102 protein-coding genes and 1 pseudogene (1 of these 103 running past the window's edge) are annotated in these 115,343 nt (G+C 56.1%); 66 read left to right on the top strand and 37 right to left on the bottom strand.

Annotated elements, in window-relative coordinates; all coding sequences use genetic code 11:
* Positions 1 to 310, bottom strand: the 5' end (the start) of a protein-coding gene (gene hmpA, locus ABLV08_RS16650) for an NO-inducible flavohemoprotein (protein ID WP_015370304.1). It extends 881 nt beyond the left edge of the window; 310 of the gene's 1,191 nt are visible here — the first part of the coding sequence; the start codon lies at positions 308 to 310; its stop codon lies beyond the left edge, outside the window.
* A gap of 324 nt (positions 311 to 634) precedes the next feature.
* Here hmpA and glyA point away from each other — a divergent pair, with 324 nt between their 5' ends.
* Complete coding sequence (glyA, locus tag ABLV08_RS16645; RefSeq protein WP_032708895.1) at positions 635 to 1,888, top strand: serine hydroxymethyltransferase; 1,254 nt, start codon at positions 635 to 637, stop codon at positions 1,886 to 1,888.
* A 56-nt stretch (positions 1,889 to 1,944) separates the two neighbouring features.
* Here the strand turns inward: glyA and ABLV08_RS16640 are convergent, their stop codons facing one another.
* Positions 1,945 to 2,367: a DoxX family protein gene (locus tag ABLV08_RS16640; protein WP_015370306.1), complete on the bottom strand. Its 423-nt coding sequence runs from the start codon at positions 2,365 to 2,367 to the stop codon at positions 1,945 to 1,947.
* 299 nt (positions 2,368 to 2,666) lie between these two features.
* On the opposite strand from ABLV08_RS16640, the gene ABLV08_RS16635 reads away from it, so the two are divergent.
* Positions 2,667 to 3,803: a 3-phenylpropionate MFS transporter gene (locus ABLV08_RS16635; RefSeq protein ID WP_032712174.1), complete on the top strand. Its 1,137-nt coding sequence runs from the start codon at positions 2,667 to 2,669 to the stop codon at positions 3,801 to 3,803.
* Here ABLV08_RS16635 and csiE read toward each other — a convergent pair.
* Positions 3,800 to 5,077 (bottom strand): stationary phase inducible protein CsiE, encoded by a 1,278-nt coding sequence (csiE, locus tag ABLV08_RS16630; RefSeq protein WP_348856049.1) that lies wholly within the window; start codon positions 5,075 to 5,077, stop codon positions 3,800 to 3,802. The genes ABLV08_RS16635 and csiE overlap by 4 nt on opposite strands.
* A gap of 124 nt (positions 5,078 to 5,201) precedes the next feature.
* On the opposite strand from csiE, the gene ABLV08_RS16625 reads away from it, so the two are divergent.
* On the top strand, positions 5,202 to 5,840 hold the full coding sequence (locus tag ABLV08_RS16625; protein WP_015703175.1) for a DUF1007 family protein: 639 nt from the start codon (positions 5,202 to 5,204) through the stop codon (positions 5,838 to 5,840).
* A complete protein-coding gene (locus ABLV08_RS16620) occupies positions 5,831 to 6,811 on the top strand; it encodes a nickel/cobalt transporter (protein ID WP_045410960.1) in 981 nt (326 codons plus the stop codon). The genes ABLV08_RS16625 and ABLV08_RS16620 overlap by 10 nt, the downstream gene beginning before the upstream one ends.
* A gap of 48 nt (positions 6,812 to 6,859) precedes the next feature.
* Here ABLV08_RS16620 and suhB read toward each other — a convergent pair whose 3' ends face one another.
* Positions 6,860 to 7,663 (bottom strand): inositol-1-monophosphatase, encoded by an 804-nt coding sequence (gene suhB / locus ABLV08_RS16615; protein ID WP_015370312.1) that lies wholly within the window; start codon positions 7,661 to 7,663, stop codon positions 6,860 to 6,862.
* Positions 7,664 to 7,783: 120 nt separating this feature from the next.
* Here suhB and trmJ point away from each other — a divergent pair, with 120 nt between their 5' ends.
* The 11 genes from trmJ to sseB all read left to right on the top strand — a co-directional run bounded on the left by trmJ (position 7,784) and on the right by sseB (position 16,616).
* Positions 7,784 to 8,518: a tRNA (cytosine(32)/uridine(32)-2'-O)-methyltransferase TrmJ gene (gene trmJ / locus ABLV08_RS16610; protein WP_015370313.1), complete on the top strand. Its 735-nt coding sequence runs from the start codon at positions 7,784 to 7,786 to the stop codon at positions 8,516 to 8,518.
* Between the two features lie 244 nt (positions 8,519 to 8,762).
* Positions 8,763 to 9,254, top strand: a complete 492-nt coding sequence (iscR, locus tag ABLV08_RS16605) for a Fe-S cluster assembly transcriptional regulator IscR (protein WP_015370314.1) — start codon at positions 8,763 to 8,765, stop codon at positions 9,252 to 9,254.
* 177 nt (positions 9,255 to 9,431) lie between these two features.
* Positions 9,432 to 10,646: a cysteine desulfurase gene (gene iscS / locus ABLV08_RS16600; RefSeq protein ID WP_015703173.1), complete on the top strand. Its 1,215-nt coding sequence runs from the start codon at positions 9,432 to 9,434 to the stop codon at positions 10,644 to 10,646.
* A 26-nt stretch (positions 10,647 to 10,672) separates the two neighbouring features.
* The gene (iscU, locus tag ABLV08_RS16595; protein ID WP_004866383.1) at positions 10,673 to 11,059 is read left to right on the top strand and encodes a Fe-S cluster assembly scaffold IscU; all 387 of its coding nucleotides are present in this window, start codon (positions 10,673 to 10,675) and stop codon (positions 11,057 to 11,059) included.
* Positions 11,060 to 11,078: 19 nt separating this feature from the next.
* The gene (iscA, locus tag ABLV08_RS16590; protein ID WP_012540868.1) at positions 11,079 to 11,402 is read left to right on the top strand and encodes an iron-sulfur cluster assembly protein IscA; all 324 of its coding nucleotides are present in this window, start codon (positions 11,079 to 11,081) and stop codon (positions 11,400 to 11,402) included.
* Positions 11,403 to 11,476: 74 nt separating this feature from the next.
* Positions 11,477 to 11,992, top strand: a complete 516-nt coding sequence (hscB, locus tag ABLV08_RS16585; RefSeq protein WP_012540869.1) for a co-chaperone HscB — start codon at positions 11,477 to 11,479, stop codon at positions 11,990 to 11,992.
* 15 nt (positions 11,993 to 12,007) lie between these two features.
* The gene (gene hscA / locus ABLV08_RS16580) at positions 12,008 to 13,858 is read left to right on the top strand and encodes a Fe-S protein assembly chaperone HscA (protein WP_163282055.1); all 1,851 of its coding nucleotides are present in this window, start codon (positions 12,008 to 12,010) and stop codon (positions 13,856 to 13,858) included.
* A 1-nt stretch (position 13,859) separates the two neighbouring features.
* The gene (fdx, locus tag ABLV08_RS16575; protein WP_012540871.1) at positions 13,860 to 14,195 is read left to right on the top strand and encodes an ISC system 2Fe-2S type ferredoxin; all 336 of its coding nucleotides are present in this window, start codon (positions 13,860 to 13,862) and stop codon (positions 14,193 to 14,195) included.
* Between the two features lies 1 nt (position 14,196).
* Positions 14,197 to 14,397 (top strand): Fe-S cluster assembly protein IscX, encoded by a 201-nt coding sequence (iscX, locus tag ABLV08_RS16570; RefSeq protein WP_002913954.1) that lies wholly within the window; start codon positions 14,197 to 14,199, stop codon positions 14,395 to 14,397.
* Between the two features lie 71 nt (positions 14,398 to 14,468).
* Entirely contained in the window at positions 14,469 to 15,755 is a 1,287-nt protein-coding gene (pepB, locus tag ABLV08_RS16565; RefSeq protein WP_015370317.1) for an aminopeptidase PepB, read from the top strand.
* Positions 15,756 to 15,839: 84 nt separating this feature from the next.
* Positions 15,840 to 16,616, top strand: a complete 777-nt coding sequence (gene sseB / locus ABLV08_RS16560) for an enhanced serine sensitivity protein SseB (protein ID WP_015370318.1) — start codon at positions 15,840 to 15,842, stop codon at positions 16,614 to 16,616.
* A gap of 43 nt (positions 16,617 to 16,659) precedes the next feature.
* Here the strand turns inward: sseB and sseA are convergent, their stop codons facing one another.
* Positions 16,660 to 17,508: a 3-mercaptopyruvate sulfurtransferase gene (sseA, locus tag ABLV08_RS16555; RefSeq protein WP_015370319.1), complete on the bottom strand. Its 849-nt coding sequence runs from the start codon at positions 17,506 to 17,508 to the stop codon at positions 16,660 to 16,662.
* Positions 17,509 to 17,712: 204 nt separating this feature from the next.
* On the opposite strand from sseA, the gene ABLV08_RS16550 reads away from it, so the two are divergent.
* The 11 genes from ABLV08_RS16550 to ABLV08_RS16500 all read left to right on the top strand — a co-directional run bounded on the left by ABLV08_RS16550 (position 17,713) and on the right by ABLV08_RS16500 (position 34,643).
* On the top strand, positions 17,713 to 22,656 hold the full coding sequence (locus ABLV08_RS16550) for an alpha-2-macroglobulin (protein ID WP_348856045.1): 4,944 nt from the start codon (positions 17,713 to 17,715) through the stop codon (positions 22,654 to 22,656).
* Complete coding sequence (gene pbpC, locus ABLV08_RS16545; protein WP_348856044.1) at positions 22,657 to 24,981, top strand: peptidoglycan glycosyltransferase PbpC; 2,325 nt, start codon at positions 22,657 to 22,659, stop codon at positions 24,979 to 24,981.
* A gap of 160 nt (positions 24,982 to 25,141) precedes the next feature.
* Positions 25,142 to 25,573 (top strand): nucleoside-diphosphate kinase, encoded by a 432-nt coding sequence (ndk, locus tag ABLV08_RS16540; RefSeq protein ID WP_139396967.1) that lies wholly within the window; start codon positions 25,142 to 25,144, stop codon positions 25,571 to 25,573.
* 350 nt (positions 25,574 to 25,923) lie between these two features.
* The gene (locus ABLV08_RS16535; protein ID WP_015370322.1) at positions 25,924 to 27,090 is read left to right on the top strand and encodes a bifunctional tRNA (adenosine(37)-C2)-methyltransferase TrmG/ribosomal RNA large subunit methyltransferase RlmN; all 1,167 of its coding nucleotides are present in this window, start codon (positions 25,924 to 25,926) and stop codon (positions 27,088 to 27,090) included.
* 274 nt (positions 27,091 to 27,364) lie between these two features.
* Positions 27,365 to 28,363: a cytoskeleton protein RodZ gene (rodZ, locus tag ABLV08_RS16530; protein ID WP_032715152.1), complete on the top strand. Its 999-nt coding sequence runs from the start codon at positions 27,365 to 27,367 to the stop codon at positions 28,361 to 28,363.
* A 26-nt stretch (positions 28,364 to 28,389) separates the two neighbouring features.
* Entirely contained in the window at positions 28,390 to 29,511 is a 1,122-nt protein-coding gene (gene ispG, locus ABLV08_RS16525; RefSeq protein WP_015370324.1) for a flavodoxin-dependent (E)-4-hydroxy-3-methylbut-2-enyl-diphosphate synthase, read from the top strand.
* An 89-nt stretch (positions 29,512 to 29,600) separates the two neighbouring features.
* The gene (gene hisS, locus ABLV08_RS16520) at positions 29,601 to 30,875 is read left to right on the top strand and encodes a histidine--tRNA ligase (RefSeq protein ID WP_015703166.1); all 1,275 of its coding nucleotides are present in this window, start codon (positions 29,601 to 29,603) and stop codon (positions 30,873 to 30,875) included.
* 34 nt (positions 30,876 to 30,909) lie between these two features.
* Entirely contained in the window at positions 30,910 to 31,530 is a 621-nt protein-coding gene (locus ABLV08_RS16515) for a YfgM family protein (RefSeq protein ID WP_348856041.1), read from the top strand.
* A 10-nt stretch (positions 31,531 to 31,540) separates the two neighbouring features.
* Positions 31,541 to 32,719, top strand: coding sequence for an outer membrane protein assembly factor BamB (gene bamB / locus ABLV08_RS16510; RefSeq protein WP_101739562.1), 1,179 nt, complete (start codon positions 31,541 to 31,543; stop codon positions 32,717 to 32,719).
* Positions 32,720 to 32,832: 113 nt separating this feature from the next.
* On the top strand, positions 32,833 to 34,311 hold the full coding sequence (gene der, locus ABLV08_RS16505; protein ID WP_015370328.1) for a ribosome biogenesis GTPase Der: 1,479 nt from the start codon (positions 32,833 to 32,835) through the stop codon (positions 34,309 to 34,311).
* 116 nt (positions 34,312 to 34,427) lie between these two features.
* Positions 34,428 to 34,643: a zinc ribbon domain-containing protein gene (locus ABLV08_RS16500; protein ID WP_348856039.1), complete on the top strand. Its 216-nt coding sequence runs from the start codon at positions 34,428 to 34,430 to the stop codon at positions 34,641 to 34,643.
* Here ABLV08_RS16500 and ABLV08_RS16495 read toward each other — a convergent pair.
* The 3 genes from ABLV08_RS16495 to xseA all read right to left on the bottom strand — a co-directional run bounded on the left by ABLV08_RS16495 (position 34,640) and on the right by xseA (position 37,457).
* Complete coding sequence (locus ABLV08_RS16495; RefSeq protein ID WP_042893060.1) at positions 34,640 to 34,978, bottom strand: protealysin inhibitor emfourin; 339 nt, start codon at positions 34,976 to 34,978, stop codon at positions 34,640 to 34,642. The two genes, ABLV08_RS16500 and ABLV08_RS16495, sit on opposite strands and share 4 nt — an antisense overlap.
* On the bottom strand, positions 34,975 to 36,003 hold the full coding sequence (locus ABLV08_RS16490; protein ID WP_048229228.1) for a M4 family metallopeptidase: 1,029 nt from the start codon (positions 36,001 to 36,003) through the stop codon (positions 34,975 to 34,977). The genes ABLV08_RS16495 and ABLV08_RS16490 overlap by 4 nt, the downstream gene beginning before the upstream one ends.
* An 80-nt stretch (positions 36,004 to 36,083) precedes the next feature.
* Positions 36,084 to 37,457 carry an exodeoxyribonuclease VII large subunit gene (gene xseA / locus ABLV08_RS16485; RefSeq protein WP_020078184.1) on the bottom strand — a complete coding sequence of 458 codons (1,374 nt, stop codon included), beginning with the start codon at positions 37,455 to 37,457 and terminating at the stop codon, positions 36,084 to 36,086.
* A gap of 158 nt (positions 37,458 to 37,615) precedes the next feature.
* On the opposite strand from xseA, the gene guaB reads away from it, so the two are divergent.
* The 4 genes from guaB to ABLV08_RS16465 all read left to right on the top strand — a co-directional run bounded on the left by guaB (position 37,616) and on the right by ABLV08_RS16465 (position 41,467).
* Entirely contained in the window at positions 37,616 to 39,082 is a 1,467-nt protein-coding gene (guaB, locus tag ABLV08_RS16480; protein ID WP_015370334.1) for an IMP dehydrogenase, read from the top strand.
* Positions 39,083 to 39,151: 69 nt separating this feature from the next.
* The gene (gene guaA / locus ABLV08_RS16475) at positions 39,152 to 40,729 is read left to right on the top strand and encodes a glutamine-hydrolyzing GMP synthase (RefSeq protein WP_015703162.1); all 1,578 of its coding nucleotides are present in this window, start codon (positions 39,152 to 39,154) and stop codon (positions 40,727 to 40,729) included.
* Between the two features lie 141 nt (positions 40,730 to 40,870).
* On the top strand, positions 40,871 to 41,104 hold the full coding sequence (locus tag ABLV08_RS16470) for a type II toxin-antitoxin system Phd/YefM family antitoxin (RefSeq protein WP_154105266.1): 234 nt from the start codon (positions 40,871 to 40,873) through the stop codon (positions 41,102 to 41,104).
* Between the two features lie 30 nt (positions 41,105 to 41,134).
* A complete protein-coding gene (locus tag ABLV08_RS16465; protein ID WP_045377530.1) occupies positions 41,135 to 41,467 on the top strand; it encodes a hypothetical protein in 333 nt (110 codons plus the stop codon).
* A gap of 34 nt (positions 41,468 to 41,501) precedes the next feature.
* On the opposite strand, the gene ABLV08_RS16460 is transcribed toward ABLV08_RS16465, so the two are convergent.
* Positions 41,502 to 42,710 (bottom strand): MFS transporter, encoded by a 1,209-nt coding sequence (locus tag ABLV08_RS16460; RefSeq protein WP_154105265.1) that lies wholly within the window; start codon positions 42,708 to 42,710, stop codon positions 41,502 to 41,504.
* A gap of 98 nt (positions 42,711 to 42,808) precedes the next feature.
* Here ABLV08_RS16460 and ABLV08_RS16455 point away from each other — a divergent pair, with 98 nt between their 5' ends.
* Positions 42,809 to 43,702: a LysR family transcriptional regulator gene (locus ABLV08_RS16455; RefSeq protein WP_020078186.1), complete on the top strand. Its 894-nt coding sequence runs from the start codon at positions 42,809 to 42,811 to the stop codon at positions 43,700 to 43,702.
* Positions 43,703 to 43,705: 3 nt separating this feature from the next.
* Here ABLV08_RS16455 and ABLV08_RS16450 read toward each other — a convergent pair whose 3' ends face one another.
* The gene (locus ABLV08_RS16450; protein WP_015370389.1) at positions 43,706 to 43,897 is read right to left on the bottom strand and encodes a YfgG family protein; all 192 of its coding nucleotides are present in this window, start codon (positions 43,895 to 43,897) and stop codon (positions 43,706 to 43,708) included.
* A 370-nt stretch (positions 43,898 to 44,267) separates the two neighbouring features.
* On the opposite strand from ABLV08_RS16450, the gene ABLV08_RS16445 reads away from it, so the two are divergent.
* A complete protein-coding gene (locus ABLV08_RS16445; RefSeq protein WP_049052558.1) occupies positions 44,268 to 46,499 on the top strand; it encodes an EAL domain-containing protein in 2,232 nt (743 codons plus the stop codon).
* A gap of 48 nt (positions 46,500 to 46,547) precedes the next feature.
* On the opposite strand, the gene ppx is transcribed toward ABLV08_RS16445, so the two are convergent.
* Positions 46,548 to 48,074, bottom strand: a complete 1,527-nt coding sequence (gene ppx / locus ABLV08_RS16440) for an exopolyphosphatase (protein ID WP_020078189.1) — start codon at positions 48,072 to 48,074, stop codon at positions 46,548 to 46,550.
* Between the two features lie 3 nt (positions 48,075 to 48,077).
* Entirely contained in the window at positions 48,078 to 50,138 is a 2,061-nt protein-coding gene (gene ppk1 / locus ABLV08_RS16435; protein ID WP_015370393.1) for a polyphosphate kinase 1, read from the bottom strand.
* Positions 50,139 to 50,315: 177 nt separating this feature from the next.
* Here ppk1 and ABLV08_RS16430 point away from each other — a divergent pair, with 177 nt between their 5' ends.
* Positions 50,316 to 51,974 (top strand): hypothetical protein, encoded by a 1,659-nt coding sequence (locus ABLV08_RS16430; protein ID WP_348856059.1) that lies wholly within the window; start codon positions 50,316 to 50,318, stop codon positions 51,972 to 51,974.
* A gap of 5 nt (positions 51,975 to 51,979) precedes the next feature.
* On the opposite strand, the gene ABLV08_RS16425 is transcribed toward ABLV08_RS16430, so the two are convergent.
* Positions 51,980 to 53,077, bottom strand: coding sequence for a glycoside hydrolase family 88 protein (locus ABLV08_RS16425; RefSeq protein ID WP_015370395.1), 1,098 nt, complete (start codon positions 53,075 to 53,077; stop codon positions 51,980 to 51,982).
* Entirely contained in the window at positions 53,052 to 54,503 is a 1,452-nt protein-coding gene (locus tag ABLV08_RS16420; RefSeq protein WP_063410978.1) for an MFS transporter, read from the bottom strand. The genes ABLV08_RS16425 and ABLV08_RS16420 overlap by 26 nt, the downstream gene beginning before the upstream one ends.
* 420 nt (positions 54,504 to 54,923) lie before the next feature.
* Here ABLV08_RS16420 and ABLV08_RS16415 point away from each other — a divergent pair, with 420 nt between their 5' ends.
* Entirely contained in the window at positions 54,924 to 56,264 is a 1,341-nt protein-coding gene (locus ABLV08_RS16415; RefSeq protein WP_063410977.1) for a glycosyl hydrolase family 28 protein, read from the top strand.
* 53 nt (positions 56,265 to 56,317) lie between these two features.
* Here ABLV08_RS16415 and purN read toward each other — a convergent pair whose 3' ends face one another.
* Both purN and purM read right to left on the bottom strand, forming a co-directional pair.
* Complete coding sequence (purN, locus tag ABLV08_RS16410; protein ID WP_015370398.1) at positions 56,318 to 56,959, bottom strand: phosphoribosylglycinamide formyltransferase; 642 nt, start codon at positions 56,957 to 56,959, stop codon at positions 56,318 to 56,320.
* Positions 56,956 to 57,993 (bottom strand): phosphoribosylformylglycinamidine cyclo-ligase, encoded by a 1,038-nt coding sequence (purM, locus tag ABLV08_RS16405; protein ID WP_020078194.1) that lies wholly within the window; start codon positions 57,991 to 57,993, stop codon positions 56,956 to 56,958. The genes purN and purM overlap by 4 nt, the downstream gene beginning before the upstream one ends.
* A gap of 249 nt (positions 57,994 to 58,242) precedes the next feature.
* Here purM and ABLV08_RS16400 point away from each other — a divergent pair, with 249 nt between their 5' ends.
* From ABLV08_RS16400 to ABLV08_RS16385, 4 genes are all read left to right on the top strand, one after another.
* Positions 58,243 to 59,673, top strand: a complete 1,431-nt coding sequence (locus ABLV08_RS16400; protein ID WP_032712147.1) for a 6-phospho-beta-glucosidase — start codon at positions 58,243 to 58,245, stop codon at positions 59,671 to 59,673.
* Between the two features lie 196 nt (positions 59,674 to 59,869).
* Positions 59,870 to 60,496: a uracil phosphoribosyltransferase gene (upp, locus tag ABLV08_RS16395; protein ID WP_015370402.1), complete on the top strand. Its 627-nt coding sequence runs from the start codon at positions 59,870 to 59,872 to the stop codon at positions 60,494 to 60,496.
* Between the two features lie 96 nt (positions 60,497 to 60,592).
* Positions 60,593 to 61,879, top strand: coding sequence for a uracil permease (gene uraA, locus ABLV08_RS16390; protein WP_015370403.1), 1,287 nt, complete (start codon positions 60,593 to 60,595; stop codon positions 61,877 to 61,879).
* Between the two features lie 98 nt (positions 61,880 to 61,977).
* Positions 61,978 to 62,679, top strand: coding sequence for a DnaA inactivator Hda (locus tag ABLV08_RS16385; protein WP_026612247.1), 702 nt, complete (start codon positions 61,978 to 61,980; stop codon positions 62,677 to 62,679).
* Here ABLV08_RS16385 and ABLV08_RS16380 read toward each other — a convergent pair.
* The 3 genes from ABLV08_RS16380 to bepA form a co-directional block, all read right to left on the bottom strand.
* Positions 62,676 to 63,587, bottom strand: a complete 912-nt coding sequence (locus ABLV08_RS16380) for an Rpn family recombination-promoting nuclease/putative transposase (RefSeq protein WP_032708871.1) — start codon at positions 63,585 to 63,587, stop codon at positions 62,676 to 62,678. The genes ABLV08_RS16385 and ABLV08_RS16380 overlap by 4 nt on opposite strands.
* A 135-nt stretch (positions 63,588 to 63,722) precedes the next feature.
* Positions 63,723 to 64,082, bottom strand: a complete 360-nt coding sequence (arsC, locus tag ABLV08_RS16375) for an arsenate reductase (glutaredoxin) (RefSeq protein ID WP_015365459.1) — start codon at positions 64,080 to 64,082, stop codon at positions 63,723 to 63,725.
* A 9-nt stretch (positions 64,083 to 64,091) separates the two neighbouring features.
* A complete protein-coding gene (bepA, locus tag ABLV08_RS16370; protein ID WP_348856038.1) occupies positions 64,092 to 65,555 on the bottom strand; it encodes a beta-barrel assembly-enhancing protease in 1,464 nt (487 codons plus the stop codon).
* Positions 65,556 to 65,778: 223 nt separating this feature from the next.
* On the opposite strand from bepA, the gene ABLV08_RS16365 reads away from it, so the two are divergent.
* Entirely contained in the window at positions 65,779 to 66,843 is a 1,065-nt protein-coding gene (locus ABLV08_RS16365; protein ID WP_015365461.1) for an AI-2E family transporter, read from the top strand.
* A gap of 62 nt (positions 66,844 to 66,905) precedes the next feature.
* Here ABLV08_RS16365 and bcp read toward each other — a convergent pair whose 3' ends face one another.
* Complete coding sequence (bcp, locus tag ABLV08_RS16360) at positions 66,906 to 67,376, bottom strand: thioredoxin-dependent thiol peroxidase (protein ID WP_015365462.1); 471 nt, start codon at positions 67,374 to 67,376, stop codon at positions 66,906 to 66,908.
* 3 nt (positions 67,377 to 67,379) lie between these two features.
* The gene (locus ABLV08_RS16355; protein WP_015365463.1) at positions 67,380 to 67,949 is read right to left on the bottom strand and encodes a glycine cleavage system transcriptional repressor; all 570 of its coding nucleotides are present in this window, start codon (positions 67,947 to 67,949) and stop codon (positions 67,380 to 67,382) included.
* Positions 67,950 to 68,102: 153 nt separating this feature from the next.
* Here ABLV08_RS16355 and dapA point away from each other — a divergent pair, with 153 nt between their 5' ends.
* The 6 genes from dapA (at position 68,103) to ypfH (ending at position 74,700) form a co-directional block, all read left to right on the top strand.
* The gene (gene dapA / locus ABLV08_RS16350) at positions 68,103 to 68,981 is read left to right on the top strand and encodes a 4-hydroxy-tetrahydrodipicolinate synthase (RefSeq protein WP_015365464.1); all 879 of its coding nucleotides are present in this window, start codon (positions 68,103 to 68,105) and stop codon (positions 68,979 to 68,981) included.
* 16 nt (positions 68,982 to 68,997) lie between these two features.
* Positions 68,998 to 70,032 carry an outer membrane protein assembly factor BamC gene (gene bamC, locus ABLV08_RS16345; RefSeq protein WP_015365465.1) on the top strand — a complete coding sequence of 345 codons (1,035 nt, stop codon included), beginning with the start codon at positions 68,998 to 69,000 and terminating at the stop codon, positions 70,030 to 70,032.
* 142 nt (positions 70,033 to 70,174) lie between these two features.
* Positions 70,175 to 70,888 (top strand): phosphoribosylaminoimidazolesuccinocarboxamide synthase, encoded by a 714-nt coding sequence (purC, locus tag ABLV08_RS16340; protein WP_015703148.1) that lies wholly within the window; start codon positions 70,175 to 70,177, stop codon positions 70,886 to 70,888.
* A 120-nt stretch (positions 70,889 to 71,008) separates the two neighbouring features.
* Positions 71,009 to 71,884: a neutral zinc metallopeptidase gene (locus ABLV08_RS16335; RefSeq protein ID WP_015365467.1), complete on the top strand. Its 876-nt coding sequence runs from the start codon at positions 71,009 to 71,011 to the stop codon at positions 71,882 to 71,884.
* A 9-nt stretch (positions 71,885 to 71,893) separates the two neighbouring features.
* Complete coding sequence (locus ABLV08_RS16330; protein WP_348856037.1) at positions 71,894 to 73,894, top strand: GNAT family N-acetyltransferase; 2,001 nt, start codon at positions 71,894 to 71,896, stop codon at positions 73,892 to 73,894.
* A 107-nt stretch (positions 73,895 to 74,001) separates the two neighbouring features.
* Positions 74,002 to 74,700 carry an esterase gene (gene ypfH, locus ABLV08_RS16325; RefSeq protein WP_020078198.1) on the top strand — a complete coding sequence of 233 codons (699 nt, stop codon included), beginning with the start codon at positions 74,002 to 74,004 and terminating at the stop codon, positions 74,698 to 74,700.
* Positions 74,701 to 74,801: 101 nt separating this feature from the next.
* Here ypfH and ABLV08_RS16320 read toward each other — a convergent pair whose 3' ends face one another.
* From ABLV08_RS16320 to ABLV08_RS16310, 3 genes are read right to left on the bottom strand one after another with little or no spacing between them, the layout of a single operon-like run.
* Positions 74,802 to 75,002, bottom strand: coding sequence for a YpfN family protein (locus ABLV08_RS16320; RefSeq protein WP_015365470.1), 201 nt, complete (start codon positions 75,000 to 75,002; stop codon positions 74,802 to 74,804).
* 53 nt (positions 75,003 to 75,055) lie between these two features.
* A complete protein-coding gene (gene dapE / locus ABLV08_RS16315; RefSeq protein ID WP_348856035.1) occupies positions 75,056 to 76,183 on the bottom strand; it encodes a succinyl-diaminopimelate desuccinylase in 1,128 nt (375 codons plus the stop codon).
* 3 nt (positions 76,184 to 76,186) lie between these two features.
* On the bottom strand, positions 76,187 to 76,543 hold the full coding sequence (locus ABLV08_RS16310; protein WP_015703145.1) for an ArsC family reductase: 357 nt from the start codon (positions 76,541 to 76,543) through the stop codon (positions 76,187 to 76,189).
* A gap of 355 nt (positions 76,544 to 76,898) precedes the next feature.
* On the opposite strand from ABLV08_RS16310, the gene ypfM reads away from it, so the two are divergent.
* Positions 76,899 to 76,958 carry a protein YpfM gene (ypfM, locus tag ABLV08_RS16305; RefSeq protein WP_087867655.1) on the top strand — a complete coding sequence of 20 codons (60 nt, stop codon included), beginning with the start codon at positions 76,899 to 76,901 and terminating at the stop codon, positions 76,956 to 76,958.
* Between the two features lie 84 nt (positions 76,959 to 77,042).
* Here the strand turns inward: ypfM and acrD are convergent, their stop codons facing one another.
* Positions 77,043 to 80,156, bottom strand: coding sequence for a multidrug efflux RND transporter permease AcrD (acrD, locus tag ABLV08_RS16300; RefSeq protein WP_149271721.1), 3,114 nt, complete (start codon positions 80,154 to 80,156; stop codon positions 77,043 to 77,045).
* A gap of 383 nt (positions 80,157 to 80,539) precedes the next feature.
* On the opposite strand from acrD, the gene aegA reads away from it, so the two are divergent.
* From aegA to ABLV08_RS16285, 3 genes and pseudogenes are all read left to right on the top strand, one after another.
* Positions 80,540 to 82,510 carry a formate-dependent uric acid utilization protein AegA gene (gene aegA, locus ABLV08_RS16295; RefSeq protein WP_348856033.1) on the top strand — a complete coding sequence of 657 codons (1,971 nt, stop codon included), beginning with the start codon at positions 80,540 to 80,542 and terminating at the stop codon, positions 82,508 to 82,510.
* A 58-nt stretch (positions 82,511 to 82,568) separates the two neighbouring features.
* Positions 82,569 to 83,166 (top strand): annotated as a pseudogene (gene nudK / locus ABLV08_RS16290) (GDP-mannose pyrophosphatase NudK).
* 77 nt (positions 83,167 to 83,243) lie between these two features.
* A complete protein-coding gene (locus ABLV08_RS16285; protein ID WP_348856032.1) occupies positions 83,244 to 84,290 on the top strand; it encodes a DUF1176 domain-containing protein in 1,047 nt (348 codons plus the stop codon).
* On the opposite strand, the gene tkt is transcribed toward ABLV08_RS16285, so the two are convergent.
* Entirely contained in the window at positions 84,280 to 86,274 is a 1,995-nt protein-coding gene (gene tkt / locus ABLV08_RS16280; protein ID WP_348856031.1) for a transketolase, read from the bottom strand. The two genes, ABLV08_RS16285 and tkt, sit on opposite strands and share 11 nt — an antisense overlap.
* A 6-nt stretch (positions 86,275 to 86,280) precedes the next feature.
* Positions 86,281 to 87,249: a transaldolase gene (tal, locus tag ABLV08_RS16275; protein WP_015365479.1), complete on the bottom strand. Its 969-nt coding sequence runs from the start codon at positions 87,247 to 87,249 to the stop codon at positions 86,281 to 86,283.
* Positions 87,250 to 87,542: 293 nt separating this feature from the next.
* Between tal and maeB the strand changes: the two genes are divergently transcribed.
* On the top strand, positions 87,543 to 89,822 hold the full coding sequence (gene maeB, locus ABLV08_RS16270) for an NADP-dependent oxaloacetate-decarboxylating malate dehydrogenase (RefSeq protein WP_015703139.1): 2,280 nt from the start codon (positions 87,543 to 87,545) through the stop codon (positions 89,820 to 89,822).
* A 58-nt stretch (positions 89,823 to 89,880) separates the two neighbouring features.
* Here maeB and hemF read toward each other — a convergent pair whose 3' ends face one another.
* Both hemF and amiA read right to left on the bottom strand, forming a co-directional pair.
* A complete protein-coding gene (gene hemF, locus ABLV08_RS16265) occupies positions 89,881 to 90,780 on the bottom strand; it encodes an oxygen-dependent coproporphyrinogen oxidase (protein ID WP_015365482.1) in 900 nt (299 codons plus the stop codon).
* Positions 90,780 to 91,652: an N-acetylmuramoyl-L-alanine amidase AmiA gene (gene amiA, locus ABLV08_RS16260; protein ID WP_015365483.1), complete on the bottom strand. Its 873-nt coding sequence runs from the start codon at positions 91,650 to 91,652 to the stop codon at positions 90,780 to 90,782. The genes hemF and amiA overlap by 1 nt, the downstream gene beginning before the upstream one ends.
* A 211-nt stretch (positions 91,653 to 91,863) precedes the next feature.
* Here amiA and ABLV08_RS16255 point away from each other — a divergent pair, with 211 nt between their 5' ends.
* From ABLV08_RS16255 to cysM, 9 genes are all read left to right on the top strand, one after another.
* Positions 91,864 to 92,289 (top strand): GNAT family acetyltransferase, encoded by a 426-nt coding sequence (locus tag ABLV08_RS16255; RefSeq protein ID WP_015365484.1) that lies wholly within the window; start codon positions 91,864 to 91,866, stop codon positions 92,287 to 92,289.
* Positions 92,276 to 92,725 carry a DUF2919 domain-containing protein gene (locus tag ABLV08_RS16250; protein WP_045362254.1) on the top strand — a complete coding sequence of 150 codons (450 nt, stop codon included), beginning with the start codon at positions 92,276 to 92,278 and terminating at the stop codon, positions 92,723 to 92,725. The genes ABLV08_RS16255 and ABLV08_RS16250 overlap by 14 nt, the downstream gene beginning before the upstream one ends.
* A 61-nt stretch (positions 92,726 to 92,786) precedes the next feature.
* Positions 92,787 to 93,362: an RpoE-regulated lipoprotein gene (locus tag ABLV08_RS16245; RefSeq protein WP_045362251.1), complete on the top strand. Its 576-nt coding sequence runs from the start codon at positions 92,787 to 92,789 to the stop codon at positions 93,360 to 93,362.
* Positions 93,363 to 93,456: 94 nt separating this feature from the next.
* Positions 93,457 to 94,356 carry a Dyp-type peroxidase gene (locus tag ABLV08_RS16240; protein ID WP_042892981.1) on the top strand — a complete coding sequence of 300 codons (900 nt, stop codon included), beginning with the start codon at positions 93,457 to 93,459 and terminating at the stop codon, positions 94,354 to 94,356.
* Between the two features lie 208 nt (positions 94,357 to 94,564).
* Complete coding sequence (locus ABLV08_RS16235) at positions 94,565 to 95,581, top strand: sulfate ABC transporter substrate-binding protein (protein WP_015365488.1); 1,017 nt, start codon at positions 94,565 to 94,567, stop codon at positions 95,579 to 95,581.
* Positions 95,581 to 96,414 (top strand): sulfate/thiosulfate ABC transporter permease CysT, encoded by an 834-nt coding sequence (gene cysT, locus ABLV08_RS16230; RefSeq protein ID WP_015365489.1) that lies wholly within the window; start codon positions 95,581 to 95,583, stop codon positions 96,412 to 96,414. The genes ABLV08_RS16235 and cysT overlap by 1 nt, the downstream gene beginning before the upstream one ends.
* Positions 96,414 to 97,289 (top strand): sulfate/thiosulfate ABC transporter permease CysW, encoded by an 876-nt coding sequence (gene cysW, locus ABLV08_RS16225; protein WP_015365490.1) that lies wholly within the window; start codon positions 96,414 to 96,416, stop codon positions 97,287 to 97,289. The genes cysT and cysW overlap by 1 nt, the downstream gene beginning before the upstream one ends.
* Entirely contained in the window at positions 97,279 to 98,373 is a 1,095-nt protein-coding gene (gene cysA / locus ABLV08_RS16220) for a sulfate/thiosulfate ABC transporter ATP-binding protein CysA (protein WP_015365491.1), read from the top strand. Before cysW ends, cysA begins: the two co-directional genes overlap by 11 nt.
* Before the next feature lie 98 nt (positions 98,374 to 98,471).
* Complete coding sequence (gene cysM, locus ABLV08_RS16215; RefSeq protein WP_015365492.1) at positions 98,472 to 99,383, top strand: cysteine synthase CysM; 912 nt, start codon at positions 98,472 to 98,474, stop codon at positions 99,381 to 99,383.
* Between the two features lie 43 nt (positions 99,384 to 99,426).
* Here cysM and ABLV08_RS16210 read toward each other — a convergent pair whose 3' ends face one another.
* Together ABLV08_RS16210 and ptsJ are read right to left on the bottom strand one after the other, a co-directional pair.
* Entirely contained in the window at positions 99,427 to 100,143 is a 717-nt protein-coding gene (locus tag ABLV08_RS16210) for a type 1 glutamine amidotransferase (protein ID WP_348856029.1), read from the bottom strand.
* A gap of 14 nt (positions 100,144 to 100,157) precedes the next feature.
* Entirely contained in the window at positions 100,158 to 101,453 is a 1,296-nt protein-coding gene (gene ptsJ, locus ABLV08_RS16205; protein ID WP_348856028.1) for a transcriptional regulator PtsJ, read from the bottom strand.
* Positions 101,454 to 101,535: 82 nt separating this feature from the next.
* On the opposite strand from ptsJ, the gene pdxK reads away from it, so the two are divergent.
* Together pdxK and ABLV08_RS16195 are read left to right on the top strand one after the other, a co-directional pair.
* Positions 101,536 to 102,399: a pyridoxine/pyridoxal/pyridoxamine kinase gene (gene pdxK / locus ABLV08_RS16200; RefSeq protein WP_020078203.1), complete on the top strand. Its 864-nt coding sequence runs from the start codon at positions 101,536 to 101,538 to the stop codon at positions 102,397 to 102,399.
* Between the two features lie 2 nt (positions 102,400 to 102,401).
* A complete protein-coding gene (locus tag ABLV08_RS16195) occupies positions 102,402 to 102,629 on the top strand; it encodes a hypothetical protein (RefSeq protein ID WP_047466175.1) in 228 nt (75 codons plus the stop codon).
* Between the two features lie 42 nt (positions 102,630 to 102,671).
* Here ABLV08_RS16195 and crr read toward each other — a convergent pair whose 3' ends face one another.
* The 5 genes from crr to cysZ form a co-directional block, all read right to left on the bottom strand.
* Complete coding sequence (crr, locus tag ABLV08_RS16190; protein WP_015365497.1) at positions 102,672 to 103,181, bottom strand: PTS glucose transporter subunit IIA; 510 nt, start codon at positions 103,179 to 103,181, stop codon at positions 102,672 to 102,674.
* Between the two features lie 42 nt (positions 103,182 to 103,223).
* Positions 103,224 to 104,951 carry a phosphoenolpyruvate-protein phosphotransferase PtsI gene (ptsI, locus tag ABLV08_RS16185; RefSeq protein WP_045367603.1) on the bottom strand — a complete coding sequence of 576 codons (1,728 nt, stop codon included), beginning with the start codon at positions 104,949 to 104,951 and terminating at the stop codon, positions 103,224 to 103,226.
* Positions 104,952 to 104,995: 44 nt separating this feature from the next.
* Complete coding sequence (gene ptsH / locus ABLV08_RS16180; RefSeq protein WP_000487600.1) at positions 104,996 to 105,253, bottom strand: phosphocarrier protein Hpr; 258 nt, start codon at positions 105,251 to 105,253, stop codon at positions 104,996 to 104,998.
* A gap of 379 nt (positions 105,254 to 105,632) precedes the next feature.
* The gene (gene cysK / locus ABLV08_RS16175) at positions 105,633 to 106,604 is read right to left on the bottom strand and encodes a cysteine synthase A (RefSeq protein WP_013878168.1); all 972 of its coding nucleotides are present in this window, start codon (positions 106,602 to 106,604) and stop codon (positions 105,633 to 105,635) included.
* 177 nt (positions 106,605 to 106,781) lie between these two features.
* A complete protein-coding gene (gene cysZ / locus ABLV08_RS16170) occupies positions 106,782 to 107,543 on the bottom strand; it encodes a sulfate transporter CysZ (RefSeq protein WP_013878167.1) in 762 nt (253 codons plus the stop codon).
* A 230-nt stretch (positions 107,544 to 107,773) separates the two neighbouring features.
* On the opposite strand from cysZ, the gene zipA reads away from it, so the two are divergent.
* The 3 genes from zipA (at position 107,774) to ABLV08_RS16155 (ending at position 111,166) form a co-directional block, all read left to right on the top strand.
* Positions 107,774 to 108,856: a cell division protein ZipA gene (gene zipA, locus ABLV08_RS16165; RefSeq protein WP_032712124.1), complete on the top strand. Its 1,083-nt coding sequence runs from the start codon at positions 107,774 to 107,776 to the stop codon at positions 108,854 to 108,856.
* Positions 108,857 to 108,930: 74 nt separating this feature from the next.
* On the top strand, positions 108,931 to 110,946 hold the full coding sequence (gene ligA / locus ABLV08_RS16160; RefSeq protein ID WP_047056005.1) for an NAD-dependent DNA ligase LigA: 2,016 nt from the start codon (positions 108,931 to 108,933) through the stop codon (positions 110,944 to 110,946).
* A 1-nt stretch (position 110,947) separates the two neighbouring features.
* On the top strand, positions 110,948 to 111,166 hold the full coding sequence (locus ABLV08_RS16155) for a DUF3820 family protein (RefSeq protein ID WP_013878164.1): 219 nt from the start codon (positions 110,948 to 110,950) through the stop codon (positions 111,164 to 111,166).
* On the opposite strand, the gene ABLV08_RS16150 is transcribed toward ABLV08_RS16155, so the two are convergent.
* Positions 111,163 to 112,161 (bottom strand): bile acid:sodium symporter family protein, encoded by a 999-nt coding sequence (locus tag ABLV08_RS16150; RefSeq protein ID WP_013878163.1) that lies wholly within the window; start codon positions 112,159 to 112,161, stop codon positions 111,163 to 111,165. The two genes, ABLV08_RS16155 and ABLV08_RS16150, sit on opposite strands and share 4 nt — an antisense overlap.
* A gap of 89 nt (positions 112,162 to 112,250) precedes the next feature.
* Between ABLV08_RS16150 and ABLV08_RS16145 the strand changes: the two genes are divergently transcribed.
* Positions 112,251 to 113,177, top strand: coding sequence for a LysR family transcriptional regulator (locus ABLV08_RS16145; protein ID WP_032712121.1), 927 nt, complete (start codon positions 112,251 to 112,253; stop codon positions 113,175 to 113,177).
* Positions 113,178 to 113,425: 248 nt separating this feature from the next.
* Entirely contained in the window at positions 113,426 to 115,231 is a 1,806-nt protein-coding gene (locus ABLV08_RS16140; protein ID WP_234276386.1) for a sodium:proton antiporter, read from the top strand.
* The last annotated feature ends 112 nt before the right edge of the window (positions 115,232 to 115,343 follow it).

Here is a 115,343-nt window from a genome sequence, read left to right as displayed (position 1 = left end):
CCAGCAGATGGCTGCCGACAATATTGTACTGCTCCGGTTTAATCTGGAAGCTGGTATGTTTCTGGGCGATTTTTTCAACCGCCGGCAGTAGGGCCGGCAGGTTGTCGATATTACTGGCGTAGGCGGCGATAGCGTTGAACAGCGCTTCGCGCTGGTCGCCGTTGCGCTGGTTACTCATATTGAAGATCTCTTTGAGCTCCGGGTTATGAGTAAACATGCGGTCATAAAAATGCGCGGTTAGCTTTGGGCCGGTCTCTACAAGCAGGGGAATGGTGGCTTTGACCGTGGCGATGGTTTGAGCGTCGAGCATAGCAGCTTCCTTAAATGTTATCCTATTGATGCATTTCAAATGCATCTTATATAAATAACCCTGCTATGTAAATGGTTCTTTATCACTTTGCCGCAAAGCAGTTACAACATGAAGAATTTGCATCACAAACCTGAAAAGAAATCCGTTGATAGTGTTTGATGCGTTATTGCTCAAAGCCTTGTGTGCTGTGGAGCCAATCGTTTGCGTAAAATCCTTTGTCAAGACCTGTTATCACAGAATGATTCGGTTATACTGTGGGCCGTTGTCCATCAGGACCGCCTTTTTAGGCCAAAATTTTATCGTTAGCTGAGTCAGGAGATGCGGATGTTAAAGCGTGAAATGAACATTGCCGATTATGATGCCGAACTGTGGCAGGCTATGGAGCAGGAAAAAGTACGTCAGGAAGAGCACATCGAACTGATCGCCTCCGAGAACTACACCAGTCCGCGCGTGATGCAGGCTCAGGGTTCCCAGCTGACTAACAAATATGCCGAAGGTTATCCGGGCAAGCGCTACTACGGTGGCTGCGAGTACGTGGATATCGTTGAGCAACTGGCTATCGACCGCGCGAAAGAACTGTTCGGCGCCGACTACGCTAACGTACAGCCGCACTCCGGCTCGCAGGCTAACTTTGCCGTCTATACCGCTCTGCTGCAGCCAGGCGATACCGTGCTGGGTATGAACCTGGCGCAAGGCGGCCACCTGACCCACGGCTCCCCGGTTAACTTCTCCGGTAAACTGTACAACATCATTCCTTACGGTATCGATGAGTCCGGTAAAATCGACTACGACGACATGGCGAAGCAGGCCCAGGAGCACAAACCGAAGATGATCATCGGTGGCTTCTCCGCTTACTCCGGTATCGTTGACTGGGCGAAAATGCGTGAAATCGCTGACAGCATCGGCGCTTACCTGTTCGTCGATATGGCGCACGTAGCGGGCCTGATTGCCGCCGGCGTTTATCCGAACCCGGTTCCGCACGCCCACGTTGTTACTACTACCACCCACAAAACCCTGGCGGGTCCGCGCGGCGGCCTGATCCTGGCGAAAGGCGGTAGCGAAGAGCTGTACAAGAAACTGAACTCCGCCGTGTTCCCAAGCGCGCAGGGCGGCCCGCTGATGCACGTTATCGCCGCGAAAGCGGTGGCGCTGAAAGAAGCGATGGAGCCAGAGTTCAAAGTTTACCAGCAGCAGGTTGCCAAAAACGCCAAAGCGATGGTGGAAGTGTTCCTGAACCGCGGTTACAAAGTGGTTTCCGGCGGTACTGAAAACCACCTGTTCCTGCTGGATCTGGTAGATAAAAACCTGACCGGTAAAGAAGCTGACGCCGCCCTGGGCCGCGCCAACATCACCGTTAACAAAAACAGCGTACCGAACGATCCGAAGAGCCCGTTCGTGACTTCCGGTATCCGTATCGGTTCTCCGGCTGTGACTCGCCGCGGCTTTAAAGAAGCGGAAGTGAAAGAGCTGGCTGGCTGGATGTGCGACGTTCTCGACAATATCAACGACGAAGCTGTTATTGAGCGCGTCAAAGGTAAAGTGCTTGATATCTGCGCCCGTTTCCCGGTTTACGCGTAATCTTGCCGCGTTAAGATAAAAAAGGCCGCGATTGCGGCCTTTTTTGTGTCTGCTGGTTATCGACGGTCCAGCGAAATCGAACCTGGTCCGGTTATCGCCAGCAGCAGGAAGGCCCCGGCGATACTGACGTTCTTATAGAAGTTAATCATATTCGGCAATACCGCATCGCCGGTCATATCCCAGTAATGATGGCCGATAACCGCGGTACCCAGGGTGTAAAAGATAAAGATCACCGCCAGCGGGCGGGTGAAGAAACCTAAAATAATCAGAATAGCGGCGGGTACCTCCATGATGACCGCGATGATCGCCGCCAGCGTCGGCATCGGCGCGCCGGAAGAAGCCATATATTGTACCGTTCCGCTAAACCCCATCAGTTTCGGATAGCCAAAAATAATGAACAGCAGCACGATCGCAATACGTGCGATTAACAGCAGGACAGGGCGGGAAGAGCCAAAGTCAAAATAGCGTAGCGTGTTCATAATCAGTCCTTTATCACAGGCGTGTGATCTAAACGTAATACACATTTTTACTCCCCGCCACGCTGGGAAAATAATATTGTTGCGCCTCGTTGAGCGGCGATTAAGCCGATACGAGGGAAGCGCTCTGATGCCCGGTTATCGGATTTTTTTTCATACTGCCCGCCATGTCGCACGCTCATCGCGTGACAATGCTCACGATTTTAAGAGAAATGTACTTAACGACCATGAAGATAGTGAGACATGGGTTTGCTCAGTATGCGCTTTATCGCCAGACTAGAGCTTCCATTCGGGAGGGAATCATGGTCTTGCACTCCACGCGCTGGCTGGCGCTAAGTTACTTCACCTACTTTTTTAGCTACGGTATTTTTTTACCATTCTGGAGCGTCTGGCTGGCAGGCGTTGGCCTGACGCCGGAAACCATTGGCGTGCTGCTCGGCGCCGGGCTGGTGGCGCGTTTTCTGGGCAGCCTGCTAATTGCGCCGCGGGTCAGCGATCCTTCTCGTTTGATTAGCGCCTTGCGTATCCTGGCGTTGCTGACGCTGCTGTTTGCTCTCGCCTTCTGGGTCGGCGGGCAGGTGGCCTGGCTGATGGTGGTCATCGTCGGATTCAACCTCTTTTTCTCGCCGCTGGTACCCTTAACCGATGCGCTGGCCAACACCTGGCAAAAGCAGATCACCATGGATTACGGCCGGGTGCGGTTGTGGGGATCGATTGCTTTTGTCATCGGTTCTGCGCTGACCGGCAAGCTGGTGAGTCTGTTTGATTACCGGGCGATCCTGTTGTTGTTAAGCCTGGGCACCGCTTCGATGCTGTTGGGCATGCTGCTGAAACCTTCAGTGATGCCGCAGGGGGAGAGCCGCCATCAGGAGGCGGCCGGACTACCGGCGTGGTTTAGCCTGGTGCGGCAAAGCTGGCGTTTTCTAGCCTGCGTCTGTCTGTTGCAGGGAGCGCATGCCGCCTACTATGGCTTCAGCGCGCTATACTGGCAGCAGGCCGGTTATTCTGCCTCCGCCGTCGGTTATTTATGGTCGCTCGGCGTCGTCGCCGAAGTGGTGATTTTCGCCTTGAGTAAAAAAGTGTTCCGTCGGTTTAGCGCCCGCGACCTGCTGCTGCTCTCGGCGGTGTGCGGGGTGGCGCGCTGGACGATTATGGGCTGGACGACCGCGCTGCCATGGCTACTGGTCGCGCAGATCCTCCACTGCGGAACGTTTACCGTCTGTCATCTGGCGGCCATGCGCTATATCGCCGCGCGGCAGGGAAGTGAGGTTATCCGCCTGCAGGCCGTTTACTCGGCGGTGGCGATGGGCGGCAGCATCGCGGTGATGACGGTGTTTGCTGGTTTCCTCTACCAGCACCTGCATCAGGGCGTCTTCTGGGTGATGGCGCTGGTGGCGCTACCGGCGCTGTTCGTGCGACCGAAGGCGGTGAGCGCCTAATCCTCAAGCATTTTGCAAATCTGCTGCCGCTGGTGATCGCTAAAATTCTCTTCAGCATGAAACAGCGGCGGCGAAAACAGCGGTAGCGCGGTGGTGTAAGGCGTGACCACTAAGGTCACATCCTTCGGCGCGCCTTGTTGCTGAAACTGAGTCACGCTTAAGTATTTAATATTCAGCGGCAGCAGCGTTAATTCCCGCAATTGCATTTCCAGCGCCTGTTCCAGTTCGCTATTTTCCCGCGTCAGCAGCACCACCTGCTTTTCATGCAGGTCGGCTTTTTGCATCAACCACGCGCCGAAAATCACCGCGATTAAGCTGACCTCTTCCTGATTAAATTGAATATGATAGGCCGTTTCGAAATCGCGTAATGCCTCCTGGGTGGTACGCATCAGGCGCGGATACAGGCGTCCGATCTCCTCCGGTAAAGCGTTATCAATACCGATGGCGAATACGCTGCGGTTCAACGCCTGCGAAAGATGGATATAGAGCTGGTCGCTCAACCCTTGTTCATCGCTGAATGGCCGTCCCGCCAGATCCTGGAAACGATGGATCAAGCGGGAGATCGCCAGATGCAGGCGTCTGTCCTGTTGATGACCGTCGTGAATGGGATCCGGGGTTTTCAGTAACATAAACAGCAGGGTCAGGAAAAGTTGTTCGCCGGCGTGGGGCGTGGCGCTGACCCGGCGCTGCCAGTGGCGGACGATTTCGGCGGCGAGGTTAAATTCCGCCGCGGCCTGCGCCCAGTTGCGCTGCTCACGGGTGAAATCCGGCGACTGGCCCAGATGATGTTGTAGCAGGCAGTACTGAAGATACAGGCGCAGGAACTGACCGTCCCGGCAGTCGAACTGCCGATTGAGCGCGCGAGCGCAGCGATTCACCAGCGCCTGAAGATTGGTATCATCATATAAGGTTCGCGCGATACCATGCTGTTTAAGCTGCGTTTTTAACGCCGGGGTAAAATGGTGATGAACGAAATGCGGGCACAGGCGTAGCCCACGCCGGAGAGCGTGCAGCAGGCACAGGCGTTGATCGAGCGCGGCGCCTTCAATCCGATAGCTGCCGTCCATCTGCGACGCGAGAGTCAGTCGATGATAACGCTGAATTTCGCGCCCCGTCTCCGCGATATCCTGTTGGGCCGTCGCCTCATCCACCTGGTTGAGCCTGACCAGCTGTTGCGGCGTGACGGATTGTCCCGGAAGATAGAACATCAGGAGCACCTGGCTACGGCGCTGTGGACTGGAAAGCGCAGATGGTGGTTCAATCACTGTCATCATCTGGTAAGTTCCAGTTAGGGTTTCAGCTAAGAATAGCCAAAGGATGCAGGGTGAGCAGGGCGGGCCGCGGCCTTTAGATCAGGATTGCTGGCGAAGTTCACAGAATTTTTCACGCGAGGAACAGATGAAGAAAGTGAAACACTGCGTCGGTGCGGCATTTTTCATGGTTTTATCATTGTCAGCCGTTGCGCATCCGCACAGCTTCATTAATTTGCAGAGTGAAGCCGTGGTGAATGACGGTCTATTGACCGGTTTTAAGATGCGCTGGACGATGGACGAAATAACGTCAGCAGATCTGCTCTATGATGCCGGCAATGCAAAGGCGGGCAGCGAAGTATGGAAAAAACTGGCGGCGGAGGTCATGGCCAACGTACTCGGCCAGCACTACTTCAGCGAGCTGTGGCATAACGGCCAGCGGGTTAAGTTTGCTAACCGCCCGGATGGCTACGGCCTTGCGCGTAGCGGGCTGCAGGCGGTACTCACCTTCACCTTGCCGTTGGCGACACCGCAACCTGTTGCCGGACAAACCTTTACTTTATCCACCTTCGATCCGACCTACTACGTCGATATGTTTTATGAGCAGGATAGCGATTTTTCGTTGCCTGCCGCGCTGCGGGCCTCCTGCAAGGCCACGGTAATGACGCCGAAACCCAACGACAAAATGTTGTCTTATGCGCAGTCGCTCGATAAAGAGGACGCGCCGCCGGAAGATATGGAACTGGGTAACTACTTTGCCCAGAAGGTGACCTTGACATGTCAGTAGTCTTTACGCCGCGAGCGCGGGCGCCGCGCTGGAAATCACTCTGGCCGCTGGCGCTGTTTCTGACGCTGACCGTCGTGGGCGGTATCTGGTTGTGGCTCGCCTGGCCGCAGGTACTGTTGCAAAGCGCGGTCTGGCAGCGTTCACTGAATCTTGAGCTCAGCCAACTGCTGCAGGCGGTGGCGGATAATCCGTCAGCGGCGGGGCTGTCACTGCTCGGGTTCAGTTTTGTCTACGGCGTACTGCACGCGCTTGGCCCCGGTCACGGAAAAATCGTGATTACCACCTGGCTTGCCACCCATCCCTCAAAGCTGAAATCGAGTATTGCGCTGACGCTGGCGGCATCGCTGTTGCAGGGAATGGTGGCGATAGCGCTGGTGGTGGTGGTATTGACGCTGCTGCAGCTTCCGGCGCGTCAACTGCATCTCAGCAGCTTCTGGCTGGAGAAGGGGAGCTATCTGCTGGTCGGCGCATTGGGGCTTTTACTGTGCTGGCGGGCATTGAAAAAACTGCGAGTCTTGCTGCGGCGGCCAACGTTTACCGCTTTTACCCCGCATCACGTCCATGATGAACATTGCGGCTGCGGCCATCAGCACCTTCCGGCGCCGGATCAACTACAGAGTGGCGACGACTGGCGCGCCAGGCTGGCGATTGTACTGTCGATGGGCATGCGTCCCTGCTCGGGAGCGATTATGGTGCTGCTGTTCAGCAAGGTGATCGGCGTCTTTGGCTGGGGCATGGCTGCCGCACTGGTAATGGCGGCGGGAACGTCGCTGACCATAAGCGGGCTGGCGCTGTTGGTGCATGGATTCCGCCAGTTGGCTATCCGCCTGAGTCGCCATCAGACGACGGCGATGTGGAAACAGGTTGGCTGGGCGACGCTGGCGCTGGCCGGCGGCGTGGCGCTGTTGACGGCTGCTGTCGTGATGTGGAGTAGCGCGATCCCGCCGGGCGGCGGCTTGCGGCCGTTTTAGGGTATAAAAAAAGGAAGCCGCGGCTTCCTTTTTACATTCAGTGAGAAATTAACGCTTCAGCGCTTCGCTCAACTGCTCGCGCATGTTCGCCAGCATCGCTTTCACGACGCGCGGGTTACCGGCTACGATGTTGCCGGTCAGCATATAGTTATGACCACCGGTGAAGTCGCAAACGATGGCGCCTGCTTCACGAGCGATCAGTTCACCAGCGGCGAAATCCCACGGTTTGAGGGCGATTTCAAAGTAACCGTCAACGCGGCCAGCGGCAACGTAGGCCAGATCCAGCGCGGCGGAACCAGTGCGACGGAAGTCAGCGCACTCGGTGAACATGTTGCCGAGGATGTTCATGTAAGCGGTAGCGTGCTGCTTCGCTTTGAACGGGAAACCGGTGGCGATGATAGTACCGTCGAGATCGCGAGCGTTGCTGCCGCGCAGACGGTAGCCGTTCAGCTGCGCGCCCTGGCCGCGGGTGGCGGTGAACAGTTCATTACGCATTGGATCGTAAACCACCGCGACTTCAGTACGGCCTTTAATGCGTACGGCGATGGAAACAGAGAAGTGTGGCAGACGTTTAACGAAGTTGGTGGTGCCATCCAGTGGATCGATAACCCATTGAATATCCTGATCTTCACCAGCGTGCTCGCCGCTTTCTTCGGTGATGATGGTGTGCTGTGGGTAAGACTTGCGAATGGTTTCGATAATAATCGCTTCTGCGGCTTTATCGACGTTAGTCACAAAGTCATTGCTGCCTTTCTGGCTGGTTTCTACGGAATCTGGCGTTTCGTAGTGCTTGGCAATTAAATTACCCGCCTTGCGCGCTGCGCGCACGGCAATGTTCAGCATCGGATGCATCGGTATCTCTCACTGGATGTTAAAGAACGGGAAAAAACGGCGCATATAGTAACAGCGAATTCTGCTTATGTCTCCGTTTTATGTTAGCATGCACGAATAATCTTTAGCCGAAGAACCATAATGCTGCAAAATATTCGAATCGTACTGGTAGAAACCTCACACACCGGCAATATGGGCTCCGTTGCCCGCGCGATGAAAACCATGGGCTTAACTAACCTGTGGCTGGTCAACCCGCTGGTGAAACCTGATTCCCAGGCCATCGCGCTGGCCGCTGGCGCCAGCGATGTGATTGGTAACGCGCAGATCGTCGATACCCTTGATGAAGCGCTAGCGGGCTGTAGCCTGGTGGTTGGCACCAGCGCGCGCTCCCGCACGCTGCCGTGGCCGATGCTGGATCCGCGCGAATGCGGTCTGAAAAGCGTAGCCGAAGGTCAGCATGCGCCGGTCGCGCTGGTCTTTGGCCGCGAGCGCGTTGGCCTGACTAACGACGAACTGCAGAAATGCCACTATCACGTGGCGATCGCCGCCAACCCAGAGTACAGCTCGCTGAACCTGGCAATGGCGGTGCAGGTTATCGCCTATGAAGTGCGAATGGCCTGGCTGGCGACTCAGGAACAGGCGCAACCGGCGGTTGAACATGAAGAAACGCCATATCCGCTGGTCGATGATTTAGAACGTTTCTACGGCCACCTTGAGCAGACGCTGCTGGCGACCGGTTTTATCCGCCCGAATCATCCGGGGCAGGTGATGAACAAGTTGCGTCGCCTGTTCACCCGCGCGCGTCCGGAAAGCCAGGAGCTGAACATCCTGCGCGGGATGCTGGCGTCTATTGAGCAGCAGAATAAAGGTAAGTAAGCGCGTTAACGCCGGATGGCGCTTCGCTTATCCGGCCTACGAATCTGTTGTAGCCCGGGCGAGGCCTTTGGCCGACCCCGGGAGCGGCTCGAAATCAATAACGGCACGGAAAGCCAAATACCTGACTAAAACAGTCAAGTAAATAGTTGACCAATTTACTCGGGAATGTCAGACTTGGCCCTGCTATGCAATACCCATATTAATAAAAAGCCCGGGCAGGGGCGAGTTTGAGGTTAAGTAAGACATGAGACTGACATCTAAAGGGCGTTATGCCGTGACCGCAATGCTTGACGTTGCGCTCAACTCTGAAACGGGTCCGGTTCCGTTGGCAGATATTTCAGAGCGTCAGGGAATTTCGCTTTCCTATCTGGAACAGCTGTTCTCTCGCCTGCGTAAAAATGGTCTGGTATCCAGCGTTCGTGGACCAGGCGGCGGTTACCTGTTAGGTAAAGAAGCTGGCAGCATCGCCGTTGGCGAAGTGATCAGCGCCGTAGACGAATCCGTTGACGCCACCCGTTGTCAGGGTAAAGGCGGCTGCCAGGGTGGCGATAAGTGTCTGACCCACGCGCTGTGGCGCGATCTGAGCGAACGTTTGACCGGTTTCCTCAACAACATCACCCTGGGCGAACTGGTGAATAACCAGGAAATCCTCGATGTTTCTGGTCGTCAGCACAATCATGAATCTCAGCGTACTACGCGTTCTCAGGACGCCATTGACGTAAAACTGCGCGCCTAGCACGAGGCTTAGTTTCAGCTTGCGGCTTACGGGCTGCAAGGTGAAACGGCAGGGTAGATAGCAATAATAAAGATTTTCAGAATCAGGCCGGGATGTTGAAGCATCTCGTGTACTCGGTCGTACATCAAGCCGGTTGCCTGGTTCCTTGCATTGAGTGATGTACGGAGTTTAAGAGCAATGAAATTACCGATTTACCTCGATTACTCCGCAACAACGCCGGTGGACCCGCGTGTTGCCGAGAAAATGATGCAGTTCCTGACCCTGGACGGGACCTTTGGTAACCCGGCCTCACGTTCTCACCGTTTCGGTTGGCAGGCTGAAGAGGCGGTAGATATCGCCCGTAATCAGATTGCCGAACTGGTCGGCGCCGATCCGCGCGAAATCGTCTTTACCTCTGGCGCAACGGAATCCGATAACCTGGCGATTAAAGGTGCAGCCAACTTTTATCAGAAAAAAGGCAAGCACATCATCACCAGCAAAACCGAGCATAAAGCGGTGCTGGATACCTGCCGTCAGCTCGAGCGCGAAGGTTTTGAAGTGACCTACCTTGCTCCGCAGAGCAACGGTATTATCGATCTGAAAGAGCTGGAAGCGGCGATGCGTGATGACACCATCCTGGTTTCCATCATGCACGTGAATAACGAAATCGGCGTGGTGCAGGATATCGCTACCATCGGCGAAATGTGCCGTGCCCGCGGTATCATTTACCACGTTGACGCCACCCAGAGCGTGGGCAAACTGCCTATCGATCTGAGCCAGCTGAAAGTTGACCTGATGTCCTTCTCCGGTCACAAAATTTATGGCCCGAAAGGTATCGGCGCGCTGTACGTACGCCGTAAGCCGCGTATCCGCATCGAAGCGCAGATGCACGGCGGCGGTCACGAGCGCGGCATGCGTTCTGGCACCCTGCCTGTCCACCAGATCGTCGGTATGGGCGAAGCTTACCGTATCGCCAAAGAAGAGATGGAAAGCGAAATGGCGCGCCTGCGCGGCCTGCGTGACCGTCTGTGGAACGGCGTGAAAGATATGGAAGAAGTCTATCTGAATGGCGACCTTGAGCAGGGCGCGCCGAACATTCTTAACGTCAGCTTCAACTATGTTGAAGGCGAGTCGCTGATTATGGCGCTGAAAGACCTGGCGGTTTCCTCCGGTTCAGCCTGTACTTCCGCGAGCCTTGAGCCATCCTACGTGCTGCGCGCGTTAGGCATGACTGATGAACTGGCGCACAGTTCTATTCGTTTCTCTTTAGGTCGTTTCACTACCGAAGAAGAGATTGACTACACCATCAAGCTGGTTCGTAACTCCATCGGCCGTCTGCGCGACCTTTCTCCACTGTGGGAAATGTTCAAACAGGGCGTGGATCTAAACAGCATTGAATGGTCACATCACTAATTCGGCACCGATAAGGAGAATTCAACATGGCATACAGCGAAAAAGTCATCGATCATTACGAAAACCCGCGCAACGTCGGTTCCTTCGACAACAGCGACGACAGCGTCGGTAGCGGTATGGTTGGCGCGCCGGCGTGCGGCGACGTCATGAAGTTGCAGATTAAAGTCAACAATGAAGGTATCATTGAAGACGCGCGCTTCAAGACCTATGGCTGCGGTTCCGCTATCGCTTCCAGCTCCCTGGTCACCGAGTGGGTGAAAGGTAAATCTCTGGACGAAGCGCAGGCTATCAAGAACACCGATATCGCCGATGAACTGGAACTGCCGCCGGTGAAAATTCACTGCTCTATCCTGGCGGAAGACGCGATTAAAGCCGCGATTGCGGATTACAAAAGCAAACGTGAAGCAAAATAATTAAGAGTTGAGGTTTGTTATGTCGATTACCTTAAGCGACAGTGCAGCAGCGCGAGTCAATTCCTTCCTGGCGAACCGCGGTAAAGGCTTTGGCCTGCGTCTGGGGGTAAGAACCTCCGGTTGTTCAGGTATGGCTTATGTACTGGAATTTGTTGACGAGCCGGCGGCAGAAGACACCGTGTTTGAAGACAAAGGCGTGAAAGTCGTGATCGACGGTAAGAGCCTGCAATTCCTCGACGGCACTCAACTGGACTTCGTCAAAGAAGGCCTTAACGAAGGGTTCAAATTTACTAACCCGAACGTGAAAGATGAGTGCGGTTGCGGCGAAAGCTTTAACGTATAATCGGTAATCCCCAACCCCACCGCGGTCACGCCGCGCGTGGGGTTTTCGTTTAGATGCATGACCCTGAGGTTACTATGGACTATTTCACCCTCTTCGGGTTACCAGCCAGCTATACCCTCTCGCTCGAACAACTGGCTGTCCGGTATCAGGATCTGCAGCGCCAGTACCATCCGGATAAATTCGCCAGCGCGCCCGCTGCGGAACAGCTGGCTGCGGTTCAGCACTCCGCCACCATTAACCAGGCCTGGCAGACTCTGCGTCATCCGCTGACCCGTGCGGAATATCTCCTTTCGCTGCACGGCTTTGACCTCGCCAGCGAGCAGCACACCGTCCGCGACACCGCGTTCCTGATGGAGCAGCTGGAACTGCGCGAAGAGCTCGATGAAATCGGCCAGGCGAAAGACGAAGCGCGGCTGGAAGCTTTTATCAAACGGGTAAAAGCGCTGTTTGATACCCGCCATCAACTGATGGTTGAACAATTGCAAAACGAGACCTGGGATGCGGCGGCTGATACTGTACGCAAGCTCCGTTTTCTCGATAAACTGCGCAGCAGTGCTGAAGAACTCGAAGAAAAACTGCTCGATTTTTAATTTTCGGAAGCAATTATGGCCCTATTACAAATTAGTGAGCCTGGTCTGAGCGCCGCGCCGCATCAGCGTCGATTGGCGGCAGGTATCGACCTTGGCACCACCAATTCTCTGGTTGCTACCGTGCGTAGCGGCCAGGCCGAAACTCTGCCCGATCATCAAGGCCGCTACCTGCTGCCGTCGGTCGTGAACTACCACGCCTCGGGGCTGAGCGTCGGCTATGAAGCCCGGCTGAATGCCGCTCAGGATCCGGTGAACACCATCAGCTCGGTGAAGCGAATGATGGGGCGTTCCCTCGCCGATATTCAAACCCGCTATCCGCATCTGCCGTATCAGCTGCAGGCCAGCGAAAATGGACTGCCGATGCTCCAGACCGCCGGCGGCTTGCTGAACCCGGTGCGGGTCTCCGCCGATATCCTTAAAGCGCTGGCTGCCCGGGCGACCGAAGCGTTGGCGGGCGATCTCGACGGCGTGGTCATTACCGTTCCGGCCTATTTCGATGATGCTCAGCGTCAGGGAACCAAAGACGCGGCGCGTCTGGCGGGCCTGCACGTGCTGCGTCTGCTCAATGAGCCGACCGCGGCGGCTATCGCCTACGGCCTCGATTCCGGCCAGGAAGGGGTGATTGCGGTTTACGATCTCGGCGGCGGTACCTTTGATATCTCCATTCTGCGCTTAAGCCGCGGGGTGTTTGAAGTGCTGGCGACCGGCGGCGATTCCGCTCTCGGCGGCGATGATTTCGACCATCTGCTGGCCGACTATCTGCGCGAGCAGGCGGGTCTCCGCGACCGTAGCGATAACCGCCTGCAGCGTGAGCTGCTGGATGCCGCCATTGCGGCGAAAATCGCCTTGAGCGATGCCGACGTGGCGCACGTTGAGGTCGGCGGCTGGCAGGGCGATATCAGCCGTAGCCAGTTTAACGATCTGATTGCCCCACTGGTAAAACGTACTCTGATGGCCTGCCGTCGCGCGCTGAAAGACGCCGGCGTTGAAGCGCAAGAAGTGCTGGAAGTGGTGATGGTTGGGGGCTCCACCCGCGTGCCGTTGGTGCGTGAGCGCGTTGGCGAATTCTTTGGCCGTACCCCGCTGACCTCTATCGACCCGGACAAAGTCGTCGCCATTGGCGCGGCGATTCAGGCGGATATTCTGGTCGGCAACAAACCGGACAGCGAACTGCTGCTGCTTGATGTTATCCCGCTGTCGCTTGGGCTGGAAACCATGGGCGGCCTGGTAGAGAAAGTGATCCCGCGTAATACCACCATTCCGGTGGCCCGGGCGCAGGAGTTTACCACTTTCAAAGATGGCCAAACGGCGATGTCTATTCACGTGATGCAGGGCGAGCGTGAGCTGGTGCAGGATTGCCGTTCGCTGGCGCGTTTTGCGCTGCGCGGTATCCCGGCGCTGCCGGCGGGCGGGGCGCATATTCGCGTGACCTTCCAGGTTGATGCCGACGGTCTGCTGAGCGTCACGGCGATGGAGAAATCGACCGGCGTGGAAGCCTCAATCCAGGTGAAACCGTCTTACGGCCTGACCGACGGCGAAATCGCCAACATGATTAAAGATTCGATGAGCTACGCCGAACAGGATATTCAGGCGCGTATGCTGGCTGAACAGAAAGTCGAAGCCGCTCGCGTACTGGAGAGCCTGGAAAGCGCGCTGGCCGCCGACGCCGCGCTGTTAAGCGCCGCAGAGCGTCAGGTTATCGATGCCGCCGCGGAGCAGGTTCGCACCGCCGCGGCAGGCGAAGATGCTGACGCGATTAAAGAAGCCATTAAAAATATCGACACACAAACCCAGGAATTCGCCGCACGCCGCATGGACCAGTCGGTCCGCGCTGCGCTGAAAGGCCAATCCGTGGACGAGGTTTAAAATGCCAAAAATTGTTTTTCTGCCCCACCAGGACCTGTGCCCGGATGGCGTAGTTGTGGAAGCTGAGAGCGGTGAAACCATTCTGGATGCGGCGCTGCGTAGCGGTATCGAGATTGAACACGCCTGTGAGAAATCCTGTGCCTGCACCACCTGCCACTGCATCGTGCGTGAAGGTTTTGACTCGCTGGCGGAAAGTAGCGAAGATGAAGACGACATGCTGGATAAAGCCTGGGGGCTGGAACCTGACAGCCGTCTGAGCTGCCAGGCGCGCGTCACCGACGAAGATCTGGTCGTTGAGATCCCGCGTTACACCATCAACCACGCACGCGAGCACTAATATGGCACTGAAATGGACCGACAGCCGCGAAATCGGCGAAGCCTTGTATGACGCTTACCCGGATCTCGACCCGAAAACCGTTCGCTTCACCGATATGCATCAGTGGATTTGCGACCTGGAAGAGTTCGATGACGACCCAAACGCATCCAATGAAAAAATTCTGGAGGCGATTCTGCTAGTCTGGTTAGACGAAGCCGAATAATTTTCGCCTCAAGCGGAAAAATTTTAACGGGCTGCCATAGGGTGGCCCGTTTGCTAATAAGGATAAAGATAATGACCGAAGCCATGAAGATTACGCTTTCTACTCTGCCTGCCGATGCGCGCTGGGGAGAAAAAGCGACCTGGAGTATCAATAACGACGGTATCGCCTTACATCTCAACGGTAAAGACGACCTGGGGTTAATCCAGCGCGCGGCGCGCAAAATTGACGGCATGGGGATCAAGCACGTCGCCCTGAGCGGCGAAGGCTGGAACACCGATCGCGCCTGGGCTTTTTGGGCCGGCTATAAAGGGCCGAAAGGTCAGCGCCAGGTCGAATGGCCAACCCTGGACGACGCGCAGCGCAGCGAGCTGGATAACCGCCTGACGATCATCGATTGGGTTCGCGACACCATCAACGCGCCGGCAGAAGAGCTGGGGCCAGAACAGCTGGCGCAGCGCGCCGTCGATCTGCTGTGCGGCGTGGCGGGCGAAAAGGTCAGCTATCGCATCACCAAAGGCGAAGATCTGCGCGAGCAGAACTATCTTGGCCTGCATACCGTTGGCCGCGGCTCCGAGCGCCCGCCGGTCCTGCTGGCGCTGGACTACAACCCGACCGGCGATAAAGACGCGCCGGTATACGCCTGTCTGGTCGGCAAAGGCATCACCTTCGACTCCGGCGGCTACAGCATCAAGCAAAGCGCCTTTATGGATTCGATGAAATCCGACATGGGCGGTGCGGCCACCGTGACGGGCGCGCTGGCTTTCGCCATTACCCGCGGTCTGAACAAACGTGTGAAGCTGTTCCTGTGCTGCGCGGATAACCTGATTAGCGGCAACGCTTTCAAGCTTGGCGATATCATTCATTACCGCAACGGTAAAACCGTTGAAATCATGAACACCGACGCCGAAGGTCGCCTGGTGCTGGCGGATGGCCTGATCGACGCCTCGGCGCAGAAGCCGCAGCTGATCATCGATGCCGCCACCCTGACCGGTGCGGCGAAAACGGCGTTGGGTAACGACTACCACGCGCTGTTTAGCTTTGACGACGCGCTGGCGAATCGTCTGTTGGCGAGCGCGCAGGCGGAAAATGAAGCCTTCTGGCGTCTGCCGCTGGCCGAATTCCACCGCAACCAGCTGCCGTCTAACTTCGCTGAACTGAACAACACCGGTAGCGCGGCGTATCCGGCCGGCGCCAGCACCGCGGCGGGATTCCTGTCCCACTTCGTGGAAAACTACCACCAGGGCTGGCTGCATATCGACTGCTCTGCGACTTACCGTAAAGCTGCGGTTGAACAGTGGTCGGCGGGTGCGACTGGCCTTGGCGTGCGCACTATCGCTAATCTGCTGACGGCTGAGTAATGGCCTTGCCGGGTGGCGCTACGCTTACCCGGCCAGGAAAACCGTAAGCCCGCGCGGACGGGCGATTTTTGAAGTAGCGAATCTATGTCTGATACTAAAAATGAATTAGAAACTCTGCTGGAGAAGGCGGCGACCGAGCCTGCCCATCGTCCGGCATTTTTCACCGCGCTGCTTGAGGCCACCGTGTGGGTGCCGGGCAGCGCGGCTGACGGCGAGCAGATTGTCGAAGATAGCGCCCTCGATCTACAGCATTGGGAAAAAGAAGACGGCACGTCGGTTATTCCGTTCTTTACCTCGCTGGAGGCGCTGCAGCAGGCGGTAGAAGACGAACAGGCTTTCGTGATGATGCCCGCCCGCACGCTGATGGCGATGACGCTGGGCGAATCGCTGTTCCTCAACCCGAAGCTGCCGAGCGGCAAAGAATTCACCCCGCGGGAAATCAGCCATCTGCTGGGTGAAGAGGGCAGCCCGCTCAGTACCCAGACGGTACTGGAAGGCGGCGAAGCGCTGCTGCTGTCTGAAGTCGCCGAACCGCCGGCGCAGATGGTGGATTCGTTGACCACGCTGTTCAAAACGCTGAAGACCGTCAAGCGGGCGTTTCTGTGCTCGATTAAAGAGAGCGCCGATGCGCCGGCCAACTTGTTGATCGGGATTGAAGCGGAAGGAGATATTGAATCCATTATCCAAACCACCGGCAGCGTGGCCACCGATACCTTGCCAGGAGATGAACCTATCGATATTTGCCAGGTGGTAGAAGGCGAGAAGGGCATCAGCCACTTTATGATTGCCCATATTACGCCGTTCTATGAGAAGCGTTGGGGCAGCTTCCTGCGCGATTTCAAACAGAACCGGATTATTTAAAGCCTGCCGGGTAGGGCGCAGCCACTACCCGGATATTTTACCTTTACTGCGCCGGCTCGATCGGCAAATCCGTTCTCGCGCCCCATTCGCTCCACGAGCCATCGTACAGGCACACGCCGTTGACGCCGAGGGTGGTCAACGCCAGAACCACCACTGCCGCCGTTACCCCGGAACCGCAACTGGCGATAATCGGTCGGGCAAAATCAACGCCCTGACGCTTAAAGATATCGTTCATCTCATCAACGGTTTTCAGTTCGCCATTAATCACCAGCTCGGTCCACGGGACGTTAAGCGCGCCGGGGATATGCCCGCGGCGTAAGCCTGGACGCGGCTCATCCGCCAGCCCGTTAAAACGCGCCGCCGGACGGGCATCAACGATCTGCGCCGATCCTTCGTGGCTGACCAGCAGCACATCGGTTAAGCGTTTGATCACCTCCGGATCGAAGTTCACCTCAAATTCGCCTTCCGGCAGGTCGGGTTCGCCTTTCTCCAGCGGCAATTCATCACGGCGCCAGCCTTCGAGGCCGCCGGCGACAATTGACACTTTTTCGACGCCGAAGGTACGTAGCATCCACCAGGCGCGCGGCGCTGAGAACAGATTGCCTTCATCATAAACCACCAGGTGCTTATCGCTGTTGACGCCAAGCTCGCGCATCGCCACGGCGAAGGTTTCCGCACGCGGCATCATATGCGGCAGCGGGCTGGTGTGGTCAGACAGCGCTTCGATATCAAAAAAAACCGCGCCGGGGATATGCCCGTCGCGGTATTCCGCCGCCATATCGCGCAGCGCTTCCTGACCCGCCGGCGCCATCCGCGCATCAAGAATTTGAATCTGCGGGTCATCAATATGTTCCGCCAGCCAGTCGGCCGCAACAAAGAATGAGGTGGACATGAGTGCCTCCGTTTTATTATCGATCAATGAATTGTCGGCGTTTTATAAAGGGCTGACAAGTTAAGGTCGCGGGAGTGGGGAGGTGGTCACGTAGTTTCCCGATTCATCGGTGGTTTCTATGCTGGTAGCTGTTGAGAATCGCCGCGATGACGCATAATAGAACGTTATTGATTGCATCAGGCTCTGGGCCGAGGGGTTAGAAGGATGAAACCATTTCGTTTAGCGGCGCTATCGTTAGCGCTCCTTACCGCGATCTCATTAAGCGGCTGCGATAACAGCGGTGAACCACAGGCCGTATCGGCGGCCGATAAAGGCGCCGCCGATAGCGCGAAAAAGCCGGATAGCGCGCAGCTGGCGACGTTAAAAGAAAAAAGCCAGGGCAAGGCTTTGACGTTGCTCGACGCTTCTGAAGTGCAGCTAGATGGCGCAGCGACGCTGGTGCTGACCTTCTCCATTCCGCTCAAACCGGATCAGGATTTCTCCCACAGCGTGCATCTGGTCGATAAGAAAAGCGGCAAGGTTGACGGCGCGTGGGAGCTGGCGCCGAATCTCAAAGAGCTGCGTCTGCGCCACCTCGAGCCAAAGCGTGAATTGATCGTCACCGTTGACCCAACGCTCATTGCCCTCAATGACGCCACCCTCGGCAGCCCTTTTGAAAAAACCATCGCTACTCGCGATATCGCGCCGAGCGTCGGTTTCGCCAGCCGCGGTTCGCTGCTGCCGGGGAAAGTGGTCGCCGGGCTGCCAGTGATGGCGCTGAACGTCGACAATGTCGATGTTAATTTTTTCCGTATCAAGCCGGAATCACTCTCGGCCTTCGTCAGTCAGTGGGAATACCGTAACTCGTTAAGCAATTGGGAATCTGACGAACTGTTGAAGATGGCCGATCTGGTTTACAGCGGGCGCTTCGATCTCAACCCGGCGCGTAATACCCGTGAAAAGCTGCTGCTGCCGCTTAACGACATCAAGCCGCTTCAGCAGCCGGGCGTCTATGTGGCGGTGATGAATCCGGCCGGTCATTACAGCTACAGTAATGCGGCAACGCTGTTCACCCTCAGCGATATCGGCGTCTCGGCGCATCGCTACCACAACCGGCTCGATGTCTTCACCCAGAGCCTCGAAAATGGCGCCGCGCAGTCGGATATTGAAGTACAACTGCTAAACGCCAAAGGGCAGACGCTGGCGCAGGCGAAAAGCGATAGCCAGGGCCATGTTACTCTGCAAACCGATAAAGAAGCGGCGCTGCTGCTGGCGCGTAAAGACGGGCAGACGACGCTGCTTGACCTTAAACTGCCGGCGCTGGATCTGGCGGAATTCTCCATCGCTGGCGCCCCTGGCTTCAGTAAACAGTTCTTTATGTTTGGCCCGCGCGATCTCTATCGCCCGGGGGAAACGGTTATTCTTAACGCGCTGTTGCGCGACGGCGATGGTAAACCGCTGGCGGAGCAGCCGGTGAAGCTGGAAGTGGTGCAGCCGGATGGCCAGGTGATTCGCTCAGTGATGAGCAAACCGGTCAATGGCCTGTATCAGTTTACTTATCCGCTCGACAGCGGCGCGGCCACCGGCATGTGGCGTATTCGCGCCAGCACCGGCGATAATCAACCCCGCGAGTGGGATTTCCACGTCGAAGACTTTATGCCCGAACGCATGGCGCTGAATCTGACGCCGCAGGCCGCACCTATCGCCCCGGATGCCGACGTCGCCTTTAGCGTCAGCGGCGCTTATCTCTACGGCGCGCCGGCCAGCGGCAATCAGCTGCAGGGCAAACTGTTCCTGCGTCCGCTACGCGATGCCGTCGCCGCGCTGCCGGGCTTCCAGTTCGGCGATATCGCGGAAGAAAACCTCTCCCGTAGCCTCGATGAAGTCCAACTGACGCTGGATGAAAAAGGCCATGGCGAAGTGACCACCGCGAGCCAGTGGCAGGATAGCCATTCGCCGCTGCAGGTCGTGTTGCAGGCTAGCCTGCTGGAATCCGGCGGCCGTCCGGTGACCCGTACCGTACAGCAGCCGATCTGGCCTGCCGAGGCTCTGCCGGGGATCCGTCCGCAATTTACGCTGAAGGACGTTTACGACTACCGCACCGATACCACGGTGAAACAGCCGGTGGTTGATGAAAACAGTAACGCCGCGTTTGACATCGTCTATGCCGATGCCAAAGGCGAGAAAAAAGCGGTCTCCGGTCTGCAGGTGCGGCTGATCCGCGAGCGGCGCGACTACTACTGGAACTGGTCCGATAGCGAAGGCTGGCAGTCGCAGTTCGATCAAAAAGATCTGCAGGAGGGCGAGGAGTCGCTGGATTTGCAGGCCGGGCAGATAGGTAAAGTGAGTTTCCCGGTAGAGTGGGGCTCGTATCGTCTGGAGGTGAAAGGGCCGGATGACGTTGTCAGCAGCGTGCGCTTCTGGGCGGGCTATAGCTGGCAGGATAACAGCGAAGGCACCGGCGCGGCGCGTCCTGATCGCGTAACGATGAAGCTCGACAAACCTGGCTATAAACCGGGCGACACCATCAAGCTGCATATTGCCGCCCCGGCGGCGGGAAAAGGCTACGCGATGGTCGAATCCAGCGAAGGGCCGCTGTGGTGGCAGGAAATTGACGTCCCGGCGGAGGGTATGGATCTGTCTATTCCGGTCGATAAAGCCTGGAATCGCCACGATCTCTACCTCAGCACGTTGGTGGTTCGCCCCGGCGATAAATCACGCTCGGCGACGCCGAAACGCGCGGTCGGCCTGCTGCATCTGCCGCTGGGCGATGAAAACCGCCGTCTGTCTCTGGCGCTGGAAGCGCCGGAGAAAATGCGCCCGAACCAGCCGCTGACGGTGAAAGTGAAGGCCAGCGTGAAAGAGGGCGAGGTGCCGAAACAGGTTAACGTTCTGCTCTCGGCGGTGGATAGCGGGGTGCTGAATATTACCGATTACGCTACGCCGGATCCATGGAACGCCTTCTTTGGCCAGAAACGTTACGGCGCGGATATTTATGACATCTACGGCCAGGTAATCGAAGGGCAGGGGCGTTTAGCCAACCTGCGCTTCGGCGGCGATGGCGACGAGTTAAAACGCGGCGGCAAACCGCCGGTTAATCACGTGACGATCGTCGCTCAGCAGGCGCAGCCGGTAGTGTTGGACGATCGGGGTGAAGGCTCGGTGACATTACCCATCGGCGATTTTAACGGCGAGCTGCGGGTGATGGCGCAGGCGTGGACGGCAGACGACTTCGGCAGCAGCGAAGATAAAGTGGTGGTAGCCGCCCCGGTTATCGCGGAACTGAATACCCCGCGCTTCCTTGCCAGCGGCGACGCCACGCGTCTGGCGCTGGATCTCAGTAATCTGACCGACAAACCGCAAACCCTGCAGGTACATCTTACCGCCAGCGGGTTGGTCACGTTGACCGATGGCCAACTGCCGCCGGTACAGTTGGCACCGGGCGCGCGCAGCACGCTGTTTATACCGGTGACCGCGTTAGCGGGGTTCGGCGATGGTCAGGTCAATGCCACCATCAGCGGCCTGAACCTGCCGGGCGAAACCTTCACGCCGCTGCAAAAGCAGTGGAAAATCGGCGTGCGTCCGGCATTCCCGGCACAGACCGTCAATAGCGGCGCGGTGCTACAACCTGGCGAAAGCTGGCAGGCGCCGGCGGCGCAGAGTCAGGGGTTCGCCCCGCAAACGCTGCAGGGCCAACTGCTGCTCAGCGGTAAACCGCCGTTGAATCTCGCCCGCTATATTCGCGAGCTGAAAGCCTATCCTTATGGCTGCCTTGAGCAGACTGCCAGCGGCCTGTTCCCTTCTCTGTACACCAGCGCGGCGCAGCTAAAAGCGCTGGGGATCAGCGGCGATAGCGATGAGAAACGCCGCGCGGCGGTCGATGTTGGTATCTCGCGCCTGCTGCAGATGCAGCTGGAAAATGGCGGCTTTGTGCTATGGGATAAAGCCGGCCCGGAAGAGTACTGGTTGACCGCCTACGCCATGGACTTTCTCGTCCGCGCGGGTGAGCAGGGCTATAGCGTGCCGGTCAACGCGATTAATAAGGGCAACGAGCGCCTGCTGCGCTATCTACAGGAACCGGGTTTGATGACCGTGCGCTACAGCGACGATGCCCAGGCCAGCCGTTTTGCCGCTCAGGCATATGCCGCGCTGGTGCTGGCGCGCCAGCAAAAAGCGCCGCTCGGCGCCTTGCGTGAAATCTGGAGCCGTCACGAAGAGGCGCGTTCTGGATTGCCGCTGCTGCAACTCGGTATTGCGCTGAAAACCATGGGGGATGCGCCGCGCGGCGCAGAGGCCATGAAGCTGGCGGTTACCACGCCGCGCCAGGATGAGAATCGCTGGCTGGGCGATTACGGCAGCCAACTTCGCGATGATGCGCTGAAGCTGGCGCTGCTGGAAGAGAATAAGCTGCTGCCGGAGGTACAAAACCAGCTGTTGAGCAGCTTGTCGGAAGAGGCCTTCGGTCAGCGCTGGCTGTCGACGCAGGAAACCAACGCGCTGTTCCTTGCCGGGCGTATGCTTGCCGACCTGCCGGGCAACTGGCAGGCGCAAACCTCGCTGCAGGCGGAGCCGCTTGCCAGCGACAAAGCGCAAACCCGCAATCTCGACGGCGATCGGCTGGCGGCGCTGCAGGTGACGAATACCGGCAATCAGCCGCTGTGGCTGCGCCTCGATAGCAGCGGTTATCCGCAAAGCGCGCCACCGCCGGGCGGCAACGTGTTGGGGATTGAACGTGCTATTTTCGATACCCACGGTCAGCAGAAATCGCTGACTTCGCTGCGCAGCGGCGAACTGGTGCTGGTCAAGCTGGAGGTGACCGCCAAACGTAACGTTCCTGACGCGCTGGTGGTCGATCTGCTGCCGGCGGGACTTGAGCTGGAAAACCAGAACCTGGCTAATAGCAGCGCCAGCCTGCAGGAGAATGGCGAAGCGGTACAAAACCTGCTTAACCAGATGCAGCAGGCGGATATTCAGCATATCGAGTTCCGCGATGACCGCTTTGTCGCCGCCGTCGCCATCAATGAAGGTCAGCCGGTGACGCTGGTCTATCTGGCGCGGGCGGTGACGCCGGGCACCTATCAGGTTCCGCAACCGCAGGTGGAGTCGATGTATGTACCGCAGTGGCGGGCGACCGGAACGGCCAGCGGCCCGCTTACCGTTACGCCGTAAATGCGCGCATTACCTCGCATAAAACGCCGCTGGCGCTGGCTGGCGGCGTTTATTTTTCTGCTGTGGTTTGCGGTGCTGCTGGCCGATCGTCTGTGGCCGCTGCCGCTGCATGAAGTCACCCCCGCCCGCGTGGTGGTAGCGGAAGACGGCACGCCGCTCTGGCGCTTTGCCGATGCGCAGGGCGTCTGGCGTTATCCGGTCACCATCGCCGACGTTTCGCCGCGCTATCTGCAGGCGCTCATTCAGTATGAAGACCGCTGGTTCTGGAAACATCCGGGGGTCAATCCCTTCGCGGTGCTGCGTGCCGCCTGGCAGGATCTCACTTCCGGGCGGGTGATTTCTGGCGGCAGCACGCTCACCATGCAGGTCGCGCGTCTGCTCGACCCTCATCCGCGCACCTTCGGTGGCAAGCTACGCCAGCTATGGCGGGCGCTGCAGCTGGAGTGGCATCTGTCAAAAAGCGAAATTCTTACCCTGTATCTGAACCGCGCGCCGTTTGGCGGCACCCTGCAGGGGATCGGCGCGGCCAGCTGGGCTTATCTTGGTAAACCGCCCGCTCAGCTTAGCTACGGCGAGGCGGCGCTACTGGCCGTGCTGCCGCAGGCGCCGAGCCGTTTACGCCCGGACCGCTGGCCGCAGCGGGCGCAGGCGGCTCGCGATAAGGTGCTGGAGAGAATGCTCAGCCAGGGCATCTGGCCGCAGCGAGCGGTACAGGAAGCGATAGAAGAGCCGGTGTGGCTTTTCCCGCGGCAGATGCCGCAGCTGGCGCCGCTGTTTGCGCGCCGGGTGCTGGCGACAAGCGGTGATGAAAAGGTGACGACAACGCTCGATGCCGGGCTCCAGCGGCAGCTTGAAGATTTGGCGATGAACTGGAAATCACGTCTACCGCCGCGCAGCTCACTGGCGATTGTCGTCGTCGATCACACTGATATGAAAGTCCGCGGCTGGGTGGGATCGGCGGATATCCGCGACGATAGCCGCTTCGGCCACATTGATATGGTCTCGGCAGTGCGCTCGCCGGGGTCGGTGCTGAAACCCTTTATCTACGCGATGGCGATGGATGACGGGCTGATTCACCCTGCATCGCTATTACAGGATGTGCCACGGCGCTTTAGCGATTATCGCCCAGGTAATTTCGACAGCGGGTTTCATGGCCCGGTGAGCGCCAGCGAGGCTCTGGTGCGTTCGTTGAATCTCCCGGCGGTGCAGGTGCTCGAAGCCTATGGACCAAAACGCTTTGCGGCTAATTTACGCAATGCCGGGCTCCCTCTGATGCTACCCGCCGGCGCCGAACCGAATCTGTCGCTGATCCTCGGCGGCGCCGGAGCGAGGCTGGAAGATATTGTCGCGGCGTACAGCGCTTTCGCCCGTCATGGCAAAGCGGCGCGGCTGCGCATGAAACCCGACGACCCGCTGGTGGAAAGGGCGCTAATGTCGCCAGGCGCGGCGTGGATCACCCGGCGGATATTGGCAGGCGAAGCCCAGCCATTACCCGATGCGTCGCTGCCGCAGGCGGTGCCGCTGGCGTGGAAAACCGGTACCAGCTACGGTTATCGCGATGCGTGGGCGGTAGGCCTCAACGCGCGTTATTTGATTGGCATCTGGACCGGACGGCCAGACGGTACACCGGTGGTGGGGCAGTTTGGTTTTGCCAGCGCCGTGCCGCTGTTAAACCAGGTCAATAATATGCTGCTGGCGCGTCCGTTAATGAGCCGCGGCGGGCTGCCGGTCGACCCGCGTCCGCAGTCTGTGAGTCGCGGCACTGTCTGCTGGCCCGGCGGGCAGGATCTGCCGGTTGGCGATAGCAACTGCCGCCGGCGCTTAGCCAGCTGGCTTCTGGACGCCAGCCAGCCGCCGACGCTGCTGCTACCGGGTCAGGAGGGCGTGCGCGGTATCCGCTTCCCGGTCGGGCGTAACGCAGCAGGAGAAAGGGTCGCCGCGGATTGTCCGGGCGCGACAGAAACTTCTGTTGATGTCTGGCCGCTGCCGCTGGAACCCTGGCTGCCGGTTAGCGAGCGCCGCCGGGCGCGGCTGGGTACGGCATCGAAGGCGTGTCCGCCGCTGCAGACTCAGGATGCCGCGCCGCTGGTGCTTTCCGGCATCCGCGAAGGCGCAGTGATAAAACGACTGCCGGGCGAGGCGCGGGTGATGTTACCCGTGCAAACGAACGGTGGGGAAGGGCGACGCTGGTGGTTTATTAACGGTGAACCATTAGAGGCAACAGGCGCAAGAACGACAATTACGCTTGATAAGCCCGGCGAGTGGCAACTGGTGGTAATGGATGAGGCAGGGCAAACGGCGGCCGCCAATTTCACCCTACAATAAACAGGGTAAATCTGTTGTTGGTGGTTTGTGTTGCTAATACTCATCTTATTTTAACAAAATGTTACCTTCATCCGTAGGCATCGCCGACGTTGCTCATTATAATGCGCGCCAGGCCATACGATCGTATGTGCAACAACAGAACATTTAATTAGAGGTAATCATGGCTATTGAACGTACTTTTTCCATCATCAAACCAAACGCGGTGGCAAAAAACGTTATTGGCAGCATCTTTTCTCGCTTTGAAGCTGCAGGGTTCAAAATCGTCGGCACCAAAATGCTGCATCTGACCGTTGAGCAGGCTCGCGGTTTCTATGCTGAGCACGAAGGTCGTCCGTTCTTCGACGGTCTGGTTGAGTTCATGACCTCCGGCCCGATCGTGGTTTCCGTACTGGAAGGCGTAAACGCGGTTCAGCGTCACCGTGACCTGCTGGGCGCCACCAACCCGGACAACGCCCTGGCCGGTACCCTGCGCGCTGACTACGCTGACAGCTTCACCGAGAACGGCACCCACGGTTCCGACTCTGTAGAATCCGCTGCTCGCGAAATCGCGTTCTTCTTTGCTGAAGGCGAGGTTTGCCCGCGCACTCGCTAATCTCCTGCGTCTTTCACGCCACCGCTTTGTTGGCTTCATTCGCGCACCCCGGTCACATAGTTATCTATGCTCCCGGGGATTTGCGAACTCGCCGCCTCGCGGTGACCTGAAATACTTTGGAGATACGACCCTCGTCTTTTCGACCGTCGCGGCGTTGGCCTGACAATCGAAAAGCCTTAGAGGATTAAGTACGCAGTTACAGATTTTTTTATCATTGCTTTGTGCAAACGTGGCAATGATGCGCCAGAATTTGTAGAATATAGCGCCCCCGGACGAGCAGTCGCTCTCCGGGGCGTTTCTTTTTCAACCCACCTGGGGCCATAACGTGTAATAACGAGGCCGGAAAAATTATGTCTGAACAAATTGTCACACCTGATACCGCCGCTCTGACGGTGCCGAATAAAGATGCCAAAATCAACCTGCTGGATTTAAACCGTCAGCAGATGCGCGAGTTTTTCAAAAACATGGGCGAGAAGCCTTTCCGCGCCGATCAGGTGATGAAATGGATGTATCACTACTGCTGCGATGACTTTGATGAAATGACCGACATCAATAAAGTCCTGCGCGGTAAACTGAAGGAAGTCGCCGAGATCCGCGCGCCGGAAGTCGTTGAAGAGCAGCGCTCCAGCGACGGCACCATTAAGTGGGCGATTGCCGTTGGCGATCAGCGCGTTGAAACGGTATACATCCCGGAAGAAGACCGCGCCACGCTGTGCGTCTCTTCACAGGTTGGCTGTGCGCTGGAATGTAAATTCTGCTCCACCGCTCAGCAAGGCTTCAACCGTAACCTGCGCGTTTCCGAAATTATCGGCCAGGTCTGGCGCGCGGCGAAAATCGTCGGCGCGGTGAAGACTACCGGCGTGCGTCCAATTACCAACGTGGTAATGATGGGCATGGGCGAGCCGCTGCTGAACCTCAACAACGTCGTTCCGGCGATGGAAATCATGCTGGATGACTTCGGTTTTGGTCTCTCCAAACGCCGCGTGACCTTGTCTACCTCCGGCGTGGTGCCGGCGCTGGATAAACTCGGCGACATGATCGACGTTGCGCTGGCGATTTCTCTGCACGCGCCGAACGACACCATCCGCGACGAAATTGTACCGATTAACAAAAAGTACAATATTGAGACCTTCCTGAACTCGGTGCGCGGCTATATTTCGAAGTCCAACGCCAACCAGGGTCGTGTGACTATCGAGTATGTCATGCTGGATCACGTCAACGACGGTACCGAGCACGCCCATGAACTGGCGGCGCTGCTGAAAGATACGCCGTGCAAGATCAACCTGATCCCATGGAACCCGTTCCCGGGCGCGCCGTATGGCCGTAGTTCTAACAGCCGTATCGATCGTTTCTCCAAAGTGCTGATGGAATATGGTTTCACCACCATCGTGCGTAAAACCCGCGGCGACGATATCGATGCTGCTTGCGGCCAGCTGGCGGGCGACGTAATCGACCGTACCAAACGTACGCTGCGTAAGCGTATGCAGGGCGAAGCGATCGACGTGAAAGCCGTCTGATAAGTTATGCAGCGCACAGCTTTCGCTGCGCGCTGCATAAATATGTCGAATTGCCAGGCGAAATACGCTGATTCGGTTAATAATTACGGTGCGTTTTTGTCGACTTTGAGGCAGTATGTAGCGGTACAACAACCGCTTAGCATTCAATATTGATAAGTCTCTGTGATAGTCGCCCGGACAGCCTTATACTGTCGGTTGACGTTGAGCAGTGTCTCGCGGCGCAGGCTCTTTCCCGCGCTGAACTTTAAATTTCACGTACCAGTAGTTGTAGCGAATGAATACTGAAGCCACTCAAGACCATCAAGAAGCAAACTCTACGGGCGCGCGCCTGCGTAACGCCCGCGAACAACTCGGACTCAGCCAGCAAGCGGTGGCTGAACGCTTATGCCTGAAGGTTTCCACGGTTCGTGATATTGAAGAAGATAAGGCGCCAGCCGATCTCGCTTCGACCTTCCTGCGTGGCTATATCCGTTCCTACGCTCGCCTCGTACATATTCCGGAAGAAGAACTGCTGCCGATGATGGCGAAGCAAGCGCCGATTCGCGCCGCCAAAGTGGCGCCGATGCAGAGCTTCTCGCTGGGTAAACGTCGCAAAAAACGCGACGGTTGGCTGATGAGCTTTACCTGGCTGATTTTGTTTGTGGTTATTGGCCTGAGCGGCGCATGGTGGTGGCAAGACCACAAAGCGCAGCAGGAAGAGATCACCAGCATGGCCGATCAATCCACCAGCGATCTGAACAGTAGCGATAGCGGCAGCCAGTCAATTCCGCTGGATACCAGCTCGGCGAATAATGCGCCGGATACGACGGCAGCCAATACCAATAGCGCGCCGGTCGATACCTCCACCGCACCTGCACCAAGCGCGCCAGCGGCTACCCCCGCGCCGGTGGATAACAACGCCGTGGTCGCTCCTTCGCAGGCTAACGTTGATACCGCCGCCACCGCGCCGGCTGCGCCAGCCCCGACCTCCGCATTGCCGACCGATCAGGCGAATGCCGCGACGACGGCTTCCGCTCAGGATCTGGTGATGAACTTTAGCGCTGATTGCTGGCTGGAAGTGAGCGATGCGACCGGTAAGAAACTGTTCAGCGGCCTGCAGCGTAAAGGCGGGAATCTGAACCTGAGCGGTCAGGCGCCGTATAAGCTGAAAATCGGCGCCCCGGCTGCGGTACAAATCCAGTATCTGGGCAAACCAGTCGATTTGAGTCGTTTTATCAGAACTAACCAGGTTGCGCGTCTGACCCTTAATGCCGAACAATCACCGGCGCAGTAATAGACGGGTAACGCGGGAGATTTTTCATGCATAACCAGGCTCCAATTCAACGTAGAAAGTCCAAACGCATTTACGTTGGTAATGTGCCGATTGGCGATGGGGCTCCCATCGCCGTACAGTCGATGACCAATACTCGCACCACCGATGTGGCCGCGACGGTAAATCAAATCAAAGCGCTGGAGCGCGTAGGCGCGGACATCGTCCGCGTTTCCGTCCCGACGATGGACGCAGCGGAAGCTTTCAAGCTTATCAAACAGCAGGTCAACGTCCCGCTGGTCGCCGATATCCACTTTGACTACCGTATCGCGCTGAAAGTCGCTGAATATGGCGTTGATTGCCTGCGCATCAACCCAGGCAACATTGGTAACGAAGAGCGTATCCGCATGGTTGTGGACTGCGCGCGCGACAAAAACATTCCTATCCGCATCGGCGTCAACGCCGGTTCGCTGGAAAAAGATCTGCAGGAAAAATACGGCGAGCCGACGCCGCAGGCGCTGTTAGAGTCCGCCATGCGTCACGTCGATCATCTCGATCGTTTGAACTTCGATCAGTTCAAAGTTAGCGTAAAAGCCTCAGATGTCTTCCTCGCTGTTGAATCCTATCGTCTGTTGGCGAAGCAGATCGATCAACCGCTGCATCTCGGGATCACCGAAGCGGGCGGCGCACGTAGCGGCGCGGTAAAATCCGCGATTGGTTTAGGTCTGCTGCTGTCTGAAGGGATCGGCGATACCCTGCGCGTGTCGCTGGCCGCCGACCCGGTGGAAGAGATCAAAGTTGGCTTCGATATCCTGAAGTCGCTGCGCATCCGTTCTCGCGGTATTAACTTTATCGCTTGCCCGACCTGCTCGCGTCAGGAGTTTGACGTCATCGGTACGGTGAACGCGCTGGAGCAGCGTCTGGAAGATATCATCACTCCGATGGATGTTTCGATCATCGGCTGTGTTGTTAACGGCCCAGGCGAAGCGCTGGTTTCCACTCTCGGCGTCACCGGCGGCAACAAGAAAAGCGGCCTGTACGAAGACGGCGTTCGCAAAGACCGACTGGACAACAACGACATGATCGACCAGCTGGAAGCGCGTATCCGTGCGAAAGCCACCATGCTGGATGAAGCGCGTCGTATTGAAGTTCAGCAGGTTGAAGCAAAATAACGTGTTGGGAAGCAATACGCTTCCCGTGTATGATTGAACCTGCGGGCGCAAGGCGCCGGGGTTCATTTTTATATATAAAGAGAATAAACGTGGCAAAGAACATTCAAGCCATCCGTGGCATGAACGATTATCTGCCGGGCGAAACCGCTCTCTGGCAGCGCATTGAAGGCTCACTGAAGCAGGTGCTCGGTAGCTACGGTTACAGCGAAATTCGTTTGCCGATTGTAGAGCAGACCCCGTTATTCAAACGCGCGATCGGCGAGGTGACCGACGTGGTTGAAAAAGAGATGTATACCTTCGAAGACCGCAATGGCGATAGCCTGACGCTGCGTCCGGAAGGAACGGCGGGCTGCGTACGTGCCGGCATCGAACATGGTCTGCTGTACAATCAAGAACAGCGTCTGTGGTACGTGGGGCCGATGTTCCGCCACGAGCGTCCGCAGAAAGGGCGCTACCGTCAGTTCCATCAGATTGGCGCGGAAGTCTTTGGCCTGCAGGGCCCGGATATCGACGCTGAGCTTATCATGTTGACCGCGCGCTGGTGGCGCGAGCTGGGCATTTCCGATCACGTCAGCCTTGAGCTGAACTCCATCGGTTCGCTGGAGGCGCGTGCCGCCTATCGCGACGCGCTGGTTGCCTATCTGGAACAATTTAAAGATAAGCTTGATGAAGACTGCAAACGCCGCATGTATACCAATCCGCTGCGCGTGCTGGACTCTAAAAATCCGGAAGTGCAGGCGCTGCTGAACGATGCGCCGGCGCTGGGCGATTATCTGGACGACGAGTCCAAAGAACACTTCGCCGGTCTGTGCGCGCTGCTCGACGCCGCTGGAATTCGCTATACCGTCAACCAGCGCCTGGTGCGCGGGCTCGACTATTACAATCGCACCGTATTTGAGTGGGTCACGACCAGCCTCGGTTCGCAGGGTACCGTCTGCGCCGGCGGCCGTTATGACGGTCTGGTAGAGCAGCTTGGCGGACGCGCAACGCCGGGCGTTGGCTTTGCGATGGGCCTGGAACGTCTTGTTTTACTGGTTCAGGCAGTCAATCCGGAATTTAAAGCCGATCCTGTTGTCGATATATACCTGGTAGCCTCCGGTACCGATACTCAGTCCGCAGCAATGCGTCTGGCTGAGCAGGTTCGCGATGCGCTGCCCGGCGTTAAGCTGATGACTAACCACGGCGGCGGTAACTTTAAGAAGCAGTTCGCCCGCGCTGACAAGTGGGGCGCGCGCGTCGCGCTGGTGGTCGGTGAGTCAGAAATTGCTGACGGAAACGTGGTAGTGAAGGATTTACGCTCAGGTGAGCAAACTACCGTAACGCAGGATAGCGTTGCCGCGCATTTGCGCACACTTCTGGGTTAATTTCCCGGAAACTATTAGTCAGGAGAAGGACTGCGTGGAAACTTTCAACAACGAAAATGAGCAGGTCGACGCCCTCAAGCGTTTCTTTGCCGAGAACGGTAAAGCGCTGGCCGTCGGGGTGATTTTAGGGATCGGCGCGCTGGTTGGCTGGCGCTACTGGACTTCCCATCAGCTGGATTCGGCCCGGGATTCCTCTCTGGCCTATGAGAATGCCATTTCCGCGCTGAAGTCAGGTTCGCCTGAAACCTTGACCGCAGCGGAGAAATTCGCCGCCGACAGCAAAAACACCTATGGCGCGTTCGCATCGCTGGAGCTCGCGCAGCGTCTGGTCGATAAAAACGATCTGCAGGGCGCGGAGAAGCAGCTGCAACAAGGGCTGGCGGCCGCCTCTGACGATAACCTGAAATCGGTTATCAATATGCGTCTGGCCCGCGTACAGCTGCAGCTTAAGCAGCCGGATGCGGCGCTGAAAACCCTGGAAGGCATTAAAGGCGAAGGCTGGACCGCTATCGTTGCCGATTTGCGCGGTGAAATTCTGCTGAGCAAAGGCGACAAGCAGGGTGCCCGCGCGGCCTGGGAAGCAGGCGTGAAAAGCGATGCATCGCCAGTGCTCAGCGAAATGATGCGTATGAAAATAAATAATTTGTCCATCTGAGAGGGACTCGATGCAATTGCGTAAATTACTTTTGCCAGGGCTGCTTTCCGTCACCTTACTGAGCGGTTGCTCGCTGTTTAACAGCGAAGAAGATGTGGTGAAAATGTCACCTCTGCCGACGGTGGAAAACCAGTTTACGCCGTCCACGTCCTGGAGCACTTCAGTTGGCGATGGTATCGGTGATTTCTATTCCAACCTGCACCCGGCCTTTGCCGACGGCGTTGTGTATGCGGCTGACCGTAAAGGCACCGTGAAAGCGCTGCACGCTGAAGACGGTAAAGAAGTCTGGTCGGTGAACCTGGCGGAAAAAGACGGCTGGTTCTCGCGCGCCCCGGCGCTGCTCTCCGGCGGGCTGACCGTTTCCGGCGGCCACGTTTATGTTGGTACTGAAAAGGCGCAGCTGTTCGCGCTGAATACCAGTGACGGTACAGTCGCATGGCAGAGCCGTGTGGCGGGTGAAGCGATTTCTCGTCCGGTCGTTAGCGATGGCATGGTACTGGTGCATACCAGCAACGGCCAGCTGCAGGCGCTGAACGAAACCGACGGCGCGGTAAAATGGACCGTGAACCTGGACATGCCTGCGCTCTCCCTGCGCGGTGAGTCCGCTCCGGCCACCGCTTATGGCGCGGCGATTGTCGGCGGTGACAACGGTCGCGTCAGCGCCGTGCTGATGCAGCAGGGGCAGATGATTTGGCAGCAGCGTATTTCTACGGCCACCGGCCCGACTGAAATCGACCGTCTGAACGACGTTGACACCACGCCGGTTATCGTTAATGGCGTTGTTTATACGTTGGCTTATAATGGCAACCTGACCGCGTTGGATCTGCGCAGCGGCCAGATTATCTGGAAACGCGAACTGGGTTCTGTGAACGATTTCATCGTTGACGGCGACCGTATCTATCTGGTCGATCAGAATGACCGTCTGCTGGCGCTGACCACCGATGGCGGCGTAACGCTGTGGACCCAGAGCGATCTGCTGCACCGTCTGCTGACTTCTCCGGTGCTGTATAACGGCAGCCTGGTGGTAGGCGACAGCGAAGGTTACATGCACTGGATTAATCCGGAAGACGGCCACTTTGTGGCGCAGCAGAAAGTCGATAGCTCCGGTTTCCTGACCGACCCGGTTATCGCCGACGGTCGCCTGCTTATCCAGGCCAAAGACGGTACGCTGTATTCGATCACGCGTTAACTCGCGCGGTAGTATCGCTTTAATAAACGGCTCCTGACAGACAGGGGCCGTTTTGACTTTTTAAAAAACCTCGTAAAATGAGGTTGTATTGCAATTTGTATGAGGCATTTAACATGATACCTGTGGTCGCGCTTGTCGGGCGCCCTAACGTTGGAAAATCCACGCTCTTCAACCGCTTAACGCGCACTCGTGACGCGTTGGTCGCGGATTTCCCGGGGCTGACTCGCGACCGTAAGTACGGTCGTGCTGAAGTGGAAGGCCGCGAATTCATCTGTATCGATACCGGCGGTATCGACGGTACGGAAGAAGGCGTGGAAACCCGGATGGCGGAACAGTCTCTGCTGGCGATTGAAGAGGCCGACGTGGTGCTGTTTATGGTTGATGCGCGCGCGGGCCTGATGCCGGCGGATTCCGCGATCGCCAAACATCTGCGTTCTCGCGAAAAACCGACCTTCCTGGTGGCGAACAAAACCGACGGCATCGACGTCGATCAGGCGATGGCCGATTTCTGGTCGCTGGGGCTGGGCGATATTTATCCGATCGCCGCTTCGCACGGTCGCGGTGTTACCAGCCTGCTGGAACACGTGCTGCTACCGTGGGTAGATGAGGTTAATCCGCAGGAAGAAGTGGATGAAGACGCCGCCTACTGGGCGCAGTTTGAAGCCGAGCAAAACGGCGAAGAAGTTGAAGAGCCGGAAGACGACTTCAACCCGCAAGATCTGCCGATTAAGCTGGCGATCGTCGGCCGTCCGAACGTCGGTAAGTCAACGCTGACTAACCGTATTCTCGGCGAAGATCGCGTGGTGGTTTACGATATGCCGGGCACAACCCGCGACAGTATCTACATCCCGATGCAGCGAGATGAACGCGAATATGTGCTGATCGATACCGCCGGCGTGCGTAAGCGCGGCAAAATTACCGACGTCGTGGAGAAATTCTCGGTCATCAAGACGCTGCAGGCGATTGAAGACGCCAACGTGGTGATGCTGGTCATTGATGCCCGTGAAGGCATCTCCGATCAGGACCTGTCGTTGTTGGGCTTTATCCTTAATAGCGGTCGTTCCCTGGTTATCGTGGTCAACAAATGGGATGGCCTGAGCCAGGAAGTGAGAGAGCAGGTGAAAGAAACCCTCGACTTCCGTCTGGGCTTCATCGACTTCGCCCGCGTGCACTTTATCTCCGCTCTGCACGGCAGCGGCGTCGGCAACCTGTTCGAATCGGTGCGCGAAGCTTACGACAGCGCCACCCGTCGCGTGGGTACCGCCATGCTGACCCGCATTATGACCATGGCAGCAGAAGACCATCAGCCGCCGCTGGTACGCGGTCGCCGCGTGAAGCTGAAGTATGCGCACGCCGGTGGTTATAACCCGCCGATCGTGGTGATTCACGGCAACCAGGTGAAAGACCTGCCTGATTCCTATAAGCGTTACCTGATGAACTACTTCCGTAAATCCCTGGATGTCATGGGTACGCCGATCCGTATTCAGTTCAAGGAAGGGGAAAACCCGTTTGCCAATAAACGCAATACCCTGACGCCGAACCAGATGCGTAAGCGTAAGCGCTTGATTAAACATATCAAGAAAAGCAAATAATGCAGAAACCCGCCGCTGGCGGGTTTTTTTATCTACCCTATTCAACGCTTCGCGGGTCAGCAACGCTGACGTATGACGTGATAAACTCATGCTATTCATTATGAGAAGGAGGCACCATGGAACTCAATTGCCCGATTTGCCATGCCCGGTTGGAAGCACAAGGCAACGTCGCGCATTGCGCGCACTGTGAGAAAGAGTTTGCTGTAGAGGCGCGCTGCCCGGACTGCCATCAGCCGCTGGAAGTACTGAAGGCCTGCGGCGCGGTGGATTATTTCTGCCAGCACGGCCACGGACTGATTTCGAAAAAACGCGTCGAATTTGTGCTCGGTTAATCGCTAACGCAGCCTTCACCATTTCGCCAGAGTTCAACCAGCGCCTCCGGCGCCCGCTCTTCCGGGACGAGAATGATCAGGCTGTGATAGTGCTGGGCGCTGATTATTTGGATGCGAAAGAAACGCTGGTCGCCGCTACCCGGAGAATCCGGCTGCCCCGGCGGCTTGCCGAGCGGCAACGACTGCTGCAGTATTGCGGCGATGCGCTGTTTTTGCTGTTCGTTAAGCTGCGCCACGACAATCTTACGCATGCCGCTCAGCGTCGGGATCCAGGCGACGCCACCTTCGCGGGCCAGCTCAATAATCGCGTCATCGCTGAGGTCTGCCTCGTTCATGATGTGACTCCAACATCCTCCCAGGCCTTTCGAATCGCCTCGGCGGTCTCTTTACCAAAACGTTTTTCGCCATGATGAATCGTCAGTTTGGCAAAGGCCGGGAAATCGGCGTCTTTTGCCAGCGATTTATCACAAATCGCGTCGTACCAGGCATATCCCGCTTTTTCCCATGCAAAACCACCCAGCGCGATGGCGGCGAGATAGAAAGCATGATTAGGAATGCCGGAGTTAATATGCACGCCGCCGTTATCCTGCTGGGTATGCACAAAATCTTTCATGTGGGCGGGTTGTGGGTCTTTGCCAAGAATAGGGTCATCATAGGCGGTTCCCGGGTGCGACATCGAACGCAGACCTTGGCCGTGAATACCTTTCGCAAGTAGCCCCTCGCCAATTATCCAGTCCGCTTTGTCTGCCGTTTGCTGGCGCTGATATTGTTTGACCAGCGAGCCAAAAACATCGGAAAGCGATTCATTGAGCGCCCCGGATTGTTCGAAATAGATAAGCCCGGCTTCGCTCTCCGTAACGCCATGGCTTAACTCGTGCGCCACCACATCAATAGCAATAGTAAAACGATTAAAGATCTCGCCATCACCGTCGCCAAACACCATTTGTTGCCCGTTCCAGAAGGCATTTTGATATTCGTGACCATAGTGGACGCTGCCGGTCAGCTTCAATCCGCGGTTGTCCAGCGAATCACGATGATAGCTCTTCCAGAAAAAATCATGGGTGATGCCGAGATAATCATAGGCCTCATCGACGGCGACATCGCCGTTGGAAGGCTGTCCTTCAAAACGCACCTGGCTCCCTGGAAGTTCCTGAGTCTGCCTGGCATCGTAAATGTCGCGCTCAAGCTGGCCTGGCATGGCGACATGGGCGGCAGCGGGGCGGCCCGGCACATGCGCCATCAGGGTTTGTACATGGCTCAGCGTTTGCTGCGCGCAGCGCTGTTGCTGAGCGGAGCCATGATCGACAATGCGGCGTAAAATGTAGGGTGGAATCACGAAACGAGGACGAGTATCAGGCATATCACGCTCCCTGGCCGGATGAACGGTTTTAAAAGGGCATGACAGCAGTATAGTTATCCCCGCATGAAACGGGCGGATAATCAGACTTTTTTGCGGGCGCGCGTTTTCTTCACCGGAGTGATGGCTGTCACTTCGCTCTCGACCCAACCATCTTCCAGCCGGGTAGTCACGACATCGCCAGCCTGCACCTGTTTGATTTTTTTCAATACTTTGCCATCGCCGGCTGAGGTGACGCTGTAGCCGCGAGCCAGCGTCGCCAGCGGGCTGACGGCCTCCAGATGCGTCACGGTATTGCCGAAACGCTCGCGCTGCTCGCTCAGGCGGGCGCGAATATTTTCCGCCAGACGATACTCCAGTTGCTGAATACGCGACTGCGCGCGATGGATGCGCGGCTGCGGGTTTTGCTGATTCAACCGCTGCACGGCGCGCTGCTGACGCTGGTCGGCACGTTTGAGCTGGCTTTCCAGCGCAAAGCGCATCCGCTGACGCAGGCGCTCCAGTTCGGTCTGCTGACGCGCTAAGCGCAGCTGAGGATGTTGCTGCTGTAAACGGTGAAACAACTGCGTAAAGCGGCGATGGCGGTTGGCGAGGAAGTAATCCATCGCCATCTCCAGGCGCTGCTGGCCGGACTGTAGCTGACGCAACAGTTCCTGCTGATTGCGGCTGACGATCTCTGCCGCCGCAGAGGGCGTCGGCGCACGCAGGTCGGCGACGAAATCGGCGATAGTGACGTCAGTTTCATGGCCGACGGCGCTCACTACCGGAATGCGGCTGGCGAAAATTGCCCGCGCGACCCGTTCGTCGTTAAAGCTCCATAAATCTTCCAGCGAACCGCCGCCGCGCCCGACGATCAGCACATCGCATTCCTGGCGCTGGTTGGCTAATGCTATTGCGCGCACGATTTGCCCCGGCGCATCATCGCCTTGCACCGCCGTCGGGTAGATAATCACTGGCAGCGAGGGATCGCGGCGTTTCAACACATGTAAGATATCATGCAGCGCGGCGCCGGTTTTGGAGGTGACGACGCCGACGCAGTGCGCGGGAGAGGGGAGCGCCTGCTTGTGGCTTTGATCGAATAACCCTTCTGCCGTCAGGAGCGCCTTGAGCTGCTCATATTTTTGCTGCAACAGGCCCTCACCGGCGGGCTGCATGCTTTCGACGATGATCTGGTAGTCGCCGCGAGGCTCGTAAAGGGTAATGTTGGCGCGAACCAGCACCTGCTGGCCATGCTGCGGGCGAAACGTGACGCGACGGTTGCTGTTGCGAAACATCGCGCAGCGCACCTGAGCGTTATCGTCTTTTAAGGTGAAGTACCAGTGGCCGGAAGAGGGCTGGCTGAAGTTAGAGATCTCGCCGCTTATCCATACCTGGCCCATTTCGCGTTCCAGCAGTAAGCGAACCGTCTGATTCAGGCGGCTGACCGTAAATATTGCAGGGGATTGAGATGGCAACATGTGAGCAAGATCAAATTCTAAATCAGCAGGTTATTCAGTCGATAGTAACGCGCTGAGAGGGGATCGCAAGTATTATTTGCAAAAAAGGGTGGATGCAATCGGTTACGCTCTGTATAATGCCACGGCAATATTTATCCACCCTGGTCGAGATATTGCCCATGCTACGTATCGCTAAAGAAGCCCTGACGTTTGACGACGTCCTCCTTGTTCCCGCTCATTCTACCGTTCTGCCGAATACCGCCGATCTCAGCACGCAGCTGACGAAAACGATTCGTCTGAATATTCCTATGCTCTCCGCGGCGATGGATACCGTAACTGAAGCGCGCCTGGCAATTGCCCTGGCCCAGGAAGGCGGCATCGGCTTTATTCATAAAAACATGTCAATCGAGCGCCAGGCGGAAGAAGTCCGTCGCGTGAAGAAACATGAATCCGGCGTGGTAAGCGATCCACAGACCGTTCTGCCGACTACCACCCTGCGCGAAGTGAAAGAACTGACCGAACGTAACGGTTTCGCCGGTTATCCGGTAGTGACCGAAGACAACGAACTGGTCGGCATTATCACCGGCCGCGACGTGCGTTTTGTTACCGACCTGAATCAGCCGGTCAGCGTTTATATGACGCCGAAAGAGCGCCTGGTCACCGTGCGTGAAGGTGAAAGCCGTGAAGTGGTCTTCGCGAAAATGCATGAAAAACGCGTAGAAAAAGCGCTGGTAGTGGATGATAGCTTCCACCTGCGCGGCATGATCACCGTAAAAGATTTCCAGAAAGCGGAACGTAAACCGAATGCGTGTAAAGACGAGCACGGTCGTCTGCGCGTTGGCGCGGCCGTTGGCGCTGGCGCCGGTAACGAAGAGCGCGTTGACGCGCTGGTTGCCGCAGGCGTTGACGTTCTGCTGATCGACTCCTCTCACGGTCACTCCGAAGGCGTTCTGCAGCGTATTCGCGAAACGCGCGCTAAATATCCTGACCTGCAAATCATCGGCGGTAACGTGGCGACCGGCGCGGGTGCTCGTGCCCTGGCGGAAGCTGGCGTCAGCGCGGTGAAAGTGGGTATCGGCCCAGGCTCCATCTGTACTACCCGTATCGTTACCGGCGTAGGCGTTCCGCAGATCACCGCCGTTTCCGACGCGGTTGAAGCGCTGGAAGGCACCGGTATTCCGGTTATCGCCGATGGCGGTATCCGTTTCTCCGGCGATATCGCAAAAGCGATTGCCGCAGGCGCCGCCGCGGTGATGGTTGGCTCCATGCTGGCCGGTACCGAAGAATCCCCGGGTGAAATCGAGCTCTATCAGGGCCGTTCTTACAAATCCTACCGCGGTATGGGTTCCCTGGGCGCGATGTCCAAAGGTTCCTCTGACCGTTACTTCCAGAGCGATAACGCCGCTGACAAACTGGTGCCGGAAGGTATCGAAGGCCGCGTTGCCTATAAAGGCCGCCTGAAAGAGATCATTCACCAGCAGATGGGCGGCCTGCGCTCCTGTATGGGTCTGACCGGTTGTGGTACTATTGACGCACTGCGTACCAAAGCAGAGTTCGTGCGTATCAGCGGCGCGGGCATCCAGGAGAGCCACGTTCACGACGTGACGATCACCAAGGAATCCCCGAACTACCGCATGGGCTCCTGATTTTCATCGCCCGGCTACGCGCCGGGCGATTTTTATTCAATCATCGCTACTTCTCTGGAATTAACGTCAATGACGGATAACATTCATAAACATCGCATTCTTATCCTGGACTTCGGTTCTCAGTACACCCAGCTGGTTGCGCGTCGCGTACGTGAATTAGGGGTCTATTGCGAGCTCTGGGCTTGGGACGTGACCGAAGCTCAAATCCGCGAGTTCAACCCGAACGGCATTATTCTTTCCGGCGGCCCGGAAAGCACCACCGAAGACAACAGCCCGCGTGCGCCGCAGTACGTCTTCGAAGCCGGCGTACCGGTATTCGGCGTATGCTATGGCATGCAGACCATGGCCATGCAGCTGGGCGGCCACGTTGAAGCTTCCAACGAGCGCGAGTTCGGTTACGCGCAGGTGGAAGTGCAGACCGACAGCGCGCTGATCAAGGGCATCGAAGATGCGCTGAGCGCAGACGGTAAGCCGCTGCTGGACGTGTGGATGAGCCATGGTGATAAAGTCACCGCTATCCCTTCCGACTTTGTGACCGTCGCCAGCACTGAAAGCTGCCCGTTCGCCATCATGGCGAATGAAGAAAAACGCTTCTACGGCGTACAGTTCCACCCGGAAGTCACCCACACGCGTCAGGGGCTGCGTATGCTGGAGCGCTTTGTGCGCGATATCTGCCAGTGTGAAGCGCTGTGGACGCCGGCGAAGATCATCGACGACGCAGTTGAGCGTATTCGTCAGCAGGTAGGTGAAGATAAAGTCATCCTCGGCCTGTCCGGCGGCGTTGACTCTTCCGTTACCGCGATGCTGCTGCACCGCGCTATCGGCAAAAACCTGACCTGCGTATTCGTGGATAACGGCCTGCTGCGCCTGAACGAAGCCGAGCAGGTTATGGATATGTTCGGCGACCGTTTCGGCCTGAACATCGTGCACGTTGCGGCGGAAGATCGCTTCCTGACCGCGCTGAAGGGCGAAAACGATCCGGAAGCGAAGCGTAAAATCATTGGCCGCGTCTTCGTTGAAGTGTTTGACGAAGAAGCGCTGAAGCTGGAAGACGTGAAATGGCTGGCGCAGGGCACTATCTACCCTGATGTGATCGAATCCGCCGCTTCCGCGACCGGTAAAGCGCACGTCATCAAGTCTCACCACAACGTGGGCGGTCTGCCGAAAGAGATGAAGATGGGCCTCGTTGAACCGCTGAAAGAGCTGTTCAAAGACGAAGTGCGTAAGATTGGCCTGGAGCTGGGCCTGCCGTACGACATGCTGTTCCGCCACCCGTTCCCGGGGCCGGGCCTTGGCGTTCGCGTACTCGGCGAAGTGAAGAAAGAGTACTGCGACCTGCTGCGTCGCGCGGACGCTATCTTCATTGAAGAACTGCGCAAAGCCGACCTGTATGACAAAGTAAGCCAGGCATTTACCGTGTTCCTGCCGGTTCGCTCCGTCGGCGTGATGGGCGATGGCCGTAAATACGACTGGGTCGTCTCCCTGCGTGCGGTAGAAACCATCGACTTTATGACCGCGCACTGGGCGCACCTGCCGTATGATTTCCTCGGCCGTGTTTCCAACCGCATCATCAACGAAGTTAACGGTATTTCCCGCGTGGTGTACGACATCAGCGGTAAGCCGCCAGCGACTATTGAGTGGGAATAATTCCTGCTGATAGCTGAACCAAACCCTCTGTTTACAGAGGGTTTTTTTATGTCCTGGTAAATGGCGCTGAGGAAGGATTATTGAGCGTAGTCTAAATATAGTCTATATTAAAACCGAGACATGACCATTAGGCGGACCAACATGAAAGTAGAGACTATCAGCTACGTTAAAAAGAACGCGGCAACGCTTGATCTGTCAGAACCTATCCTGGTCACACAAAACGGTGTGCCTGCTTACGTTATAGAGTCCTATGATCAGCAGCAGGAACGGGAAAACGCCATTGCTTTGCTGAAATTGCTTACTCTGTCAGAGAAAGATAAAGCGGAAGGGCGCGTGTTCTCGAAAGACCTGTTGCTGGATGGCCTTGCGGATTAAACGCAGCGCGCTCAACGTTAAGGGATTTCCATGGAACAGCAGGTGATCTTTGAGTATACGCTTACAGTAAAGCACTGCATCGACACAATAGCGGGTTTTCTGAAGCGTGTTGATGTTGAGCCGCGTCCGGTTATCGCAGATATTCTCACCCAGTTTGAGAGCACCGTAGGACAGTTCCCCTTGGGCTGCCAGATTTGCCCCGAATTGCTGAAAATTGGCTGCGCCAAATATCGGGAGTTTAATCACGCTGAAGGCTACCGGGTTTTGTATTCCGTAGACGGAACGTTAGTAACCGCGCATGCGATCCTGGCACATCGGCAGGATGTTCAGCAGCTGCTGTTTAAGCGTCTGATCGTGGCCTGATAGTCCTAAATATGTGTGTTTTACAGAGGGTTTTTCATACCCTCTCTTCACTTTGTCCCTGAGTTATCCGCACAACCTGCCGCCGCTGCAGCCAGCCGATTCTCAGCGCCAGCCCCAGTACGACCAGCGATAATAGACCCGAAATAGCAAGGCTCCTTTCTATCCCCAGATGTTGATTTAGCCAGGCATAGGCAAATGGCGAGACGGCGGCCAGTAGTTGCGCTGGGATCAACAGCCGTCCGGTACGCCGCGCGTAATCTTCCGCCGCGAATAGCTGCAACGGTAATGTTGCTTTAAATACCGTCGTCAGGCCGTTAATGGCCCCGTAGGCGAAAACGAAACCGCCAACGGTCCAGCTTAGCGAGGCGGCGTTGAGGCCCAGTAAAAAGCAGAGCGGCAACAGCGCTGTGGTCAACAGCGTTAACCGAAGTGGGGAGAGGCGCGCTCCTGAAATCACCTCCAGAAATCGGGCGCCGGTCTGTCCGATGCCCCATAGTACCCCTATCATTACCGGCAGACCGTAGCTGGCGATAAACTCAGGCAGATGGGTGGATGTGCCGTTAGAAATAAAGGTGACCAAAGCGATAAGCGAGGCGTACAGCAGGCCTATGTGCTGGTTGCGACGGGAAAGCGGCACTTTCTCCTGATGAGCGCTCCGGTCGGGCAAGCATTGATTAGGCATCCGCCACAGCAGTAGTGCGCTAAGCAGGCCAAACAGGCTGTAGATTACCAGCGCTCCACGCCAGCCCATTAGCGCGAGCAGCGCGGTGCCCAGCGGCCAGAATATCGCTGAGGCCAGTCCTCCAGCCAGGGTCACCCGTGAAATAGTTACTCTGGCGCGTTGACCGTACAGGTTAACCAGCGCGGCGAACAGCGCATCGTATAGCGCCAGCCGCATACCGACACCGGCCAGTAGCCATGCGACGTACCAGAAGATCAGGCTGTCTGCCTGCGACATTGCCAGGCAGCTTGCCGCGATGGTTAATGAACCGATGAACACCACCCGCTGACCGCCAAACCAGGCCAACAGGCGGGCGATAAAAGGCGAGATCGCCGCCATCATCAGCATGGCGAAGGTCAAACCGAGATAGATCTCTGTTCCGCCCCAGCCAGTATCATTAGCAATAGCGCCGGCAAAGGTACCGGGCATATAAAAAACGATCCCCCAGTTGATGAGCTGGTTGCCGCCGGCTGCGAGGGTAAGGGAAAGAGGCGCGGTGCCAGGCAAGATTGACGTTTTCATTGAATTCCAGAGCGTTATGCAGTTGTCGGCAGCATATCGCGCGCGCTATTGTGCAGGCAGCACCTGGGGCTTATAGCCTGCATAAGAGAAACTTTGTGATGACGATGCTGAATTTGGTAAATCTGACAACCTTCCGGCTGGTGGCGCAGCGCGGCAGTTTTTCCGCCGCCGCTGATGTACTGGGAATATCGCAGCCGGCGGTAAGCCTGCAGGTTCGCCAGCTTGAGCAGTTCCTGCAGACGCGGTTGGTTGAGCGTACCGGGCGAGGGATCAAGGCTACTGCCGCCGGATTGGCGCTACTGGCCCATAGTGAGATTATTGAGCAGGCGGTGAATACGGCGGTGCAGTCGGTGGCTGAGTTTAACCATGAAGTGCACGGCACGATGAGCTTCGGTACCGGGGCGACGGCCTGTATTCATTTGCTGCCGCCGCTATTGTGCCATCTACGCGAGAAGCATCCGCTGTTAACGGTTGGCGTCACGACCGGTAATACGCTTGACATTGTACGTGCGGTGGAAGAGAGCCGGCTTGATCTGGGGTTGGTGACCTTACCTGCCAGCGGCCGCAGCCTGGCGGTAACGCCAGTGCTGGAGGAAGAGTTTGTATTTATTACTGCCAACGATGATGAACCGCTAGTGGGGCAATTGACGCCTTCACTGCTACAGGCACTTTCGCTAATAGCATTTGAAGCCGGCAGCGGGACCCGTGAGCTGATCGATGGCTGGTTTCGCGCTGCCGGGGTAAACTCGGCGCCGGTGATGCAACTCGGTAGCATTGAGGCTATCAAGCGTATGGTGCGTGCTGGTCTGGGATACAGTATCGTACCGAAGATGGCGGTGGCGGCTGAAGATGACCGCACAGGAATACGTGTACAGTCGCTATCGCCGCGGCTCTATCGCCAACTGGGCGTAGTGATGCGTCAGGATAAAGTTATCAACAAAGGGATAGCGGAGATGCTGCGTCTGCTGCACCAACTAAAAATTTTGCCGTAGGCGTTATTCCTGGGCTGGGGTCGTTGGTGTCGCGGGAGCATCAATGGTGATGGTCGATTGCTGCGACTCTTGTTTGTCCTGATGATGGTACCAGGCACCGATAGAGGAGTAGACAAAGCGTCCAAAGAAGAAGAGAAAACTGATAAGTAGTACGATACGGGTCATGCGACGGTTAAATCGATGTCGTTTACGCATACTGGGTGCCTGACTCACAAAAGGTTCCTTGAAGTATACCCGAAGACGGGCGATGGGGGTATTAAGTCATAGTATAGCGGCGGGGTCAATTGTCGGCGGTGTAAAAATCGTAGTGCTAAAACATTACTTAATGTTATATAAGATGAACATCGTATTTACACGGATTTTGAATATTGCACCAGTCCGCAAAAAAATAAGTTTTATTAATATTAGCTAAATAGTTTGTTGATTTGCGTCAATTGCTTGATTCCATTGGCCACTAAAATCGTCCATCTGTTCCGCATCGTTATTACTTTCGCGGTTAGCCTGGTCGGGTTGGATGCCTGTCTGAATATACTCCGCAGGAGTTGGGGTAATCTGTCGAGCATCTATGAGTATTATTAAACTATACAAACGATATCAGGATAAATGGTGGGCACTACCGCTCATCCTCCCTACGCTGCTGTTGCCGCTGGCGCGCGCCGCGAATACATTTGCAAATCTTAACGGTCACACCGTCTTTCTGTTTTATCTTCCGCTGGCGTTAGTATTGAGCCTGATGCTGTTTTTCGGCTGGGCGGCGATTCCGGGCATTATAGTCGGCTTGCTGCTGACCATTACGCGCGGAATGACCTTCGAGCAATCTATCGGCGTATTGTTTCATTTTTTGATCCCCTCAGTGCTGTGCTGGGGCGGTTATCGCATTTTCGTTCCACGCCGTCAGCAGATTTCACATGGTAATGTTGCCCTGATGCCGCATCGGCTGTTCTGGCAAATGCTGCTGCCCTCGGTAATTTTTCTCATTATTTCGCAGATTGCTGAGTATCTTGGCCTGCATCCGCGGGCGGCGGAACTGGTGGGGTCAACGCCATTTAGTTTACGATCGTTAATCACTTTTCAGGCGCTGATGGTAGGGTGTCTGACCGGTGTGCCGCTGTGCTATTTTTTGCTGCGTGTTATTCGTAATCCGCTACACTTACGCGGCTTTATATCCCAGGTGCGTTTACAAATCGACCAAAAAATAAAACCGCTGGAAATTATTGTCTGGGCAATAGTATTGTTAATAATACTGGCTTTATTATTCATGCCGTTAAATGCCAGCAGCACGATATTTAGCACAAATTATACATTGTCATTACTTATGCCGGTCATGTTGTGGGGGGCGATGCGTTTTGGCTATCGTTTTATTTCCCTGGCGTGGCCGCCGATATTAATTCTGGTTATCCATTTTCATTACAGCTACCTGCCATTTTCCCCGATCTACAATAACCAGCTGGCGATTACCTCCTCCAGTTACCTGGTGTTCTCTTTTATTATCGCTTATATGGCAATGCTGGCGACGCAGCAGCGGATGATCCACCGTCGGGTTCGCCGGATGGCCTTTCTCGACCCGGTCGTTCATATGCCGAATTTACGGGCCCTGAGCCGAGCGCTAAACCACTCGACCTGGTCGGTGCTGTGCTTTTTACGCATGCCAGAGCTGGAGTTGCTTGGGCGGCACTACGGCGTGATGCTACGCATTCAGTATAAGCAGCAGCTGTCGGAATACCTGAGTCACATACTGCAGCCGAACGAAATGGTCTATCACCTTTCGGGCCATGACCTGGTGATACGCCTGAATAGCGACGACCATCAAAAACGCATCGTGATGCTGGATGAGCGGATTAAGCAGTTCCGTTTTATCTGGGATGGTATTCCGCTACAGCCGCCTGTCGGGATCAGCTATTGCAACGTACGTTCTCCTGTCAAGCATCTGTATTTACTGCTCGGCGAACTGAATAATATAGCCGACATGTCATTGACCAGCGGCCACCCGGAAAACGTGCAGCGCCGCGGCGCCGTTCACGTTCAGCAGGGGTTAAAAGAACGTGTGTCAATGATGAACCAGATCCTGCAGGCGCTGGATCAGAATCGTTTTCGGCTGATGGCGCAGCCCATTATCGGCATGCGCGGCGATAGCTATCATGAAGTCCTGTTGCGTATGGTGGGCGAGCAGGGGGAGCTGGTTGCGCCGGATAATTTTTTGCCTGCGGCGCACGAATTTGGCCTGGCTTCGCGCATCGACAACTGGGTTATCGACAATACGCTGGCTTTTATGAACGATAATCGCCATACGTTGCCGGGCATGCGTTTGGCCATCAATCTGTCGCCAGTTTCGGTCAGCCGCAGCCGTTTCCCGGACGAAGTCGAGGAAATGCTGCATCATTATAATATTGAGCCCTGGCAGCTTATTTTTGAGCTGACGGAAAATCACTCGCTCAGTAATCCGGAGCAGGCGCAACAAACGCTCGCGCGGTTGCAGGAATTGGGATGCCGGGTGGCGATTGATGATTTTGGCACCGGCTATGCCAGCTATGCGCGGCTGAAAACGCTTAACGTTGATATGCTGAAAATTGACGGTAGCTTTATCCGTAATCTGGTCACCAGCAGTCTGGATTATCAGGTTGTGGCGTCGATTTGCCGGTTGGCGCAAATCAAAAATATGCAGGTAGTGGCGGAGTATGTGGAATCACCGGAGATCCGCCAGGCGGTGATTTCGCTGGGGATTGATTATATGCAGGGCTTTGACATTGGAATGCCGGTTCCGATAGAACAACTGGCCTGCGCGGCTGACGTCGCATAAAAAACGGCCGGGCGTGTGACCCGGCCGTTTTAGTCAAAGATGTCAGCTTTACGCTTCTTCTTCAGTAATTTTCAGCAGCCATTCCGGCACGCCTTCCCAGTACTGTTGCTCTTTTTCCAGATCCAGCAGCACCAACGCATTCTGGCTAAACCAGTCATGCGGGAAAATTAACGTCCAGTGGTTGGCTTCTGTCTTCAATGTCAGTTTTGGCGGCGTAGTGGTCGCCTGACGCTGATTGTTCAGTAATACGCCCAGACGCAGTAGTTGGATCAGCGGCAAGAACTGTTTTTTCTTGAACAAGGTAAAACGCGGCAAATCATCAAGCTTGATAGCTTTGCGGTGATAGCGCACCAGCGTGGCCATCAGTGTCTGCTGCTCCTGATTAAAGCCCGGCAGATCGCTATTTTGCAGGATATAGGCAGAGTGGCGATGCATGCCGCTGTGGTTAATGTTCAGCCCCACTTCATGTAGCATTACCGCCCACTTCAGCAGGGCAGACAGATGCGGGTTAGCCAGTTTCGGGTTTTGCTCCTGCCACTGTTCCAGCATCTGAGTGGTAGTCTCCAGTACCCGGCGCGCCTGTTCGCGATCGATATTGTACTGGTTCGCCAGGCTCTGGGCCGTACGGCTGCGAATATCCTGGTGGCGGAAGCGACCTTCCATCTCGTACAACACGCCTTCGCGCAGGGCGCCGTCGGACAGGCGCAGTTCTTTGATCGCCAGCGCGTCGAATACCCCGCACAAAATCGCCAGACCCGGGGCGAATACCGCTTTGCGGTCCTCCGACAATCCCGGCAGGCTTAATGAGTCGAAGTTTTTATTCTTCAGAAGCTCACTGACCAGCATTTCAAGACGTTCCGGGGTAATGAAGCCGTCTTTCTCCCCCATGGCGACCAGCACTTCGTGCGCGGCTTTGATGGTGCCAGAGGCGCCCAGCGCCACGTTCCACCCCTGAATACGGAACTGCCATGCCAGGGTTTCCAGTTTCTGCACCGCCGCCAGGCGCGCGCGCTGGAAGTTTTCTTTATTGATAACGCCGCCGGCGAAATAGGCCTGCGAGAAGCTTACGCAGCCCATACGTCGGCTTTCAACCAGGCGGGGCTCGAAATCTTCGCCGATGACGAGCTCAGTCGAACCGCCGCCGATGTCGATAACCAGCTTACGGCCGCGCTCCGGTTGCGTATGTTCGACGCCCATAAAAATCAGACGCGCTTCTTCGTTACCGGAGATTATTTCGATGGGATAAGGGATAACTTTTTCCGCTCGTTTGAGAAAATCCGCCGCGTTAGCCGCCTGGCGCAGGGTATGCGTCCCGACGATACAAACGCTGGAAGGGGAGAATCCCTGCAGACGTTCCGCAAACAGCGACAGGCAGTTCAGCCCACGAGTAATCGCTTCTTCGCTCAACACCGAGTTTTCATCCAGGCCATCGGCCAGGTGGACGCGCTGCTTCAGGCGACCGATGATCTGCATTGCCCCGTCGACGACACGGGCGATCACCATATGAAAACTGTTCGAACCAAGGTCGACCGCAGCGAACTCCTGCGGCCGAGGGGTTTTTTCGTTTATTGGCATAGGTTAATCGGGTTGTTCGAGTGATTTGAGATAATCGTAAATCGCTATCTGTGCGCGTACTTTGCGGCGATTGCCGCGCGGCACGTAGCGATTACTCAGTTCTTTATCAAGATAGCGCGCTTTTACGGTATCGTTGAACAGGATATCGAGAATATCCAGTACGCGTTGCTTCAGACGCGGGTCCAGCAGCGGTACGGCGACTTCGATACGATAGTCGATATTGCGCGTCATCCAGTCGGCGGAGGATAACCACACCTGTTTATCACCACCGTTTTCAAAACAATAGACCCTATCGTGCTCAAGGAAACGGTCAACGATACTAATCACGCGAATATTTTCGCTAATTCCCTCAAGACCCGGGATTAGCGAGCACATACCGCGGATAAGCAGGTTAACCGGCACGCCGGTACTGGAGGCGGCATAAAGTCTGTCCACCAGCCCTTTATCGACCAGGTTATTTAATTTAAGCGTAATTCCGGACGGTTGCCCATTCTGCGCATTGGCGATTTCGCGGTCGATCATTTCATACAGCAGACGACGCGAGTTCTGCGGCGACACCAACAGGTAGTCGAAGCTGACTGGCCGGTAAGGGTTTTCGATAAAATTAAACACGCGACGGACTTCATTAGTGATGCGCGCGTCGGCGGTGAGGAGCGAATAGTCGGTGTAGATACGAGCGGTTTTCTCGTTGAAGTTGCCGGTGCCGATATGCGCATAACGCACTACCTCATCGCCTTCTTTACGCGAAATGAGGAAGAGTTTGGCGTGGATCTTCAGCCCCGGCGCCGAGAAGATAACGTGTACGCCGGCTTCTGTCAGACGTTTGGCCCAGTGAATATTGGCCTCTTCGTCGAAGCGAGCCTGCAGTTCAACCACCACGGTCACTTTTTTACCGTTGTGGGCGGCGTGGATCATCGAATCGATAATCCGTGAATCCTTAGCGACGCGGTAGATATTGATTTTGATCGCCAGCACGCTCGGGTCGAACGACGCCTGACGCAGCAGTTCAAGCACGTGCTCGAAGGTATGGTATGGGTAGTAGAGCAGTACGTCGCGTTCGCGGATAGCGTCAAAGCCGTTGCGAAATTTATCGAACCACAGGTGGCGCAGGCGCGGCATCGGTTTATTGACCAGATTGGCCTTGCCAACATTCGGGAAACCGATAAAGTCTTTAAAGTTGTGATAACGACCGCCCGGCAGCATCGAATCGTAGTTCGAGATGGAGAGCTTATCGCGCAGCATTTCGACCATCGCATCCGGCATATCGCGCTGGTAGACAAAACGCACCGGCTCGGCGGTTAAGCGCTGCTTCAGGCTGGAGGACATCAGCTCCATCAGGCTCGATTCCATTTCGTGTACCAGATCGTACTCGGCATCACGGGTCATTTTCATCGAGTATGCATTCAGGGCATCGTAGTCAAAGAAGCCCTTAAAGATATCATCCAGGCAGTAACGCAGAATGTTATCCAGCAGAATCATCGGTTTGCGGCGTCGCGGCGTCTCCGGCGGCAGGTTCACAAAGCGTGGCACCTTATCGGATGGAATCTCCAGCAGCGCATAGTTAATGGTATCGCCGCGGATAATCTCCACCGCCAGATAGGTGTAATCATCTTTCAGGAATTGAACCAGGTCCGTCTCGCGGTTGATCAGAATCGGCGAAATATGCTGGCGCAGATACTGTTTGAAGTAGTTGCGTAACCAGGATTGCTGGTTAACGGACAGCTGGCGTTCGTTAATCAGGAAGATCTGATTACGCGCCATTTCCAGCAGCAGTTCATTATAGAGACCATCAAATTCCTGATCGGCCTTTAGCACGCGGGCCTGGATTTTGCCTAACAGATGACGCGAATGGGCGGTACTACCTTGTTCTTCACTGATAAGAATGCGTCGCTTAAGTTCAGCGAAGCGCACTTTGTAAAACTCATCAAGGTTATTGGAGTAAATTCCTAAGAAGCGCATGCGCTCGATAAGCGGGTTGCTCTTGTCCGCCGCTTCCTGAAGTACGCGCTCGTTAAAGGACAACCAGCTGAGTTCTTTTTCGATGTATAGCTTTTCCTGGCCCATTACAACTCACACTCCGGATCATTGACGTCGCTTTTTCATTATGGCGAGCTTTGCCATTGAATGTCCAACTATGTCAAAGCAATATGACAGTTTTCTTGCAATCAGATGCCGGGAAAAAGCGGACGCGTTTGTTTGCTTACGTTATGTTCAGTCAGGGGCGAAATGGAGGGCGAAACAATGTGGGAAACGCGGGCGCTGGAGCTCAATAATCAGGACATCTGGCACTGGCCGTCGGCCTGTCGGTTGATTGAATACGCAATTGAGCATGATTTTAATACCGTGGTGGTGGGGCAGACCGAGTTATTTGGCAAGCTGGTTTCGCCACAGGGGTATACGCCTTTTGACTATAACGACCGATTGTCGAGCCAACAACGAGCGCGCTGTATCTATCTCAACCGGCTGGCGTTACGCTGCCGTGAGCAGGGGTTGCAATGTTATCTGCAGGCGAAAGAACTTAGCTTCCCGACCGAACTGTTATTAGCGCATCCGGAACTGCTGGATACCCCGCGCGGGGTGCGTTTTGATGTCGATTTCTGGAGCCGCTGGTTAACCGACAAAATCCGCGCCGTGTGTCAAAGCGTACCGGCGCTCACCGGTTTGATTATCGCGCTCTCCAGTACTGATGGATTATTACCGATCTCTCGTCCGCAGTGGGACAGACAACACGACGATCCCCGCCAGCCAGCGCAAAGCTTGATGATCTACCGCCGCTGTTTTAACGCCCTGAGTCAGGCGGTAGCCGCGCAAAATAAGCATCTGGTACTGCGTGTCTTCCCTGCCAGCAATGACGATCTCAGCGCCGTGCTGGATGCGATTGAACCGCTGCCGCCTGCGGTTTCGGTATCGATAAAACTCACGCCGGAACGTTTCTGGCCTGCTTTCCCTAACAATCCGGCGCTGTTGGCGGTGCAGACGCGAGATGTATGGATCGATATCGATCTTGCCGGCGAAGAAGTGGGATGGGGAGTCATGCCGTTTTTACGTATTGATGAGCTGCAGGGGCGACTGTTGTGGTGTCAGAGTCGCAACCCGCGCATTACCGGCGCTATCTGTAAAACCAGTTGGGAAAGTATCGATAATCACTGGATCCCTGCGACGTTAAGCGAATGTAATCTCTTCGCCTGTAGTCAGTTGCTGGGCGAAGGGGCGGCGAAAAATCAGCAGCAGTTACTGGTGCAATGGCTGGCGCAGCGTTACGGCTGGTGTCCGCCAGCCGATGTCGCGCAGCAGTTCCAGTCGCTGCTTGAGCAGGCGACGCAGACGCTCTATCAGTCAATATATGTGCGAGACCATGTTTTCCATCGCCATAGCCAATTGCCTGAAAGCTACGGCCAGGCGGTGTGGGGCCTTTACGGACAACTGGCGCGCAGTCACTGGTTACCCGGTTCGGCGCAGGATATCCACTTCACCCGCGACGACCCGCAGAAGTCGATGGCTAATCTCACGCAAATCGCGCAAGAAAAAGATGAAGTCGCAGCCAGCGCGCAGCTGCTGGGGAAAGCAGCGCAAGCGTTCGCTCTCACGGCGGATTTTCCCGCCGCGCTGGCGCTTCGGTGGCGTGAGGAGTGGCAGGGATTGGCGCTCTATTGTCAGACGTTTACCCACGCGCAAAAGGCCTTCTTTACTCTGCACTTCGCCCGAGAGGTGGAAAACAGCTGGAGCATGCGGGAGATTTGCCATATTAACGTGCAGGCGTTATATCGCTGCGCATCGGAAATGGAAACGCTTTGTCAGCAGACAGGCGAGGCCTCACCGGCGTTTTACGTGATGTTCGATCCTGTACGAGCACGTAATCTGGCGGATAGCCTGAGCACCGAACTGACGGCGCTCAGATAGCCGTATTAAAGCGTGCGGCGTAGCGCTTCAACCAGGCACAGTATCGCCATTGCCTGGCCGTAGGGCATGGCGGTCAGGGGGATGTTACGATAGTGGTCGAGGTCGTTGCCCATCGCCGTGCCAAACGACACCTGCGTTAACTCTCCTTGCGGCGAGATATGTTCGATAATGCCCCGGCAGGCTTTCCCGGCGACCGGCAGAAACGCATCGTCGAGGTAGCCGAGGCGCACCGCCTTGAAAATACCCGCGGCAAAGCCCGCCGTCGCAGAGGCTTCCAGATAACTATCCGGGTCGTTAAGCAGCGTCGGCCATAGGCCGTTTTCGGCCTGGCAGCGGGCAAGGGCGCTGACCTGAATTTGCAGAGTATTTTGCAACTGGCGGTAAAAGGCGTCATGCTCGTCGAGCTCAAGCATCTCCAGCAGTTCCGGTATCGCCAGCGTTATCCAGCTATTGCCGCGGGCCCACAGCGCGCCGGCGAAATGGTGTCTGCCGTCGAAATGCCAGCCGTGAAACCACAGGCCGCTTTGGTGGTCGCTTAAATAGTGCAGGTGCTGCAAAAACTGAAATTTCGCCTCTTCTACCCAGCGCGGTTTATCAAACATCTTGCCGAGCATCGCCAGCGGCAGTACCGCCATCATGAGCGTATCGTCCCAAATTTGTTGATGATGGGGATTCTCATAGGTGACGTGTTGCAGGCAGCCCTCTTCGGTACGCGGCATCTGGCGATATATCGCATCTCCCCAGCTTTCCAGATAGGCGCGCCAGTCGCTGCGCGGCGTCTGTTGATAGCACAGCGCCAGGGTTAAAAACGGACAAGCGGTGTTGATGTTTTTCTCCGGCGTACCCTCGGCGAAACGGGCGCTAAACCAGCCGTCGATAAGTTCACGAGCCCGAAGCGATCCTGTCAGTTGCTGGTAGCGAAACAGGCCAAACAGGGCGATGCCATGCGTCCACTCCCAACCGTCCCAACCTTTGGTGTCAACCACCCGGCCATCTGCCAGCCGCTGCAAATACTCGCCGCTATCATCGGTAATCGCGGTTAAGTTGCCGATTAGCGCTTCGATGAGTGATTGTAATTCAGGACGGTTGTTTTTCTGCGACATAGTGATTTCCTTGAGAAGAAACGGCGGCGTGTTGCCAGCGATCGTTGCGATGAGGATGGCCGGTCAGTAGCTCGATAGTTTCGCGGGTCTGCGGGCTGGCATCCTGTGGATGACCACCGGCGCGCAGACGCTCCAGTTCGCTAATCAGGATTTGATGTCGCGGCTGGCTCAAGCGAAAACGAAACGCGCCATACATTGCCAGTAAGGCCAGCAGGCCGGGGCCTACGAGGAATACCCACCAGATACCATTCAGCGCGGCGGTATTCTGCGTTTCGGCGCCTTTGGTGAATCCAAAGGCTTCCAGCGCCAGGCCGACGATAAACAGCGCCAGCGCCTGGGAGAATTTGCGCGTCAGCATCATCACCCCCGCGTAGATCCCTTCACGCCGCACGCCGGTGTAAGCTTCATCGATATCGGGCAGAAAATTGTAGACATTCCATGGGATAAGATAGGTGCCGCCGCGGGCGATGCCCATCACGATTGCGCCGCCGAGCAGCAGCCAGGAAAGATGGCTGAAAGAAGCGGTCAATTGGCTGAACCACAGTAGCGCGCAGAGGATCAGCGCGATAGCCACCTTATAGGCGTTGCCGTTGCCGACGCGGATGCAAAGCCAGGTAAATAAAGGGATCGCGAAGAACTGAAACAGCGTCATCAGACTCATGGCCTGCGAAGCCAGCGAGGTGCCGACACGTAGCACGTAGGTCATATAGTGCATAAACAGCGAGCCGAAAATATCCAGCGCCACCGCGCCACCGACATACATCATGATATGAATACGGAAGGTCCGCAGACGGAAGGTAGAGGCCATTTCGCGATACAGCGAACGTAGTGTTTTGCCTAAACCTTGCTGCGTCTGCGGTAGTGGGAGATGCTCACGTTCCCAGGTACCGCGCCAGACGAAGATCCACGGCAAGGCAAAAAGCAGGGCAAAGATAGTGCCGATATAGAGAAACGCCTGCGATTTATCGGCGACGTGGGCCATGATTTGCCCGGGGATCAGCGCCGCGAGAAAGGCTGTCGCCTGAGCGAATAGCATTCGCGCGCCGGACATTTTCGAGCGCAAATCATAGCGGGTGGTCATCTCTGCAGGCAGCGTATCGTAAGGCACCATCAGCAGGGTGAAGACGGTGCTGAATAGTAGATAGGTACCAAGGTACCAGGCATAACCAAAACCACTTATCCACATCAGGGCGAAACAGAGCGATAACGGCGCGCCGAGAATAAAGAAGATCCGTCTCCGCCCCCAACGGGTGCGAATGTTGTCGGTAATGTAGCCCATCACCGGGTCCGTGATGCCGTCCCAAATCTTGGCGATAGCGAAAATAGAGGCCGCGGCGGCGGGCGAGAGCCCGGCGACTTCAATATAAAAGTAGAGCAGCCACAGGCCGGTGATGGTCATCGCGCCGCTGCCGAAAATATCGCCCATCCCCCAGCAGAGGATGTTGCGGGTTTTGACTTCTCGTTGCGGGGTCACTGTCCTCGTCATGAGCGTATCTCTTTGGTAAGGAATGCGAGGTTGCACAGTAAAAGAGGGGGAGGGAGGCGAGAATTCCGACAGTCGGTTTTTCGTACCGTTCTGCGAGCAGCATGCCAAATGGCGACAAAATGAAATAAATCCCGTGACGTTGCTCACATATTCTGCGGTTTAAGAGGGCGTTTACTGTGATAACGGCCCTGTTTTCATTTTTTCCGCAGGCAAATTTTGCGCGTAATCTCACGTTTTGCCCCTGAGCGTGACGGCGAATGTGAAAGGGTACGCAGATATTTCCGCGGTAGCGATTTCGACCCTACGCTGAGGGTGAGAGAGATGGTGAGATAGTCCCCACGTTGATTTCCAGGACATGCTATGAACATTTATCTTTCGCAGCGCCATCCCCATGCGGATGGCGTGACGCCTGATACTGAACTCTTTCAACAGGCGCTGGACGAACTGGCGCAGGCGGGCGGCGGCCGGTTGGTGGTTGATTGCGGCAGGTACGCGCTTGGCGGTTTACGGATAGGCTCGAACACCTGTTTGTGGCTGTCGCCGGGCGCCGAGCTTATCGTTAGCGAAAACTATGATGACTTTGCTCAGGCGACGGCGCTGAGCCGGGCGGAATCTTCAGATCGGGCCTTTCTGTATGCTGTGGATGCGCAGAATATTACTATCTGCGGAGGCGGCGAGATTTACGGCAGCGCTGATGGCTGGTTTTCCCGTGGCGTTGATGCCATGGGCTACCGCACGCCAGCCACGGCGCGCCCGCGGATCATTTTGCTGGAGAATTGCCGTCGCGTCCGGCTGGAAAACATCACCGTACGACATGCCCCGATGTGGACAATCCATCTGGTCTCCTGTACGGGGGTGGTGGTTGACGGCGTCACCGTCGACAACGATTTGACGATGGCCAATACCGATGCGCTGGATATCGACAGCTGCCAGCAGGTCCATATCGCCAATAGCTATTTCAGCGCGGCGGATGATGCCATCTGTCTGAAGACCACCGATAAACCTGAGCGGATCCAGCGACCGTTGCGTCAGGTAACCATCGTTAACTGCACGCTGCGCTCGAAAAGCTGCGCCTTTAAAATCGGTACTGAAACCTGGCAGGATATTGAAGATGTGCTGGTGAGTAACTGCACTATCTTTGACTCCAATCGCGGCATTGGCCTGATATCCCGCGACGGCGGGCGGCTACGGCGGATGATTTTTAGCAGCATTGCTTTTGATTGCGTGAGCGTGCCGGCCTGTCATTGGGGCGAGGCGGACCCTGTTTTCCTTTCCGCGCGCCGTCGCGATCCGGCGATTGAACCCGGCGAAATCTCACAGATCCAGTTCCGCGGGCTGGTTGGCGAGTGCGAAGGCGCGATAAACCTGCATAGTGAAACGCCAGGTCAGATCCGGCGCATTCTGTTTGACGGCGTGCAGCTCACCCAGAAGCTGAACCTGGCAGCGGAGCAGGGGCTTTATGATATCCGCCCGCCGTGTAATCCGATGTCGCCGACCGGGATGGGGATTGATAACGCCTGGTGTTTGAATCCGCAAAGCGGCCGAGTTTGGGGTGTCGAGCCTTATCCCGGCGGTTTGCCGGTACTGTACGCCAACGGCGTAGCGGGTCTGACACTGCGCGAATTTGATTATCAGCGCCCGATACCATTACCGGCAGCCTGGAACCCTAACGCGCTATGTCTGGAAAACGGCGATAATTAGCGAGGAAATAAGAGAGGAAGGTGCCCCGGCGATTGCTCCGGGGCAGGTCGAACTTATTCTTCGGCGGCATAGCCCTGCGGCGGCAGCTTGCGATTATCCAGCCACGCAGAGTTAGCTTCCATACGCAGGCGGCCATCAACAAACCAGCTCACCACCAGCGGATAGATATCGTGCTCCTGCGCCTGAACGCGGGCGGTAACGTCATCTTCGCTGTCTTCCGGAAATACCGGCACCCGAGCCTGTAAGATCACCGGCCCGCCATCGAGTTCGTCGGTGACGAAATGCACCGAGGTGCCATGTTCCTCATCACCATTTTCCAGCGCCTGGCGATGAGTATGCAGCCCTGGATATTTCGGCAGCAGAGAAGGATGGATATTCAGCAAGCGCCCCTGATAGTGGCCAACAAACGCTGGGCTAAGGATACGCATGTAGCCCGCCAGCACCACCAGATCGGGTTGGAAGACATCGATTTGTTGCATCAGCTCGCGGTCGAAGGCTTCGCGGCTATCAAACGCTTTCGGCGAGAGCGCAAAGGCCGGAATACCGGCCTCGCGGGCACGCTCAAGGCCGAATGCTTCGGCCTTATTGCTGAATACCGCACGCAGGGTGCCGTTGATTTGCTTCCGGGCGCAGGCATCAATAATCGCCTGTAAATTACTGCCGTTACCGGAAATCAGCACCACAATGTTTTTCATTCAATGACCACGCGTTGTTCGGCATCGGATGCCTTGATGTAACCGATTTTCCAGGCGTTTTCACCCTGCTCGTTCAGCAGGGCGATGGCTTTATCCGCCTCGGCTGCCGGCAGCGCGACCAGCATGCCGACGCCGCAGTTAAAGGTGCGGTACATTTCGTGGCTGCTGACATTACCGGCGGTTTGCAGCCAGTTGAAGACTTCCGGCCACTGCCAGGAGGACTCGTCGATTACCGCCTGGGTGTTGTCCGGCAGTACGCGCGGAATATTTTCCCAGAAGCCGCCGCCGGTCAGGTGGGCGATGGCGTGGACGTCGACGTTGGCAATCAGATTCAGAATCGATTTGACATAGATGCGGGTCGGCGCCAGCAGGTGGTCGGCCAGCGGTTTGCCGTTGAGGTCGGTGGTCTGCGGATCAACGCCGCTGACTTCGATAATCTTACGCACCAGCGAGTAGCCGTTAGAGTGCGGGCCGCTGGAGGCAAGCGCGACCAGGACGTCGCCGTCAGCCACTTTGCTGCCGTCGATGATTTCTGATTTTTCTACCACGCCGACGCAGAAACCGGCCACGTCGTAATCTTCACCATGGTACATACCCGGCATCTCTGCCGTTTCGCCGCCAACCAGCGCGCAGCCGGACTGTAAGCAGCCTTCGGCGATGCCGCTGATCACGCTTGCCGCAGTATCCACGTCCAGTTTACCGGTCGCGTAGTAGTCGAGGAAAAACAGCGGCTCGGCGCCCTGAACTACGAGGTCATTGACGCACATAGCGACCAGATCGATACCGATAGTGTCGTGACGTTTAAGGTCCATCGCCAGACGCAGCTTGGTGCCGACGCCGTCGGTACCGGAGACCAGTACCGGTTCGCGGTACTTCTGCGGCAGAGCGCACAGCGCGCCGAATCCGCCCAGTCCGCCCATCACTTCCGGGCGACGGGTTTTCTTCACCACGCCCTTAATACGGTCGACGAGAGCGTTGCCTGCATCAATATCCACGCCGGCATCTTTATAGCTGAGAGAGGTTTTATCGGTCACTGCGAAGTCTCCACGCGTTTGCGGTAGCAAGAAAAATCGGCGCAATTCTAACAGGGAAAGCAAACGTTTGCGAGCCTGCTTTACACTCGATTTAAAACGGCTAACAGATGAGCAAATTTGATACTGTTCACGAAAATGAAACCGGGTACAGTCTTCTGCTTGCCTCGCCTTTAATGAATGATCATTATGCCAATGAAACCGGTTTCTGTTTGGTGAAAAGCGCATAACGATCGTCTATAGGGAGAGTATATGTCCGGATTCAAAGAAGGTTTTCTGTGGGGCGGCGCGGTAGCGGCGCATCAGCTTGAGGGCGGCTGGCAAGAAGGAGGGAAGGGGATTAGCGTCGCTGACGTGATGACCGCAGGCGCCCATGGGGTGCCGCGAACGATCACCGACGGCGTACTGCCTGGTCATAACTATCCCAACCATGAGGCAATTGATTTTTATCATCGTTATAAAGAAGACGTAGCGCTGTTTGCCGAACTGGGATTTAAGTGTTTCCGTACTTCAATTGCCTGGACGCGCATTTTTCCGCGGGGCGATGAGCTGGAGCCCAATGAGGCGGGCCTGCAATTCTATGACGATCTGTTCGACGAGTGCCTGAAATATGGTATCGAACCGGTGATCACGCTCTCCCATTTTGAAATGCCTTACCACCTGGTGACTGAATACGGCGGCTGGCGCAACCGTAAACTCATTGATTTCTTTGTCCGCTTCGCGAAGGTGGTGTTTACCCGCTATCAGCACAAAGTGAAGTACTGGATGACCTTTAACGAGATCAACAACCAGGCCAACTTCCATGAAGATTTCGCCCCCTTTACCAACTCCGGCCTGAAGTATCAGCCCGGAGAAGACCGTGAGCCGGTGATGTTTCAGGCTGCCCATTATGAACTGGTGGCCAGTGCGCTGGCGGTAAAGGCGGCACGTGAGATTAATTCGGACCTGCAGATTGGCTGTATGATCGCGATGTGTCCAATCTATCCGCTCACCTGCGCGCCGGACGACATCATGATGGCGATGAACGCTATGCATCGTCGTTACTGGTTTACCGATGTGCACGTGCGTGGCCGCTATCCGCAGCATTTGCTCAACTACTTCGCGCGCCGCGGTTTTACGCTGGATATCACCGACGCCGATAGCCAGGCGTTAAAAGAGGGTTGCGTCGACTATATTGGTTTTAGCTACTACATGTCCTTCGCCACCAAAGCGACTGACGATAATCCACACCTGGATTACGACGAAAGTACCAGCCTGGTCTCCAACCCGTACGTCAAGAAATCGGATTGGGGCTGGCAGATTGACCCGGTTGGTCTGCGCTACTCGCTCAACTGGTTCTGGGATCACTATCAGTTGCCGCTGTTTATCGTTGAGAACGGCTTTGGCGCCATTGACGTGCGTGAAGCTGACGGCAGCGTGGATGACCAGTATCGTATCGAGTATCTCAGTGCCCATATTGCCGAAATGAAAAAAGCGGTAGTGGAGGATGGCGTAGATCTGATGGGGTATACCCCGTGGGGCTGTATCGATCTGGTCTCCGCCGGTACCGGCGAGATGAAAAAACGCTATGGATTTATCTTTGTCGATAAAGATAACGACGGTCGCGGCACGTTGGCCCGCAGCCGTAAAAAATCCTTTGCCTGGTATCAGCAGGTTATTGCCAGTAACGGCGAAAATCTGTAATCGCCAACTAGCATAGCCTTGTCAAAGATAAAGGCCGAAGGGGAACCTCCGGCTTTTTTTGTTTGTTTTATAATGTGTAACAATCCATAAATCACTTTGTTTGATATACGTCAAGCAAGATGGGTATGGCGCAATCCGCAAAAAGCGGTATAATCCCGCGATTTTTTTTGTGGCTGCCCCTCAGAGGAGAAAGAGAATGAAGATCGTGGAAGTGAAACATCCACTCGTCAAACACAAGCTGGGCCTGATGCGTGAGCATGACATCAGTACTAAACGCTTCCGTGAACTCGCCTCAGAGGTTGGTAGCTTACTGACCTACGAAGCAACCGCCGATCTCGCTACCGAGCGTGTCACTATCGAAGGCTGGAACGGTCCGGTCGAAGTTGAGCAGATCAAAGGTAAGAAAATTACCGTAGTGCCTATCCTGCGTGCCGGTCTGGGGATGATGGAAGGCGTGCTGGAGCACGTGCCGAGCGCGCGTATCAGCGTGGTTGGTATCTACCGTGATGAAGAAACGCTGGAGCCGGTTCCTTACTTCCAGAAGCTGGTTTCTAACATTGACGAGCGTATGGCGCTGGTGGTTGACCCGATGCTGGCAACTGGCGGTTCGATGATCGCAACTATCGACCTGCTGAAAAAAGCGGGCTGCTCGAGCATTAAGGTGCTGGTGCTGGTGGCGGCGCCGGAAGGCATTGCCGCGCTGGAGAAAGCGCATCCTGACGTCGAGCTGTACACCGCGTCCGTCGACCAGGGCCTCAATGAGCACGGATACATTATTCCAGGCCTCGGCGATGCCGGCGATAAGATTTTCGGTACCAAATAAATGATGAAGTGATAAAAAGCCGACTTTGAGAGTCGGCTTTTTTTTGAATAAATCACGCCCACAACAAATAACAAACGACTCTCAGAGGATAACATTATGACGCGCCGTGCAATCGGGGTGAGTGAAAGACCGCCGCTTTTACAGACAATCCCGCTTAGTTTGCAACATCTGTTCGCCATGTTTGGCGCAACGGTTCTGGTGCCTATCCTGTTCCACATTAACCCGGCTACCGTACTGCTGTTTAACGGCATCGGTACGCTGTTGTACCTCTTTATCTGTAAAGGCAAAATTCCGGCCTATCTGGGGTCGAGCTTCGCCTTTATCTCCCCGGTGCTGCTGCTGTTGCCGCTGGGTTATGAAGTAGCGCTCGGCGGTTTCATTATGTGCGGCGTCCTGTTCTGCATCGTCTCCTTTATTGTCAAAAAAGCCGGTACCGGCTGGCTGGATGTGATGTTCCCGCCGGCGGCGATGGGCGCCATCGTGGCGGTTATCGGTCTGGAACTGGCGGGTGTGGCGGCGAACATGGCCGGGCTGCTGCCGGCTGACGGCCAATCGCCCGACAGCAAAACCATTATTATTTCGATGGTGACGCTGGCAGTGACGGTTTTTGGATCCGTACTGTTCCGCGGCTTCCTGGCGATTATCCCGATTCTTATCGGCGTGCTGGTAGGCTATGCGCTCTCCTTCGTGATGGGTGTGGTCGATACGACGCCTATCGCCGAAGCGCACTGGTTTGCACTGCCGACTTTCTACACCCCGCGCTTTGAGTGGTTTGCCATTTTCACTATTTTGCCTGCTGCGCTGGTGGTGATCGCCGAGCACGTGGGGCACCTGGTGGTGACCGCCAATATCGTTAAACGCGATCTGATCCGCGATCCGGGTCTGCACCGCTCGATGTTCGCCAACGGGCTGTCGACGATTGTCTCCGGTTTCTTTGGCTCAACGCCAAACACCACCTACGGTGAAAATATTGGCGTGATGGCGATTACCCGCGTATACAGTACCTGGGTTATTGGCGGCGCGGCGATTATTGCGATTCTGCTCTCCTGCGTCGGCAAGCTGGCGGCGGCGATTCAGATTATCCCGGTACCGGTGATGGGCGGCGTTTCTCTGCTGCTGTACGGGGTGATCGGCGCATCCGGTATCCGCGTGCTGATCGAATCAAAAGTCGATTACAGCAAAGCGCAGAACCTGATTCTGACCTCAGTTATTCTGATTATCGGCGTGAGCGGCGCGAAGGTGCATATTGGCGCGGCGGAGCTGAAAGGCATGGCGCTGGCGACGATCGTCGGTATCTGTCTGAGCTTGATCTTTAAACTGATCAGCGTTCTGCGTCCGGAAGAAGTGGTGCTGGACGCCGCGGATAGCGAAGAAGCGAAATAACGATCCTGATACCGGGCAGCGATCCTGCCCGGTTCTCTCCGGACCTAAAACTGTGTTAAACTCTTCGCGTTTTTCTGTAAGCCTATGTTGAGGTCCATCTGAACGCTCCGGCACAGCTCTCTTTGCCACTGTATCTTCCTGACGACGAAACGTTCGCGAGTTTCTGGCCGGGTGATAATCCTTCCCTACTTGCCGCTCTGCAGAACGTGTTGCGGCAGGAACACAGCGGATACATCTATATCTGGTCTCGTGAAGGCGCGGGGCGTAGCCACCTTTTGCATGCCGCCTGCGCTGAGCTATCCCAGCGTGGCGATGCCGTCGGCTACGTGCCGTTGGATAAGCGCACGTGGTTCGTGCCGGAAGTGCTGGACGGCATGGAGCAACTGGCGCTGGTGTGCATCGATAACATCGAGTGCGTGGCAGGGGACGAGCCCTGGGAGATGGCTATCTTTAATCTCTATAACCGTATTCTCGAATCAGGTAAAACCCGCCTGCTGATCACCGGCGATTGCCCGCCGCGGCAGCTGCATCTCGGCTTGCCGGATCTCGCCTCGCGCCTTGACTGGGGGCAAATCTATAAGCTGCAGCCGCTGTCGGATGAAGATAAGCTGCAGGCGCTGCAGCTACGCGCCAGACTGCGCGGTTTCGAGATGCCGGAAGACGTCTGCCGATTCCTGCTCAAGCGGCTGGATAGAGAAATGCGCTCGCTGTTTATGACGCTCGATCAGCTCGATCACGCATCGATTACCGCCCAACGAAAACTGACGATCCCATTTGTTAAAGAGATCCTGAAGCTTTAAGCCGAAAGCGACGCCAGTTCCTGCTCTGCCAGCCCGGTTAGCTGCGCCACCAGCGCGGGGGCGAGACCGCTACGTAACATCGCGGCGGCGATACGCTGTGCTTCTTCTTTCCGGCCTTCTTGCCGGCCCTGAAGCAAACCGCGCTCCAGCCCTTGCTGCTCGAGATATTCTGCAATAGTCATCAGCGTCTCCTTATGTTGCGGCGTCCGGCGCGCCAACTCACGAATAAACTTTATCGGTTCGCGGCTATTTCCCGCGAGCACCAGGTAGTGCATTAGCGCCTGCACCTGTGTTTGCGTGGCTAATCCAGTCAATAATAATTCGCTCAGCTTGTCGAGTAACTGCGCCAGATCGCGTTGTCGAATATGTTTTTGCAGTAATTCCAGCGTTGCCATACGTTGATGAGTGGCGATTTCATCATCCGGTATGACGGTGATATCCGCCAGTGGAAATTCGCCGTAGTAGAGCGTGGTCGCCAGCTCCGGCGCGGCAAACTCATCCAGCCAGCGCATTGAAAACGGATAGGGCGTCACCAGACCGTGATAGAAAAGCACCGGGATCACCAGCGGAAGTTTTTCGTGTCCGGCATCAAGGTGGCGCTGCATGACGGCGACGGCGTAGCGCATCAGGCGAAAGGCCATATGTCGGTCGGGGCTACTTTGATGTTCGATTAGCGCGTAAATATAGCCGTCGCCCGCAGTGGTTTGCAGCGAGTAGAGAATATCGGAATAGTAAGGTCTGAGATCTTCTTCGATAAAATTACCTGATTCTAAATGTAGCGTGCGCAGATCGCAGATCTCCTTTAGCGCTTCAGGAAGATACAACCGGAGAAAATCACGCGCGGTATCCGAATGGGAAAGGTAGGTTTTAAATACTGCGTCATGCGGCGTGGAAATAGCTTTTTTCATTGGCAATCCGTCCAGTGGATTCAGGTGACGGACAGACAGTAGCACCACTGTGCGGGCAGGGGGAGTTGGCCTGTATTTTCTGGAAGCGGGCACGAAAAAAATCGCGCCGCGGGCAAGACCGGCGGCGCGTAGGGATTAGCTGACGATTTCCAGTACCTGTTCCGGCGGGCGGCCGATACGCGCCTGGCCGTGGCTGACCACGATGGGCCGTTCGATGAGCTTCGGGTTCTCGACCATGGCCTGAATCAACGCCTCTTCGCTGAGCTGTGGGTCGGCGAGATTGAGCGACTTATACAGATCTTCTTTCTGGCGCATCAGTTCACGGGCGCTGCTCATATTCAGCATTTTCAACAGCTGGCGCAGCGTCGCGGCATCCGGCGGCGTCTCCAGATACAGCACCACTTCAGGGTCGATGCCGTTAGCTTTCAGCAGGCTGAGCGTGTCACGGCTCTTCGAGCAGCGAGGGTTGTGGTAAATTTTTACCGCGTCAGACATGTGGTCTCCTTACATTTTCTGATAGGGGCGGAATCTTTCCTGCAGCTGGCGCAGCTGGTCGATGCGAGCGTCGTAGCGCGCCTGCTGCAAACTGCCCAATTTCACTTGCGAACTGGCGCTGCTCAGCAGCGAGATGGCCTGGTCAAGCCTACCGGCCAGCGCCATGACTTCGGCTCGCGCCGCCAGCTCCTGGTCGCGATGACCCAATGCGCCTTCCGCCTGCGCCAACAGGTCCCAACCGTTGCCGTCATCTTTATTGTTAAAGGTGTAGCGGTTGAGAATGGTCGCGGCTTCCGCCGGCTGCCCGCCCTGTACGTAGGCATTGGCCAGGTTCAGTTGCAGGACCGGATCGGTGCGGATCTCTTTGGCGTTTTTCAGGCGGTTAATTGCGTCAGTGGTCTTTTTCTGCCCAAGATCGATATCGGTGGCGAGATCCAGATACCAGGGATTTTGTGGGTCGGCGCTGAGCAGCGGCTGGAGCGCTTTGCGCGCCTGATCGTAGTTATTGCTCTCCATAGCCAGTAGCGCGCGGCCATACTGCGCGGCGTGCTGTTCGCGGATGTTCCCTTTTGACCAGGCGTCAAGCAGATCGCTGCCGAGCTTATTTTCCCCGGAGTTGTACATACCGAGGGTACGGGCCTTGGCGAGATAGAAATCCGCCGACGACTGGACTACCACCGGGCGCATCTGATTGGCGCGGTTACGGGCGTCGGCCAGACGGCTTTCCGGCAGTGGGTGAGTGAGCAGCATTTCCGGCGGGCGGCTGGAATAGCGGGATTCGTCGAGTAATTTACCCATAAACGCCGGCATCGCCTGCGGATCGAAACCGGAGCGCTGCAGTACCTGAATACCGATGCGGTCGGCTTCTTCTTCGTTCTGACGGGTGAAGCTAATCATCCCCTGTTGGGTGCCAGCCAGGGTGCCGGTTAATGCCGCCATCCCCGCCTGCGGGCTGGCCATCGCCAGCAGAATAGAGCCCAGCGCGCCAACCCAGGTTAGCGGCGCGCTACGTTTTTGATCTTCCATCGCACGCGCCAGATGGCGCTGGGTGACGTGAGAGATTTCGTGCGCCATTACCGAGGCAAGCTGGCTTTCGTTATCCGCATAGCGGAACAGCGCCGAGTGCAGCACCACGTTGCCGCCGAAGAAGGCAAAGGCGTTAATCTGATCGTTATTAATCAGATAAAAGTGGAACGGCGTACGGACGGAATTAGCGTGAGCGACCAGGCGCATGCCCAGCCCGTTAATGTATTGCACCAACAGCGGGTCGTTTATCAGCGGCGCGCTGCCGCGTAGCTGGCGTACGTAGTAATCCCCCATCTGCATTTCCTGACCGATGGAAAGGGTGCTTCCTGCCGAGGTGCCCATATCCGGCAGCGTATCCGCCGAGTCAGCGGCGGCAGGTAATATCGTCCCCAGCGTCAACGACGCGACGGCGGCGGCCACCAGCGTTTTCTTTAACTGCCTGAACATAACCTCTGTCCTGTAATGTGGGTGTGCCAGTTTGACCGGTTGTGCGGCCCAATGTTCCCATGCCGCAGATTCAGCGAGTTTAGCTGTCGTTGATGGCGTTGAAAATATGATATTCGCACAGTTGTGCAGGTTTGTGTCATCGCCAATAAAAAGCGAAGTCTTTTTTGTGACACTTAGATACAATTCCCAGGATTGTGGCGATTTGCGCTTCAGGGAAGGGTTTATGCTTGAGATGTTAATGCAGTGGTATCGTCGTCGTTTCAGCGACCCGGAAGCGATAGCGCTGCTGGTTATTCTGCTGGCCGGCTTCGGCATTATGTTCTTTTTCAGCGGGCTGCTGGCGCCGCTGCTGGTCGCCATCGTGCTGGCCTATCTGCTGGAGTGGCCCACCGTTCGTCTGGAGCGTATCGGCTTGTCGCGAACCTGGGCCACCTCGCTGGTTCTGGTGCTATTTGTCGGTATCTTGCTGTTAATGGCCTTTGTGGTGATGCCGGTGGCCTGGCAACAGGGCATTTATCTCATCCGCGATATGCCTGGTATGCTCAATAAGCTTTCCGATTTCGCCGCCACGCTGCCGCGGCGCTATCCGGCATTGATGGATGCCGGCATCATTGATGCAATGGCCGAAAATATGCGCAGCCGCATGCTGACCGTTGGCGATTCGGTAGTGAAGTATTCGCTCGCCTCGCTGGTCGGCCTGCTGACGCTGGCGGTGTATCTGGTCCTGGTTCCGCTGATGGTTTTCTTCCTGCTGAAAGATAAACAGCAGATGCTCAATGCCGTACGCCGCGTATTACCGCGTAATCGCGGCCTGGCGGGGCAGGTGTGGAAAGAGATGAACCAGCAGATTACCAACTATATCCGCGGCAAGGTGCTGGAGATGATTGTCGTCGGCGTCGCCACCTGGATAGGCTTCATTCTCTTCGGTCTCAACTACTCGCTGCTGCTGGCGGTGCTGGTGGGATTCTCGGTGCTGATTCCGTATATCGGCGCTTTTGTGGTCACCATTCCTGTGGTCGGCGTGGCGTTGTTCCAGTTCGGCGCGGGTACTGAGTTCTGGAGCCTGTTTGCCGTATACCTGATAATTCAGGGGCTGGATGGCAACCTGCTGGTGCCGGTTCTCTTCTCGGAGGCGGTGAATTTACATCCGTTGGTGATTATTCTGTCGGTAGTGATTTTCGGCGGGCTGTGGGGTTTCTGGGGGGTATTCTTCGCGATTCCGCTGGCGACGTTAATCAAGGCGGTGGTTCACGCCTGGCCTGATGGAATGGTTATTGAAGACGAGTGACGCGCTGATTGACGCAAAAAAACGCCGGGCGATTTATTATCCCCGGCGTTTTCATTTAGACGTTATGCGTTTTCTTTCAGCCAGTTCAGCACGACATCGTGGTGATTGCTGGTTTTGAAGTTATCAAACACATGTTCAATCTTGCCGTCAGCATCAATGAGGAAGCTAATACGGTGAATGCCGTCGTAGGTTTTCCCCATAAATGATTTTTCGCCCCAGACGCCGAACTGTTCGCAGACCTGATGATCTTCATCAGACAGCAGCGTAAAGTTCAGCAGCTCTTTTTCGGCAAAACGAGACAGTTTTTCTGGTTTATCAGTGCTGATACCCAGTACTTCGACGCCCGCTTTTTTCAGGTCGTCCATATTATCGCGTAAACCGCACGCTTGTACGGTGCAGCCTGGGGTCATGGCTTTCGGGTAAAAATAAACCAGAACACGCTGTCCCTGGAAGTCGGTTAAATTTACTTCCTCGCCGTCCTGGTCCGGTAAGCTAAATTTCGGTGCGATATCACCGGCTTTCAGTGGGGTCATTGGTTAAACTCCATCCTGTTCATCATGCTGTGAATAATTAACGATGTTAATACTGCCTTGTGCGCTCAGTTCTGTACATAGTGCTTTGAACGCTTGCTCGATATTTGTCGTGTTTTGCGAGGCAGGACTGTGTGCGGTGATTTGAATAAATAGCTGAGCGGCGTCTTTATCTTCTCCCGGTTGAGTACGGGAGACCAGTTCGGCGATATTCATATTCCACGTGTCGCACAGCGCGGTAAAGCGCTCAATGATATGCGGCGAGTCCGGCACCTCTACCTGGATCCAAACCGTATTCGGCATCGCCTGCGGTGGGCGGGCGGAGGTGCGCTTCATTACGATCAGCAAATCCAGCTCGGCTCCTTTTAACGGCAGCGTTGATTCGATCAGGTTAATCGCGTTCCACGAGCCGGAAAGCAGCATTATAAACGTGAACTCGTCGCCGAGCATGGCCAAGCGGCTGTCTTCAATATTGCAGCCGCAGCTGCTGACGTGGCGAGTGATTGTGTTTACGATGCCGGGGCGGTCTGCGCCCAGAGCGGTAATCACCAGATAGTGTTGTAATGAGGCTGTCAAACCTGTTCTTCCTTTAAAAAGGTGAGGTAACATTAGGAAAGCATAAAAAAAACCGGCGTACAACATCCCAGATGGCGTTGGGTCTCTTGCTTTTATTGCAGCACCAAACGTAACATTGAGAATCTTGTCCCACTTCTGCTCTGAGGATGGCCCATGTTCACGGGAAGTATTGTAGCGCTTGTCACGCCGATGGATGATAACGGTAATGTCTGCCGGTCAAGCCTGAAAAAACTGATTGATTACCATGTCGCCAACGGAACCTCGGCGATTGTTTCGGTAGGGACTACCGGCGAATCCGCAACGTTGAGCCATGAAGAGCATGGCGACGTCGTGATGATGACCCTTGAGCTGGCCGATGGCCGCATCCCGGTCATTGCAGGTACCGGTGCAAATGCAACCGCAGAGGCGATTAGCCTGACCAAACGTTTCAACGATAGCGGCGTTGTCGGCTGCCTGACGGTCACTCCTTATTATAACCGTCCGACCCAGGAAGGCCTGTTCCAACACTTTAAAGCTATCGCTGAACATACTGACCTGCCGCAAATTCTGTATAATGTGCCGTCCCGTACCGGTTGCGATATGCTGCCGGAAACCGTTGGCCGCCTGGCGGAAATTAAAAATATTGTCGGTATTAAGGAAGCTACAGGGAACTTAAGTCGTGTTCACCAGATCAAAGAGCTGGTTTCAGATGACTTTATTCTGCTGAGCGGCGATGACGCGACCGGCATGGACTTTATCCAGCTCGGCGGCGTCGGCGTTATTTCCGTCACGGCGAACGTCGCCGCCCGTGAAATGGCCGACATGTGCCGACTGGCGATGGCGGGGCAATTCGCGGAAGCTCGCGCGATTAACCAGCGTCTGATGCCGCTGCATACAAAATTATTTGTCGAACCCAACCCGATCCCAGTCAAATGGGCTTGTAAGGCGTTGGGACTTGTAGCGACCGACACGCTGCGCCTGCCAATGACGCCGATTACCGAAGCGGGTACGAAAGCGGTTACCGCAGCGCTGAAGCATGCCGGTTTGCTGTAGAGTTTAGGGAGATTTGATGGCTTACTCAGTACAGAAGTCGCGCCTGGCGAAGGTTGCGGGTGTTTCGCTGGTTTTACTCCTCGCGGCCTGTAGTTCTGACTCGCGCTATAAGCGTCAGGTTAGCGGCGACGAGGCTTATTTAGATGCCACGCCGCTCAGTGAACTTCACGCCCCGGCGGGGATGATCCTGCCGCTGCAGACTGGCGACTACAACATTCCGGTTGCCGCCAGCACCGGTGCGGTAGGCAAGGCGCTGGATATTCGTCCGCCGGCTCAGCCTTTAGCCCTGGTCAGCGGCGCGCGTACCCAGTTTAACGGCGACACCTCCACCCTGATGGTGGAAAACAGCCGCAGCGGTTCTTTATGGGCGCAGGTGGTTAGCATCGTACAGGCGAAAAACTACACCATCACCAAGCGTGACGATGCAGGCCAGACGCTGAATACCGATTGGGTAGAGTGGAACCGCCTTGATGAAGACCAGCAGTACCGTGGCCGTTATCAAATCTCCGTTAAGCCGCAGGGCTATCAGCAGGCGGTGGTGGTGAAGCTGGTGAACCTGGAGCAGGCGGGCAAGCCCGTGTCTGACCCGGCTTCTCTGCAGCGCTACAGCACCTCAATGCTGAACGTTATCTCTTCCGGTCTTGATTCCAACGCCACTAATGCGCAGAACGCGGCGCAGCGAAGCGCTGGCGCGACCTTCGACGTGCAGAGCGCGGCGGATGACACCGGCTTGCCGATGCTGGTGGTACGCGCGCCGTTCAACATGGTGTGGCAGAAACTGCCGGCCGCGCTTGAAAAAGTGGGCATGAAGGTAACCGACAGCACTCGCTCTCAGGGCAGCATGGCGGTAACTTACAAGCCGCTGTCTGACAGCAGCTGGCAGGATCTGGGTGCCAGTGACCCGCAGCTGGCCTCTGGCGACTATAAACTGCAGGTCGGCGATCTCGATAACCGCAGTAGTCTGCAGTTTATCGACCCGAAAGGCCACACCCTGACGCAGTCGCAAAATGACGCCCTGGTAGCCGTATTCCAGGCCGCATTTAACAAGTAATAAAAAGGGCTGGAGCAATCCGGCCCTTTTTAATGTATAGTGACGCAAACGTGTGCGTAGCCGCAAAGTCAGGTAATTTGCCTGATTTTGCCTACGGGCGGAAAGGTAATTTTTTGGCTTAATATCACTGGAGTGGTGAAAGATGAAAAAGCAAGCTGAGTTGTATCGTGGCAAAGCGAAAACGGTATACAGCACCGAAAACCCGGATCTGCTGGTACTTGAATTCCGTAACGATACGTCAGCAGGGGATGGCGCCCGCATCGAACAGTTCGATCGTAAAGGTATGGTGAATAACAAATTCAACCATTTCATTATGAGCAAGCTGGAAGAAGCCGGTATCCCGACCCAAATGGAAGCGCTGCTTTCTGATACTGAATGCCTGGTGAAAAAGCTGGATATGGTGCCGGTTGAATGCGTGATTCGTAACCGCGCGGCGGGTTCACTGGTGAAACGCCTGGGTATTGAAGAAGGTATCGAACTGACTCCGCCGTTGTTCGACCTGTTCCTGAAAAACGATGCCATGCACGACCCGATGGTCAACGAATCCTACTGTGAGACGTTCGGCTGGGTGAATAAAGAAAACCTGGCGCGCATGAAGGAGCTCAGCTACAAAGCGAACGACGTACTCAGCAAGCTGTTTGATGATGCCGGTCTGATTCTGGTCGACTTCAAGCTGGAGTTCGGTCTGTTCAAAGGCGAAGTGGTGCTTGGCGATGAATTCTCTCCGGACGGTAGCCGTCTGTGGGATAAAAACACCCTCGATAAAATGGACAAAGATCGCTTCCGCCAAAGCCTCGGCGGCCTGATCGAAGCTTACGAAGAAGTGGCCCACCGTCTGGGCGTCAAGCTCGACTAATCCCCTCCGCGCCGGAAGAAATCATTCTTCTGGCGCTCTTATTCGTTGTTTCCTGTGGTAATCCTCCGCTGAACCGCCTACGATCTCTCATATTCGTAACATGATGGAATAGAGGTGCTTATGCGCTGGCAAGGGCGTCGTGAAAGCGACAATGTGGAAGACAGACGTAGTGATTCAGGTTCGCCGCTGGGCGGCGGCGGTGGCGGTTTCCGTATTCCAAGCGGTAAAGGCGGCATCGTCCTGCTAATTATCGTTCTGGTGGCGGGTTACTATGGCGTGGATTTAACCGGCATGCTGACCGGCGAACCGATGCCGCAGCAGCAGACTTCAACCCAGCGTTCGATCAGCCCGAAGGATGATGAAGCGGCGAAGTTCACCTCCGTTATTCTGGCCACTACCGAAGATACCTGGGGGCCTATTTTTGAAAAGATGGGGCGGCAATACGTACAGCCGAAGCTGGTGATGTATCGCGGCGCGACCCGTACCGGCTGCGGCACCGGTCAATCGGTGATGGGGCCGTTCTACTGCCCGGCGGACAGCACGGTCTATATCGACCTGTCATTCTATGACGAGATGAAAAACAAACTCGGCGCTGACGGCGACTTTGCGCAGGGCTACGTGATTGCGCACGAAGTCGGCCACCATGTGCAGAAGCTGCTCGGCATCGAACCTAAGGTCCGTCAGATGCAGCAGCAGGCTTCGCAGACTGAAGTGAACCGCCTGTCGGTGAAAATGGAGCTGCAGGCAGACTGCTTTGCGGGCGTCTGGGGCAATAACATGCAGAAACAGGATGTGATGGAAACCGGCGATCTGCAAGAGGCGCTCAATGCCGCTGAGGCCATCGGCGACGATCGTCTGCAGGAGCAGAGCCAGGGCCGTGTGGTGCCGGACAGCTTCACCCATGGGACCTCCCAGCAGCGCTATACGTGGTTCAAACGCGGTTTCGATAGCGGCGATCCTTCGCAGTGTAATACCTTCGGCAGCGCGCTTCGCTAACGTTTGCCGATGGAAACGCTGCTTGACCTGACCGCGCAGATGGCGCGCGAGGGTATTCGTCGCCTGCTGGTGCTCAGCGGCGACGAACATTGGTGTCTGGCGCAGGCCGTTGAGCTGCGAGAGCGGCTGGGCGGCGATAGCCTATGGGTCGGCGCGTTGCCGCAGCAGGAACCCAGCGTGGCGCCGGGTGCGCTGAAAACGCTGCTCGGGCGCGAGTTCCTGCATGCCTTCTTCGATGCTCGTCACGGTTTTGACGTGGCGGCTTTTGCTGCCCTCGGCGGTACGCTCCGCGCCGGCAGTTGGTTAGTGCTCCTCGCACCGGATTTTGCCCGCTGGCCTGAGCAGGCGGATGGCGATTCGCTGCGCTGGAGCGATACGTCTGAACCGATTGCCACCCCTAACTTTGTCCATCGTTGTCTTCAACTCTTTAGCGCGGATCCTGAGGTCGCGCTGTGGCGACAGGGCGACGGCTTACGGTTGCCGGAGGCCGCGCCACGCAGGCACTGGCATGCTGCCGATGGCTACCCGCAGGCCGAACAGGCCGCCATTCTTTCGTCACTACTGTCATCGCCCCCGGAAATTGCCGCCGTCACCGCCGGGCGCGGGCGCGGTAAATCTGCGCTGGCGGGAATGTTGATCCATCAGCTCGCCGGCTCCGCCATCGTCACCGCGCCGACGCGCGACGCGACAGCGGTCATCGCCGCTTTTGCGGAAGAGAAGATGCGCTTTATGGCGCCTGATGCCTTGCTGGCAAGCGACGCGAAAGCCGACTGGCTGGTGGTCGATGAGGCTGCCACTATCCCGGCACCGACGCTGCGCCAGCTGACGACGCGTTTTCCCCATACGCTGTTAACGACGACGGTTCAGGGCTATGAGGGTACCGGTCGCGGCTTCTTATTGAAGTTCTGCGCCGGTTTCCCAACGCTACGGCGGTATAACCTGTCGTCGCCGATTCGCTGGGCGCCGGGTTGCCCGCTGGAGTCGGTTATCGACCGGTTATTATTATTTAACGATGAGGCGTTTCTCCATGTGCCACATGGGGAACCGCAGCTGGAGACGTTAAGCCAGGATGCCTGGCGCGAACAACCCACGCGCCCATCAGAGGCTTATCAACTGCTTTCCGGCGCGCATTACCGCACTTCGCCGCTGGATTTGCGCAGGATGATGGATGCGCCGGGCCAGCACTTTACCGTGGCTCGCTGCGGGGATGGCGTCGCTGGCGCGGTGTGGCTGGTGGAGGAGGGAGGGCTTGAACCTGAACTTAGCCGTGCCGTCTGGGCCGGATATCGTCGCCCGCGCGGCAATCTTGTGGCCCAGTCATTGGCCGCGCATGGCGGCAGCCCGCTGGCGGCGACGCTGACCGGCAGGCGCGTCAGCCGTATTGCCGTACATCCAGCGCGTCAGCGCGAAGGGCTGGGGCAGCGTTTAATCGCCCATGCCGTCAAGCAGACGCACGGCTGTGACTATCTCTCCGTCAGCTTTGGTTATACCCCTGAACTATGGCGCTTCTGGCAGCGCTGCGGTTTTCTGCTGGTGCGGATGGGCACGCATCGCGAGGCGAGCAGCGGTTGCTATACGGCGATGGCGCTTTATCCGCTCAGTGCAGTGGGGCAGCAGCTGGCCTGGCGCGAACATCAACGGCTGGCGCGGGATGAACGCTGGCTAAGTCAGTGGCGTGACGAACGCGCTCCGGTGACGGCGGATGAAACAGCTATGCTTACTGAGGAGGACTGGCTGGAGATTGCCGGTTTTGCCTTTGCGCATCGTCCACTGCTGACGGCGGTTGGGAGTCTGAACCGGCTTCTGCAGGTGACGCCGCTGCCGTTAGTGGCGCTTCATGCGCGATTAGCGCAGCACGATGAGGCAGCGCTGTGCGCAAACCTTGGTTTATCCGGGCGCAAGGCGCTGTTGGGGCGACTGCGGGAAGAGGCGGCGGCGGCGCTGTCAGGCCTCGATCCTGCCCGCGCGCAACGGCTGGACGAGTGGGTCAGGAAGCTGCAATTTTTTTAACTAACTCATTCAGTTAAATGGCATGGTCATATTCTCTGCGCGGCGTAAACTGCCTTGCATCAATCAGGAGCCAGATTCCTGCTTATCTGAGACATCAGGAGATAACCATGAAACACGATCACTTTATTGTTCAGAGCCCGGCAACACCTGCGCAACAGTTGCTGCTGCTGTTTCATGGCGTTGGCGATAATCCGGTTTCGATGGGGCAAATTGGTAGCTGGTTTGCGCCGCAATTTCCCAATGCGCTCATTGTCAGTATCGGTGGCGCAGAACCCTGCGGCCCGGCGCCGGCGCGGCAGTGGTTTTCGGTGCAAGGCGTGACGGAAGAGAATCGTCAGCAACGCATCGATGCCATTATGCCGACCTTTATTGAAACGGTGCGCTACTGGCAAAAACAGAGCGGTTTGGGCCCACAGGCGACGGCGCTGATCGGTTTTTCGCAGGGGGCGATTATGTCGCTTGAGAGTATTAAAGCCGAGCCAGGACTGGCGTCGCGGGTGATTGCCTTTAACGGCCGTTACGCGACGCTGCCGCAAACGGCGACCACGCAAACCACCGTGCATCTGATCCACGGCGGCGAGGATCGGGTGATCGATCTGGCGTGGGCGGTCTCCGCACAGGAGCGGCTGCAGGAGCTGGGGGGAGATGTCACGCTGGATATCGTTGAAGATCTCGGACATGCCATTGATGACCGGAGCATGCAGTTTGCCCTCGATCGGCTGCGTTATACCGTACCGAAGCACTATTTTGATGAAGCGCTAAGCGGCGGTACGCCGAAAGATGACGATATTATCGAAATGCTGTAATGGCCCCGCGGTACAACGTCGGCTGGGATGGGTAGCCCGGGTAAGGCGTCAGCCGCTACCCGGGAATGCATCCAGCCTACGCGATGACGGGGAGCGCTGGTTTACTTCTTCGGTTGGTCTTTGTTCGGCCAGTCGTCGTCGTCATCCCACTTGCTATTGAAGTCGCGATGCGGCGGCAGATCCGGTTTGTTATCGAGATATTTTTTCGGGTCGACGCGATTAAGATCTTTAATCACGTTGATCATCACGCCGACTAAAAATACCAACACCAGAATCCACCAGTGGTTGATAAGCCATTCCATGCTGTGTCCTCTTTTTACCCCGCAGCGGCGCTGCAGGGTAATCGTTATTGTCGTCAGGCGACCAGTTGTTCCATGATGCGTTGATACATCCGCGCCAGCAGCTGCAGGTCGGCGGCATTGACGCATTCATTAATTTTATGAATGGTCGCATTCACCGGACCCAGTTCAACTACCTGCGCGCCCATGCGGGCGATAAAGCGTCCGTCAGAGGTACCGCCGGTGGTTAGCAACTGCGGTTTTACTTCATTATAGTGCTCAATGGCGTTCACTACCGCATCGACAAGATTGCCGCGGCCGGTCAGGAATGGCTGGCCGGAAAGCCACCATTCGACGGTATAGCGCAGCTGATATTTTTCCAGCAGCGCGATGATGCGCGCCTTGATCATCTCGTCGGTCAACTCGGTGCTGAAACGGAAGTTGAACTGAACGAACATATCGCCTGGGATGACGTTGTTACTGCCGGTGCCGGACTGCACGTTGGCGATTTGCATGCTGGTCGGCGGGAAGTACTCATTGCCTTTATCCCATTCGATAGCCACCAGCTCCGCCAGCATCGGCGCCGCGCGGTGTACCGGGTTATCGGCGAGGTGCGGATAAGCGACGTGGCCCTGGACTCCATGAATCGTCAGGTTACAGGTGAGTGAACCGCGACGGCCATTTTTCACGACATCGCCAACCACTTCGGTACTTGAAGGTTCGCCGACCAGGCAGTAATCAAGGCGCTCGTTACGCACCATCAGCGTTTCGACCACTTTTACCGTGCCATGGGTGGCGCTGGCTTCTTCATCTGAGGTGATGAGAAACGCCAGACGGCCTTTGTGGTTCGGATACTGCGCGACAAAGCGCTCGGCGGCGACAACCATCGCCGCCAACGACCCTTTCATATCCGCCGCGCCGCGGCCAAACAGCATGCCATCACGAATAGTCGGTTCAAACGGCGGATTGATCCAGCGGTCGGCGTCGCCGGCCGGTACCACATCGGTATGGCCGGCAAAGGCCAGCGTTTCACCCTGTCCACGCCAGGCCCAGAAATTTTGCGTATCGCCGAAGTCCATCGCTTCAACGGTAAAACCGATCGCCCGCAGACGTTCAATCATTAACGCCTGGCATCCCGCATCATTGGGGCTAAGGGAAGGGCGGCGAATAAGCTGCTGAGCCAGCTCAATGACCGGGCAAGACATAGACTACACCTCGTTAATAAATTTTTCGTAGTTTGCTTCGCTAAAGCCCAGCAGCATAGGCTGACCGGGCGCGCAGAGCAATGGGCGTTTGATAATTGCCGGCATTTCCAACATCAACGCCGCCGCCGCATCGGCATTATCGATCCCAGTGCGGACCGATTCATCGAGTTTGCGCCAGGTGGTGCCGCGGGTGTTAAGCAGCGCTTCCCAGCCTAATTCGGCAATAAAGGTATTCAGCAATTCGCGGTCCAGTCCGTCAACACGATAATCATGGAAGCGATAGTCAATCTGATGGGCTTCCAGCCAGCGGCGGGCCTTTTTAATGGTGTCGCAGTTTTTGATGCCGTACATGGTCAACATAATTAAACCTTCACGTTAAAAGAATATGTTTCTCAGTCTTTTCCGAATATATAAGTTTTGTTAAATAATACGTGAATTGGCTGGATAAATATAACTTTTCAGTCTTGTCTGATTAAAATTTGTTCTTTTTCTCGGCAGACTAAGATAATGAATTACAGGAATTCTGATATTAACAAAATGTTGCGTAATGTTGCTCTATGTCACATTAAATTTACATGAACCGGCTTATGGTAGCGGCAAGCCAGAGTATTCAAGGCTTGCGGCGACAATAAAAGCGATTAGAGCGATAGATCGGACGAACTTCTCCTGAGCGGGGAATTTATCTAAAATCGCCATAATAATAAGAGAGGCTATTATGATTGAACATGAACTGGGGAACTGGAAAGATTTTATCGAAGACATGCTGCGTAAATAAAATCTGGCTTTGTCGGTACTGAAGACAATGTTTGACCCATGAAAAAGGCGACTATGACAGTCGCCTTTTCTGTTATTTGCAGGTTTATTCCGGCCTCTCTTTCAGCGGGAAGCGGCGGCGCACCAACACGAAGAACAGCGGCACAAAGAAGATGGCCAGCACGGTGGCGGAGAGCATCCCGCCCATGACGCCGGTACCGACCGCATGCTGACTGCCGGAACCCGCGCCGGTACTGGTGGCCATCGGCAGCACGCCGAAGATAAACGCCAGTGAGGTCATCAGTATCGGGCGTAGACGCTGGCGGCAGGCCGATAGCGTGGCGGTCAGCAGATCTTCGCCTTTCTGGTTCAGTTCGTTGGCGAACTCAACAATCAGGATGGCGTTCTTTGCCGACAGGCCGATGACCGTCAACAGACCTACCTGGAAGTAGACATCGTTTTCCAGGCCGCGCATCCAGGTCGCCAGCAGCGCGCCGATAACCCCCAGCGGCACCACCAGCATCACCGAGAACGGTACCGACCAGCTTTCATATAGCGCCGCCAGACACAGGAACACCACCAGCAGAGAAATGGCGTACAGGGCAGGCGCCTGAGCGCCAGACAAACGCTCCTGATAGGACATCGCCGTCCATTCCAGGCCGAAACCGTTCGGGAGCTGTTTGGCTAACTCTTCCATAATGGTCATGGCGGTACCGGTGCTGACGCCAGGCGCGGCTTCACCGACGATCTCGACCGCTGAGTAGCCATTGTAACGTTCGAGGCGCGGTGAACCCGTTTCCCAACGCGAGGTGGCGAAGGCGGAGAACGGTACCATGGTGCCGCTACTGTTACGCACATACCACAAATTGATATCGTCCGGCAGCATGCGATATTTCGCCGCCGCCTGGACGTAGACCTTCTTCACGCGTCCGCGATCCATAAAGTCGTTCACGTAGCTCGAACCCCAGGCGGTCTGCAGCGTATCGTTAATATCATCAATGGAGACCCCCAGCGCCTGGGCTTTACGCTGGTCGATATCAACCTGCAACTGCGGACTGTCGTCCAGGCCGTTGTGGCGTACGCGGGTGAGCTGGTCGTTGTTCGCCGCCAGCTCCAGCAGCTTGTCGCGTGCTGACATCAACGCCTCGTGACCGTTACCGGCGTGGTCTTCGAGCTCCATATCGAAGCCCGCGGAGCTGCCAAGGCCGCTGATGGCCGGTGGGCTGCTGGCAAAAACGCGCGCTTCTTTAATTTTATTGAAGGCTTTGGTCGCGCGCTCAATGATAGCGAACGAGGAGCCGGTTTTTGGGTCGCGCTGATCCCAGTCTTTCAGGCGGACAAACATACGTGCGACGTTCTGGCCGTTGCCGCCGGGGCCGGAGCCGACGGTAGCAAATACCGACTCGACGTTACTCTTCTCGTTGTTGAGGAAATAATCTTCCGCTTTTTGCACCACTTTCAGCGTCTGCTGTTGGGTGGAGCCGCTCGGGAGCTGTATCGAGGTGGTGAACATACCGCGGTCTTCCAGCGGCAGGAACGAAGTCGGCAGATGCAGGAACAGCAGCACCATGCCGCCGAGCAGCAGGACGTAAATCAAAATCCAGCGCAGCGAGCGATGGAGAATTTTGCCCACGAAAGTTTCATAGCGGCTGGCGCTGCGGTTGAAAGTGCGGTTAAACCAGCCGAAGAACCCTTTTTGACCATGCTCCTCGCCTTTTTGAATCGGTTTTAACAGCGTGGCGCACAGCGCCGGGGTGAGGATCATCGCTACCAGCACCGACAGCACCATTGCTGAAACGATGGTAATGGAGAACTGGCGGTAAATGGCGCCGGTGGTGCCGCCGAAGAAGGCCATGGGCACGAATACCGCCGATAGCACCATAGCGATACCGACCAGCGCACCCTGGATCTGCTTCATCGATTTTCGCGTCGCTTCGCGCGGCGAGAGCCCTTCCTCGCTCATAATGCGTTCGACGTTTTCGACCACGACAATGGCGTCATCGACCAGCAGGCCGATAGCCAGCACCGTCGCGAACATCGTCAGGGTGTTAATACTGTAACCGCAGGCGTAGAGCACCGCGAAGGTGCCCATCAATACCACCGGCACGGCGATGGTCGGGATCAGGGTCGCGCGGAAGTTCTGCAAGAACAAATACATGACCAGGAACACCAGCAGAATCGCCTCCAGCAGCGTTTTCACCACATCGGTAATCGAGGCTTTTACAAAAGAGGTGGTCTCGTAGGCGACTTTATACTGCAGTCCGTGCGGGAAATATTGCGACAGTTCATTAAGACGGGCGATAACGCGCTCGGCGGTGGCCATTTCGTTGGCGCCGGAGGCGAGCTTAATCCCCAGCCCCGAAGCGGCCTGACGATTATAGCGGCTCAGATAATCATATTTTTCTGCGCCCATTTCGACGCTGGCGACGTCGCCCAGCGTGACTTCCGAACCATCCTGATTAACGCGCAGGGTAATATCGCGGAACTGCTGCGGTGTTTGTAGCAGCGATTGTGAGTTGATGGTGGCGTTCAGCGCCTGGTTATCAACAGATGGCGTACCGCCCAACTGGCCGACGGCAATTTGCGCGTTCTGCGATTCGATGGCGTCAGTTACATCTTTCGCCGTCATCTGATAGCTGTTGAGTTTCGCCGGATCGAGCCAGATACGCATTGAGTACTGCGAACCATAGGCGTCGATATCGCCGACGCCGTTGACGCGGCTTAGAGGATCCTGCACGTTACTGGCGACGTAGTCGGCAATATCCTGCTTATCCATGCTGCCGTCGGTAGAGACAAACGCGAGAGTGAGAATGTTGGTGTCGCCGGTTTTGCGCACCGTGACCCCCTGATTCTGTACCGCCTGCGGCAGTTTACGCATCGCCGATTGCAGCTGGTTTTGTACCTGCTGTACGGCTTCATCCGGGTCGGTACCGGCGGTAAAGCTCAGGGTAACCGTTGCCTGACCGGTGGCGCTACTCTGCGATGACATGTACATGAGGTTATCAAGGCCGGTCATATTCTGTTCGATAACCTGGGTGACGGTATTCTCCAGCGTTTGCGCCGAAGCGCCTGGATAATTGGCCGTCACCCGGACGTTAGGCGGCGCCAAATCCGGATATTGTTCTACGGGGAGCGACAAAATTGCCAGCGTGCCGGTCAGGACTAATAAAATAGCCAAAACCCAGGCAAAGATGGGGCGATCGATAAAGAAATTCGCCATCGGAATCAGGACCTCATTGTATACATTTTTTGTTATTGCGCAGCTTGTGACACTTTAAAGTTAACCCCGCAGGCAATCGTGGAGAAATTAAGGAGATAGTGTAATTTATCATGTGTCTTTTATGAGAGCGTAAAGAAACCTCTGCCGCTCCTCTCTGAATTTATATGCGCTTATCACGTCTTTTCTGTCATTCCGTCAAAGCCGCCTATTATTGCTCAGCTAAATGAAACAAAATTTCATTCAGGTCAATATTTTTGATCTAAACCGGATTCTGGCGAGAAAAGCCGATTTCTGGGCAAATGACCATTGTCCCACGGTCATGATGTCAGGTAATAAACAGTCATACTAAATGAGGGGTTATTAGCGATAAGCCGGAAGGATGTATGAACCACTTTATTATGAGCGATAGTCGCAAATGCATCGGATGCAGGGGCTGCGAAGTGGCCTGCGTGATGGCGCATAATGGCGAACAACATGTCTTGACCCCACAGCGCTTTTTGCCGCGTATTACCGTTATTAAAAACCAGAAACAGCGTAACGCGGTAACCTGTCGTCACTGTGAAGGCGCGCCCTGCGTGCGTAGCTGCCCTAATGGCGCCATTAGCCAGCAGGATGACAGCGTATTGGTGCATGGAGAAAAATGTATTGGCTGTAAATCCTGCGTGGTGGCTTGCCCCTTTGGCGTGATGCAAATCGTCGTCACACCAGACGGCAGGGCAACGGCGCACAAGTGCGACTTATGCTATGAGCGCCAAGCCGGGCCAGCCTGCGTGCAGAATTGTCCGGCGCAAGCATTACAGCTGGCGACCGATTCCACGCTAAGCGAGATGGCGAAAACGCGGCGCCTGCGGGCAGCGCGTGCGGATGCGGCGTCGTGGCAACATCGTACTTTGACCGCTTTAGCGTCAACCTCTGGCGATAAGGCCAGCCAGATGGCGGCCACGCCCGCGCGCGGCGAGGCGGATAAACTGGCGGCTGATGCGCGTAAACAGCACTTTGGCGAAATCTATTTGCCCTTCAGCGCCGAACAGGCGCGGCGGGAAACGCAACGCTGTCTGAAATGCGGCGATCGCAGCATCTGCGAGTGGACCTGTCCGTTGCATAACCATATTCCGCAGTGGATCGAGCGGGTAAAAGCCGGCGACATCGCCAGCGCCGTTGAGCTTTCCCATCAAACCAACTGTCTGCCGGAAATCACCGGCCGCGTCTGCCCGCAGGATCGCCTGTGCGAAGGCGCCTGCACGCTGCGCGACGAGAGCGGCTCGGTGACTATCGGCAACATCGAACGCTATATCTCCGACCAGGCGCTGGCCGACGGCTGGCGCCCGAACCTTTCGGCGGTAAAAGCCAGCGGCAAGAAGGTTGCCATCATCGGCGCCGGGCCTGCGGGCCTGGCCTGCGCCGACCTTCTGGCGCGTAGCGGCGTGGCGCCGGTGGTGTTCGATCGCCACCCGGAAATCGGCGGCTTGCTGACTTTCGGTATTCCGCCTTTCAAGCTGGATAAATCATTGCTGGCCCGTCGGCGCGAGATTTTCAGCCAAATGGGCATCCGCTTTGAACTGAACTGCGAGGTGGGCAAAGACATCGAACTCGCTCAACTGCTTGCAGACTATGACGCGGTTTTCGTCGGCGCCGGTACCTATCGCTCGATGAAAGCCGATCTGCCCAATGAGGAGGCGCCGGGCGTGTATGAAGCGCTGCCGTTCCTTATCGCCAACACTAAACAAGTGATGGGGCTGGAAGCGCTGGCCGATGAACCTTATATCGATACCGCCGGGCTGAATGTTGTCGTGCTGGGGGGCGGCGATACGGCGATGGACTGCGTGCGTACCGCGCTGCGCCACGGCGCGCAACGGGTCACCTGCGCCTATCGTCGGGATGAAGCTAACATGCCGGGGTCGAAAAAAGAGGTCAAAAACACCCGCGAAGAGGGGGCGAACTTTGAATTCAATGTTCAGCCGATCACCCTTGAGCTCGGCGAGGACGGCCGGGTCAGCGGCGTGCGTTTTCTGCGTACCCGGCTTGGCGAACCGGACGCACAGGGCCGCCGCAGCCCGTCGCCGATCCCCGGCAGCGAATTTGTGATGCCTGCCGATGCGGTCATTATGGCGTTTGGTTTCCACCCGCATTCGATGCCGTGGCTGGAAGCCGCAGGGGTACAGCTGGACAGTCGCGGGCGGATCAAGGCGAACGTGGAGAGCCGCTATCGTTACCAGACCAGTAATCAGAAGATCTTTGCCGGCGGCGACGCGGTACGCGGCGCGGATTTGGTGGTGACGGCGATGGCGGAAGGGCGGCATGCCGCGCAGGGGATCATGGACTACCTGGGCGTCGCTTCCGCACTGCCGCACTAACGACAAAGCAGGCTCCGCGGCGTAGTATGACTGGGTTATTTCACGCTGCGGAGTTTGCATGTCACTTAATATTCACGTCATTAAAGATAAAATCCTCTCCGAAAACTACTTTCTGCTGCGCAACATGACCTATGAGTTGACGCGCCGCGACGGCAGCGTCGTGCGTCACAAACGCGAAGTGTACGATCGCGGCAACGGCGCCACGGTTCTGCTTTACAACCCCAACAAGCAGAGCGTGGTCCTGGTGCGTCAGTTCCGCGTCGCCACCTGGGTTAACGGCAACCCTGATGGCATGCTGATTGAAACCTGCGCCGGACTGCTGGATAACGACGCGCCAGAGGTATGCATCCGCAAGGAGGCGATTGAGGAGACCGGCTATCAGGTCGGCGAGGCGCGCAAGGTCTTCGAACTCTATATGTCGCCCGGCGGCGTGACCGAACTGATTCACTTTTTTATCGCCGAATACAGCGAAGCGCAGCGCGCTAACCGGGGCGGCGGCGTGGATGATGAAGATATTGAGGTGCTGGAACTGCCGTTCGTCCGGGCGCTGGAGATGGTCGCCAGTGGTGAAATTCAGGATGGCAAAGCGGTGATCCTGCTGCAATACCTACAAAATTCCGGCCTGATGTCGCGGGATCTCTGATAAATCTGATTGAGCAAAACCCCGCCAGTGCTGATGATAATGATGAATTAGAAATCACTCTGTCAGTCATACTTCGGGATTGTGCCGCTCATGTTTTATCGGGTTTTAATGCTGCTTTTTTTCGGTTTTCTGCCGACGTCGTTGGCGTGGGCGGCGCCAGCCCAGCAGTTGTTTGGCGACTGGCTTGTCACCTGCAACAATCAAAATTATTGCGTCACGCGTAATGTCGGGCTGCATCATGGATTGGTGATGACGTTAAGCCGCAGCGCGGGGGCAGCCACCGATGCCGCTTTACGCATCGAACTTGGCGGAGTCGGTAATCCGGTTGCCGCGCTGGCGGCCATCGGCCCGCGGCTGCAGCTAGATGGAAAACCGCTGCATTTTGACGGTAAACATTGGCAGATTGCCGATAAGCTGATCAAAACCGGTGATAGCGTCAGTATCGACGCTTTCCTGCAGCAGGCCCAGGAGGGGAAAGAGATTACCCTGCAAAACGGTCTGCAAAGCATTTCATTGAAGGGCCTGAAGGCCGCGCTGCTATTTATTGATAATCGGCAAAAGCGGGTCGGCAGCGAAACCGCGTGGGTCGGCAAAGGTGAAGAACCACCGCTCAGCGTACCGCCAGCGCCGGCGTTGCGCACCGTAGGCAAAGCGGAGGTGGCGCAGTCGCCCCTCAGCCGCGACGAACTAAATGAGCTTATCGATTACGGCAATGAGCGGATGAACGCCAGCCCCTGTTCGCTCGATCCTTTCCGCCGGGAAATCCGCGTCACCGCGCTGACCGATGAGAAAGTTCTGCTGATGACCAGTTGCGAAGCGGGCGCCTACAATACCGTTTGGCTGGCGTGGCTGGTGTCGCGCAAAACGCCGCATCTTGCCCGCCAGGTGCGCCTGGCGCTGCCTTTCCAGCCGCCCGGCGATGCGCCGCGTGATATTGAGTTGATTAACGCCAGCTTTGACGAGCAGCGTCATGAACTGGTGACCTTCGATAAAGGCCGCGCGCCGGGCGATTGCGGGATCCAAACCCGCTGGCGTTATGACGGCCAGCGGTTCAATTTGACCCGCTACGCTCAGCAACCGCAGTGCGATAACTGGCAGGGGCCAGACGCCTGGCCCACACTATGGATCACCCGTTAAGCACCTTACGGCTGACTTCGACAATATGTTCAGCGGTAAAGCCGAAGAACGGGAACAGCTTGTCGGCGGGCGCCGATTCCCCGTAGCGGGTCATACCAACAATTGCGCCTTTCAGGCCGACATATTTATACCAGTAGTCGGCGATACCGGCTTCGATAGCGACGCGGGCGCTAACATCGGAAGGCAGCACCGACTCGCGCCAGGCCTCATCCTGAGCATCGAAAACGTCGGTGGAAGGCAGCGACACCACCCGCACGTTTATGCCGCTGGCCAGCAGCGTCTCCGCCGCCTGAACGGCGATCTCGACTTCCGAACCGGTGGCGATCAGGATGAGATCCGGCTTGCCGCCCGCATCCTTCAGAACGTAACCGCCGCGAGCAATTTCCTGCACCTGTTCCGGCGTACGGGCCATTTGCGCCAGATTCTGTCGCGAAAGGATTAATGCGGTAGGGCCGTCCTTGCGATCAATGGCCGCCTGCCAGGCGACGGCGGTTTCCACCTGATCGCACGGACGCCAGGTACTAAAATTGGGCGTCAGCCGCAGGCTTGCCAGCTGCTCCACCGCCTGGTGTGTTGGGCCGTCCTCGCCAAGGCCGATTGAATCATGGGTGTAGACCATAATCTGGTGCGCCTTCATCAGCGCCGCCATGCGCGCGGCGTTGCGCGCGTATTCGACGAACATCAGGAAAGTCGAGGTATAGGGAATAAAACCGCCGTGCAGGGCGATGCCGTTGGCTACCGCGGTCATACCGAATTCGCGTACGCCGTAGTGGATATAATTACCCGCCTGATCCTCTTTGATCGACTTCGAGCCGGACCAGATCGTCAGGTTACTGGGCGCCAGGTCGGCGGAACCACCGAGCAGCTCAGGCAAATCCGGGCCGTAGGCGTTAAGCGCATTTTGTGAAGCCTTACGGCTGGCGATCTTCGCCGGTTCCGACTGTAGCTTCGCTACATAATCGCGGGCCGTTTTTTGCCAGTTATCCGGGAGCTCGCCTTCCATGCGCCGTTTAAGCTCAGCCGCCAGTTCTGGATACTGCTGCTGATAAGCGGCGAATTTTTCATTCCACGCATGTTCTGCTTTCTCGCCGCGCGGCCGCGCATCCCAGCCCTGATAAATTTCTTTCGGGATTTCAAACGGCGGATATTTCCAGCCCAGCTGTTCGCGGGCCAGCGCGACCTCTTTTTCCCCCAATGCCGCGCCGTGCGACTCTTCGGAACCGGCTTTATTTGGTGAACCAAAGCCGATTATGGTGCGGCAAATAATCAGCGAGGGTTTGTCTGTTACCGCCTGCGCCTCCTGGATTGCCTGCTTCACCGCCTGGGGGTCGTGACCGTCGATATCGCCAATCACGTGCCAGTGGTAGGCGCGAAAGCGCTCGGCGGTATCGTCGGTGAACCAGCCTTCAACGTGGCCGTCAATAGAGATACCGTTGTGATCGTAGAACCCGATCAGCTTGCCTAATCCCAGGGTGCCCGCCAGCGAACTGGCCTCGTGAGAAATCCCCTCCATCAGACAGCCATCGCCCATAAACACCCAGGTGTAGTGATCGACGATGTCGTGGCCGGGACGGTTAAACTGCGCCGCCAGCGTACGTTCGGCGATAGCCATCCCGACGGCGTTAGCCAGCCCCTGGCCGAGCGGCCCGGTGGTGGTTTCCACGCCGGGGGTATAACCATGTTCCGGGTGACCCGGCGTTTTCGAATGCAGCTGGCGGAAGTTTTTCAGCTCATTCATCGGCAGATCGTAGCCGGTCAAATGCAGTAGGCTATACAGCAGCATCGAAGCATGGCCGTTAGACAAAATGAAACGATCGCGATCGTACCAGTGCGGATTTGTCGGGTTGTGCTTGAGAAAATCGTTCCACAGCACTTCGGCGATATCCGCCATCCCCATCGGAGCGCCGGGGTGGCCGGAATTGGCTTTCTGGACGGCGTCCATGCTCAGGGCGCGAATGGCGTTAGCAAGCTCTCTTCGGGACATAGTCGTTTACTCCGTGACAAAGGATGACAGTTTTGCTGCTAGCAGATCTTCCAGTTTGCGTTGATCGACGGCGAACTGGCGAATACCTTCCGCCAGTTTTTCTACCGCCATCGGATCCTGGTTATGCTCCCAGCGGAATTCCGCTTCGCTCATCGGAACCGGGCGTGGCAGTATCTGATGAGCGGGGATGAGTTTGCGTATTACCGGCGCGTCGCTGGCCTGCAGCTCTTGTAACAAGGCTGGGGAGATGGTGAGGCGGTCGCAGCCGACCAGCGCGAGGATTTGTTCGGTGCGGCGGAAGCTGGCGCCCATCACGATGGTGTTGTACTTATGGAGTTTGAAATAGTCGTAGATATTGCGCACCGATTTCACCCCCGGGTCTTCATCAACCACGTAAGGATCTAACGGCTGACGCGCCTGATACCAATCGTAAATACGCCCGACGAATGGCGAAATCAGAAACACGCCGGCTTCAGCGCAGGCGCGAGCCTGGGCGAAAGAGAACAGCAGCGTCAGGTTGCAGTGAATCCCTTCTTTTTCCAGCACCTCCGCGGCGCGGATCCCTTCCCAGGTGGAGGCTAGTTTGATCAGGATCCGCGACTTATCGATCCCCATTTCCTGATAGAGAGCGACCAGATGGCGCGCTTTCTCGATACTTTTTTCACGATTGAAGGAGAGACGGGCATCGACTTCGGTGGAGACGCGCCCTGGGATGCTTTTGAGTATTTCCGCACCAAAATTGACCGCCAGTTTATCGCAGGCATTGGCGACCTGCGTCTCGCGGTTGCCGCCCTGTTTTGCAGCCCAGGCGAGGGCATCATCGATAAGCCCGGCGTAGTTATCCAGTCCGGCAGCCTTTAAGAGCAGCGAAGGGTTGGTGGTGGCATCTTCAGGCTGATAGTGGCGGATAGATTCAATGTCGCCGCTGTCGGCGACTACGGTGGTGAATTGTTTGATACTGTCTAGCTGGTTCATTAAAAAGTACTCCTGGAACAATAAGTTGCATGAGTTCTTGTCGTTATGCGGTAGAGGTCGTGATGAGGTACATAACTAAAAAGCATAGCAGACGGGGCTATCATTGACCGTGAAACTAGGTTACATAAATATTATAAATTGATAACAACCAGACCTTTGTGATGGCAAGAGTATGGCGGCCTTCAAAGTTTAAACCGCCGTCAGGCGCGATACTAAGCCTCGCCTTAAGGCGGGCCGACGGCTCGCCATCACGCTTCACCCCCTACGATTCGATACGTGAAAGGAACCATAAAATGGATGAGCAGTTGAAACAAAGCGCCCTCGATTTCCACGAGTTCCCGGTGCCCGGGAAAATTCAGGTGTCGCCGACTAAGCCCCTGGCGACCCAACGCGATCTGGCGCTGGCATATTCGCCAGGCGTTGCCGCGCCGTGCCTGGAAATTGAGAAGGATCCTTTGGCCGCTTACAAATACACCGCTCGCGGCAACCTCGTGGCGGTGGTCTCCAACGGTACCGCCGTCCTCGGTTTAGGCAATATCGGCGCGCTGGCCGGAAAACCGGTAATGGAAGGAAAGGGTGTTCTGTTTAAAAAGTTCGCCGGTATCGATGTGTTCGATATTGAAGTCGATGAGTTGGATCCTGACAAATTCATTAATGTCGTCGCCGCCCTGGAGCCGACGTTTGGCGGCATCAACCTCGAAGATATTAAAGCGCCGGAATGTTTCTACATTGAGCAGAAACTGCGTGAACGCATGAATATTCCGGTGTTTCACGACGATCAGCACGGCACGGCGATTATCAGCACCGCGGCGATCCTCAACGGTCTGCGGGTGGTTGAGAAGAATCTCTCTGATGTGCGGATGGTGGTCTCCGGCGCGGGAGCGGCGGCTATCGCCTGTATGAACCTGCTGGTGGCGCTGGGAATGCAGAAACACAATATCGTGGTCTGCGACTCCAAAGGCGTTATCTATAAAGACCGCGAAGCCAACATGGCGGAAACCAAAGCGGCCTACGCGGTGGAAGACGACGGGAAACGTACCCTCGACGATGTCATCGATGGCGCGGACATTTTCCTTGGCTGCTCCGGGCCGAAAGTTCTGACTCCGGAGATGGTCAAGAAGATGGCGCGCTCGCCGCTGATCCTCGCGCTGGCGAACCCGGAGCCGGAAATCCTGCCGCCGCTGGCGAAGGAAGTGCGCGACGACGTGATTATTTGTACCGGCCGTTCCGACTATCCAAACCAGGTCAACAACGTGCTGTGCTTCCCGTTCATCTTCCGCGGCGCGCTGGATGTTGGCGCGACGGCGATAAACGAAGAGATGAAGCTGGCGGCGGTTCATGCTATCGCCGAGCTGGCGCATGCCGAACAGAGCGAAGTCGTGGCTTCCGCCTATGGCGACCAGGATCTCAGCTTTGGCCCGGAGTACATTATTCCGAAACCGTTCGATCCGCGTCTGATCGTCAAGATTGCGCCAGCGGTCGCTAAAGCGGCGATGGAATCAGGCGTGGCGACGCGGCCAATTGCCGACTTCGATGCCTACATCGAGAAGCTGAGCGAGTTCGTTTATAAAACTAACCTGTTTATGAAGCCGATCTTCTCCCAGGCGCGCAAAGAGCCGAAGCGCGTGGTGCTGGCGGAAGGTGAGGAGACTCGCGTGCTGCACGCCACGCAGGAGCTGGTTTCTCTGGGGCTGGCGAAGCCAATCCTCATCGGTCGCCCGAGCGTGATTGAAATGCGCATCCAGAAACTGGGCCTGCAGATTAAAGCGGGCGTGGACTTCGAAATCGTCAATAATGAATCCGATCCGCGCTTCAAAGAGTACTGGAGCGAGTACTACCAGTTGATGAAGCGCCGCGGCATTACCCAGGAGCAGGCGCAGCGGGCGGTCATTAGCAACACTTCGGTCATTGGCGCGATTATGGTTCATCGCGGTGAGGCGGATGCGATGATCTGCGGAACCATCGGAGATTATCATGAGCACTATCGCGTGGTTCAGCCGCTGTTTGGCTTCCGCGACGGCGTCAGCACCGCCGGGGCGATGAACGCGCTGCTGCTGCCAAGCGGAAACACCTTTATCGCCGATACCTACGTCAATCACGATCCATCGCCGGAAGAGCTGGCGGAGATCACCCTGATGGCGGCGGAAAGCGTGCGTCGTTTTGGTATCGAACCGCGTGTCGCGCTGCTGTCGCACTCTAACTTCGGTTCAGCTGATTGCCCGTCTGCCAGCAAAATGCGCAAAACGCTGGAATTGGTGAAAGCGAGCGCGCCGGATCTGATGATTGACGGCGAAATGCACGGCGACGCCGCGCTGGTGGAGAGCATCCGCAACGATCGTATGCCGGATAGCCCGCTGAAAGGGGCGGCTAATATTCTGGTGATGCCGAATATGGAAGCCGCGCGTATCAGCTACAACCTGCTGCGCGTCTCCAGTTCGGAAGGGGTAACCGTCGGGCCGGTACTGATGGGTATCGCTAAGCCGGTGCATATTCTGACGCCTATCGCCTCCGTGCGCCGTATCGTCAACATGGTGGCGCTGGCGGTCGTGGAAGCGCAGACCCAGCCGCTGTAAGCACAATAAAAAAGTAAGCCCCGGTAATCCGGGGCTTTTTTGTCTCAGGAGACCTAAATCAGATCCACTCTTTGACTTTAATAAACTCGCTCAATGCGGCTTCCGGGCTGCCTTCTTGCGGATGGTAGTCATACTCCCAGCGCACCAGCGGCGGCATCGACATCAGAATAGACTCCGTACGCCCGCCGGTCTGCAGGCCGAACAGCGTGCCGCGATCCCACACCAGATTGAATTCCACATAGCGCCCGCGGCGATAAAGCTGGAAATCGCGCTCTCGTTCGCCATAAGGCGTGGTTTTTCGGCGCTCAACGATCGGCAGGTAAGCGTCGGTAAAGCCGTTGCCCACTGCCTGCATAAAGGCGAAGCAGTGGTCGAAGTCCGGGGTATTTAAATCATCAAAGAACAGACCGCCAATGCCGCGCTGTTCGTTACGGTGCTTAAGGAAGAAGTAATCATCGCACCACTTTTTATAGCGCGGATAGACCTCGTCGCCGTACGGCAGGCATAAATCGCGGGCAGTACGATGCCAGTGAATGGCGTCTTCTTCAAACCCATAATAAGGCGTTAGATCAAACCCGCCGCCGAACCACCATACTGGGTCGGCGCCGGGCTTCTCGGCAATAAAAAAGCGAACGTTAGCGTGGCTGGTTGGCACATAGGGGTTGCGCGGATGCACCACCAGCGAAACCCCCATTGCTTCAAAGCTACGCCCGGCCAGTTCCGGGCGGTGGGCGGTAGCCGAGGCGGGCATCGCATCGCCGTGGACGTGAGAAAAGTTAACCCCGGCCTGCTCAAAGATGCCGCCGTCACGTAAAACCCGGCTGCGTCCGCCGCCGCCGCCTTCGCGCTGCCAGCTATCTTCAACAAAATCCTTGCCGTCAACGGCGGAGAGTTTGGCGCAAATGGCATCCTGCAGCTGAAGAAGGAAGGCTTTGACCTGCTGTACATCGGGTTTCATTAACGTCTCTTCGAATGCGCTTTCTGGTTATCGAACCAGTGGAAATAACTAATAATGCCGGAAGCGATAGCGTTAGCAATCTTCTGGCGGAAAGCGGTTGTGCCGAGTAGCTTCTCTTCATTTGGGTTGGTAATGAACGACGTTTCGACCAGCACCGAGGGAATCGAAGGGGACTTCAGCACCACAAAGGCCGCCTGCTCTGTATTGCGGCTGTGCAGTTTATGCACCGGCTTAATCTTTTTCAGAATATGCGAGCCGAGCGTCAGGCTGTTCTTAATGGTGTCGGTTTGCACCAAATCGAACAATACCTGCTGCAGCAGATGGTCCTTATCCGTCGCTTTTTTACCGGCGACCTCATCGGCGCGGTTTTCGCGCTCGGAGAGATATTTCGCCATGGCGCTACTGGCGCCGCGGTTGGAGAGCGCAAAGACGGAGGCGCCGGCCGCACTCGGGTTGGTAAAGCCGTCGGCGTGAATCGACATAAACAGATCGGCGCCGTGCTGGTGGGCGATCTCAACGCGATCGTACAGCGGAATAAAGGTATCGCCGCTACGCGTCAGACGGGCATCGATGCCGTTGCTGCGTAAAATGCTGCGCACATTTTTAGCAATGGCCAGCACGACGTGTTTTTCTTTCGAACCGTTGTGGCCAATTGCCCCCGTATCGATGCCGCCATGACCGGGGTCAAGCATCACCAGACGCCTGCTGCCTGCTTTCTTTGCGACGGGTTTGCTGTGTCCATTGGAAGTTTTTAGCGGCTGCTCTTTGGCAGTGGCTTGGGAAGCGACGCCGGTTAGCGTCATCGCAGCCAGTCCTGCTTTCAGCACCTGACGGCGCGAAGCAAGTATTTTTAATGGTTTAAAAGTGCTCATTCGGCCTGAATTGTAAACAAGTGATGTCCAATGTTATATCGTATCGCGTTTCCCGTTACGACCACTCAAAATAAGAATTGTTTTACTTTTCATTTCAATACATGACAAAGCGATATTATGCCATTTTTTGCTGATGATTTCGCCTGATATTGGCTATCAGTCATATTCGCGCCATAATCACTGTTTTTAACCGTAAATGGTGGGGAATACCATGGAGATTCGCGTTTTTCGCCAGCAGGATTTCGAAGAAGTGATCACCCTTTGGGAGCGCTGCGATCTTCTGCGCCCATGGAACGATCCGGAAATGGATATCGAGCGTAAGCTCAACCACGACGTGAGCTTGTTTCTGGTCGCTGAAGTGAACGGTGAAGTGGTGGGGACGGTGATGGGCGGTTACGACGGCCACCGTGGCTCCGCTTACTATCTTGGCGTACATCCGGAATACCGCGGCCGCGGTATCGCTAATGCGCTGCTCAATCGGCTGGAAAAGAAGCTGATCGCCCGCGGTTGCCCGAAAATTTCAATTATGGTGCGTGACGATAACGATGTGGTGCAGGGGATGTACGAGCGTCTCGGTTACGAGCACTCGGATGTACTTACCCTGGGTAAACGCCTGATTGAAGATGAAGAATACTGAATTTATTCCTGCCGATTACGATGCCCAGGGCCGTTTGCGGCTGCCGCTGTTGTTTTGGGGCGTGCTGTTGCTGCAGGCGCGCACCTGGGTACTGTTCGTCATGGCCGGCGCCTCCCGCCAGCAGGGGGATGCGCTGCTGAGCCTGTTCTATCCCGATCACGATAACTTCTGGCTGGGTTTGCTGCCCGGCGTACCGGCGGTCGCGGCATTTTTGTTGAGCGGTCAGCGTCAGCGTTTTCCCCGGATCTGGCCGCTGATGCGTTGGCTGCTGATGGCCTCGCAGGCGCTATTGCTGGCCTGGCAGCCGTGGCTGTGGTTCACCGGCGAGGCACCTTCCACGCTGACCATCGCCCTGCTGGCGGCCGATATTTATGCGCTATGGTGGCTGATAACCAGCCGCAGGTTGCACGCCTGTTTTCGCCTTGAAGCGCTTTAATGGCACTTTTTGCCGATCGCGCACTCCAACATGCGTTGAATGAATCAGAAAGGATTGAGTTATGAAATCGCTACGTCTAATGCTTTGCGCGCTTCCGCTGGCGCTAACCGGCTGCTCAACGATGAGCGCGGTGAACTGGTCGGCTGCCTATCCATGGAACTGGTTTGGTTCCTCCAACGAGGTCACCGAGCAGGGCGTGGGTAAACTGACGGCGTCGACGCCGCTCAATGAACAGGCAATTAGCGATGCCCTCGGCGGCAGCTACCGTCTGCGCAGCGGAATGAAAACCGCGGATGGCAAAATCGTTCACTATTTTGAAGCGCTAAAGGATGACAAGCTGGCGCTGACCATCAACGGCGATGGCGGTACGGTGAGCCGCATTGACGTGCGCGATAGCGCGATTTCCGCCGCCAGCGGCGTGAAAATCGGCACCCCGTTTAGCGAGCTGTACGGCAAAGCGTTCGGCAACTGCGAGAAAGGCGTTCCCGACAACGGCGCGGTGGTGGAATGTAAAGCGCCTGGCAGCCAGCACATCAGCTACGCCTTTACCGGCCACTGGAGCGGCCCGGACGAACTGATGCCGTCCGACGATACCCTGAAGAACTGGAAAGTCAGCAAAATTATCTGGCGTCGCTAATTTGATCTGAAGAGACACGTGGGCGGATAAAAACGGTTACAATGGCGCGTTAGCAACGTCATAGCGTTGTGGTTGCATCATTTCAGGAGGAGCGATGTCTCAGGTTCAGAGCGGCATTTTGCCGGAACATTGCCGCGCGGCGATTTGGATTGAAGCCAATGTAAAAGGGGACGTTAACGCCCTGCGCGAAGCGAGCAAAATTTTTGTCGATAATGTGGCCACCTTCCAGGCTAAATTTCCTGACGCCAAACTCGGCGCGGTGGTCGCTTTCGGCAATACCGTCTGGCGTCAGCTGAGCGGTGGTGAAGGCGCGGAAGAGTTAAAAGATTTTCCGGTTTACGGCAAAGGGCTGGCGCCATCCACGCAGTATGACGTGTTGATTCATATTTTATCCGCCCGTCATGAAGTGAACTTTTCTGTCGCCCAGGCGGCGGTGGCCGCTTTCGGCGACGCCATTGAAGTGAAAGAAGAAATTCACGGTTTCCGCTGGGTGGAAGAACGCGATCTGAGCGGCTTTGTCGACGGCACCGAAAACCCGGCAGGCGAAGAAACCCGCCGTGAAGTCGCGGTGATTAAAGACGGCGTTGACGCGGGCGGCAGCTACGTATTCGTGCAACGCTGGGAGCACAATCTTAAGCAACTGAACCGCATGAGCGTGCCGGATCAGGAGATGATGATTGGCCGTACCAAAGAAGCCAATGAAGAGATCGATGGCGACGAGCGTCCTGTCACTTCGCACCTGAGCCGCGTGGACTTAAAAGAAGATGGCAAAGGGCTGAAAATCGTCCGCCAGAGCCTGCCATACGGTACCGCCAGCGGCACTAACGGCCTGTACTTCTGCGCCTACTGCGCTCGCCTGTATAACATTGAGCAGCAGTTGCTGAGTATGTTCGGCGATACCGACGGTAAGCGCGATGCCATGCTGCGCTTCACTAAACCGGTGACTGGCGGTTATTACTTCGCGCCGTCGCTGGAGCGTATTCAGGCGCTGTAATTTTTCCCCTCACCCTAATCCTAACCCAGAGGGTTAGGGTGTAAGCGAATCCAGCATACGTACAGCCGCTTTCAGCAAAGCTTTGCCAGTTGCTTATTCTCTTTTCTACTTCCAAATCGCCAAACGGTATATAAAACCGTTACTCCTTTCGTACTCGTTATAAATATGATGATCATCAGTAAATGATCATTTTTGATAAGGGTGCGCAATGGCCGTTAAATCACTGAAAAAAGGATATCTGGCGCTGGCAGCTTCCATGCTGCTGGTGGCGCAGGCGCAGGCGACTGAACTGCTGAACAGTTCCTATGATGTTTCCCGCGAGCTGTTCGCCGCCCTTAATCCGCCTTTTGAACAGCAGTGGGCAAAAGAAAACGGCGGCGACAAGCTGACCATTAAGCAGTCACATGCGGGCTCCTCCAAGCAGGCGTTGGCGATTCTGCAAGGTCTGAAGGCTGACGTCGTGACCTATAACCAGGTGACGGACGTCCAGATTCTGCATGATAAAGGCAACCTGATCCCGGCAGACTGGCAGAGCCGTTTGCCGAATAACAGCTCGCCGTTCTATTCGACCATGGCGTTCCTGGTGCGTAAGGGCAATCCCAAAAATATTCACGACTGGAACGATCTGGTGCGTTCTGACGTGAAGCTGATCTTCCCGAATCCTAAAACTTCAGGCAACGCGCGCTATACCTATCTTGCGGCCTGGGGGGCGGCGGACAAAGCCGATGGTGGCGATAAAGCCAAAACCGAACAGTTCATGACCCAGTTCCTGAAGAACGTCGAGGTATTCGATACCGGCGGTCGCGGCGCGACGACCACCTTCGTCGAGCGCGGGTTGGGCGATGTGCTGATTACTTTTGAATCGGAAGTTAACAACATCCGTAAACAGTATGAAGCGCAGGGGTTCGAAGTCGTTGTGCCGAAGGTCAATATCCTCGCCGAATTCCCGGTCGCGTGGGTAGACAAAAACGTTAAGGCCAACGGTACTGAAAAAGCGGCGAAAGCCTACCTGAACTATCTCTATAGTCCGCAGGCGCAGACCATCATCACCGATTACTACTATCGCGTGAACGATCCGAAAGTGATGGCGTCGCTGAAAGATAAATTCCCGCAGACCGAACTGTTCCGCGTGGAAGACCAGTTTGGCAGCTGGCCTGAAGTGATGAAAACCCACTTCGTCAGCGGCGGCGAGCTGGACAAACTGCTGGCAGCGGGGCGTCAGTAATGTTGGCTGTGTCGTCCAAGCGCGTGCTGCCGGGCTTTACCCTGAGCCTTGGCACCAGCCTGCTGTTTGTGTGCCTGATTTTACTGTTGCCGCTCAGCGCGCTGGTGATGCAGCTGGCGCAGATGAGCTGGGCGCAGTATTGGGAGGTGATTACCAACCCGCAGGTGGTCGCCGCCTATAAAGTCACGCTGCTGTCTGCTTTTGTGGCCTCGATTTTTAACGGCGTGTTCGGCCTGCTGATGGCGTGGATTCTTACCCGTTATCGTTTTCCAGGCCGTACGCTGCTCGATGCCCTAATGGACCTGCCGTTCGCGCTGCCGACGGCGGTGGCGGGCCTGACGCTGGCCTCGCTGTTCTCGGTTAATGGCTTGTACGGCGAGTGGCTGGCGAAGTTTGATATCAAAGTGACCTATACCTGGCTTGGCATCGCGGTGGCGATGGCCTTTACCAGCATCCCGTTTGTGGTGCGTACCGTGCAGCCGGTGCTGGAAGAGTTAGGGCCGGAATATGAAGAGGCGGCGGAAACCCTCGGCGCGACGCGCTTACAGAGTTTCCGCAAAGTGGTGCTGCCTGAACTGTCGCCAGCCCTGCTGGCGGGGATTGCGCTGTCGTTTACCCGCAGCCTTGGCGAGTTCGGTGCGGTGATCTTTATCGCCGGCAACATCGCATGGAAAACGGAAGTGACTTCGCTGATGATTTTCATTCGTTTGCAGGAGTTTGATTACCCGGCGGCGAGCGCGATTGCCTCGGTGATCCTCGCGGCTTCGCTGCTGCTGCTGTTCTCTATCAACACCCTGCAGAGTCGCTTTGGTCGACGCGTGGTAGGTCACTAATGGCGGAAGTTACTCAATTGAAGCGCTATGACGCGCCCCGGATCAACTGGGGCAAATGGTTTCTGATCGGCGTCGGGATGCTGGTATCCGCCTTCATCCTCGTGGTGCCGATGATTTATATTTTTGTCCAGGCTTTCAGTAAAGGGTTAATGCCGGTGCTGGAAAACCTGGCCAATCCGGACATGCTGCACGCCATCTGGCTGACGGTGATGATCGCGTTGATTACCGTGCCGGTGAATCTGGTGTTCGGGACGCTGTTGGCCTGGCTGGTGACGCGCTTTACCTTCCCTGGCCGCCAGCTGCTGCTGACGATGCTGGATATCCCGTTCGCCGTCTCGCCGGTGGTGGCAGGTCTGGTTTATTTACTGTTTTATGGCTCCAACGGCCCACTCGGCGGCTGGCTTGATGAGCACAACCTGCAGATCATGTTCGCCTGGCCGGGCATGGTGCTGGCGACTATCTTCGTCACCTGTCCGTTTGTGGTCCGCGAGCTGGTGCCGGTGATGATGAGCCAGGGGAGCAATGAAGATGAAGCGGCGATCCTGCTCGGTGCTTCCGGTTGGCAGATGTTCCGCCGGGTGACGCTACCCAATATTCGCTGGGCGCTGCTGTACGGCGTGGTGTTGACCAACGCCCGCGCGATTGGCGAATTCGGCGCGGTGTCGGTCGTTTCCGGCTCGATCCGCGGCGAAACGCTGTCGCTGCCGCTGCAAATTGAACTACTGCAGCAGGACTACAACACCGTCGGTTCGTTTACCGCCGCGGCCCTGCTGACGTTAATGGCTATTTTGACCCTGTTTTTAAAGAGTATGTTGCAATGGCGTCTGGCCAATCAGGAAAAACGCGCGCAACAGGAGGGAAATCATGAGCATTGAGATTGCCAATATTAAGAAATCGTTTGGTCGCACCCAGGTGCTGAATGATATCTCGCTGGATATCCCTTCCGGGCAAATGGTTGCGCTGTTGGGGCCGTCCGGCTCCGGTAAAACGACCTTATTGCGGATTATCGCCGGGCTGGAGCATCAATCCAGCGGCCATATCCGTTTTCACGGTACCGACGTGAGCCGAATGCACGCCCGCGATCGTAAAGTGGGCTTTGTTTTCCAGCACTATGCGCTGTTTCGACATATGACGGTATTCGATAACATCGCCTTTGGCCTGACCGTGCTGCCGCGCCGTGAGCGTCCCAATGCGGCGGCGATTAAAGCCAAAGTGACCAAACTGCTGGAGATGGTGCAACTGGCCCATCTTGCCGACCGTTATCCGGCGCAGCTTTCCGGCGGCCAGAAGCAACGCGTGGCGTTAGCGCGCGCGCTGGCGGTCGAGCCGCAAATTCTGCTGCTGGATGAACCCTTTGGCGCGCTGGATGCGCAGGTGCGTAAAGAACTGCGCCGCTGGCTGCGCCAGCTACATGAAGAATTAAAATTCACCAGCGTGTTTGTTACCCACGACCAGGAAGAGGCGATGGAAGTCGCCGATCGGGTAGTGGTAATGAGCCAGGGCAACATCGAACAGGCCGATGCGCCTGAACGCGTCTGGCGTGAACCTTCGACCCGTTTTGTGCTCGAGTTTATGGGCGAAGTTAACCGCCTGCAGGGCACCATTCGCGGTGGCCAGTTCCACGTCGGCGCCCACCGCTGGCCTTTAGGCTATACCCCGGCATACCAGGGGCCGGTCGATCTGTTCCTGCGGCCGTGGGAAGTAGATATCAGCCGCCGTACCAGCCTGGATTCGCCGTTGCCGGTGCAGGTGCTGGAAGCCAGTCCGAAGGGGCACTACACCCAATTAGTCGTCCAGCCTCTTGGGTGGTACGACGAGCCGCTGAGCGTGGTGCTGGCGGGCGATGAGGCCCCGTCCCGCGGCGAACGCCTGTTTGTCGGCTTGCAGAATGCGCGCCTGTATAACGGAACAGAGCGCATCGAGCCGCGCGGCGAACTTGCTCTGGCAGAGTCGGCCTGATAGCTTAAATCCACGTGCTTTTGCCGGGCGGCGTTGCGCTGCCCCGGCTGACAGCCCGGAGCGCATGACGCGGCCGGGCTTTTTATTGGACAGCTGAAGTGAACACATTAGAACAAACAATTGGCAACACGCCGCTGGTGAAATTACAACGTCTGGGGCCGGACAACGGCAGCGAAATTTGGCTCAAGCTTGAGGGCAACAACCCGGCGGGCTCGGTAAAAGATCGCGCCGCGCTGTCGATGATTGTCGAAGCGGAAAAGCGCGGCGAAATTAAACCCGGCGATGTATTGATCGAGGCGACCAGCGGTAATACCGGTATCGCGCTGGCGATGATTGCGGCGTTAAAAGGCTATCAGATGAAACTGCTGATGCCGGACAACATGAGCCAGGAGCGCCGTGCCGCGATGCGCGCCTACGGCGCTGAATTGATTCTGGTCACCAAAGAGCAGGGGATGGAGGGCGCTCGCGATCTGGCCGCCGCGATGGCCGAGCGTGGCGAGGGTAAGCTATTGGATCAGTTCAATAATCCGGATAACCCTTACGCCCATTACACCACCACCGGCCCGGAGATCTGGCGCCAGACGGACGGGCGTATCACCCACTTTGTTTCCAGCATGGGCACCACCGGTACCATTACCGGCGTATCGCGTTTTCTGCGCGAACAGGCGAAGCCGGTAAGCATCATTGGGCTACAGCCGGAAGAGGGCAGCAGCATTCCGGGGATCCGCCGCTGGCCGCAGGAATATATGCCGGGCATTTTTAATGCCTCGTTGGTGGATGAGGTGCTGGATATCCACCAGCAGGATGCGGAAAACACGATGCGCCAGTTGGCCGTACAGGAAGGGATCTTCTGTGGCGTCAGTTCCGGCGGCGCGGTTGCCGGGGCGCTGCGTATTGCGCGCGCCAATCCGGGCGCGGTGGTGGTGGCGATCATCTGCGATCGCGGCGATCGCTATCTCTCAACCGGCGTGTTCGGCGAAGAACACTTCAGCCAGGGAGCGGGTATCTAAACGCGCTATCAAGATCCCCATGCCAGGCATGGGGGCCGGTTAACTAAAGTGCGTGTTTCGCTACCAGCTTATCCAGAAACGCCCATAGTTTTTGATTCATCTCGCGATAATCCCATTGCCTCATTTCATCTTCGCTGCGAATAAAGCGCCTGCCTTTTGCGGCGGCAAGTTCATGTTGCGAGTGAGTAATTAATAACTCGATGACCTCCGCGTCAAACTCCATATGGCACTGAAAACCGTAGACCCGATCGCTATATTTGACGATTTGCCGCGGGCACCCTTCGCTGGAAGCCAGGACTTCCGCCGCAGGCGTCAGGCCCGGCATATCGTTGTGCCAGTGACCGACTACCACCGATGAGCCGAAATGGGCGATGTTGTCATCCTGCAGTCCGGCGGTGGTCAGGATGATAGGATAGTGGCCAATCTCTTTTTCCGGGCTTTGCATCACCGGCGCCCCCAGCGCTTCGCCGATGAGCTGCGATCCGAGACAAATCCCGACCACGATACGCCCGGCGGCAATCGCCTGGGCAATCAGGTTTTTCTCGGCATGGGCATCAAACCATGGGCACTCGGCAAGCGTGGTGCGTGGTGATTGCGGGCCGCCAAGTACCACCAGCATATCAAAACCTTCGGCATTCTCCGGCAGCGGATCCCCGGCATAAACTCGCGACCAGCTGGCCTGATAGCCGCGCGCGTTAACCCAGCGCAGATAGGCGCCAGGCGCTTCAAAAACTTCATGAACGATAAAGTGGATCCGCATAACAACTCCCGTGTTTAACAAGGTAAGACCAGCGATAAATCGTGTGCAAGTTGTTCAATTTGCGCCTCGGTTAAGGCGCCCAGCGACAGGCGCAGGCCGTGCGCCGGTGTTTTCACGCCAAAGGCTTCACCTTCACGCACCAGCCAACCGGCCCGCGCCAGACGCAACGCCAGCGGCTGGCTGGCGGCTGATAGCGGCAGCCAGAAGTTAAGACCATCGCCAGGCGGATAATCGCCAGCGCCGTGGCGGGCCAACGCGGCGGCGAGCCGCTGATTTTGCTGCTGATAATGGCGCTGGCTCGCAGTCAGAGAAGCGGCAAAAGCGCTATCATTCAGGCAGGCGAACGCCAGCTTTTGTAGTAAATGGCTGACCCACTGGCTACCGGCGTTCAGGCGCAGGCGCAGCGCCGCCGAGGTTGTCGGGTCGCTGGCGACTATCGCCAGCCGCAAATCCGGGCCGAGGGTTTTGGACATTGAGCGCACCAGCGCCCAACGCTGAATGCCGTCAGGTAGCGGATTGTGCCAGCATGTCGCTGAGAGCAGGGCGAAGTGATCGTCAACGATCGCCAGCGTCTGCGGATAGCGGGCGAGCACGGTGCGAATCGCTTGTGCGCGCTCCGGCGTCAAACTGCAGCCGGTCGGGTTGTGGGCGCGTGGAGTCAGTATTACCGCGCGGGCGCCGTTGCGCAGTGCTTCTTCAAGCCGCTCCGGGTCCATGCCTTCACCGTCGACGGCGACAGGGCTGGGCTGGAAACCGGCGTAACGCAGCATATTGATGCTGCTCAGAAAGCAGGGGTCTTCTACCGCGACGCTGTCGCCGGGGAGCAGCAGCGCGCAGAGCAGGCGTTCCAGAGCGTCAATCGCGCCGCTGGTCAAGTTGATGTCAAATTCCTGGCCGATATCGCGGCTGACCCACTCCCGGGCCCAGTCAGCCAGCCGTGGCTCAACGGCGGCATCGCCGTATAAGTGCGGGGTCTGCGCCAGCTGCGGAAGAAAACGGCCAATATCCGGCAGACATCGTGGATCCGGATTGCCGCCGGAAATATCAATCAGCGATGTCGTTGGATCGCCACCCTCGACCGCATTAAGCGTATTGCGCGCCTTAATGGCCGTGCCGTTGCGCCCCTGGCTGACGGCGAGCCCTGAAGTCACCAGCCGCTTGTAGGCCGCCGCCACCGTATTGCGGTTGACTGCCAGTTCGCCTGCCAGTTCGCGCACTGGCGGCAGCGCCTCGCCGGGTTGCAACGCGCCGCTCTGCACCAGATGACGGATGTTATCGAAAATCTCGCTTGCGGTTTTTCCGGTGAACATTATTGACCTATGACAAAATGAATTTTAGCATAGGACGAATGATAATCAGAGTATGACCCGCTGTCCAGCGGGGGGAGAAAGGATGAGTCAGCAAGACGAAATACAGTCCGTGCTCTTTAACGACCACAGCCGGGCACTGGAGGTTGATATTGTGGCGGTGCAATCGCAGGTGGTATACGGCAGCGTCGGCAACAGTATCGCGGTACCGGCAATCAAGCAGCATGAATTACGGGTGATGGCGGTGCCGACGGTGTTATTCAGCAATACCCCACATTACGATACTTTCTACGGTGGAGTGATCCCGGAAGAGTGGTTTAGCGGCTATCTGCGGGCGCTGGAGGAGCGTGATGCGCTTCGCGAGCTGCGGGCGGTAACCACCGGCTATATGGGCAGCGCCGGGCAAATTGCGCTGCTGGCGCAGTGGCTGCAGCGGATCCGCGTGCACCATCCCGACCTCTGTATTCTGGTTGACCCGGTGATTGGCGACGTGGATAGCGGCATTTACGTAAAAGCGGAGATCCCCGAGGCTTATCGCCGCCATCTATTGCCGCTGGCGCGGGGTATCACGCCAAATCTGTTCGAGCTCGAAACCCTCAGCGGCATGCCGTGCCACAACCAGCAGGAAGCGGTGGTCGCCGCGCGAAGTCTGCTTTCCGATACGCTAAAGTGGGTGGTGATTACCAGCGCGCCTGGACCGGATGCTTCGACTATTAACGTGCTGGTGGTCACCGACGACGCGGTCGAAGTGGTCGTCCATCCTCGCGTCGAAACCGACCTCAAAGGCACCGGCGACCTGTTCTGCGCCGAGCTCATCAGCAACTTGGTGCGCGACATGCCGTTGGGCGACGCTACGCGCGCCGCCGCTCAGCGCGTGCTGGCGGTAATGACCTGGACCGAGAGTCAGGGCTGCGATGAACTCATTTTACCGCCTTCTGGAGCGCAATAACGATGCATAACTATCGGTTAGTGGTACGCAGGGAGGGAAGAACCGTCGGCCATTTCGAGACAACGGGAATGAACGCGCTGGAAGATGCCTGTAGGGCGAGGTCGTTGTTTGAAAGCGATCCTGGCTACCAGTGCGAGCTATGGGTCGCGGATAGCGAACGGCGGATTCTGGAAAGTAGCCCGCAGGGGATGAAAATCCTGGCGAGTGAAAAGTGCTACCGCCCAGCATAAAAAAATGGCGCCTTCAGGCGCCATTTTCTCGGCAAGCAAGAATTACTTCTTGATGCGGATAACCGGAGTTTCACCAACGGTGACGCTACCGGACAGTTTGATCAGCTCTTTTATCTCATCCATGTTGGAGATAACAACCGGAGTCAGGGTAGACTTGGCTTTTTCTTCCAGCAGCGGCAGATCGAATTCGATAACCGGGTCGCCGACTTTCACGCGCTGACCTTCTTCAGCGATGCGCTTGAAGCCTTCGCCTTTCAGTTCAACGGTATCGATACCGAAGTGAACAAACAGCTCAATGCCGCTATCGGATTCAATAGAGAAAGCATGGTTGGTTTCAAAAATTTTACCGATGGTACCCTCTACCGGCGCAACCATTTTGTTGCCAGTAGGTTTGATGGCAATGCCATCACCCACAATTTTCTCCGCAAAAACCACATCCGGCACGTCTTCGATGTTGACGATCTCGCCAGAGAGCGGAGCAACAATCTCAATAGTTCCGGTGTCTTTTTTGTCATCAGAAACCAGAGATTTCAGTTTATCGAACAAACCCATGATCTTCTCCTAAGCAGTAATTTGGGCCGCGCATCTCGTGGATTAGCAGATTGTTTTTTCTTCAATGAACTTGTTAACCAGCGTCATTAACTCGTCCGTTGTCGGTTGAGCAAGAGCCTGCTCTGCTAATACTTTCGCATCTTCGAAGTTCGTGTTACGAATAATCTTCTTGATGCGCGGGATGGAAATGGCGCTCATAGAGAATTCGTCCAGCCCCATACCCAGCAACAGAAGTGTAGCACGTTCATCGCCCGCAAGCTCACCACACATACCCGTCCATTTGCCTTCTGCATGAGAAGCATCAATAACTTGCTTGATCAGAGTCAGCACAGACGGTGACATCGGCTGGTAAAGATGCGAGATCATATCATTACCACGGTCAACTGCCAGAGTATATTGCGTTAAATCATTGGTTCCGATACTAAAGAAATCAACTTCTTTGGCTAAATGACGAGCAATAGTCGCGGCTGCCGGGGTTTCCACCATCACGCCGATCTCAATTGATTCGTCAAAAGCTTTACCTTCGTCACGCAGTTCCTGTTTGTAGATCTCAATCTCTTTCTTCAGTGCGCGCACTTCTTCAACAGAGATGATCATCGGGAACATGATGCGCAGCTTACCGAAAGCGGAGGCACGCAGGATAGCGCGAACCTGGTCGCGGAGGATCTCTTTACGATCCATCGCGATACGCACGGCACGCCAGCCGAGGAACGGGTTCTCTTCTTTCGGGAAGTTCATGTACGGCAGCTCTTTATCGCCGCCGATGTCCATGGTGCGAACGATAACGGCCTGTGAGCCGCACGCTTCAGCCACCGCTTTATAGGCTGCGAACTGTTCTTCTTCAGTCGGCAGAGAATCGCGGTCCATGAACAGGAATTCGGTACGGTACAGGCCCACGCCTTCCGCGCCGTTGCGCTCAGCGCCGTCTACGTCGCGAACGGTACCGATGTTAGCGCAAACTTCAACCTGATGACCGTCGAGGGTGATGGCCGGCAGATCTTTTAGTTTCGCCAGTTCTGCTTTTTCTTCAGCAACCTGCGCCTGCAGCGCACGCAGCTCTTCAATTTTTTCGTTGCTCGGGTTAACCAGAACCTGGTTGTTAACCGCATCGAGAATCAGATAGTCGCCGTTTTTCACCTGGGAGGTGACGCTTCCGGTACCGACAATTGCCGGCAGCTCAAGGGAGCGCGCCATGATAGAGGTGTGGGAAGTACGGCCGCCCGCGTCGGTGATGAAACCCAGCACCTTGTTCAGGTTCAGCTGTGCGGTTTCCGACGGGGTCAGATCGGCGGCAACGAGGATGACTTCTTCCGCGATAGCGCTCAGATCGATGATTGCCAGGCCCAGAATGTTGCGCAGCAGACGTTTACCGATATCGCGTACGTCAGCGGCACGCTCTTTCAGGTATTCGTCATCCAGCTCTTCCAGTGCAGTTGCCTGACCTTCGATAACTTCATTGGCTGCCGCATCGGCAGTCATGTGCTTATCTTTAATCAGGGCTATGATTTCCTGCTCAAGCTCCTCATCTTCCAGCAGCATAATATGCCCTTCGAAGATGGCTTCTTTTTCTTCACCGAAAGTTTCACCAGCTTTGGTTTTGATGACCTCCAGCTGGGCGGAGGCCTTGGTGCGGCCGTTCAGGAAACGTTCAACTTCCTGATCAACCTTATCGGCAGAAATTTTCTTCCGGTCGATGACAATTTCATCTTCTTTCAGCAGGAGAGCCTTGCCGAAAGCGATACCCGGGGATGCTAAAATGCCTGAAATCATAACCCTACCTTACTTGTGACTGATATTAAAAAGAACCCGTGAACTTACTCGAGTTCAGCCATCAGTTTAACCAGATGCTCAACTGCTTTTTGCTCATCTTCGCCTTCAGCGGAGATGGTCACAACGGTACCCTGAGTCAGGCCCAGAGTTTGCAGTTTGAACAGGCTTTTTGCGCTGGCGCTTTTGCCGTTGGAGGTTACAGTGATCTCAGAAGTGAAGCCTTTCGCTTCTTTAACAAACTGAGCAGCAGGGCGGGTGTGCAGACCGTTCGGAGCGGTAATGGTAACTTCTTGCTGGAACATTATATTTCCCCAACTTATAGGTTTAGTGTTGTGGACCTAAAGTCTAGCCTAACGACCAAACTTTAGCCTGTATTGTTAGCGCCGGCGTTACGTGTGTGGCTAAGGCGTCAGCAGCGGAACCGCTGAGAGGACCTTAAGTCCGTTGACGTCTAGCACTTCATTAAACATTATGCCGCGAAAGGAAGACTTGAACCAAATCATAAAATCGATTCAGCCTGCGGAAATCCAAATCTGAATAATTTCGCGCTTCAAAATAAATGTGCTGGTTAAATACCAGACCCTACGAGGTGAATCAATGCCAGGAGGGGTAAAACTTTGACGTATGCCACAAAAAAGCACCCGAAAAGGTGCTTTTTTACACGGTTTTTACAAACTGGCACTACTGTTGCAATTCTTTCTCGGTGAAGAGATCTGCGAACAGCGCCGTGCTTAAATAACGCTCACCAGAAGACGGTAGGATAACCACAATATTCTTATTGGTAAAGGCTTCATCTTCCTGCAGCTTTAACGCCGCGGCGACAGCAGCGCCGGAAGAGATACCGGCCAGAATACCTTCTTCTTCCATCAGGCGACGAGCGGTGGAGATGGCTTCTTCGTTGGTGATGGCGACCACTTTATCGACCAGTTTCAGGTCGAGGTTGCCCGGGATAAAGCCGGCGCCGATGCCCTGAATTTTGTGCGGGCCAGGTTTCAGCTCTTCACCAGCCAGCGCCTGGGCGATAACCGGCGAGTCGGTCGGCTCAACGGCGACGGTAATCAGATCTTTTTTACCTTTCGTGCCTTTAATATAACGAGAAACACCGGTCAGGGTACCGCCGGTACCGACGCCGGAGATAAAGACGTCAACCTGGCCATCGGTGTCTTCCCAGATTTCCGGGCCGGTGGTCTTTTCGTGAATTTCCGGGTTAGCCGGGTTACTGAACTGCTGCAGCAGCAGATATTTTTCCGGGTCGCTGGCGACAATCTCTTCCGCCTTCTGGATGGCGCCTTTCATGCCTTTCGCGCCTTCGGTCAGCACCAGATTAGCGCCCAGCGCTTTCAGCAGCTTGCGGCGTTCCACGCTCATGGTTTCCGGCATGGTCAGCGTCAGTTTGTAGCCGCGAGCGGCGGCGACGTAGGCGAGGGCGATACCGGTGTTGCCGCTGGTTGGTTCAACCAGTTCCACACCCGGTTTCAGTACGCCGCGCTTTTCAGCATCCCAAATCATATTGGCGCCGATACGGCATTTAACGCTAAAGCTCGGGTTACGAGATTCTACCTTGGCCAGGATTCGGCCATTACCGATGCGGTTCAGTCGTACCAGCGGCGTATGACCGATTGTCAGGGAGTTGTCTTCAAAAATCTTACTCATGGCCCGTCCTTAACTGTATGAAATTTGGGGGTACGGCTTCAGCATACCCGCTTAAACAATATCCGGAAGTAAGGATTTAGCATATCTATATGCTGAAGGGAAATAATGATGAGCAAGAAGGAATAAGACGGAAATAAGGGGCGGCGTGAACCGCCCCGAAAGAGAGAGCTAAGCGCACTATTTCCACATCGCGTGCTTATCGCGATAGCAATCCACCCACATCGCCGTCGCGCCGCAGATAGCGACTGGCAGAATAACCAGGTTGAGAACCGGGATCATGGTGAACAGGCTGGTCAGCGCGCCAAACTGCATGTTGATGACCTTCCGCGAACGCAGCGCCTCGCGCATGGTTTTAAACGGCACTTTATGGTTATCGAACGGATAGTCGCAATACTGAATGGCCAGCATCCAGGCGCTAAACAAGAACCACAGTACCGGCGCGACGGTTTGGCCAATGCCGGGGATAAAGTACAGCAGTAACAGAACGATGGCGCGCGGCAGGTACCAGGCAAACTTTTGCCATTCGCGTTTCATGATGCGCGGGACATCTTTCATGATGCCGAATATGCCAACGTCGGGCGGCGTCGCGCCGGTCAGTCGCGCTTCGAGCTGTTCCGCCAGCAGGCCGCTAAACGGCGCGGCAATCCAGTTGGCGATGGTCGAAAAGAAGTAACCAAATACCAACAAAATAGAGATAACCGCCACCGGCCACAGCAGGTAGTTTAACCACTGAAGCCATTCAGGCACATGGCTCATTAATGAAGGGATCCAGCTATCGAGGCGGGTAAACAGCCACCAGAACGCGCCGCCCATCAGAATCACGTTAACTAATAAAGGCAGGAACACGAAACGTCGGATCCCTGGCAGCCTGATGAGTTTCCAGCCTTGTGAAAAATAGTAGACGCCGCTACGTGGGGTAGTTGCGGATGATGAAACCATAGTCAGGCGATGCTCCTTTTTTAACATTCAGTGTGAATGCCCGCTTATTTTATCGGGTTGTCAGACAATAACCAGTTAGGAAATGTTCGAAAAAACAGCAAAAAGCACGATTTAGTTCATCTTTATGGGGTGAAAGGGGCAGACGCACTTGCACTTGATGTAATCGGCAAATACTCTTAGTGAGTAAATGTTTGCCGTGGTGGCAAGGTGTTAGAACAACAGAGAATATAATGATGCAGGATTTGCGTCTGATATTAATCATTGTTGGCGCGATCGCCATAATCGCTTTACTGGTACATGGTTTCTGGACCAGCCGTAAAGAGCGTTCCTCGATGTTCCGCGATCGCCCACTGAAACGTATGAAGTCTCGCGACGATGAAACATCGGAAGGCGATGACTTTGATGACGATGTTGAAGGCGTAGGTGAAGTTCGCGTTCACCGGGTTAATCACGCCCCGAACGGCGCATATGGGGAGCAAGAAGCACCTCGTCAGGCGCCGCAACACCAGTATCAGCCTCCTTATGAGCGTCAGGTGCAGCAGCCTGTGCGTCAGGACGAGCCGGTTCATCAGGCGCCGCCGCACGCGTCGCGCCCGCAGCAGCCTGTTGCTCCGCAGCCGCAGGCCCAGCCGCCGCATCATGTTGCCCCTGCTCAGCCGGTACATCCAGCGCAGCCAGTCCATCAGCCGCAGCCGGTACCGCCGCAATATCAGCAGCCGGTGCAGCCTGCTCCGCAGCAGCCTGTAGCTCAACAGTCGGCGCCAGTCCCACAACCTGTTGCTCAACAACCTGCGCCGGTTCAACAGCCTGCCGCGCCGCAGCCGCAACCGGCCCCTGAAGCGCCAGCCGCTGAACCTCAGCAGCCGGCCGCCGCGCCGCAGCCGAAAGAGCGCAAAGAGACGGTCATCGTGATGAACGTCGCCGCACATCACGGTTCGCAGCTTAATGGCGAACTGCTGATCAACAGCATCCAGCAGGCCGGCTTTAAGTTTGGCGATATGAATATTTTCCATCGTCATTTAAGCCCGGACGGTAGCGGACAGGTATTGTTTAGCCTGGCGAACATGGTTAAACCTGGCACCTTCAATCCGGATGCTATGGTGGATATGACCACGCCAGGCGTGACTATCTTTATGCAGGTGCCGTCGTTTGGCGACGAGCTGCAAAACTTTAAACTGATGCTGCAATCGGCGCAGTACATCGCCGATGAAGTTGGCGGCGTGGTGCTTGACGACCAGCGTCGGATGATGACGCCGCAGAAACTGCGTGAGTACCAGGATCGTATTCGCGAAGTAAAAGAGGCTAACGCCTGATCTACGCGCTAGCGTGTCGTCTGCTTAATCTGAACCCCCGCCCGTCGGGGGTTTTTTATCATTGATGGTGCGATATGGAACCAATCGAACAAAAACTGACTGAACTGCGAACCACCCTTCGCCATCATGAATATCTGTATCATGTTATGGACACCCCGGAGATTCCCGATGCGGAATATGACCGGCTGATGCGCGAACTGCGCGAACTCGAAGCGCAACATCCTGAGCTGATTACCCCTGACTCGCCGACCCAACGCGTTGGCGCGGCGCCGTTGGCCTCTTTCAGCCAGATTCGCCATGAAGTGCCCATGCTATCGCTGGATAACGTCTTTGATGAAGAGAGTTTCCTCGCCTTTAACAAACGCGTGCAGGACCGTTTAAGCGATACGGCGGATCTGACCTGGTGCTGCGAGCTCAAGCTCGATGGCCTGGCGGTCAGCATCCTCTATGAAAACGGCGTGCTGATGCAGGCGGCGACCCGTGGCGATGGCACCACCGGCGAGGATATTACCTCCAACGTGCGAACCATTCGCGCTATTCCGCTGAAGCTACGCGGCGACAATATCCCGGCGCGGCTGGAAGTGCGCGGAGAAGTGTTCCTGCCGCAGGCCGGATTTGAAAAAATCAATGAAGAAGCGCGCCGCACCGGCGGTAAAGTATTTGCTAACCCGCGCAATGCCGCCGCGGGTTCGTTGCGCCAGTTGGATCCGCGTATTACCGCGAAGCGACCGCTTACTTTCTTCTGCTACGGCGTTGGCGTGCTGGAAGGCGGCGAACTACCGGCCAGCCACTCTGGGCGTTTGCAGCAGTTTAAGCAGTGGGGATTGCCGGTGAGCGACCGCGTGAAGCTGTGTCATTCTCCAGAGGAAGTGCTTACTTACTATCGCCAGGTTGAAGAAGACCGTCCGCATCTAGGTTTTGATATTGACGGCGTGGTGATTAAAGTCGATTCGCTGGCGCTGCAGGAACAGCTTGGTTTCGTCGCCCGCGCTCCGCGCTGGGCGGTGGCCTTTAAATTCCCGGCCCAGGAGCAGATGACTTTTGTCAACGATGTGGAATTCCAGGTTGGCCGTACCGGAGCGATTACGCCGGTAGCGCGCCTTGAACCGGTGCACGTGGCCGGGGTGCTGGTCAGTAACGCCACGCTGCATAACGCCGACGAAATCGAACGTTTAGGTCTGCGTATTGGCGACAAAGTGGTCATTCGCCGCGCGGGGGATGTGATCCCGCAGGTCGTCAACGTGGTGCTTTCTGAACGCCCGGAACATACGCGTGAAATCATCTTCCCTACACATTGTCCGGTATGTCATTCCGATGTTGAACGGGTGGAAGGGGAAGCGGTGGCGCGCTGTACCGGCGGGCTTATCTGCGGCGCACAGCGTAAAGAAGCGCTGAAGCACTTTGTCTCCCGACGGGCGCTGGATGTCGACGGTATGGGCGATAAAATCATCGATCAGCTGGTTGAGAAAGAGTACGTCCATACGCCAGCCGATCTGTTCCGCCTCAGCGCCGGTAAGCTTACCGGGCTGGATCGCATGGGACCGAAATCGGCGCAAAATGTGGTCAACGCGCTGGAGAAAGCGAAAGAGACGACTTTCGCCCGCTTCCTGTATGCGTTAGGTATTCGCGAAGTCGGTGAGGCGACAGCAGCGGGACTGGCAGCGCATTTTGGCACTATTGAAGCGCTGGAACAGGCTTCGATTGAGGAGCTGCAGAAGGTGCCTGACGTCGGGATTGTCGTCGCCACACATACTTTTAACTTCTTCGCCGAAGAGAGCAACCGCGAGGTCATCGCGCAACTGCGCGCTGAAGGCGTTCGCTGGCCGGCGCCGGTGGTGGTGAAGGCGGAAGAAATTGACAGTCCGTTTGCTGGTAAAACCGTGGTATTAACCGGTAGCCTGAGCCAGCTGTCGCGCGATGATGCCAAAGCGCGGCTGGTCGCGCTGGGGGCGAAAGTCGCCGGCAGCGTGTCGAAGAAAACCGATCTGGTGATTGCCGGCGAAGCGGCGGGCTCTAAGCTTGCGAAGGCGCAGGAGTTAGGCATTGAGGTTATCGACGAAGCCGAAATGATGCGCCTGCTGGGGGAATAACGTGGATAAAGCGCAGCTCATCGAGATTGCTAATACCGAGATGCCATTTGGCAAATATAAGGGGCGCCGTTTGATCGACGTCCCGGAAGAGTATTTGCTGTGGTTTGCCCGTAAGGATCAATTCCCTGCCGGGCATCTCGGCGAGCTGATGGCGTTGACCTTATTAATCAAGACCGAGGGGCTGACGCAACTGGTGCAGCCCCTTAAACAACCGCGTTAACCTGCCGTAGCGCGGGATTTCTCCTGCGCCTGTTGGGCGTCTGTCTGCGCTTTATAGCGACGAGCCAGTACGGCGCAGACCATCAGTTGGATCTGATGGAAGATCATTAGCGGCAGCACCATTATCCCCAGAATCGATGCCGGGAACAGGATATTCGCCATCGGTATCCCGTTCGCCAGGCTCTTTTTCGAGCCGCAGAAGACGATGGTAATTTCATCCGGCTTGCTAAAGCCGCAGCGGCGGGCGACAAAAACGTTGATCGCGATGACAATAGCCAACAGCACCAGACTGACAACGACGATAAACAACAGCGAGCCTACGCCCACTTTATGCCAGATTCCATTGACGACGGCTTCGCTGAAGGCTGAGTAGACCACCAGCAAGATCGAGGTCTGGTCGGTTTTGCCAATCCATTTTTTATGTTTCGCCACCCAGCTACCGATCCACGGGCGCGACAAGTGTCCAAGAACAAACGGCAGCAGCAGCTGCAGCATAATTTTACCGACCTGTTCCAGATCGCCGCCAGCGCCATGCAAATGCATTAGCAGCCCTACCAGCAATGGCGAGACAAAAATACCGAGCAGACTTGACGCTGAAGCGGAACAGACCGCCGCGGCGACGTTACCGCCGGCGAGCGAAGTAAAAGCAATAGCTGACTGTACGGTCGCCGGTAAGATACAAAGGTAAATAAAACCGCTATAGAGCATCGGGTCGACCTTAATCGGCGCCCACCACGCAAACAGAACCCCCAGAACCGGAAAAACAATAAAGGTGCTGCACATCACCCACAGGTGTAAACGCCAGTGGCTGCCACCGGCGATAATTGCTTCACGCGACAGCTTGGCGCCGTGCATAAAGAATAACAGCGCGATGGCGGCGGTGGTGAGATGCTCGACGAAAGGGACGAATTCGCCGCGCGCCGGAAAGAACGAGGCCAGCAGAACCACGGTAATCAATGTCAGTGTAAATGGATCAAGAATGCGGAAAAGTTTCATAAACGCTCCTGAAATTCGATGCCGCTATTGTGCTTTCTTTGTTTTGAGAAATAAAATTGATTTATTGCATCTATTCATGAATAAAACAGATGAATTACTCGTTACGTCAGTTAAAGGTCTTTGTCACCGTCGCCAGGGCGCGCAGTTTTAGCCGTGCCGGGGAAATTATTGGTCTTAGCCAGTCGGCAGTGAGCCATAGCGTTAAGGAGCTGGAGCACCAGACCGGCGTACGTTTGCTCGACAGAACGACGCGTGAAGTGGTGCTCACCGAAGCAGGCCATCAGTTGGCGGGCAAGCTTGAGCGTTTGCTTGATGAACTCCATGTGACCCTGCGTGAAGCGGGGCGGGTAGGGCAGCAGTTGACGGGAACCGTGCGCGTCGCCGCCAGCCAGACCATCTCGGCGCATCTGATCCCGCAATGCATCGCTCATAGCAATCGCCGCTATCCGGATATTGATTTCGTACTGCATGACAGGCCGCAGCAGTGGGTGCTGGAAAGTATCCGTCAGGGCGAGGTTGATTTTGGTATCGTTATCGATCCGGGGACGGCGGCAGACTTGCAGTGCGAGTCCGTGTTGGCGGAACCTTTTCTGTTGTTATGTCGTGAGGATCACCGTTTTTCCCGGCAGTTATCGGTCAACTGGCAGGAGTTGCAAGGGGAGAGGCTGGTATTGCAGGACTATGCTTCCGGCAGCCGACCGCTGATTGATGCCGCGCTGGCGCGTTTTGCCATCAAAGCCGATATTGTGCAGGAAATTGGTCATCCGGCGACGCTGTTCCCGATGGTGGAATCGGGGATTGGCATTAGCGTACTGCCGGCGCTGGCTTTACCCTTGCCGCAGGGCAGCCGTTTGCAGGTAAAAAGATTAACTCCGGTTGTGGAGCGCCAATTGATGCTGGCGCAGCGTAAAAATCGCTCGCTGTCGACCGCGGCGCAGGCGCTATGGGAGATCGTGCGTGAAGAGGGGGCAAACCTGACATCAGCCAGGGTCGAGGACCCGCTTTATCAGCGCTAAGCGTCATTCTTAACGCTGGTGGGGAACGCTACTTTTTATACTGCACAATCGTAGATATTTCCTTTTCTCATGCCTGGTGAAAATCCTGCTTTAGTCGGTTCAGAAATCAACAGCCCCAATTTGAATCATTGTTTAAATACACTACGTTCGATCAACTTGTTTACACTATACAGAGAATAGAGCGGAGCGTGTCATTGTCGGGCGGCCGAGCTGTTGAATTTTCCACACGCTATTTGAGAATGGTAAAAATGGAATTATCAGTCCCTTTTATGCTCGTAATTATTTCCATTGCCTCACTGCTTGCTCAGTGGTTGGCGTGGCGATTACGCATACCTTCTATCCTGCCGCTGCTGCTCATCGGCGTACTACTTGGCCCCGGGGTGCATTTATTGCAACCGGATATATTATTTGGTTCTCTACTTTTCCCACTGGTATCGCTGTCGGTGGCCATCATTCTGTTTGAAGGGGCCCTAACGCTACGTTTTGACGAGATTCGTGGCTTGGGTGGCATTGTGCGCAATTTAGTCACAATTGGAATGTTGATCACTTTCGCCGTTATCTCACTAACCTGCTGGGGAATTTTAGGACTCACGCCGCAGATTTCTGCACTGATCGGGGCGGTCACGGTGGTTACAGGGCCGACAGTGATTTCTCCACTCATGCGAGTGGTTCGTCCAACAGCCTCTATTAATCAGGTACTGCGCTGGGAAGGGATCGTCATTGATCCGGTGGGAGCGATTTTTACCCTATTAGTATTTGAGTTTATTACTTTGCAGGAGCAAACGGGCACATGGCTTCATTTGCTGATCATGCTTACAAAAACGGTAGTTATAGGGCTGGTGAGCGGGGCGGTGTTTGGCGTTTTCTTAGGGAATGCGCTCAGGCGTGGTTGGATCCCGGGTTATCTGCAAAACTTCGCTGTTTTATCCTTCGTTCTATTGACGTTTGGCGTGTCCAATACGCTGGCGGATGAATCTGGTCTGCTTGCGGTAACGGTCCTGGGGATCTGGCTGGCTAATATGCGAGAGGTTGAGACCTCGGATATCGTTGAATTTAAAGAAGAGCTATCCGCCATCTTACTTTCAGCGCTATTTATCATCCTGGCGGCCCGTCTTGATATCCATGCACTCTGGGCGATGGGCTGGCCGCTGCTGATATTGATGCTTATCGTCCAGTTTGTGGCCCGTCCACTATGCATTCTTGTTTCGACATGGCGTTCCAGCTTGCATTGGCGTGACAGGCTGATGTTATGTTGGATCGCCCCGCGCGGAATCGTTGCTGCCGCTGTCAGTTCCCTGTTTGCTTTGACGCTGCAAAAAAAAGGCTATGAGAACGCGGATCAGCTGGTAACCGTCGTTTTCGCAATCATTATAGGTACGGTAGTTTTGCAAAGCCTTACCAGCAGTCAATTGGCGCGCTGGCTTGGCGTGCAGCAACGTAGGCCTCGAGGAGTGCTGATTGTCGGGGCGAATACGGTCGCCAGAACCCTGGCCCAGGCGCTCAGAAAACTCGATATTCCGGTTCAGCTGAGCGATAACAGCTGGGAATACTACCGGCTGGCAAGAATGGAAGGGTTACCAACATATTATGGCAATGTCTGGTCTGAACATGCGGAAAACTACCTGAATCTGAGTGAGATTCGTCAGGTGATCGCCTTGTCGCCAAATCGTCACCAGAATGCGCTGACCACCCTGCATTTTCAGCATATATTTGGTAATAATCGCGTCTTCTCAATCCGTACGGGGCCTGTGACTAAAGGACGTAGTGAGAAAGAAACGCGTCACGAACAGCTTTTCGATACTGATATGACCTGGGCACGGCTTAGTAGCCTGATAGCGAAAGGCGCAGTCATGAAAGTCACTCGCCTGAATAACAATTTTGGCTGGCCGGAGTATCTCAGCACCAACCCTGGTGCAACACCGCTGTTTGCGCAAAGAGAGGATGGCAATCTGATAGCGATTAATAATGGAATCATGCCGCCGCCACCCTGTACTGTCGTGGCGATTATCGAACCTGGAGTAGAAAGTGAAAAAACTCCGTCAGAAGCGTATTGATAGCCTGTTCTTCATTGTTGGCAGTCGTTGCAGGCCGTTCCGCTATCTGGCGTTCTGCGCATAGCAAAAAGGCGCCTTTAGGGCGCCTTTTTACATTGGTGGGTCGTGCAGG

This window comes from Klebsiella sp. CN_Kp088, assembly GCF_040064335.1.
GTDB classification, from domain to species: domain Bacteria; phylum Pseudomonadota; class Gammaproteobacteria; order Enterobacterales; family Enterobacteriaceae; genus Klebsiella; species Klebsiella aerogenes.
This window is presented reverse-complemented; position numbering and strand designations above follow the sequence as displayed.

Coding starts and splice junctions, on each gene's coding strand:
- ABLV08_RS16310 (WP_015703145.1), bottom strand. CDS start 76,543: ATGTTGACCATGTACGGCATCAAAAACTGCGACACCATTAAAAAGGCC.
- iscA (WP_012540868.1), top strand. CDS start 11,079: ATGTCGATTACCTTAAGCGACAGTGCAGCAGCGCGAGTCAATTCCTTC.
- ABLV08_RS16415 (WP_063410977.1), top strand. CDS start 54,924: ATGAACATTTATCTTTCGCAGCGCCATCCCCATGCGGATGGCGTGACG.
- ABLV08_RS16635 (WP_032712174.1), top strand. CDS start 2,667: ATGGTCTTGCACTCCACGCGCTGGCTGGCGCTAAGTTACTTCACCTAC.
- cysA (WP_015365491.1), top strand. CDS start 97,279: ATGAGCATTGAGATTGCCAATATTAAGAAATCGTTTGGTCGCACCCAG.
- zipA (WP_032712124.1), top strand. CDS start 107,774: ATGATGCAGGATTTGCGTCTGATATTAATCATTGTTGGCGCGATCGCC.
- iscR (WP_015370314.1), top strand. CDS start 8,763: ATGAGACTGACATCTAAAGGGCGTTATGCCGTGACCGCAATGCTTGAC.
- upp (WP_015370402.1), top strand. CDS start 59,870: ATGAAGATCGTGGAAGTGAAACATCCACTCGTCAAACACAAGCTGGGC.
- ABLV08_RS16500 (WP_348856039.1), top strand. CDS start 34,428: ATGGAACTCAATTGCCCGATTTGCCATGCCCGGTTGGAAGCACAAGGC.
- ABLV08_RS16445 (WP_049052558.1), top strand. CDS start 44,268: ATGAGTATTATTAAACTATACAAACGATATCAGGATAAATGGTGGGCA.
- ptsH (WP_000487600.1), bottom strand. CDS start 105,253: ATGTTCCAGCAAGAAGTTACCATTACCGCTCCGAACGGTCTGCACACC.
- xseA (WP_020078184.1), bottom strand. CDS start 37,457: ATGTTGCCATCTCAATCCCCTGCAATATTTACGGTCAGCCGCCTGAAT.
- hscB (WP_012540869.1), top strand. CDS start 11,477: ATGGACTATTTCACCCTCTTCGGGTTACCAGCCAGCTATACCCTCTCG.
- ABLV08_RS16495 (WP_042893060.1), bottom strand. CDS start 34,978: ATGAACGAGGCAGACCTCAGCGATGACGCGATTATTGAGCTGGCCCGC.
- hemF (WP_015365482.1), bottom strand. CDS start 90,780: ATGAAACCCGATGTACAGCAGGTCAAAGCCTTCCTTCTTCAGCTGCAG.
- maeB (WP_015703139.1), top strand. CDS start 87,543: ATGGATGAGCAGTTGAAACAAAGCGCCCTCGATTTCCACGAGTTCCCG.
- ptsI (WP_045367603.1), bottom strand. CDS start 104,951: ATGATTTCAGGCATTTTAGCATCCCCGGGTATCGCTTTCGGCAAGGCT.
- ABLV08_RS16460 (WP_154105265.1), bottom strand. CDS start 42,710: ATGAAAACGTCAATCTTGCCTGGCACCGCGCCTCTTTCCCTTACCCTC.
- ABLV08_RS16400 (WP_032712147.1), top strand. CDS start 58,243: ATGTCCGGATTCAAAGAAGGTTTTCTGTGGGGCGGCGCGGTAGCGGCG.
- iscS (WP_015703173.1), top strand. CDS start 9,432: ATGAAATTACCGATTTACCTCGATTACTCCGCAACAACGCCGGTGGAC.
- ABLV08_RS16455 (WP_020078186.1), top strand. CDS start 42,809: ATGACGATGCTGAATTTGGTAAATCTGACAACCTTCCGGCTGGTGGCG.
- ptsJ (WP_348856028.1), bottom strand. CDS start 101,453: ATGTTCACCGGAAAAACCGCAAGCGAGATTTTCGATAACATCCGTCAT.
- guaB (WP_015370334.1), top strand. CDS start 37,616: ATGCTACGTATCGCTAAAGAAGCCCTGACGTTTGACGACGTCCTCCTT.
- guaA (WP_015703162.1), top strand. CDS start 39,152: ATGACGGATAACATTCATAAACATCGCATTCTTATCCTGGACTTCGGT.
- trmJ (WP_015370313.1), top strand. CDS start 7,784: ATGCTGCAAAATATTCGAATCGTACTGGTAGAAACCTCACACACCGGC.
- ABLV08_RS16380 (WP_032708871.1), bottom strand. CDS start 63,587: ATGAAAAAAGCTATTTCCACGCCGCATGACGCAGTATTTAAAACCTAC.
- ndk (WP_139396967.1), top strand. CDS start 25,142: ATGGCTATTGAACGTACTTTTTCCATCATCAAACCAAACGCGGTGGCA.
- bcp (WP_015365462.1), bottom strand. CDS start 67,376: ATGACCCCACTGAAAGCCGGTGATATCGCACCGAAATTTAGCTTACCG.
- fdx (WP_012540871.1), top strand. CDS start 13,860: ATGCCAAAAATTGTTTTTCTGCCCCACCAGGACCTGTGCCCGGATGGC.
- ABLV08_RS16210 (WP_348856029.1), bottom strand. CDS start 100,143: ATGCGGATCCACTTTATCGTTCATGAAGTTTTTGAAGCGCCTGGCGCC.
- cysT (WP_015365489.1), top strand. CDS start 95,581: ATGTTGGCTGTGTCGTCCAAGCGCGTGCTGCCGGGCTTTACCCTGAGC.
- ABLV08_RS16140 (WP_234276386.1), top strand. CDS start 113,426: ATGGAATTATCAGTCCCTTTTATGCTCGTAATTATTTCCATTGCCTCA.
- ABLV08_RS16465 (WP_045377530.1), top strand. CDS start 41,135: ATGGAACAGCAGGTGATCTTTGAGTATACGCTTACAGTAAAGCACTGC.
- ABLV08_RS16330 (WP_348856037.1), top strand. CDS start 71,894: ATGGAAACGCTGCTTGACCTGACCGCGCAGATGGCGCGCGAGGGTATT.
- bamB (WP_101739562.1), top strand. CDS start 31,541: ATGCAATTGCGTAAATTACTTTTGCCAGGGCTGCTTTCCGTCACCTTA.
- ABLV08_RS16535 (WP_015370322.1), top strand. CDS start 25,924: ATGTCTGAACAAATTGTCACACCTGATACCGCCGCTCTGACGGTGCCG.
- ABLV08_RS16285 (WP_348856032.1), top strand. CDS start 83,244: ATGTTTTATCGGGTTTTAATGCTGCTTTTTTTCGGTTTTCTGCCGACG.
- ligA (WP_047056005.1), top strand. CDS start 108,931: ATGGAACCAATCGAACAAAAACTGACTGAACTGCGAACCACCCTTCGC.
- ABLV08_RS16470 (WP_154105266.1), top strand. CDS start 40,871: ATGAAAGTAGAGACTATCAGCTACGTTAAAAAGAACGCGGCAACGCTT.
- suhB (WP_015370312.1), bottom strand. CDS start 7,663: ATGCATCCGATGCTGAACATTGCCGTGCGCGCAGCGCGCAAGGCGGGT.
- csiE (WP_348856049.1), bottom strand. CDS start 5,077: ATGATGACAGTGATTGAACCACCATCTGCGCTTTCCAGTCCACAGCGC.
- purN (WP_015370398.1), bottom strand. CDS start 56,959: ATGAAAAACATTGTGGTGCTGATTTCCGGTAACGGCAGTAATTTACAG.
- rodZ (WP_032715152.1), top strand. CDS start 27,365: ATGAATACTGAAGCCACTCAAGACCATCAAGAAGCAAACTCTACGGGC.
- ABLV08_RS16320 (WP_015365470.1), bottom strand. CDS start 75,002: ATGGAATGGCTTATCAACCACTGGTGGATTCTGGTGTTGGTATTTTTA.
- ABLV08_RS16240 (WP_042892981.1), top strand. CDS start 93,457: ATGTCTCAGGTTCAGAGCGGCATTTTGCCGGAACATTGCCGCGCGGCG.
- tkt (WP_348856031.1), bottom strand. CDS start 86,274: ATGTCCCGAAGAGAGCTTGCTAACGCCATTCGCGCCCTGAGCATGGAC.
- ABLV08_RS16250 (WP_045362254.1), top strand. CDS start 92,276: ATGAAGAATACTGAATTTATTCCTGCCGATTACGATGCCCAGGGCCGT.
- pepB (WP_015370317.1), top strand. CDS start 14,469: ATGACCGAAGCCATGAAGATTACGCTTTCTACTCTGCCTGCCGATGCG.
- purC (WP_015703148.1), top strand. CDS start 70,175: ATGAAAAAGCAAGCTGAGTTGTATCGTGGCAAAGCGAAAACGGTATAC.
- bepA (WP_348856038.1), bottom strand. CDS start 65,555: ATGTTCAGGCAGTTAAAGAAAACGCTGGTGGCCGCCGCCGTCGCGTCG.
- dapE (WP_348856035.1), bottom strand. CDS start 76,183: ATGTCTTGCCCGGTCATTGAGCTGGCTCAGCAGCTTATTCGCCGCCCT.
- ABLV08_RS16145 (WP_032712121.1), top strand. CDS start 112,251: ATGAATTACTCGTTACGTCAGTTAAAGGTCTTTGTCACCGTCGCCAGG.
- acrD (WP_149271721.1), bottom strand. CDS start 80,156: ATGGCGAATTTCTTTATCGATCGCCCCATCTTTGCCTGGGTTTTGGCT.
- ABLV08_RS16450 (WP_015370389.1), bottom strand. CDS start 43,897: ATGCGTAAACGACATCGATTTAACCGTCGCATGACCCGTATCGTACTA.
- ppx (WP_020078189.1), bottom strand. CDS start 48,074: ATGCCAATAAACGAAAAAACCCCTCGGCCGCAGGAGTTCGCTGCGGTC.
- iscX (WP_002913954.1), top strand. CDS start 14,197: ATGGCACTGAAATGGACCGACAGCCGCGAAATCGGCGAAGCCTTGTAT.
- pdxK (WP_020078203.1), top strand. CDS start 101,536: ATGAGTCAGCAAGACGAAATACAGTCCGTGCTCTTTAACGACCACAGC.
- sseB (WP_015370318.1), top strand. CDS start 15,840: ATGTCTGATACTAAAAATGAATTAGAAACTCTGCTGGAGAAGGCGGCG.
- ABLV08_RS16620 (WP_045410960.1), top strand. CDS start 5,831: ATGTCAGTAGTCTTTACGCCGCGAGCGCGGGCGCCGCGCTGGAAATCA.
- iscU (WP_004866383.1), top strand. CDS start 10,673: ATGGCATACAGCGAAAAAGTCATCGATCATTACGAAAACCCGCGCAAC.
- cysK (WP_013878168.1), bottom strand. CDS start 106,604: ATGAGTAAGATTTTTGAAGACAACTCCCTGACAATCGGTCATACGCCG.
- arsC (WP_015365459.1), bottom strand. CDS start 64,082: ATGTCTGACGCGGTAAAAATTTACCACAACCCTCGCTGCTCGAAGAGC.
- ppk1 (WP_015370393.1), bottom strand. CDS start 50,138: ATGGGCCAGGAAAAGCTATACATCGAAAAAGAACTCAGCTGGTTGTCC.
- ABLV08_RS16625 (WP_015703175.1), top strand. CDS start 5,202: ATGAAGAAAGTGAAACACTGCGTCGGTGCGGCATTTTTCATGGTTTTA.
- crr (WP_015365497.1), bottom strand. CDS start 103,181: ATGGGTTTGTTCGATAAACTGAAATCTCTGGTTTCTGATGACAAAAAA.
- ABLV08_RS16335 (WP_015365467.1), top strand. CDS start 71,009: ATGCGCTGGCAAGGGCGTCGTGAAAGCGACAATGTGGAAGACAGACGT.
- ABLV08_RS16245 (WP_045362251.1), top strand. CDS start 92,787: ATGAAATCGCTACGTCTAATGCTTTGCGCGCTTCCGCTGGCGCTAACC.
- amiA (WP_015365483.1), bottom strand. CDS start 91,652: ATGAGCACTTTTAAACCATTAAAAATACTTGCTTCGCGCCGTCAGGTG.
- ispG (WP_015370324.1), top strand. CDS start 28,390: ATGCATAACCAGGCTCCAATTCAACGTAGAAAGTCCAAACGCATTTAC.
- bamC (WP_015365465.1), top strand. CDS start 68,998: ATGGCTTACTCAGTACAGAAGTCGCGCCTGGCGAAGGTTGCGGGTGTT.
- glyA (WP_032708895.1), top strand. CDS start 635: ATGTTAAAGCGTGAAATGAACATTGCCGATTATGATGCCGAACTGTGG.
- ABLV08_RS16640 (WP_015370306.1), bottom strand. CDS start 2,367: ATGAACACGCTACGCTATTTTGACTTTGGCTCTTCCCGCCCTGTCCTG.
- tal (WP_015365479.1), bottom strand. CDS start 87,249: ATGAACCAGCTAGACAGTATCAAACAATTCACCACCGTAGTCGCCGAC.
- cysW (WP_015365490.1), top strand. CDS start 96,414: ATGGCGGAAGTTACTCAATTGAAGCGCTATGACGCGCCCCGGATCAAC.
- ABLV08_RS16365 (WP_015365461.1), top strand. CDS start 65,779: ATGCTTGAGATGTTAATGCAGTGGTATCGTCGTCGTTTCAGCGACCCG.
- ABLV08_RS16150 (WP_013878163.1), bottom strand. CDS start 112,161: ATGAAACTTTTCCGCATTCTTGATCCATTTACACTGACATTGATTACC.
- ABLV08_RS16490 (WP_048229228.1), bottom strand. CDS start 36,003: ATGCCTGATACTCGTCCTCGTTTCGTGATTCCACCCTACATTTTACGC.
- ABLV08_RS16235 (WP_015365488.1), top strand. CDS start 94,565: ATGGCCGTTAAATCACTGAAAAAAGGATATCTGGCGCTGGCAGCTTCC.
- ypfH (WP_020078198.1), top strand. CDS start 74,002: ATGAAACACGATCACTTTATTGTTCAGAGCCCGGCAACACCTGCGCAA.
- hscA (WP_163282055.1), top strand. CDS start 12,008: ATGGCCCTATTACAAATTAGTGAGCCTGGTCTGAGCGCCGCGCCGCAT.
- ABLV08_RS16425 (WP_015370395.1), bottom strand. CDS start 53,077: ATGTCGCAGAAAAACAACCGTCCTGAATTACAATCACTCATCGAAGCG.
- ABLV08_RS16195 (WP_047466175.1), top strand. CDS start 102,402: ATGCATAACTATCGGTTAGTGGTACGCAGGGAGGGAAGAACCGTCGGC.
- ABLV08_RS16420 (WP_063410978.1), bottom strand. CDS start 54,503: ATGGGCGATATTTTCGGCAGCGGCGCGATGACCATCACCGGCCTGTGG.
- dapA (WP_015365464.1), top strand. CDS start 68,103: ATGTTCACGGGAAGTATTGTAGCGCTTGTCACGCCGATGGATGATAAC.
- cysZ (WP_013878167.1), bottom strand. CDS start 107,543: ATGGTTTCATCATCCGCAACTACCCCACGTAGCGGCGTCTACTATTTT.
- pbpC (WP_348856044.1), top strand. CDS start 22,657: ATGCGCGCATTACCTCGCATAAAACGCCGCTGGCGCTGGCTGGCGGCG.
- ABLV08_RS16550 (WP_348856045.1), top strand. CDS start 17,713: ATGAAACCATTTCGTTTAGCGGCGCTATCGTTAGCGCTCCTTACCGCG.
- der (WP_015370328.1), top strand. CDS start 32,833: ATGATACCTGTGGTCGCGCTTGTCGGGCGCCCTAACGTTGGAAAATCC.
- sseA (WP_015370319.1), bottom strand. CDS start 17,508: ATGTCCACCTCATTCTTTGTTGCGGCCGACTGGCTGGCGGAACATATT.
- ABLV08_RS16430 (WP_348856059.1), top strand. CDS start 50,316: ATGTGGGAAACGCGGGCGCTGGAGCTCAATAATCAGGACATCTGGCAC.
- uraA (WP_015370403.1), top strand. CDS start 60,593: ATGACGCGCCGTGCAATCGGGGTGAGTGAAAGACCGCCGCTTTTACAG.
- ABLV08_RS16255 (WP_015365484.1), top strand. CDS start 91,864: ATGGAGATTCGCGTTTTTCGCCAGCAGGATTTCGAAGAAGTGATCACC.
- aegA (WP_348856033.1), top strand. CDS start 80,540: ATGAACCACTTTATTATGAGCGATAGTCGCAAATGCATCGGATGCAGG.